The organism is Nocardiopsis sp. NPDC006832, from assembly GCF_040635885.1.
In the GTDB taxonomy this organism is placed as follows: domain Bacteria; phylum Actinomycetota; class Actinomycetes; order Streptosporangiales; family Streptosporangiaceae; genus Nocardiopsis.
The window spans coordinates 1-82928 of sequence record NZ_JBEYLC010000024.1 but is presented as its reverse complement, the minus strand read 5'-3'; the positions used below and the strand labels follow the sequence as shown (position 1 = coordinate 82928).

Annotated in this window: 72 protein-coding genes and 1 pseudogene; 35 read left to right on the top strand and 38 right to left on the bottom strand. The window is 70.7% G+C overall.

All coding sequences use genetic code 11. The features are described from left to right. Positions 1 to 1344, top strand: a 1344-nt coding sequence (locus ABZ717_RS13940; protein ID WP_358509349.1) for a DUF222 domain-containing protein, incomplete at its 5' end; no start/stop codon positions are given. 900 nt (positions 1345 to 2244) lie between these two features. Here ABZ717_RS13940 and ABZ717_RS13935 read toward each other — a convergent pair. Further along, entirely contained in the window at positions 2245 to 2958 is a 714-nt protein-coding gene (locus ABZ717_RS13935; RefSeq protein ID WP_358509346.1) for a response regulator transcription factor, read from the bottom strand. 447 nt (positions 2959 to 3405) lie between these two features. Here ABZ717_RS13935 and helR point away from each other — a divergent pair, with 447 nt between their 5' ends. Together helR and ABZ717_RS13925 are read left to right on the top strand one after the other, a co-directional pair. Then, positions 3406 to 5553 carry an RNA polymerase recycling motor ATPase HelR gene (gene helR, locus ABZ717_RS13930; protein ID WP_358509357.1) on the top strand — a complete coding sequence of 716 codons (2148 nt, stop codon included), beginning with the start codon at positions 3406 to 3408 and terminating at the stop codon, positions 5551 to 5553. A gap of 245 nt (positions 5554 to 5798) precedes the next feature. Beyond that, the gene (locus ABZ717_RS13925; RefSeq protein WP_358509343.1) at positions 5799 to 7397 is read left to right on the top strand and encodes an ATP-binding cassette domain-containing protein; all 1599 of its coding nucleotides are present in this window, start codon (positions 5799 to 5801) and stop codon (positions 7395 to 7397) included. Positions 7398 to 7461: 64 nt separating this feature from the next. Here the strand turns inward: ABZ717_RS13925 and ABZ717_RS13920 are convergent, their stop codons facing one another. From ABZ717_RS13920 to ABZ717_RS13910, 3 genes are all read right to left on the bottom strand, one after another. After that, positions 7462 to 8904 carry an MDR family MFS transporter gene (locus ABZ717_RS13920; protein WP_358509340.1) on the bottom strand — a complete coding sequence of 481 codons (1443 nt, stop codon included), beginning with the start codon at positions 8902 to 8904 and terminating at the stop codon, positions 7462 to 7464. Between the two features lie 212 nt (positions 8905 to 9116). After that, complete coding sequence (locus ABZ717_RS13915) at positions 9117 to 9908, bottom strand: ABC transporter (RefSeq protein ID WP_358509337.1); 792 nt, start codon at positions 9906 to 9908, stop codon at positions 9117 to 9119. Further along, positions 9901 to 10830: an ATP-binding cassette domain-containing protein gene (locus tag ABZ717_RS13910; protein ID WP_358509335.1), complete on the bottom strand. Its 930-nt coding sequence runs from the start codon at positions 10828 to 10830 to the stop codon at positions 9901 to 9903. The genes ABZ717_RS13915 and ABZ717_RS13910 overlap by 8 nt, the downstream gene beginning before the upstream one ends. 107 nt (positions 10831 to 10937) lie before the next feature. On the opposite strand from ABZ717_RS13910, the gene ABZ717_RS13905 reads away from it, so the two are divergent. Both ABZ717_RS13905 and ABZ717_RS13900 read left to right on the top strand, forming a co-directional pair. Beyond that, positions 10938 to 12032, top strand: coding sequence for a histidine kinase (locus ABZ717_RS13905; protein ID WP_358509332.1), 1095 nt, complete (start codon positions 10938 to 10940; stop codon positions 12030 to 12032). After that, entirely contained in the window at positions 12029 to 12634 is a 606-nt protein-coding gene (locus tag ABZ717_RS13900) for a response regulator transcription factor (protein ID WP_358509329.1), read from the top strand. Before ABZ717_RS13905 ends, ABZ717_RS13900 begins: the two co-directional genes overlap by 4 nt. Before the next feature lie 10 nt (positions 12635 to 12644). Here the strand turns inward: ABZ717_RS13900 and ABZ717_RS13895 are convergent, their stop codons facing one another. After that, positions 12645 to 13865: a cytochrome P450 gene (locus ABZ717_RS13895; protein ID WP_358509326.1), complete on the bottom strand. Its 1221-nt coding sequence runs from the start codon at positions 13863 to 13865 to the stop codon at positions 12645 to 12647. Between the two features lie 114 nt (positions 13866 to 13979). On the opposite strand from ABZ717_RS13895, the gene ABZ717_RS13890 reads away from it, so the two are divergent. Then, a complete protein-coding gene (locus ABZ717_RS13890) occupies positions 13980 to 14702 on the top strand; it encodes a creatininase family protein (protein WP_358509322.1) in 723 nt (240 codons plus the stop codon). Here ABZ717_RS13890 and ABZ717_RS13885 read toward each other — a convergent pair. The 10 genes and pseudogenes from ABZ717_RS13885 to ABZ717_RS13840 form a co-directional block, all read right to left on the bottom strand. After that, the gene (locus ABZ717_RS13885; RefSeq protein ID WP_358509319.1) at positions 14607 to 15605 is read right to left on the bottom strand and encodes a lysylphosphatidylglycerol synthase transmembrane domain-containing protein; all 999 of its coding nucleotides are present in this window, start codon (positions 15603 to 15605) and stop codon (positions 14607 to 14609) included. The genes ABZ717_RS13890 and ABZ717_RS13885 overlap by 96 nt on opposite strands. A 7-nt stretch (positions 15606 to 15612) precedes the next feature. After that, positions 15613 to 16464, bottom strand: coding sequence for an SAM-dependent methyltransferase (locus tag ABZ717_RS13880; protein WP_358509317.1), 852 nt, complete (start codon positions 16462 to 16464; stop codon positions 15613 to 15615). A 207-nt stretch (positions 16465 to 16671) separates the two neighbouring features. Continuing rightward, positions 16672 to 16848: pseudogene (locus ABZ717_RS13875) on the bottom strand (SAM-dependent methyltransferase); the annotation flags it as partial. Positions 16849 to 16934: 86 nt separating this feature from the next. Beyond that, positions 16935 to 18521, bottom strand: a complete 1587-nt coding sequence (locus ABZ717_RS13870; RefSeq protein WP_358509314.1) for an MDR family MFS transporter — start codon at positions 18519 to 18521, stop codon at positions 16935 to 16937. A gap of 155 nt (positions 18522 to 18676) precedes the next feature. Further along, positions 18677 to 19675 (bottom strand): glycosyltransferase family 4 protein, encoded by a 999-nt coding sequence (locus tag ABZ717_RS13865; RefSeq protein WP_358509311.1) that lies wholly within the window; start codon positions 19673 to 19675, stop codon positions 18677 to 18679. Beyond that, on the bottom strand, positions 19672 to 20070 hold the full coding sequence (locus ABZ717_RS13860; RefSeq protein WP_358509308.1) for a 6-carboxytetrahydropterin synthase: 399 nt from the start codon (positions 20068 to 20070) through the stop codon (positions 19672 to 19674). The genes ABZ717_RS13865 and ABZ717_RS13860 overlap by 4 nt, the downstream gene beginning before the upstream one ends. 20 nt (positions 20071 to 20090) lie before the next feature. Further along, a complete protein-coding gene (locus ABZ717_RS13855; protein WP_358509305.1) occupies positions 20091 to 21077 on the bottom strand; it encodes a zinc-binding alcohol dehydrogenase in 987 nt (328 codons plus the stop codon). A 4-nt stretch (positions 21078 to 21081) separates the two neighbouring features. Then, on the bottom strand, positions 21082 to 21813 hold the full coding sequence (locus tag ABZ717_RS13850; RefSeq protein WP_358509303.1) for a CDP-alcohol phosphatidyltransferase family protein: 732 nt from the start codon (positions 21811 to 21813) through the stop codon (positions 21082 to 21084). After that, on the bottom strand, positions 21806 to 22459 hold the full coding sequence (locus ABZ717_RS13845) for a GTP cyclohydrolase II (RefSeq protein WP_358509300.1): 654 nt from the start codon (positions 22457 to 22459) through the stop codon (positions 21806 to 21808). Before ABZ717_RS13845 ends, ABZ717_RS13850 begins: the two co-directional genes overlap by 8 nt. A gap of 234 nt (positions 22460 to 22693) precedes the next feature. Then, positions 22694 to 23320 (bottom strand): hypothetical protein, encoded by a 627-nt coding sequence (locus ABZ717_RS13840; protein ID WP_358509355.1) that lies wholly within the window; start codon positions 23318 to 23320, stop codon positions 22694 to 22696. A gap of 28 nt (positions 23321 to 23348) precedes the next feature. On the opposite strand from ABZ717_RS13840, the gene ABZ717_RS13835 reads away from it, so the two are divergent. Further along, positions 23349 to 23642 carry a hypothetical protein gene (locus ABZ717_RS13835; RefSeq protein WP_358509297.1) on the top strand — a complete coding sequence of 98 codons (294 nt, stop codon included), beginning with the start codon at positions 23349 to 23351 and terminating at the stop codon, positions 23640 to 23642. Positions 23643 to 23696: 54 nt separating this feature from the next. Here the strand turns inward: ABZ717_RS13835 and ABZ717_RS13830 are convergent, their stop codons facing one another. Both ABZ717_RS13830 and ABZ717_RS13825 read right to left on the bottom strand, forming a co-directional pair. Then, a complete protein-coding gene (locus tag ABZ717_RS13830) occupies positions 23697 to 24659 on the bottom strand; it encodes an NAD-dependent epimerase/dehydratase family protein (protein WP_358509294.1) in 963 nt (320 codons plus the stop codon). Positions 24660 to 24716: 57 nt separating this feature from the next. Next, complete coding sequence (locus ABZ717_RS13825) at positions 24717 to 26090, bottom strand: hypothetical protein (RefSeq protein ID WP_358509291.1); 1374 nt, start codon at positions 26088 to 26090, stop codon at positions 24717 to 24719. A 99-nt stretch (positions 26091 to 26189) separates the two neighbouring features. Between ABZ717_RS13825 and ABZ717_RS13820 the strand changes: the two genes are divergently transcribed. From ABZ717_RS13820 to ABZ717_RS13800, 5 genes are all read left to right on the top strand, one after another. Continuing rightward, complete coding sequence (locus ABZ717_RS13820; RefSeq protein ID WP_358509288.1) at positions 26190 to 26771, top strand: hypothetical protein; 582 nt, start codon at positions 26190 to 26192, stop codon at positions 26769 to 26771. A 253-nt stretch (positions 26772 to 27024) separates the two neighbouring features. Further along, positions 27025 to 27576, top strand: a complete 552-nt coding sequence (locus tag ABZ717_RS13815; RefSeq protein ID WP_358509285.1) for a sigma-70 family RNA polymerase sigma factor — start codon at positions 27025 to 27027, stop codon at positions 27574 to 27576. Positions 27577 to 27629: 53 nt separating this feature from the next. Beyond that, complete coding sequence (locus ABZ717_RS13810) at positions 27630 to 28274, top strand: SCO family protein (RefSeq protein ID WP_358509282.1); 645 nt, start codon at positions 27630 to 27632, stop codon at positions 28272 to 28274. After that, on the top strand, positions 28271 to 29497 hold the full coding sequence (locus ABZ717_RS13805; RefSeq protein WP_358509279.1) for a Dyp-type peroxidase: 1227 nt from the start codon (positions 28271 to 28273) through the stop codon (positions 29495 to 29497). Before ABZ717_RS13810 ends, ABZ717_RS13805 begins: the two co-directional genes overlap by 4 nt. Before the next feature lie 107 nt (positions 29498 to 29604). After that, the gene (locus tag ABZ717_RS13800; protein WP_358509276.1) at positions 29605 to 30147 is read left to right on the top strand and encodes a copper chaperone PCu(A)C; all 543 of its coding nucleotides are present in this window, start codon (positions 29605 to 29607) and stop codon (positions 30145 to 30147) included. A 175-nt stretch (positions 30148 to 30322) separates the two neighbouring features. On the opposite strand, the gene ABZ717_RS13795 is transcribed toward ABZ717_RS13800, so the two are convergent. Continuing rightward, positions 30323 to 31525, bottom strand: coding sequence for an MFS transporter (locus ABZ717_RS13795; RefSeq protein ID WP_358509273.1), 1203 nt, complete (start codon positions 31523 to 31525; stop codon positions 30323 to 30325). 272 nt (positions 31526 to 31797) lie between these two features. Between ABZ717_RS13795 and ABZ717_RS13790 the strand changes: the two genes are divergently transcribed. The 3 genes from ABZ717_RS13790 (at position 31798) to ABZ717_RS13780 (ending at position 34312) form a co-directional block, all read left to right on the top strand. Continuing rightward, positions 31798 to 32538, top strand: coding sequence for an alpha/beta fold hydrolase (locus ABZ717_RS13790; RefSeq protein ID WP_358509270.1), 741 nt, complete (start codon positions 31798 to 31800; stop codon positions 32536 to 32538). Between the two features lie 216 nt (positions 32539 to 32754). Next, on the top strand, positions 32755 to 33162 hold the full coding sequence (locus ABZ717_RS13785) for a YciI family protein (RefSeq protein WP_358509268.1): 408 nt from the start codon (positions 32755 to 32757) through the stop codon (positions 33160 to 33162). A gap of 4 nt (positions 33163 to 33166) precedes the next feature. Next, positions 33167 to 34312 (top strand): DUF6596 domain-containing protein, encoded by a 1146-nt coding sequence (locus ABZ717_RS13780; RefSeq protein WP_358509265.1) that lies wholly within the window; start codon positions 33167 to 33169, stop codon positions 34310 to 34312. A 12-nt stretch (positions 34313 to 34324) separates the two neighbouring features. Here ABZ717_RS13780 and ABZ717_RS13775 read toward each other — a convergent pair whose 3' ends face one another. Together ABZ717_RS13775 and ABZ717_RS13770 are read right to left on the bottom strand one after the other, a co-directional pair. After that, positions 34325 to 36163, bottom strand: a complete 1839-nt coding sequence (locus ABZ717_RS13775; RefSeq protein WP_358509262.1) for an alpha-amylase family glycosyl hydrolase — start codon at positions 36161 to 36163, stop codon at positions 34325 to 34327. A 183-nt stretch (positions 36164 to 36346) separates the two neighbouring features. Then, on the bottom strand, positions 36347 to 37333 hold the full coding sequence (locus tag ABZ717_RS13770) for a glycoside hydrolase family 6 protein (protein WP_358509259.1): 987 nt from the start codon (positions 37331 to 37333) through the stop codon (positions 36347 to 36349). Positions 37334 to 37582: 249 nt separating this feature from the next. Here ABZ717_RS13770 and ABZ717_RS13765 point away from each other — a divergent pair, with 249 nt between their 5' ends. Beyond that, positions 37583 to 38104, top strand: coding sequence for a GNAT family N-acetyltransferase (locus ABZ717_RS13765; protein ID WP_358509256.1), 522 nt, complete (start codon positions 37583 to 37585; stop codon positions 38102 to 38104). A gap of 76 nt (positions 38105 to 38180) precedes the next feature. Here ABZ717_RS13765 and ABZ717_RS13760 read toward each other — a convergent pair whose 3' ends face one another. Next, positions 38181 to 39431 carry a DNA cytosine methyltransferase gene (locus tag ABZ717_RS13760; protein ID WP_358509253.1) on the bottom strand — a complete coding sequence of 417 codons (1251 nt, stop codon included), beginning with the start codon at positions 39429 to 39431 and terminating at the stop codon, positions 38181 to 38183. Between the two features lie 55 nt (positions 39432 to 39486). Between ABZ717_RS13760 and ABZ717_RS13755 the strand changes: the two genes are divergently transcribed. Beyond that, positions 39487 to 39939 carry a very short patch repair endonuclease gene (locus ABZ717_RS13755; RefSeq protein WP_358509250.1) on the top strand — a complete coding sequence of 151 codons (453 nt, stop codon included), beginning with the start codon at positions 39487 to 39489 and terminating at the stop codon, positions 39937 to 39939. Here the strand turns inward: ABZ717_RS13755 and ABZ717_RS13750 are convergent. Further along, a complete protein-coding gene (locus ABZ717_RS13750) occupies positions 39920 to 40798 on the bottom strand; it encodes an aldo/keto reductase (protein ID WP_358509247.1) in 879 nt (292 codons plus the stop codon). The genes ABZ717_RS13755 and ABZ717_RS13750 overlap by 20 nt on opposite strands. Before the next feature lie 181 nt (positions 40799 to 40979). Beyond that, positions 40980 to 41783 (bottom strand): IclR family transcriptional regulator C-terminal domain-containing protein, encoded by an 804-nt coding sequence (locus ABZ717_RS13745; protein WP_358509244.1) that lies wholly within the window; start codon positions 41781 to 41783, stop codon positions 40980 to 40982. 181 nt (positions 41784 to 41964) lie between these two features. Between ABZ717_RS13745 and ABZ717_RS13740 the strand changes: the two genes are divergently transcribed. The 7 genes from ABZ717_RS13740 to pcaD all read left to right on the top strand — a co-directional run bounded on the left by ABZ717_RS13740 (position 41965) and on the right by pcaD (position 48680). Next, positions 41965 to 42816 (top strand): CoA-transferase, encoded by an 852-nt coding sequence (locus ABZ717_RS13740; RefSeq protein WP_358509241.1) that lies wholly within the window; start codon positions 41965 to 41967, stop codon positions 42814 to 42816. Continuing rightward, entirely contained in the window at positions 42813 to 43574 is a 762-nt protein-coding gene (locus ABZ717_RS13735) for a CoA-transferase subunit beta (protein ID WP_358509238.1), read from the top strand. Before ABZ717_RS13740 ends, ABZ717_RS13735 begins: the two co-directional genes overlap by 4 nt. Positions 43575 to 43635: 61 nt before the next feature. Beyond that, positions 43636 to 44811 (top strand): thiolase family protein, encoded by a 1176-nt coding sequence (locus tag ABZ717_RS13730; RefSeq protein WP_358509235.1) that lies wholly within the window; start codon positions 43636 to 43638, stop codon positions 44809 to 44811. 27 nt (positions 44812 to 44838) lie between these two features. After that, positions 44839 to 45588: a protocatechuate 3,4-dioxygenase subunit beta gene (pcaH, locus tag ABZ717_RS13725; protein WP_358509232.1), complete on the top strand. Its 750-nt coding sequence runs from the start codon at positions 44839 to 44841 to the stop codon at positions 45586 to 45588. Further along, a complete protein-coding gene (gene pcaG, locus ABZ717_RS13720) occupies positions 45585 to 46148 on the top strand; it encodes a protocatechuate 3,4-dioxygenase subunit alpha (RefSeq protein WP_358509229.1) in 564 nt (187 codons plus the stop codon). The genes pcaH and pcaG overlap by 4 nt, the downstream gene beginning before the upstream one ends. Positions 46149 to 46167: 19 nt before the next feature. Beyond that, entirely contained in the window at positions 46168 to 47550 is a 1383-nt protein-coding gene (gene pcaB / locus ABZ717_RS13715; protein ID WP_358509226.1) for a 3-carboxy-cis,cis-muconate cycloisomerase, read from the top strand. Beyond that, positions 47547 to 48680, top strand: a complete 1134-nt coding sequence (gene pcaD, locus ABZ717_RS13710; RefSeq protein ID WP_358509223.1) for a 3-oxoadipate enol-lactonase — start codon at positions 47547 to 47549, stop codon at positions 48678 to 48680. The genes pcaB and pcaD overlap by 4 nt, the downstream gene beginning before the upstream one ends. A gap of 52 nt (positions 48681 to 48732) precedes the next feature. Here pcaD and ABZ717_RS13705 read toward each other — a convergent pair whose 3' ends face one another. From ABZ717_RS13705 to ABZ717_RS13685, 5 genes are all read right to left on the bottom strand, one after another. Further along, entirely contained in the window at positions 48733 to 49569 is an 837-nt protein-coding gene (locus ABZ717_RS13705; RefSeq protein WP_358509220.1) for an SAM-dependent methyltransferase, read from the bottom strand. Between the two features lie 107 nt (positions 49570 to 49676). Beyond that, complete coding sequence (locus ABZ717_RS13700) at positions 49677 to 50369, bottom strand: hypothetical protein (protein ID WP_358509217.1); 693 nt, start codon at positions 50367 to 50369, stop codon at positions 49677 to 49679. Next, a complete protein-coding gene (locus tag ABZ717_RS13695) occupies positions 50366 to 53434 on the bottom strand; it encodes a DEAD/DEAH box helicase (RefSeq protein ID WP_358509214.1) in 3069 nt (1022 codons plus the stop codon). Before ABZ717_RS13695 ends, ABZ717_RS13700 begins: the two co-directional genes overlap by 4 nt. A 91-nt stretch (positions 53435 to 53525) precedes the next feature. After that, positions 53526 to 54920 (bottom strand): MFS transporter, encoded by a 1395-nt coding sequence (locus ABZ717_RS13690; protein WP_358509211.1) that lies wholly within the window; start codon positions 54918 to 54920, stop codon positions 53526 to 53528. A 6-nt stretch (positions 54921 to 54926) separates the two neighbouring features. Further along, positions 54927 to 55742 (bottom strand): glycerophosphodiester phosphodiesterase, encoded by an 816-nt coding sequence (locus ABZ717_RS13685; protein WP_358509208.1) that lies wholly within the window; start codon positions 55740 to 55742, stop codon positions 54927 to 54929. Positions 55743 to 55896: 154 nt separating this feature from the next. Here ABZ717_RS13685 and ABZ717_RS13680 point away from each other — a divergent pair, with 154 nt between their 5' ends. From ABZ717_RS13680 to ABZ717_RS13660, 5 genes are all read left to right on the top strand, one after another. After that, on the top strand, positions 55897 to 56355 hold the full coding sequence (locus ABZ717_RS13680) for an Rv3235 family protein (protein WP_358509205.1): 459 nt from the start codon (positions 55897 to 55899) through the stop codon (positions 56353 to 56355). Positions 56356 to 56541: 186 nt separating this feature from the next. After that, entirely contained in the window at positions 56542 to 58440 is a 1899-nt protein-coding gene (locus ABZ717_RS13675) for a S9 family peptidase (RefSeq protein ID WP_358509202.1), read from the top strand. Positions 58441 to 58965: 525 nt separating this feature from the next. Further along, on the top strand, positions 58966 to 59970 hold the full coding sequence (locus ABZ717_RS13670; RefSeq protein WP_358509199.1) for a C40 family peptidase: 1005 nt from the start codon (positions 58966 to 58968) through the stop codon (positions 59968 to 59970). Positions 59971 to 60050: 80 nt separating this feature from the next. Further along, positions 60051 to 60218 (top strand): hypothetical protein, encoded by a 168-nt coding sequence (locus ABZ717_RS13665; protein WP_358509197.1) that lies wholly within the window; start codon positions 60051 to 60053, stop codon positions 60216 to 60218. A 179-nt stretch (positions 60219 to 60397) separates the two neighbouring features. After that, complete coding sequence (locus tag ABZ717_RS13660; RefSeq protein ID WP_358509352.1) at positions 60398 to 62080, top strand: glycosyltransferase; 1683 nt, start codon at positions 60398 to 60400, stop codon at positions 62078 to 62080. Positions 62081 to 62277: 197 nt separating this feature from the next. Here ABZ717_RS13660 and pstS read toward each other — a convergent pair whose 3' ends face one another. Next, the gene (gene pstS, locus ABZ717_RS13655; protein WP_358509194.1) at positions 62278 to 63429 is read right to left on the bottom strand and encodes a phosphate ABC transporter substrate-binding protein PstS; all 1152 of its coding nucleotides are present in this window, start codon (positions 63427 to 63429) and stop codon (positions 62278 to 62280) included. 322 nt (positions 63430 to 63751) lie between these two features. Here pstS and treY point away from each other — a divergent pair, with 322 nt between their 5' ends. After that, positions 63752 to 66127, top strand: a complete 2376-nt coding sequence (gene treY, locus ABZ717_RS13650; protein WP_358509191.1) for a malto-oligosyltrehalose synthase — start codon at positions 63752 to 63754, stop codon at positions 66125 to 66127. 8 nt (positions 66128 to 66135) lie between these two features. Further along, positions 66136 to 67014 carry a putative RNA methyltransferase gene (locus tag ABZ717_RS13645; protein WP_358509188.1) on the top strand — a complete coding sequence of 293 codons (879 nt, stop codon included), beginning with the start codon at positions 66136 to 66138 and terminating at the stop codon, positions 67012 to 67014. 9 nt (positions 67015 to 67023) lie between these two features. Here ABZ717_RS13645 and ABZ717_RS13640 read toward each other — a convergent pair whose 3' ends face one another. Beyond that, positions 67024 to 67605 (bottom strand): NADPH-dependent FMN reductase, encoded by a 582-nt coding sequence (locus ABZ717_RS13640; protein ID WP_358509185.1) that lies wholly within the window; start codon positions 67603 to 67605, stop codon positions 67024 to 67026. 147 nt (positions 67606 to 67752) lie between these two features. Between ABZ717_RS13640 and treZ the strand changes: the two genes are divergently transcribed. Continuing rightward, positions 67753 to 69552 (top strand): malto-oligosyltrehalose trehalohydrolase, encoded by a 1800-nt coding sequence (gene treZ, locus ABZ717_RS13635; RefSeq protein ID WP_358509184.1) that lies wholly within the window; start codon positions 67753 to 67755, stop codon positions 69550 to 69552. A 113-nt stretch (positions 69553 to 69665) separates the two neighbouring features. On the opposite strand, the gene guaD is transcribed toward treZ, so the two are convergent. The 3 genes from guaD to erm all read right to left on the bottom strand — a co-directional run bounded on the left by guaD (position 69666) and on the right by erm (position 72614). Next, positions 69666 to 71018, bottom strand: a complete 1353-nt coding sequence (guaD, locus tag ABZ717_RS13630) for a guanine deaminase (protein ID WP_358509181.1) — start codon at positions 71016 to 71018, stop codon at positions 69666 to 69668. 178 nt (positions 71019 to 71196) lie between these two features. After that, positions 71197 to 71772, bottom strand: coding sequence for a hypothetical protein (locus ABZ717_RS13625; protein ID WP_358509179.1), 576 nt, complete (start codon positions 71770 to 71772; stop codon positions 71197 to 71199). Positions 71773 to 71834: 62 nt separating this feature from the next. Then, complete coding sequence (erm, locus tag ABZ717_RS13620) at positions 71835 to 72614, bottom strand: ErmE/ErmH/ErmO/ErmR family 23S rRNA (adenine(2058)-N(6))-methyltransferase (RefSeq protein ID WP_358509176.1); 780 nt, start codon at positions 72612 to 72614, stop codon at positions 71835 to 71837. Positions 72615 to 73059: 445 nt separating this feature from the next. Between erm and ABZ717_RS13615 the strand changes: the two genes are divergently transcribed. After that, positions 73060 to 73761, top strand: coding sequence for a class I SAM-dependent methyltransferase (locus tag ABZ717_RS13615; protein WP_358509173.1), 702 nt, complete (start codon positions 73060 to 73062; stop codon positions 73759 to 73761). Positions 73762 to 73771: 10 nt separating this feature from the next. On the opposite strand, the gene ABZ717_RS13610 is transcribed toward ABZ717_RS13615, so the two are convergent. Both ABZ717_RS13610 and ABZ717_RS13605 read right to left on the bottom strand, forming a co-directional pair. After that, a complete protein-coding gene (locus ABZ717_RS13610) occupies positions 73772 to 74572 on the bottom strand; it encodes a phosphotransferase (protein WP_358509171.1) in 801 nt (266 codons plus the stop codon). A gap of 42 nt (positions 74573 to 74614) precedes the next feature. Further along, a complete protein-coding gene (locus tag ABZ717_RS13605; protein ID WP_358509168.1) occupies positions 74615 to 75910 on the bottom strand; it encodes an MFS transporter in 1296 nt (431 codons plus the stop codon). Positions 75911 to 75985: 75 nt separating this feature from the next. Between ABZ717_RS13605 and ABZ717_RS13600 the strand changes: the two genes are divergently transcribed. Beyond that, positions 75986 to 76540 (top strand): helix-turn-helix domain-containing protein, encoded by a 555-nt coding sequence (locus ABZ717_RS13600; protein WP_358509165.1) that lies wholly within the window; start codon positions 75986 to 75988, stop codon positions 76538 to 76540. 61 nt (positions 76541 to 76601) lie between these two features. Here the strand turns inward: ABZ717_RS13600 and ABZ717_RS13595 are convergent, their stop codons facing one another. Beyond that, positions 76602 to 78860 carry a DUF6351 family protein gene (locus ABZ717_RS13595; RefSeq protein WP_358509162.1) on the bottom strand — a complete coding sequence of 753 codons (2259 nt, stop codon included), beginning with the start codon at positions 78858 to 78860 and terminating at the stop codon, positions 76602 to 76604. Between the two features lie 249 nt (positions 78861 to 79109). Beyond that, positions 79110 to 79673 carry a pyridoxamine 5'-phosphate oxidase family protein gene (locus tag ABZ717_RS13590; RefSeq protein WP_358509160.1) on the bottom strand — a complete coding sequence of 188 codons (564 nt, stop codon included), beginning with the start codon at positions 79671 to 79673 and terminating at the stop codon, positions 79110 to 79112. 341 nt (positions 79674 to 80014) lie between these two features. Between ABZ717_RS13590 and ABZ717_RS13585 the strand changes: the two genes are divergently transcribed. Further along, entirely contained in the window at positions 80015 to 80671 is a 657-nt protein-coding gene (locus ABZ717_RS13585) for a response regulator transcription factor (RefSeq protein WP_067601144.1), read from the top strand. Positions 80672 to 80794: 123 nt separating this feature from the next. Here ABZ717_RS13585 and ABZ717_RS13580 read toward each other — a convergent pair whose 3' ends face one another. After that, on the bottom strand, positions 80795 to 82567 hold the full coding sequence (locus ABZ717_RS13580) for a GAF domain-containing protein (RefSeq protein WP_358509157.1): 1773 nt from the start codon (positions 82565 to 82567) through the stop codon (positions 80795 to 80797). Between the last annotated feature and the right edge of the window lie 361 nt (positions 82568 to 82928).

The following is an 82928-nucleotide window of genomic DNA, read 5'->3' as shown; positions in this document are numbered from 1 at the left end:
CGCCCGACCGGGAACACCCCGGTCGATAAGGCGATGGCGGGTGCGCGGGAGATCGCGGTGGAATTCTCCGGCCGGGATATCCCGTTCGGGTGCGAGGGCGATGTGCTCGCCCAGTTCGGCCGGCTCAATGGGGAAGTCGACCGGATCCGTTATGGGATGTTGCCCGCCCTGGCCCGTATGGAGGCCACCGGCGCTCTGTTGGAAGAGGGTGGCCAGCGCAGCATCCAGGCGTGGATCACCCACCAGTGGGGGACCTCCCCGGCCGAGGCCAAGAGTCTTGCCACCCTCGCCCGGGCGTTGTACAAGCAACAGCTGCCCCTGGTGGAAGAAGCCTTCCAGGGTGAGGTCTTGTCGTTGGGTGAAGCGTGCGCCATCGCGACCTCCACCGAAAAGGCCACCACCGAGTGGGCGAAGGTCCTGGAAACGGCGGATGAGGAATTCCGTGCCCAGCGTCCTTCGGCGGAAGGGTTTCGGGCCCGGTTGGAATTCGGGCTGATCGGTTTCAAGGCCGAGTGCCCGCAGGCTTCGGTGCGCCAGTTGCGGGACGCGGCGAAATGGTTCGTGGCCCGCTTGGATCCGGATAAGGCCGACCGGGACTACGATGAAACGTTCGAGAACCGGGGTGCGCAGTTCTCGCCCACGTTCGAGTCCGGGTTTTTGTTGCGGATGTGGGGTCCGGGGGCCGATAACGAGCTGATCCAGGCCGCCTTGGAGGCTTACACCGAGCCGTATGGGCCGGAGAACGCGGCGATGCCGAAGCATCAGCGTACCTATGACGCGATGATGCGGATCTTCGAGACCGCTCTGACCCACCGGGGTTGCTCCAGCCTGAGCCGCCAACCGTTGGCCACGTTGAACATCACCGTCCCGCTGAAGCGCTTCCTGGGAGACGGCACCGCAGAGCCGGCCACCACGGAGGATGGTGTGGTGTTGCCCGATCAGATGGTGGCCCGGCTGACCCCCGACAGTTGGTTGCGCCGGTTCGTGACCGACGAACAGGGCCGCACCTTGTTGGATGTGGGGCGCAAGCAGCGGTGCGCTCCGGATCCGGTGCGCCAGGCAGCGGGGTTCAAGAAGCCCTACTGCGAGTGGCACGAGGGCTGCGACATGCCGCGTAGCTGGTCGCAGTACGACCACATCGTCCCTTTCTCCCACGGCGGGGCCACCAGCTCCGACAACATGCAGGTGCTCTGCTCCACTCACAATCGGCTCAAGCACCGGTTGCAGGCGAAGGTGAACCGGCAGATCTGGGAGCACCACCACGCCCAGAACCGCCAGGAAGCGGGAAAGGAAAGCGGGTCAGGGGATGGGGAGGGGGAGCCAGCCCCAGCCACCGCCCCCTGACCACCACCATCCGCTTCCACCGCCCGTTTCCGCCAGGTGGAACACCACCCCGGCGAGACCCCCGCTGTGACCACCCCGAGTGGGTGTCAGACCCCAAGGGCCCCATGCCCTGTGGGGATATCCCCATGCCCAGGGGCAGAAACACCGCGAACCCCCGCCCAGAGCCATATCCCGGGGCCGGGGTGGCTCCCGTTGGGGGTGTCGGCACGGCTCCCGCCCCTGGTACCGGCTCCCGCCCCGGGTATCGGCCCACCGGCACCATCAACCTCGTGTTGTCTCTCCATCATGATGATCTTGTCCGTAGCGCCATGTTGGGCGCCCAACATGGCGCTAGGAGCAAGATCATCGCTGAGAAGACCAGGGCCGGCTACCGCGGGGACGCGCCCCGCCCCGTGCCCGACCTGTAGCGGGCCCTTCGTGACCGGACCCGTCACGTAGTGGCGACGCGCCCCACGAGGACACCAGAGGGGAGGGAAGGGATCCGGCCGCTTGCGGCCGGAGTGGGCCGCAGGCCCGTTAGGGACCTCAACCACTCTCCCCCCTTCCCCGATAGCCGCCGAACCGCCGCCCGTGCCGTACGGGTCAAGGCCACCAACCCCGCTGCCAGAGCACTCAACATTGCCTTGACGCGTACGGTGCGGGCGGCAACAATCACGCGGCGGGGAAGGAGGGAGAACCCACCCCCACCCCGCCAGACCACCGGCAGGCTCTCGACCCGGGGCGCCCCACCAACCACCCGAGCAACCCCCAACAACCCCAAGAGCAGAGACCTCAGGCGCCCCACCCACACCCCACCCACCAACCCCAAGACTCCCGACCCCAGGCGCCCCACCGGCCTCGACGTGAATGCGGGTGTCCTTCGCCTTGTGTGTCAGATGTGTCGACCCAAGTGTTCGGTGGTCAGCCCACGTACTCGGCGCGGACCGCGTAGATGGCGGCCTCGGTGCGCGAGTGCACCTGGAGCTTCTCCAGGATGTTGCGGACGTGGTTCTTCACGGTGTTCTCGGTGATGAACAGGCGCCCACCGATCTCGCGATTGTTCATGGACCTGGCCAGGAGCTTGAGCACCTCGGTCTCGCGGGGGGTGAGCTGGGGGAGCGTCTCCTTGGGCCGATGGGAGGTCTCCTGTTTGGCCAGCTCGGCGAACTCGGCGATCAGCTTGGTCGCCATGGAGGAGTCCAGGCACGAGCGGCCGGTGGCGATGGTCCGCACCACGCGGGGCAGGTCGGTCACGGCCATCTCCTTGAGAAGGTAGCCGGTCGCGCCGGCCTTGAGGGCCTCGAACAGGTCGGATTCGGACTCGCTCATGGTGAGCATCACGAACTTGGCGTCCGGCGCGATGGCGCGGATGCGGGGGCCCGCCTCGATGCCGGTGGTGTGCGGCATCATCACGTCCATGATGATGACGTCCGGTTGCAGCTCGCCGGCCTTCTGGACGGCCACGTCACCGTCGCCGGCCTCGCCGACCACGTCGATGTCGTCCTCGTCGTCCAGGACCGACACCAGGCCACGGCGGAAGAGGGCGTGGTCGTCGACGACCATGATGCGCAGCGGGCGGGTGGGGGTGGGGCCGTCGACCGGTCGTATCTCGGCGGGGGCGGATTGAGGGGTCACCGGAACAGCTCCTGATTTTCGTTCGGACCGGAAGGAGAATGGACGTCGGGCCTTTGTCCGCCTGCGCGGGAACCGCTGTGGCGCGGGGCGAGAGGTGGTCGAGGGAGAGCGGCCATACCCATGGGAACTCCTGATGCCGAGGGTCGGTCCCATGTTCTCACGGGCGGTCGGCTCGTGGCTGTCGATTCCGATTTCCCGCCTGATCGACAGGACCGGCCCGAGCGACGTGACCCGTCCGAGGGGCATGAAAAAAGCCGCGCGCTGAAGGCGGCGGCGTGAATGCACTACGAGTCTGTGCGGGGGCGAGATGGGTCGAGATCGGGCGAGAGCGATTCCAGAGACCTCTCGCCACTTCTAATTTATAGCGCACCCCCGGGCTTGCGGCAAGACCCCGGTGGTGGTTCACAATCGACCATCGTGAGCACAACCCACGATCGGGGAAACGACGTGAACACCCAGGCCACCAGCGCCTTCGACCTTTCCGAACACCTCGCTCCCAAGGCCGACCCGAAGCTGATCGCCGACGACGAGCGACACTTCTCCGCCATCGCGCGCAGCCTCGAAAACGGCATCGCCGACCTGAGTGAACGCCTCGACGTCCAGCGCCGGTCCTCGGGCGGCAACATCCGAGAGACGGTCGAGCGAGACATGGAGATCCACCGCCTGTCCTCCCGGTTGCGCGCCCTGCGTCGCTTCGGCCTGGACCTGTGTCTGGGGCGATTCGTCCGTGAGGGCGAGGACGAGCCCGTGTACATCGGCAGGCTCGGCCTCTCCGATCCGGAGGGCGACCGCCTGCTCATCGATTGGCGCTCGCCCGCCGCCGAACCGTTCTTCGCCGCCACCCACGCCGACCCGATGGGTCTGGTCAGCCGCCGCCGCTACCGATGGAAGCTCGGCCGGATCGGCGACTACTGGGACGAGGTGTTCACCGAGGACGGCTTCGAGGGCCACGCCGCCCTCGACGACCAGTCCGCCTTCATCGCGAGTCTGGGCGCCAACCGCTCCGACCGGATGCGCGACGTGCTCGGCACCATCCAGGCCGACCAGAACGCCATCATCCGGGCGGGTGCCTCCGGCGCCCTGGTCGTCGACGGGGGACCGGGCACCGGTAAGACCGTGGTCGCCCTGCACCGCACCGCCCACCTGCTCTACGCCGACTCCCGACTGGGCCACCGGCGCGGTGGGGTGCTGTTCATCGGCCCCCACCAGCCCTACCTGGCCTACGTCGCCAACGTCCTGCCGAGCCTGGGCGAGGAGGGCGTACAGACCCGCACGCTGCGCGACCTGGTCCCCGAGGGCGCCATGGCCGGCGAGGAGACCGATCCCGAGGTCGCCCGGCTGAAGGAGTCCGCGCGCCTGGTGGAGGCGATCGAACCGGCCGTGCGGTTCTACGAGCGACCGCCCACCGAGGCCATGACCGTGTCGACCCCGTGGTTCGACCTGTGGTTGAGCGCCGCCGACTGGAAGGAGGCGTTCGACGCGGTCGACCCGGGCACCCCGCACAACGAGGCGCGCGAACGCATCCTGGAGGAACTGGTCGCGATCCTGGACGACCGGCACGAGGAGGAGGACGTCACCACGAAGATGTTGCACTCCTGGCTACTGCGCGACCGGGAGCTGATCGGTGCCCTGTACCGGTCCTGGCCGCTGCTGGAACCCACGGACCTTGTGGGCGACCTGTGGTCGGTCCCGGCTTACCTGCGCCTGTGCGCGCCCTGGTTGGAACCCGACGAGGTCCGCGCCCTGCAACGCGAGGACGCCCAGGCCTGGACGGTGTCGGACCTGCCGCTATTGGACGCGGCCCGGCGGCGACTCGGCGACCCGAAGGCCTCCGAGCGCAAGCGCCGCCACGAGACCGCCGCCGAGACCGAACGCGAGCGCGTGTCCTACGTCATCGACGATCTGATGGCCGCGGACGACGACGGGGAGGGGCTGGTGACGATGCTGCACCACGCCGACCTGCGCGAGAACCTGGTCGACGAGGCGGCCCTGCCGACGGGTGACGCGGACCTGCTCGCCGGCCCGTTCGCGCACATCGTCGTGGACGAGGCCCAGGAACTGACCGACGCGGAGTGGCAGATGCTGCTACAGCGTTGCCCCTCTCGAAGCTTCACCATCGTGGGCGACCGCGCCCAGGCCCGGCACGGTTTCACCGAGTCCTGGTGGGAGCGGCTGGAGCGGGTCGGCTTCGACCGGGTGGAGTCGGCGTCGCTGAGCATCAACTATCGGACCCCGACCCAGGTGATGGAGGCCGCCGAACCGGTCATCCGGGCCGTGTTGCCGGACGCCAACGTGCCGACCTCCGTCCGTGAGGGCGTCCCGGTGGAGTACGGCCGTGTCGAGGAACTGGAGTCGGTCGTGGCGGCCTGGGCGGCGGAGAACGACGAGGGCATCGCCTGCGTCATCGGGGCGCCCGACTTTCGCTCCGGTCCGCGAGTGCGGTCACTGACCCCGACCCTGGCCAAGGGGCTGGAGTTCGACCTGGTCGTACTCGTCGACCCACAGGACTTCGGGGAGGGCACCGAGGGCGCGGTCGACCGCTATGTCGCCATGACCAGGGCCACCGACCGGCTCGTCGTTCTCACGAGCGCCTGACACGAATGTGTGCGGGACCTCCGGTAAAGGAACTTTCGTTCGCCGTGGGTCCCGCGTTAGTCTTGAGCCATGATCCAGTCGGTTCTCTACCTTTAACGGCGTCGTCCGCCGCCCACGCTCGTCGAGCATCTCCGAGCGTCGCGTCGCGGCCATGACGACCTGACCCCATCGAGGGTCGCCGTTTTCGGCATGCCCACCAACCCGGTCACCGGGTGACTTCGGCGTGCCCGTTGTAGAGGACACACATGCCCACCGCCCTTCCTGCGCGTTCGCGCGCGCAACTCGTCGTGTCCGGGGTCTCCGTCGCCCTGGGCGCCCACCGAGTGCTCTTCGACACCGACCTCACCGTCACCCCCACCTCCCGGATCGCGATCGTGGGGGAGAACGGACGGGGCAAGACCACGCTCCTGCACGTACTCGCGGGCACGCTCGTCCCCGACGAGGGCACCGTGAACCTGGTCGGCACGCTGGGCCTGGCCGAACAGGAGATGTCCACCGCCGACCGACGCACCGTGGGAGAGGTGATCGCGGACGCCTTGGCCGACTCCCTGGCCGCGCTCGCCGAACTCGACACCGCCGGGCTCGCCTTGGGCGAGAACGCCGCCGGGGCCGAGGAACGGTACGCGCGGGCCCTGGAACGCGCCGAGGCGCTGGACGCCTGGGACGCCGAACGCCGGATCGACATCGCCCTGGACGCGCTGGGCGCCGAAACGGATCGCTCCCGTCGACTCACCGAACTGTCGGTCGGCCGGCGCTATCGGGTCCGCCTGGCCTGTCTGCTCGGCGCCGAGGACGACTTCCTCCTGCTCGACGAACCCACCAACCACCTGGACCGTGCCGGTCTGGACTTCCTCACCGAACGCCTGCGTCGGCGCTCGGGAGGCGTGGTGGTGATCAGCCACGACCGCGCGTTGCTGTCCGACGTGGCCCACACCGTGGTGGACCTGGACCCCACCGACGACGGCCGTCCCCGAGTCCACGGCGGCGGGTACGAAGGCTACCGCCGGGGTCGCCGGGCCGAACGGGAACGCTGGGAGCAGGAGTACGCGCAACAACAGGAGGAGAGGTCGCGCCTGCGGGACCTGCTGAGTTCGGCACAGAACCGGCTCGTGTCGGGGTGGCGCCCGGACAAGGGCACCGGCAAGCACCAGCGCGCCACTCGCGCGGGCGGACTGGTCAAGAACGTGCACCGTCGTCAGGCCGACCTGGACACACACGAGGTCACCATGCCCGAACCACCGCAGCGGTTCCGGTTCCCCGACCTGCCCACACGGTCCGGTACGACGCTGTTGGCGGCCGAGGGGATCACCGTGGCGGAGCGACTCACCACCCCCGCCTCGCTGACCCTGCGGGGCGGGTCGAGGCTGGTGGTCACCGGCCCCAACGGAGCCGGGAAGTCCACGCTGCTCTCGGTACTCGCCGGTGAGCTGGAACCCACCACCGGCCGGGTGCACGGCTCGGGTGAGGCCCGCGTCGTGCTGTTGCGGCAGGAGTCCGAGCCGCCATTGGATCGCCGGGCCGCCGACGTGTACGCCGACGCGAACGGCTCCGTCGGCCTGTCCTCGCTCGGGTTGTTGCGCCCACGGGAGATGGGAAAGCGGGTCGGTGAACTGTCCATGGGTCAGCGCCGCCGCCTGGACCTGGCACTGGCCCTGACCCACCGGCCGCACGTGCTGCTGTTGGACGAGCCCACCAACCACCTGTCGATCGCGCTGGTGGACGAGCTCACCGCGGCCCTCGAAGCCACCGAGGCCGCAGTGGTGCTGTCCACCCACGACCGGCGATTGCTGCGCGACGTCGGAACCTGGCCGCGCCTGGACCTGTCCGCCTACGCCCGGGGCTGATCCCGAACACGAGGAAGGGGCGGTGGCCGTCTCATCGGCCACCGCCCCTTTCAAGGGTGTGCGATCACTCCGCGGGCGCGGAACGACGGACCAGGAAGGTCGCGAAGAACGCCAGGGTGGTGATGGCGGCACCGAGCATGAACGCGACGTGGATACCGCCGGCCTCGGCCGCGACGGTGCCCATACCGCCCTCGACATGGCTCGCGGCCACCGCGGTCATCACCGCGATGAACGCGGCCGTGCCCGCGGCGCCGGCGACCTGCTGCACGGTACCGACCACGGCGCTGCCGTAGGAGTAGAGCCGCTTGGGCAGGGAACCCAACGCACCGGTCAGCAACGGGGTGAACATGAAGCCCAGTCCGATGCTCAAGAACACGTGCGCGGTCACGATGGAGGCGATCGTGGTCTCGGTGTCGAAGGTGGTCATGGACCACATCACCAGGGTGACCACGGCCGCGCCCGGCGTGACCAGCGGACGGGGTCCGAACCGGTCGTAGAGGCGGCCGACGATCGGGGCCAGCAGACCCATCACCAGACCACCGGGCAGCATCGCCATACCGGTGGCGAGGGTGTCGTGGCCCAGCACGTTCTGCATGTAGACCGGCAGCAGGATGATGACGCCGAACAGCGCCATGAAGCTGGCCAGCACCAGGCTGATCGAGATGGTGAACTGGCGGGATTCGAAGACCCGCAGGTCCAGCAGGGCCCGGTCCTCACGCTGCAATCGCAGCTGACGCCACACGAACAGCGCCAAGGACACGACGCCCACGCCGATGGCCAGGACCGGAGACACGCCGGACCCGGCGTCGGAGGCCTCTCCCAGGCTGGAGAAGCCGTAGACCAGACCACCGAACGCGAAGGCCGACAGCACGATCGACAGCACGTCGACGCGGGCGGTGGTCGGCTCGGTGATGTTGCGGATGAAGACCGCGCCCAGGGCCAGGCCCACCAAAGCGATCGGCAGGACCAGGCCGAACATCCAACGCCAGTCCAGCACGTTGAGGATGAGCCCGGACAGGGTCGGTCCCACGGCCGGCGCCACCGCCATGACGATGGAGATGTTGCCCATCACACGGCCGCGACGGTCGTTGGGGACCATGTTGAGCACGGTCGTCATGAGCAGCGGCATCATGATCGCGGTTCCGGAGGCCTGCACGATCCGGCCGAGCAGCAGGACCGTGAAGTTCGGCGCCAGGAAACAGATCAGGGTGCCCAGACTGAACAGGGTCATCGCCGTGATGAAGACCTGTCTGAGGTGGAACCGCTGCAACAGGAAACCGGTGATGGGAATGACCACGGCCATCACGAGCATGAAGGCGGAGGTCAGCCATTGTCCGGTGGAGACGGTGATCCCCAGGTCGCGGCTGAGGGCGGGCAGGGCCACACCCATGATCGTCTCGTTCAGGATGACGACGAACGCCGAGACCAGGAGGAGCGGGATGACGAGCCGGGTGGCGCGTTGGTCGACGCCCTCGTCGATGGTGGTGGATGGGGTGTGCCTGGTCACGTATTTCCTTGGGCGCTCATGGATGGGCTGGACGTCCGGGGGATCGCGGGGGAGGAGCGGGCCCGCTTCGATGACCGTTTCGTCCCCGACGCAGAGTGAACCCCGCCGAACAGGGCAGTATTCCGCGTCGGGGCGAGTGCGCAAAGTGGTTTTTCGAAGCGAAGCGTCCGCTTTGTCCAGTCTAGAGGACGGGACGTCCCGTCTCGCCGGATTTACCAGCTGCGGCGCCGCGTCCACAGGTGGGCCACACCGACGAACGCCACCGCCCACGCAGTCAGTACCGCCAGGGCCATCACCGGGTGGAGGGTGTCCGTGCCGGCGCCGAAACCGGCGACCGCGTGCACCGCCTCACCCGGCAGGTAACGCAGGACACCGTCCAGGGAGTCACCCGGGACCCAGGCCAGGAGCGTCGGTAGGACGAACAACACCAACGTCCCCACCACACCGCCGGGCAACGAACGGGCCACCGTGGTGCAGGCCAACGTCACCGTGCCGTAGAAGGGGACCATCACCACACTTCCGAGCACGACGCGCGCCACCCCCTCCGCGGTGAACGCGACGGTCGTCCCGTCGGAGAGCACGCTCACCAACTGCCCGGCCGCGAAAGCGCTCAGTCCGGCCGCCAGTCCGCACAACAGCCCGCCCCCGGCCACCACCAGGGCCGAAGCCGCCAATCGTCGCCCGCGCCGGGGCACGGCCAACAGAGCGATCCGGTTCAGGCCGGTGGACTGTTCGGCGGCGACCAGTGAGGCGACCAGGACCACCACCACGAACGTCGCCGCGTCCACCCCCAACATGGAGGTGGTCACCACGTCCAACGCCGACATCCCCGACACCGAACCTCCGGTCGTGGTCTCGGCGGTGAACAGGAACATCGCGGCCACCGCGGCACCCACCACCGCGCACACCACCGGGGCCAGGCGTGTCTGGACCAGCGTGGTCGAACGGGACCACTCGGCGGCCAGCACCGCCCCGAACCCGGGCTTCCTTCGACTGTCAAGCATGGTCGACCCTTCCCCTCTCGTCCTCTTCCTCGCTGTTCAGAGTGAGGAAGGCCTCCTCCAACCCGGTGCGCAACGGGGTGAGTTCGTGCAGTTCCAGGCCCTCCCGCGCGGCCAGCGCACCCAACGCCGGGGCGTCCAGCCCCACCACCTCCACCGCGTCGTCGTCGCCCGGGCGCACCGTGGCGCGCCCCGCCACCAAGCGGGTCAATCTGTCCACCTGGGGGGAGACCACCCGCACCCGAGCGGCGCCGGTACCGCGAGAGAGTTCCTCGGCGGGAAGGTCGGCGATCAACCTGCCCCGCCTCAGCACCAGCACGTGGTCGGCGGTGGCCTCCATCTCGCCCATCAGGTGGCTGGAGACGAACACGGTGCGCCCTTGGGCGGCCAGGTCGCGCAACAGGGCGCGGACCCAGGCGATGCCCTCCGGGTCCAGCCCGTTGAGCGGCTCGTCCAGGACCAGCACCGCCGGATCGCCCAGCAACATCGCGGCGATCCCCAAGCGCTGGCGCATCCCCAACGAGAAGGAACCCACCCGCCGGGTGGCCGCCTCGGCCAGACCCACCTGGTCGAGTAGGTGGTCGGCGCGGGAGAGGGGGATCCGTCCGGCCCGGCACAGCCACCGCAGGTGGTCGCGGGCGGTGCGACCGGGGTGCGGGGCCTGCGGGTCGAGCAGGGCGCCCACCGTGCCCAGCGGGTCGGGCAGGTCTCGGTAGGCCAGACCACCGATCCGGGCGTGACCCGAGGTGGGTTCCTCTAGGCCCAGGAGCATGCGCATCGTCGTGGTCTTACCCGCCCCGTTGGCCCCCAGGAAGCCGGTGACCCGTCCGGGATGGACGGTGAAGTCGAGATGGTCGACGACGGTGGTGTCGCCGAAGATTCTGGTGAGCGAGTCGACCTCGATCACCGGTGTCGTCGTTGTCATACCTCCACGTTGCCTCTGAGGGAGGGATCCGACCTCGTTCCTTTGTCAGTGGGACACCGTGACGGTTGTCAGGGGTGCGTCGGTCCTCACCGCCATAGAGTCGCCCCATGGCCAGAACAGAGGAGCGATACCCGCTCGTCCGGATCGGCGGCGCCCTGTTGGGGCTGCTCGCCCTGCCGGGGTGGCCGCCGGCCGCCCCGGACCGACCGGTCGCCCTGGTGTTGCTGGTCGGCGCGCTGTACACCGTCTCCTGTCTGGCGTCCATCCCCCTGGTGATGGAGCGTCGGCCCGCCCTTCGACTTCCGGTCTGTGCGGGATTGCTCGCCGCCGGATGGGCGATCCTGGTCTGGCTCGGCCCGCACAATCACTGGGTGTTGCTCTACGCCCTCGTGGTCATCGCCGCGATGTTGCCCCTGTTCTGGACCCTGGCCCTGACCGGGGCCACCATGGTGGGCCTCCTGGTCTGGGGCGCGGCCACCGGAGACGCGTTCGCCCGGGTCCCCGACCTGATCATGATCGCCTCCGTGACCGCCGTGGTCGGGCTCTTGGCCTCCCTCGTGGAGGCCAACACCGAATTGCGCCGGGCCCGCGAGCAGGTCGCCGAACTGGCCACCGCCCGCGAACGCGAACGCGTGGCCCGTGACCTGCACGACATCCTCGGCCACAGCCTCACCACCGTCGCGGTCAAGGCCGGACTGGCCCGCCGGGTCCTGGACAAGGGAGGTCCCCCGGAAACGGCGTCCGCGCAGATCGGCGAGGTCGAGGAACTGGCCCGGCGCGCCCTGGGCGACGTGCGGGCCACCGTCGACGACTACCGCGAGGTACGCCTGCCCGTGGAGCTGTCCAACGCCGCCGAGGCACTGCGCTCCATCGGGGTGGACGCCGACCTGCCCCGTGCCATCGACGACCTCGACCCCGCCCTGCGCTCGGCCTTCGGATACGTGCTGCGTGAGACCGTCACCAACGTGGTCCGGCACGCCCACGCCGACCGGGTACGGGTGCGTCTGGGGAGGGACCACATCGAGATCACCGACGACGGAGACGGCCACCCCGAGGGCCGGTTCGGCAACGGACTGTCCGGTCTGAGTGAGAGGATGCGTGCGGTGGACGGACGGCTGAGCACCGGCCCGGGACTGCTCGATGGCGACCGAGAGGGGTTCACCGTGTACGCGTACGGCGGACGGACGGGGGAGTCACGATGATCCGGGTGCTCGTCGCCGACGACCAGGCCCTGGTGCGCGGTGCCCTGGCCGCCATGCTCGACCTGGAGTCGGACTTGGAGGTCGTCGCCCAGGCCGCGTCCGGGCAGGAGGCGCTGGACGAGGGACTGCGCACCAGACCCGACGTCGCTCTGCTGGACGTGCAGATGCCGGGCCTTGACGGGTTGGGCGCCGCCGAACGCCTGCGCGAACGGTTGCCCTCGTGTCGGGTGGTCATGTGCACCACCTTCGGGCGTCCCGGTTACCTCACCCGCGCGCTGGCCGCGGGCGCGAGCGGGTTCGTGGTCAAGGACGCACCGCCCGAACACCTGGTCGACGCCGTCCGCCGCGTCCACCGGGGCCTGCGCGTCATCGACCCGCAGTTGGCCACCGAGTCGTTGGCCGGTGGTCCCAGCCCGCTCACCGATCGCGAGCGTGACGTGCTGCGCGCCGTGGCCGATGGCGCCACCGCAGCGGCGGTCGCGGTCCGTCTGCACCTGAGCCCGGGTACGGTGCGCAACCACCTGTCGGCGGCCATGGGCAAACTCGACGCCCGAACCCGAGTGGAGGCGGCCCGCGCGGCCGAGGACCGCGGCTGGCTCTGAATCGGGGTGCTCACCCCGGGGTGCCGTTCGGGAGGACCCACAGCTCCCGGGGGTGGCGCATCATCCAACTCTCCACCGGTGCGGTGCCCTCTGGTCGCGGGTCCAGGGCCAGGCGCGGGAAGCGCTCGAACAGGGCCCGCAACGCCACATCGAGCTCCAGTCGGGCCAGCGGGGCGCCCAGGCACAGGTGGGGGCCGTGACCGAAGGCGAGGTGACCGCGGGTGTCCCGGCCCACGTCGAAGGCGTCCGGATCCGTCCAGGCCCGCGCGTCGACATTGGCCGCGGCGAAGCCCAGCAGCAACATCTCGCCCTCCGGCACGGTGACCCCGGCCAGTTCGGTCTCGCGGGTGCTGAAGGCCGCCGGTAGCAGGCTCACCGAGGAGTAGCGGCGCAGGATCTCCTCGACGGCCGCGTCCCACTCCACCTCGCCACCGGTGACGCGCTCCAACTGGTCGGGGTGGTCCAGCAGTGCCCGGATTCCGTTGGTCAGCGTGCCCATGGTGGTTTCGAAACCGGCCATGACCAGGAGGAACACGTTGGCGACGATCTGGTCGTCGCCCAGACGGTCCTCGGGGCGGGCCTCGGCGTCGGTGACGATCAGGGCGCTGACGAGGTCGTCGCCGAGGTTCTCGCGGCGTTCGGCGACCAGCTTCCGCAAGAAGGCCCAGGAGTCGGGGAAGACGCTCGCGTCGGTGAGTTCGAACAGTCGGCGGGCCAGGTCTCCAAGGACCGGGGCGTCGTGGGCGCCGATCCCCAGCAGTTCGACCAGGACCCTCACGGTCAGCGGCCAGGCCAGCCGTTCCTTGACGTCGATGGCGTCGGTCCCGTCGAGGTCGGACAGCAGCCGGTCCGTGATCTCCTCGACCCGGGGGCGCAGGGTCTCCACGCGTCGCCGGGTGAAGTGCGTCTGCAGGGGTCTGCGCAGCCGGGCGTGTTCGGCGCCGTGTGTGGTGAGCAGGCTGCCGATGGCGCCGCCCACCAGCCGGGCGAGCGGGCTTCGGGGGTCGACCTCGCCTTCGCGCAGGGCCCGCCAGTTGCGTCCGGCGTCACCGCGCACGAAGGTTCCGTCGCGGTCGGCCAGGACGGTGCGCAGCGGCTCGTGGTGGGTGACGGCCAGGGCGTTCACCCCGCCCAGGTCCACTTCGACCACCGGTCCGGCCGCGTGCAGGGTGCGGGCGAGGGCGTCACGATCCAGGTCCTGGGGGTCGATGCTGATGCGTCGCGGTGCCACGGAGCTCCTTCGGGGTGGGGGGCTTTGTGGGTCTACCAGCGGATCGGGCCGGAGAAACCCGTAACCCGAAAATCTACGACGTAAAGCCAGCTGTTCTCCTCACTCCACGCGACAATGATCGACATGGACTTCTCCGATCCCCTGCCCGGGACCACCAGCGAGGAAGAGCGTCGAAGCGGTGCGAGGGTGGCGTTGCTGCCCGTGGGCAGCCTCGAACAGCACGGCCCCCACCTGCCGCTGACCACGGACACCGTCATCGCCTCGGCTCTGGCACAGGTCGTGGCCGACGCGAACCCCTCATTGAGGCTCCTGCCGCCGCTCGCCTTCGGTTGCTCGCACGAGCACGCTTCCTGGCCGGGCACGGTCAGCGTCTCGGCGCCCACCCTGCACGCCATGGCCGCCGACATCGCCGCTTCGCTGCGCGCCTCGGGCACCCCCAAGCTGGTGGTGGTCAACGGGCACGGCGGCAACCACGTCCTGGCCAACCTGGTGCAGGCCTCCGGCGGTGACATGGCGCTGTTCCCCGGCCCACACGATTGGGAGGCCGCTCGCAAGGCTTCGGGGATGGGCACCACCAACGACCGGGACATGCACGCCGGGGAGTTGGAGACCTCGGTGCTGTTGCACATCCGTCCCGACCTGGTCCGTGTCGGCTATGAGGAGTCCGATCACCTGGCCGACCGGCGCGACCACATGCTCACCACCGGGCTGAGCCGTTACACGCGGTCGGGGGTGGTGGGTCTACCGTCGCGCGCCACGGCGAACAAGGGGCGTGACCTGTTGGCGTTCCTGGCCGAGTCCTTCACCGGGTACCTGAACGCGCTCGACGGGGCGTAGCCGCCACAGCAGCACCACCACGCCGGGCAGGGCGGCGATCAGGGCGAGCAGCCCGTAGAGCACCGACACGGTCAGGCCGGTCGCCGCACCCAACCCCGCGGCGCCGAAGGTCAGCGTGGTCACCGCCTCGCGTGGCCCCCAACCACCGATGCCGGCCGGCACGCTCATGGCGACCAGGGCCGCGATCGCCAGTGGTACCAGGACGGGCACGGGGGCGGTGACCCCCGCGGCGTGCGCCGCGACCAGGAACAGGGTCACGTGCCCGGCCAGGGCCGCCACCGACACCAGCAGGACCCCGGGGCCGGTGGAGGCGGTGAACAGGCCCGAGCGGGCGTCGGCGAGGGTGGCCGTCAAGGCGTGCCGGCGGCGGGTGCCGTGCCGCCTTGAGAACAGCAGGCCGACGCCCACCACGGTGGCGACCAGGACCGGTGGCGCCAGGGCCGCCGCCAGGGTGAGCAGCCCGGGGCCGAGCAGGGCGGCGGGCAGTGTGAACAGCAGGGTGGCGCCGGTGGCGGCCAGGACCACCTGCCCGGCCGCGCGTTCGAGTACCACCGCGCGTACGCCCCGGGGTAGGTCACCGGCGTAGCGGCCGTGGCCCAGGGCTCGGTGTACGTCGCCCAGGATCCCCGAGGGCAGGACGGCGTTGAGCAGGATGGCGCGGTAGTAGTCGCCGATGGCGCGACCCCAGGGCAGTCGTAGACCCACTCCGCGGGCCACCAGGATCCAGCGGGCCGCGCAGAGCACGGTCGTGACCAGGCCGATGGCCAGGGCGGCGCAGACGGTGCGGCCGTCGAGGGAGGTGAAGGCGTCGGTGAAGGCCTCCACCGGGTACCACCAGACCAGGGCGGCGAGCAGGGCCGCGCCGATGAGTGGTCGGGCCCGGCGTCGCAGGTTCTCGCTCATGGGAACCTCACGGGTGTCCCGGATAGCCGTTGGGGAGGGCGAGCAGGTCGGTGTGGTGTACGAGCGCCACGAGTTCGTGCCGTTCGCACTGGTCCATGCGGTGCCGTAGGTGGTCGGCGGGGATCTGCGCGTGCTGTTCGCCTGCGGCCCGGAGCCTGCCGCGCAGCCAGGCGAGGGTCAGGTCGCGGTGTTCGGGGAGCAGCCGCCAGGGGCTGGGATAGGTCAGGACCCGTCGCCCCAGGGAGCGGAAGGTCCGGGTGGTGAACGCGGTGGCGTCGGGCCCCAGGCGGCCGGCGCGGCGTTGGTGGTCGTTGAAGGCGTCGGTGATGGAGGCGTCGGCCGGGTGCGCGGGGTACAGGTCCACGCGGCCGGTGACGGTCAGGGTGAACAGGACGGCGCAGCCCGCTTCGTCCGCGGCCCGGGCGATGGACAGGACCTGGTCGCGGGTGAGCAGGTCGAGCAGGGCCGAACCGGTGACCAGGTCGGTGTGGGCCAGGTCGGCGGCGGTGACCTGGTTCAGGTCGCGCAGGCACATGCGGGTCTGGACGGTGGATCCGTCGGCGCAGACGCGGGGCATGCGGGCACCGGCCAGGTTCAGCAGGTGGGGATCCAGGTCGTGGAGCATCCAGGTCTGGGGGCCGGCCAGGCGTGGGGCGAGCCAGCGGCCTTGGGAGCCGGTGCCACAGCCCAGGTCGGTGATGCGGATGGGGCGCCTGCCGGGGCCCGCGCCGCGTTGGGCGAGGTGGGTGCGCAGGGGGTCCAGGGGAGCGGTGGCCCGCGCTTGGCCGTCGGCCTCCTCTCGCAGCGCGAGCCACTCGGCGGTGAAGGCCTCGGGCGCTTGGTCGGATGTCGGGCTCAACGGGATTCCTCCGTGCGGAGAGGGCCGCCGGGGGGCGGATGTTCTTGCCTCCACAGTGCCGGTTCGGTCGGGTCGAAGTGGGTGGTTCACCGAACTGCGACCCGTGTTCTCCCTCTGCGCCGGGTCCTACCCGTTGAGCCGCGGTTTCATGGGGCGGTCGGTTCCTCAGACCTTCTTGGCCAGCTCGGCGTACTGGGGCAGGTCGCGGACGGTGCGGCGTAGGAAGACCCGGTCCGCGAGTGCGACGTCGACGACTTGGGGGGCCAGTTCCTTGATCCTGTCGCCGATCTCGCGGTCGACGGGGTAGTTGTCCTTTCCGCCCAACCAGTGGTTCCAGACCCGTGCGGTGTGGGCGATGGTGGAGTCGATGGGGGAGTCGGTCATGGGGGGCCTTTCAACTCGGATGCCCGTTGTGGGGCGGGTTCTGCATCCGGAGTCTGGTGCCCGGGTGGGCCGGTGGGCAAGCCCGATCAGGTGGGAAGTGGGCGGTTTCCGTCCTTGTTCCGGGGTTCGGGGTCCTGGGTGGTGGGCTCGGGCATGTCGATGGTGTCGCGCAGGCGGACGTCGGGCAGGAAGAACGCCACGGCCAGGCCGACGACGGCGATGCCGGTGGCCACGAGGAACAGGTCGCCGGTGGCCGATCCGTAGGCGTTCTCGACGATGGTGCGCAGGAACGGCGGCATGCCGGCCAGGTCCAGGGTGTCGGCGTCGGCGCCGCCCTTGGGGAGTGTGACGCCGGAGGCGGTCAGGCCGTCGGTGATGTTGTCGGCGACCCGGTTGGCGAGGATGGCGCCCAGGACCGAGACGCCGATGGTGCCGCCCAGGGATCGGAAGAAGGTGATCGCTCCGCTGGCGGCGCCGAGTTGGCTCAGGGGCACGGAGTTCTGGACGACCAGGACGAGGTTCTGCATGGACATGCCCACACCCATGCCGACGGCGAGCATGCCCAGGGAGACCAGGAGTAGTGGTGTGTCGGCGTCGATGAAGGACAGGGCGACGAAGCCGATGGTGAGGGTGGCCAGGCCGGTCAGGACGTAGGGCTTGACGCGGCCGGAGCGGGAGACCATCCAGCCGGCGATGGTGGAGGCGCCCATGGTGCCGAGCATCAGTGGGGTGGTGAGCAGGCCGGCGGCGGTGGGGGAGTAACCGCGGGCGAGTTGGAAGTACTGGCCCAGGAACACGGCTCCGCCGAACATGGCCATGCCCACGGCGACGCTGGCCAGGATGGCGATGGCGGTCTCTCGGCGGGTGACCAGGTGCAGGGGGATGACGGGCTGGGCGACTCGGCCTTCGACCCATACGGCCAGGGTCAGGAGGATGACGCCGCCGGCGACCATGGCGGCGCTCTGCCAGGAGAGCCAGGCGAAGGATCCGCCGACGAAGGTGACCCACAGCAGCAGGGTGCTCACGCCCGCGGCGATGAGGGTGGCGCCGACGTAGTCCACGCGGGTGTCGAGCTTGCGGACGTCGTTCAGGTGCAGGGTGCGGGCCAGGACGACGAGGGCGACCACCATGAAGGGGATGCCGATGAAGAAGCACCAGCGCCAGCCCAGCCAGGAGATGTCGGTGAGGGCGCCGCCGATGAGGGGTCCGCCGACGGTGGCCACGGCCATGACCGATCCGAGGAGGCCGTTGAGCCGGCCGCGTTCCTTGGGGCTGACGAGCGCGCCGATGATGGTCTGGACCAGGACTTGGGAGGCGCCCATGCCCAGGCCTTGGATGGCGCGGAAGCCGATGAGTTGGCCGGTGTTCTGGGCCAGGCCGCACAGGAGTGAGGCCAGGATGAACAGGACGATGGAGATCTGTAGGAGCAGTTTCTTGTCGAAGAGGTCGGCGAGTTTGCCCCATACGGGTGTGGACGCGGTGGAGGCGAGCAGGGTCGCGGTGACCACCCAGGTGTATTGGGACTGGGTTCCTTGGAGGGAGCCGACGATCTGGGGGAGGGCGACCGAGACGATCGTGCCGCTGAGCATCGTCACGCCGAGCACGATGAGGAGTCCGGTGAGGCTGCGCCTGACGGTCTTGCGTGCGGTTTTGTGGGTTTGAGGGGTACTCAAGGGCCGACCTCGGGAAGCTGAAGGCGCAGGTGGAGAAATCCTGCTTGCGGAGCAAAAATACAGAGTAAGAATTTTTGCAGTGAGTGCACGATATCATCGCGGATGTCCGTACCACGTGCGAAGCGGGCGAGAAGCGGATCACACCCGGGGTGGACTCAGACCTGGTCCAGGACGTGACCAAGGGCGCGGGCGGACTCGTCCCAACCCCGCAGGGTGGTGCGGCGCGCGTGCGCCGCGACCCGCCATCGGTGGCGCGTGCGGGGATCGCTCAGCCAGAGGCGTAGTGCCCGGGCCCATTCCTCGACCCTCCCGGCGGGCACCGACATGCCGGGTGTGCCCGAGTGGGAGGATCCGCCCAGGGCCTCGGGAACCCCGCCCACGTCACTGGCCAGAACCGGGACGCCCCGGGCCAGGGCCTCGGTGACGACCATTCCGTAGGTTTCGGCCAGGGAGGGCAGTACCAGCAGGTCGGCCCGGTCGTAGGCGGCGTCCAGGTCCGCGCCGCGCAGGGGGCCGGTGAAGCGCACACCCGCGGGTGCGGGTGGGGGCCTGCCCGGGCCCACGCACACGCATTCCCAGTCCAGGTCGGTGAGGTGTCGCAGTGCCTCGAAGAGCACCCGGTGTCCCTTGCGCGGGGTCAGTGAGGCCACGCAGAGCAATCGGGGCGGGGTCCCGGGCGCCGTGCCACGGGCGAGAGGGGCCGTTTCCACGCCCGGGGGCACCACGGCCACCTCGGGCAGGCCATGGTGCGCGCTGAGGTGAGCGGCCGCCCACCGGCCGGTGGCCACCACCGCGGAGCACGATTCCAACACCCGGCGTTCGCGCGAGTCCAGGTCACGTGCGGTGTCGGGGTCCAGTCCGCCTTCCATGGCCAGCGGTAGGTGGACCAGTACCACCGGGCGTAGCCGCCGCGCGTGGGGAACGATCACCTCGGGCAGCGCGCAGGCCACCAAACCGTCGAGCAGCACCCGACCGCCGTCGGGCACCCGGTCCAGGGCCCGCTCCAACGCCCGTGTCCCCGCCGGGCCCGGGCACGGCCACGCACCCGGTAGGGCGACGATGCCCAGCCCGGTCCCGGCCCGGGCCAGGCGCAGGTCGTACAGGGTGCCGCCGCTGGGCGTGGTGGAGTCGGGGACCAGGAACGGGATCGTCAAAGGTCGCGTTGGTAGCGGGCCCAGGCCACGTGGGACTCATGCAGGGTCACCGAGATCGAGGTCAGGCCCCGCGCGTTGGGTCCCATCGCTCCTTGGGCGACGCGTTCGGCCAGGCGGTCGGCGATCACCTTGGCCAGGTACTCGGTGGAGGTGTTGACGCCGGCGAACTCGGGGACCTGGTCGAGGTTGCGGTGGTTCAGCTCGCCCACGACCCGGCCGAGTTCGCGGGTGGCGGCGCCGATGTCCACCACGATGTTGTCGGGGTCCAGCTCGGGTCGGTGCAGGGTCGCGTCCACCACGAACGTGGCCCCGTGCAGGGCCTGGGCGGGGCCGAACACCTCACCGGTGAGGCTGTGGGCGACCATGAGGTGGTCGCGGACGGTGACGCTGAACAAACGGTCCTCCTCGCTTCGGGTCAGTGCCGGGGCGGGTCGTAGGAGATGCGGTGGCACAGCGCGGGCCGGTGCCCCTGGGCGAGTTCGGGCAGCAGTGCGGGCAGTTCCTCGAAGTGGCTGTGTCCGCTGAGCAGGGAGTCGAAGGCCGGGTCGGTGAGCAGACGCAGAGCCAGCGCCAGGCGTTGGGCGTGGTCGTAGCGGGACCTGCGGGCCGGGGAGATCATGCCGACCTGGCTGGCGCGTACGGCCAGGCGGTGGGAGTGGAAGTCCTCGCCCAGCGGCAGGATGACCTGCCGGTCTCCGTACCAGCTCAGTTCCACGACCTCGCCCTCGGGGTGGAGCAGTTCCAGGCAGCGGATGAGGCCCGCTTCGCTGGCGCTGGTGTGGAAGACCAGGTCGCGATCGCCCACGGCGTCGTCGGGTAGGGCGAACTCGACCCCCAGGCGTTGGGCGACCTCGGCCCGGTCGGGGTCGATGTCGACCAGTTGTACGTGGGTTCCGGGCATCTGGGAGAGCAGGCGGGCCACGCAGCAGCCCACCATGCCGGCGCCGACGACGGTGACCTGGTCGCCGATGAGGGGCGCGGCGTCCCAGAGGGCGTTGACGGCCGTTTCGACGGTGCCTGCCAGGATGGCGCGGTGGGCGGGAACACCTTCGGGTACGGGGGAGACGGCCGCGGCGGGGACCACGAAGTGGGTCTGGTGGGGGTAGAGGGTGAAGACGGTGCGCCCGAGCAGGTGGGAGGGGCCTTGTTCGACCACGCCCACGTTGAGGTAGCCGTACTTGAGGGGCCCGGGGAAGTCGCCCTCTTGGAAGGGGGCGCGCATGACGCCGTACTGGTTGGGTGGGACCCCGCCGCCGAAGACGAGGGTCTCGGTGCCTCGGCTGATGCCGGAGTGCAGGGTGCGCACCAGGACCTGGTCGGGGGCGGGTTCGGGTAGGTCGACCTGTCGGATCTCGCCTTGTCCGGGTGAGCGTACCCAGAAGGCGCGTGCGGTCCGTCCCATTGACTCAGCTCCCTTCGGTGGCGGTGGTCCGGGGTGGGCGCGGGCGCCACAGTCCCGCCACGTCGCGTGTGAACGACCACGACAGCGCGGTCAATGCCGTGGCCACGGTGATGGTCGTTGCCGGTGGGGGAAGTATGCCCGAGACGGCGACGGTGAGCACGATGGGTTGGGCGGCGGCGATGGTCTTGCGGGCCGGGGCGGGCGGTAGGGGGTCGTGTAGTCGGGGCAGGACCAGGGCGGCGGCGCCGAACAGGTAGCGCATCGCGCCGATCAGTAGTACCCAGGGCCCCAGGTCTTGGGCGACCTGGACGCTGAGCACGAGGATGAGGAAGGCGTCGGCCTCCATGTCGAAGCGGGCGCCGAAGTCGGAGCAGGTGCGGGTGCCGCGTGCGACGAGGCCGTCGACCGCGTCCAGCGCCATCGCGGGCACGGCGAAGACGATCAGGGCCCAGGTGTGGTCGCCGTCGGCGACCAGGGCGGTGACGACGCCGATGAGGACGACGCGGGCCGAGGTGACCAGGTCGGCCGGGCCCAGGGGCCGGTGGTGGTAGCGGCGAAGGGCCGCCCTCAACAGTGCCGTGGCCAGGAGCGTGTACAGGATGGCGGCCGTCCAGCCGGGTGCGCCCAAGCCGGTGGTGAGGGTCAGGAGCGCCAGTAGGGCCGCTCCGGCGCACACGGCGATGGTGAGCGCGGTGGCCGGCCGGGCGCTCAGGTGGTGGCCGGCGCGGTCAGTCACGGGTGCCGCCGGCTCCGAGGCCGGGGGAGTGGTCCAGGTGGGGGAGGTCGTGGCCGAGCCGGTCGCGTTTGGCGGTCAGGTAGTCGATGTTGTCGGTGTGGGCGTCGACCAGTAGCGGTAGGCGGGTGGTGACCTTGAGGCCGTGGTCTTGGAGGGCGAGGACCTTGTCGGGGTTGTTGGACAGCAACCGGATCGAGCGCACGCCCTGGTGGCGCAGGATGCGGGCGGCGGGGGCGTAGTCGCGTACGTCCACGGGCAGGCCCAGCGCGGTGGCCGAGTCCACGGTGTCCAGGCCACGGCGGTCCTGTAGACCCATGGTGCGGACCTTGTCGAGCAGGCCGATGCCGCGGCCCTCGTGGCCGCGCAGGTAGACCAGGACACCGCGTCCCTCGACGATGACGCGGTCCAGGGCGGCGTGGAGCTGGTCGCCGCATTCGCAACGCAGCGCGCCGAAGACGTCACCGGTGACGCATTCGGAGTGCACGCGCACGAGGACGTCCTCGACGTCGGTGACCTCGCCCAGGACCAGGGCCAGGTGTTCCCTCCGGTCGACGGGGTCGCGAAAGGCCAGACACCGCAGGTGTGCCCCTCGCAGGGCCAGTCGGGATTCGGCGACGTCGTCCTCGCCCAGTGGGTGCTCGCTCATCGGCCTCCTTCTCCCGCCGCCGGAGGCGGCACACCCGGGCGCTTGCCCCATCGCCGTGGCCACGAAACCTGGTCCGGGCCCTGGCCCATGATCCACGGGGGTTATCGTTCGGGCGCCGTCAAGGTTCTGGAGGTGCCGGCGGTGGGATAGCACGCTTTTTCGCTATCACGCCAAAGGTGCCGAAGGTTCTTGACTCCCAGGCGCCCGAACACGCTGAAGCGCTAGCGGAGGCGCTTAGAGATAGGGCAGTTGGATTCGGATCTCTCCGCCCAGGGTGGACTCGCCTTGCAGGGTCAGGGAGTCGCCGCTCCAGAACCGGCCGGGGTCGTAGTAGCCGGGGCTTTTGCCCTTGGGCAGCAGGCCCATCTCCTCGTAGGTCAGGGCGACGACCTCGGCGCAGTAGGCGGTCTCCAGGCGTCGCTCGCGCGCGGCGCGGCCGAAGGGCATGCGTCCCAGGGCCCAGCGTCCGGCCAGTTGGGCGGTGGAGGGGAAGGGTGTGCCGTTGAGTCGGGCGACCGTGCGCAGGGCGGCGTCCTCCATGGCCCGGTCGGCGAGTGGGTCGAGTTGGCGCAGCCAGCCCTGTTGGCCGTAGCGGCGGCCCCACACCAGGACGGCGTCGCGCAGGTCGTGCAGTTGGACCCCGCGCTGGTGGGTGCCGGTCCACATGTCCACCAGGGAACGGCCCAGTTCGGCGTGCCACATCAGCGGGGGCAGGTCGTCGATGACCAGCGACATCCCGACGTGGTTGACGGGGCTGTTGGTGGTGATCTGGATGGCCCGGTCGGGCACGCTGGTGCCCCGGAAGACCCACAGGTCTCCGGTGCGGGTCGACTCCACCGCCTCGTCCAAGGACATGCTCATGTTCGTCACAAGGCCTAGCCTAGGAGCCATGAAGTGGTGGAAAGCGTTGGGAGTGGCCGCTTTCGTGGGTGTGGCGGCCAGTGGGGTGGCGATCGTGCGTGCCGAGCGGCAGCGTCGTGCCTACACCCCGGACCAGATCAGGGAGCGTCTGCACGCCCGGGCGGCCGAGATCGGTCAAGGTGAGGGCGGTGGGGTGGGGGCGCCGGACGTGCCCCAGGAGAGGGCCGAGGATCGCTCTTGGGTGGGTCGGACGCGGGCTCTGTGGCGGCGTCTTTCCCGGGCGGCGCGCCCAGGGGTGGGGCGCTCCGGTCGGGACGGGTAGCGCGAGGCCTCGCCCTCGCCCCCACCTCCGCCGGGTTCTCACGTGCCCGGCGCCCTAGCCCTGGATGTAGGCCAACAGGTTGCGTTCCACCTGCGGGTCGGGGGCCGGCTCCAGGGGTGGTTCGCCCCGTTCGCGATCCCACGCCAACACGTCGGCGGCGGTGGTCTCCAACGGGGTGGAGGGCAGTCCGACCTCGCGTGCGCGACTGAAGTCGCGTTGGAAGGACTGTTCCCAGGTGCGGTCGGAGCGCACCAGGGGGAAACGGGCCATGACGGTCTCCGGTGGCACCAGCACCAGGTCGATGCCGGCCCGGGCCGCCCGGGCGCAGGTGTGGATCATCTCGGACAGGGTGAGGGGGCGGGCCGGGCCCATGGCGTTGTACACCCCGCCCAGGTCCTGTTCGAGCAGGCGCACCACCAGGTGGGCCAGGTCGCGCACGTCCAGGATCTGCACGGGTTGGCCGGGGTCTCCGGGTAGGACGACCTTCCCGCCCCGGGCGACTCTTCGTACCCAGTAGGTGAACTGGTCGACGTTGTCGTGGGGTCCGGCGAGCATGCCGGGGCGCACGATGGTGGCGCGATCACCGAAGTGGGTGTCGAGTTCGTGTTCGCAGGCGACCTTGAGCGTCCCGTAGGTGGTCGCGCCGATCACCTCGGTGTTCCACTCCGGTTCCTTCAAGGGGGCCGTCTCATCGGCGCCGGGGCCGGCCCCGGGGGCGTACACGGCGTTGGTGGAGATGAACAGGTAGCGGTCCACCCGGTCCTGGAGAACCCGGGCGGCCTGGCGCACGTGACGCGGGACCATGCCGCTGACGTCCACCACGGCGTCGAAGGAACCCTCCTCCAGGGAGGACAGTTCCCCGTCGTCACGGTCTCCGACCAGGCGTTTCACCCCTGGGAAGAGCTCGGTGCCGGTCCGGCCCCGATTGAACAGGGTGACGTCGTGGCCCCGCTCTATGGCGTTGGTGACGATGAACCGGCCCACGAAGGAGGTACCGCCCAGTACGAGAATCCGCATGAGTGTCGACTCTAGCGGGAGGTCATCGCACCGCCCCGCACCGGCACCAGTGGTGGTTCACATGGGTTTGTCCAAGAACCCGACGTTTTCGAGCAGGGTGATGTGGTCGGTGTTCAGAGTGTGCAGGAAAGCGCCGATGTCGCGGTGCGGGGCCCGGTGCAGGGGAGCGCTGGTGCGCACCAACCCCACCTGGGACAGGCCCTCGCCGCCCAACCGGGAGGCGGGGGTGGCGGGTGGATCGACCCGGTACAGACGCCAGGCGCTGCCCCTGGGGGCCGAGGCCAGCAGCATCATCGGTCGGCTCCACACCAGCAACGCCCAGGCCTTGGGGCCTTGGGCGTGCACCAGCACGGGCCCCGGCCCCTGGACTCGCCGGTCCAGGAGTTCGACGACCCGGGCCGCCACGGGTACGGGGTTGGTGAAGGAACCGTGCACCCGGTACAGGCCGGAGTCGAACCCCACGGTCCAGCCCGGATCACCCGACTCCACCAGGAGATCGGCCAGGTGATCGTCGTCCTGGGCGGTGACGGGTTCCGGTGGCGCGGTGGCCGGGACCAGGGCGGTGAGCGTGCCCTGCCCGGTGCGGGTCAGGGCGCTCAGGCGCGAACCCAGGGTCAGGGCGTACCGCCCCTGGTGGTCCTCCCACTCCAGGAGCCCACCGTGCGCGGGGTGGCCGTCGGGGACGGTGCGGGCCTGGGCCTTCAACCCCGCGTCGGCCAGGACGCGCAGCGCCCGCTCGGTGTCCTCGTCGGGCCAGTCCGGGGGCAGGGCCAGCACCACCCGCTCCGGGGCCAGGTGTCGGGCCAGGGACCGCAACGTGGGCGCGTCGGCGCCGCGCAGCGGGGCGTACAGGCACAACTCGCTCACGGGGCCTTGCGGTAGCCGGGTCAGCAGGGAGTCCTCACCGTCGTGCAGGATCCGAGCGTCGGACTCCACCGGGTCGGTCAGCAGCAGATCCTCCACGAGGTCGGCCACCAGGGAGAGACGCTCGGCCATGGCGGCGGGCACGGCGGGCGCGCTCGCGCGCAGACGCAGCCACGCGCCCAGGTCGGCCAACGCCCAGGGCACCCCTTGGGGGCCACCGCTCAGTACGGTCCAGGGACGTCGCTCCGCGGCCGGGGCGCCACCGCCGAAGGCCGCCACCACGTGTGCTCCACCCACCAACAGCGCCAGTTCGGGCAGCGGGTCGGGGGCATCGGCCTCGATCAGGGCCAGGGTGCGGTCGGGCCGGGACAGCGCCGCCGGTTCGGCCCCGGGCGCGGTGACGCCGAGCACGGTGATCGCGGCGCCCATCTCCTGTGCGGTGGGCAGCACGTGACGTTCCAGGGCCGGCAGGTCGAGCCGGTTGCCGATGAGCACGAACTCCTGGAGGGCCGTGTCATCGGTACGCGCGGGCCACTCGCGCAGTAGGGCGAGCGGGGACAGGGTCACAAGCGGGCCTCTTCTCACACCGGGAACGTCGTCGAGTCTAGAACAGGGGACGAGGAGTCCTCCTACCCCGGTACGCGGGTGGCGTGAGCGGGTGCGACGATGAGGGCGATGTCGAAGAGTCCGCCTTGCCGAGCGCTGCGCGCCGGGGTGTTCACCCTGGTGTGCGCGAGCCTGTCCGCGATCGGACACGCGCTGAGTTCGGGGCAGGACGTACCACTGCTCGGATTGGTGCCGGGCGGCGCGCTGGTGTGGGTGATGGCCTGGGCCTCGACCACACGGCGTCTTGGGGTGTGGGCGTTGACCGCCCGCATGCTCTGGGGCCAGTTCGCGCTGCACGTGACCTTCAGCGCCGCCCAGGGATGGGGTGGCGGCCACGGTGGCCACGGTGTGGGCGAGATGGCCGCGCAGTCGATGCCGGCGTGGGCCATGATCGCGATGCACGTGGTCATGGCGTTGGTGAGCGCCTGGTGGTTGCGGTTGGGCGAGGACGCCCTCTTCGCCTTCTTACGGTTCATGGCGCTGTCCCTGGTGCCGTTGTTGCTGGTGGTCGGGGCGCTGCCGAGCCCGGAGCCGGTGCTCGCCTCCCGGTTCGCTCCACCGGACCGGCCGTTGCCGGCCGGGCCTTCGGTGCTGCGCCACACCCGGGTCCTGAGAGGTCCACCGGTCCTGCTCGCCGCCTGAGGGCGAGCGTGAACCGGCCCCTGTGGCGCGCCCGGCGCGCCGTGGCTGTGGTCGGCGTGTTCGTCCGCGGGGCGGCCCTGGCGTGTTCCCTCGGCGCCTCGTGGCGTCGCCAGGACGCCCGCGCCCTCCTGACCTCGGTCATGCCCTCCATAGGTCGTGCCGTGGCCGGGTGTGGACGCGTGCGATGACCGAAGGCTCGAATGTGATGACCGTGGGTGAAGGCGGTGTGCGCGCGACAGTGGCGACCACACCGGTGACCTCGAACGAAGAAGACCCCTCGAACCTGTCCCGTCTGGCGTTGCGCGCCGGGCGGGGCGCCCCCGAGGCGATCGACGCGCTGTTCACGCTGACCCGTGAGGACGTGCGGCGCTACATCGCTCGCAGGGTCGACCCGACCTGGGTGGACGACCTGACCCAGGAGACCTACACCCGTGCCCTGCGCGGCCTGCCCCGCTACTCGGGTCGGGCACCGGTGCGGGCGTGGTTGTTGTCGGTGGCCCGCCACACCGTGGTGGATCGCTACCGGGCGCGCGAGCGCACCCCGCGTACCGATCCGGTACGGGACGTGGAGGGCTGTCTGGGCGACGGGGCGGCCTCCCCTGGCCGTTTCGACGAGTACCTGGCGCTGGCGGCGCTGCTGGAGGAGTTGCCCGAGCAGCGCCGCCGGGCCTTCGTGCTGACCCAGGTGCACCGGGTGCCCTACGCCGAGGCCGCGGCGCTGTTGGGGGTGCCGGTGGGCACGGTGCGCTCGCGTGTGGCGCGCGGGCGCAGGGACCTGGCCCGGCTGGTGCGCGAGGCGGCGTGAGGGTCCACCGCGTGTCCTTGGACGTTGATCAGATGAGAACGGAAAGACCTGACATGAATGAACCCGTGACCGCCCGATCCGCCTCGTCCCGGCTGTGGCGGCCTGTAGGTGCGGTCGTGGCCGCGACCGCGCTGTTGAGCGGGGTGGCCTGTTCCGCCGGTGGTGGCCTGGACGAGGTCGAGCACTACATGGACCTGTCCGATGAGCCGATGGCGGCCTCCGCGGCGGAGTTGGTGGACGTGGACGGTGAGGCCTGGCGGTTCACCGACGTGGACCCCGACCGGCTCACCCTGTTGTTCTTCGGATACACGAGCTGCCCGGACGTGTGCCCGATGACCATGGCCGAGATCGACCTGGCCCTGGAGGAGGCGGGGGAGGTCGCCGATGACGTGGACGTGGTCATGGTGACCAGTGACCCGGCCCGGGACACCGACGAGCAGTTGCGTTCCTGGTTGGACCGCTTCGACCCCGGGTTCCAGGGGGTGCGGGGCGAAATCGAGGACATCGTGGCGGCCGCCGGCGACTACGGGATCCCCATCGAGGCGCCGCAGGAGACCGAGGGCGACTACCTGGTCTCCCACGGTGGGCGGATCATCGTCCTGACCGAGGGTGGTGAGGCCGCCGGCATGTTCGACGAGGGGGTGGAGGCCGACCAGGTGGCCGAACTGCTTCCGGTGTTGGCCGAGGAGTTGTTGTGAGGGGGCCCTCCCGGCGTGGACTGTTGACCGGTGGAGCGGCCGGGGCGGTGGGGTTGGCCGCCGGTGGCCTGTTGGGTGCGGGTGTGAGCCGCCCGGAGCCCGACCCGGCCTTGGCGGTGACGCTGTCCCGGGGCGGGTACCGGGACGGGTTGCCGCCGGCGTTGCTCACCCCCACCCCTTCCCATGTGCGGGTGGTGGCGCTGGAGGTGGTCGGGGACGGCCCGGAGGAGGTGGCGGCCCGGGCCGGCGAGGTGTTGGAGTCCTGGGGGGAGGAGATCCGGGCGTTGCACGAACACGGGCTGGAGGGGGTGGTGGAGGGCGCGCCCACCCAAGGGCTGCGTCCGGCCTCGTTGGGGGTCACCCTGGGGTTGGGCGGCTCCCTGTTGGAGCGGGCCGGTCTGGGCGATCGGAGACCCGAGGAGCTGGAGGATCTGCCTGACTTCGCCGGCGACCGACTCCGTGAGGAGTGGTGCGGCGGGGATCTGATGCTGCACGTGGGCGCGGAGGACCCGGTGGTGGCCGGGGCCGCCGCCCGCCACCTGGTCGACCTCGCGGGAGGGCGTGTGCGGGTGCGGTGGGCGCTGCCGGGCTTTCGGCGCGGCGCGGTCACCGCCAAGGACCCCTCGGCCACCCCGCGCAACCTCATGGGCCAGGTCGACGGCACGGTCAACCCGCACCCGGACCAGGCGGTGTTCGCCTCGCAGGTCCTGGCCGCCCACCCCGAACCGGCCACGGCGTGGATGGACGGTGGCACCTACGTGGTGGTGCGCCGGATCCGCATGCTGTTGGAGGGCTGGTTCGCGCTCTCCGAAGACGAGCGGGAACGTGTGGTGGGTCGGCGTCTGGACGATGGGGCGCCCCTGGGCGGTTCGAGGGAGGACGATCGGCCGAACCTGGTGGCCCGGGACGATGGGGGGCGGCCGGTGATCGCCCCGGACGCGCACATCCGGTTGGCCTCCCCGGAGAACACCCTGGGGGCGCGCATGCTCCGGCGCGGCTTCGACTACGACCTGGGGTGGGACTCGGAGGGGAGGGTGGACGCGGGATTGTTGTTCACCGCCTGGCAGGCCGACCCGCGTACCGGTTTCACCGCCGTGCAGCGGAGTCTGGACGAGGGCGGGGACGCGCTCGGTGAGTACATCCGCCATGAGGGGAGCGCGGTGTTCGCGGTGCCGCCGGTGAGGGACGAGGGGCAGGTGCCGGGATCGGAGTTGTGGGGGTGAGCGGCGTCACCGGGTTTCCACGTGGGTCGTGGGAACCCGGTGGGGTGCGTGGGCGACGTGTTGGGGTGAGCGTCCCCGACGGAGCGTCCCCGAAGAAAGGCACCCCCATGCGTTACCCACATCGCATCGCCCTGGCAGCCCTCGCCCTGTGTTCGGTGGTGGCCTGTGGCACCGTCACCGACCCGGGGGAGGCCGATCCGGCCGGGGCGGCCGCCGAGCCCGGTGGTCGGGCCCGTGTGGGGGAGCTGATGGTCGAGGACGCCTGGATGCCGGAGCCGGCCAACCCCGAGGTGGGGGTGGTCTATCTGACGATCACCAACACCGCCTCCGATGACGACGCCGTGGTGGGGGTGCGCACCAGCGCCTCGCCGCAGGCCGGTCTGCACAACAGCGAGAGCAACGAGGAGGGGGCGGTGATCATGCGACCGGTCGAGGAGATCCCGGTACCGGCCGGTGGCACCACCACCTTCGTCCAGGGTGGCTACCACGTGATGGTCGAAGACATCCCCGACCCGCTGCGGGTCGGGGACGAGGTCACCGTCACGATCGATTTCGCGAGTGGGGTCGAGGCGCGGTTGGAGGTTCCGGTGCTGGAGATGACCGGGGGTGCGGACCAGGGCGAGCGTTCCGAGGGGCACGACCACCACTGAGGTCACCCGAGCGCCTCCGGAGCCGTGCCCACGCCCGGGAACAACAGTAGGGAGGCCCCCCAGGACCGGCGTGGCCCGGGCCAGGGCGGCGGCCACGGCCACGAAGTGGTGATCGGTGCTCGACCACCGACGTCGCCGGGGGAGGGCGTGGGGTTCCCGAGAAGGGGCGGGCCTTTCAGCGCTCGGGTTCGGGGTCGGCCAGACGGTCCACCCCCGGAACCAGGAGCGGCAGCAGGCTGGTGGTGATGCCCACCACGGCCGCCCAGTACAGGACCGGCCGGGCGCCCACGGCCTGGGCCAGGGCGCCGGCCACCGCGTATCCGACCGGTTCCAGTCCGAAGCTGCCGACCTGGTCGACGCCGATGACCACGCTCAGTCTCTCCTGGGGGATGGAGCGTTGCAGGGCGGTGTACCAGTACACACCGAACAACATGAAACCCGCGCCGGTGGCCACGTAACCGGTCAACAGGATCGGCGCCGGCACGGTCAGGGCCAACCCGAGCAGGGGCAGCGGGAAGAACAGCGTCCCTACCAAGGACACCAGCCCCGGACGGGCCGGGTTCCACCGGGTGGACAGGACTCCGCCCACCAGTTGCCCGGCGGCCATGCACGACAGGGCCAGTCCGTAGACGGGCGCGGGATAGGAGTCGGCGACCACGATCGGCAACAGCACGAACCCGGGGGCCAGCGTGGTCGGGGCCTGGAGGGTGGCCACCGCGATGATGGCCAGTACCCAGGGGCGGCGCACCACCTCGCACAGGCCCGCGCGCAGGCTCGCCCCCATGGTCTCGGTGGTCCGCTCGCCGATGGGCGGGGTCTCGCGGATCAGTGCCAGCACACCCGCGCACACCACGAACAGGGCGGCGATGAGCCAGAACACGGTGCGCACGTCCAAGACCACGACCAATACCCCGGCCAGAGCGGGACCGGTGATACCGGCGGCGCGGCCCACGATGTTGCGCAGGGCGTTGGCCTCCCGTAGCCGCTCGGCGGGCACGATCAGTGGCATCATCGAACCGGCGGCGGGTTCGGCCACCGATCCCGACACCCCGCTCAGCGCCGCCAGGACCAGTGGCCACCAGGCCGCGTCGGGGCCCAAAGCGAAGGCGGCCATCACCGCCGCCTGCACGGTGTCGTTGAAGACCAGTGCGGTGGACTTGCGCACCCGGGTGAGCAGGGCGCCGGTCAGCAGTGCGAACAGTGACCCGGTGGCCCCTCGTCCCCCCAACACCAGGCCCAGCAGCAGGGGACCATGTTCGACCAGCACCAGGCCCACCATCGCCACGGGGAGCATCTCGGCCCCCAGGTCGCCGAGGCCGCGGCCTGTCAGCAGCAGGCGTAGACGCCGGTGCCGTAGCGCCCCTGGAACCCACCCCACCGCACGCCCCTCGCTCCGGATCGTCGACCAGCGGTCAGTGTGCCTGACCCGGAGCCGCCCACACGAGTGGTTTTCGCGCCTGCGGGTGGTGGGCAGGCGAGGTGGTAAGGGCCGGTGTGGTCCGGTGCCGAGGCGAGAGCGGGTGGACGGCTGATGGACGTGTGCGAGTTCGGTCACGGGGAGGAGGCGGGTGGGTGCTCCCGGTTGTCCGAAAATGATTACCGACTGGTAGGTTCGCTTTGTTACCCGTAAGTAAGAAGGCGAGCAGACCCGTGCACGAGGGCGCCCTGACCCGGCTCAGATCCGTACCCCACAGCCGTTTTCGGCTCTTCGTCCTGCACCACGCGGGCGGCTCGCACCTGGGATACCGCGGGTGGGTTCGGCACTTTCCCTCCGACTGGGAGATCTGCCTGGTGGACGCCCCCGGGCGGGCGCGCAGGTCCGGCGAGGAACCCTTCCGCGAGGCCGGATCCCTGGCCGATCACCTGTGCGACGTCGTGCGTCCCGAACTCGACCGCCCCTACGGTCTGTTCGGGCACAGCATGGGCGCCCTGATCGCCTACGAGATGACCCACCGCCTGACCGAAACACCGCCCGCCTGGCTGGGCGCCTCCTCTTGGAGCCCCGCCCCCGGCCCCGAACGGGCCCAACCCCGACATCGCGTCCCCTCCGGACGCCTGCGTGAGGCCATCGCGGAGATGGGCGGCACCCCGCACCACGCGCTGGAGGACCCCGAGCTGTGGGCCTACGTCGAACCGCTGGTCCGCGCCGACCTGCAGGTGGTCGACACCTGGAGCCCCGACCCCCAGGCCCCGCCCCTGCGGGTTCCGCTGTCGGTCTTCGGTGGCGCCGAGGACCTCGGTATGACCCCCGAGCGCCTGTCCGGTTGGGGCGACCACGTCCAAGGCGACTTCGCACACCACACCCTGCCCGGCGGTCACTTCTACTTCACCGGCCGCACCGGCGAGCTGGTCGCGCGCATCACCAAGGACATCCAGGCCGTCCTTCCCTGACCCCCGGACTTGTCCACAGGCCACCTCACCGAGGGTGGCGCGGGGGCCTTCGTTGTGGTGACCTGGACCTATCGGGGGATCTCGCGCGCCGCCGGCCGCGGTGTGACCGCTCCCTTCCACGAAAAAACCTTCGCCCGGATGTCGAGAACCCGTGGCCCGCTCCGTCCCAGGGATGAAGGCGACCATGATGGGTCGCGGAGACCGAGGAGGATCACCATGGCCAAGTATCTGTTGCTCAAGCACTACCGGGGCGCTCCGGCGGCGGTCAACGACGTGCCCATGGACCAGTGGACGTCGCAGGAGATCTCCGCGCACATGAAGTACATGCGCGACTTCGCCGACCGGCTGGAGAAGAGCGGGGAGTTCGTCGACGCCCAGGCCCTGGCCCCAGAGGGCACGTTCGTGCGCTACGACGGAGAGGGCCGGCCGCCGGTCACCGACGGTCCCTTCGCCGAGACCAAGGACCTCATCGCCGGATGGATGGTCATCGACGTCGACAGCCGTGAACGCGCCCTGGAACTGGCCGCGGAGCTCTCGGCGGCCCCCGGCGCCGGCGGGCGGCCCATCCACGAGTGGCTCGAACTGCGACCCTTCCTGACCGAGCCGCCCACCATCGAGGACTGAGCCGGTGGACGAGGTCCTGCTGCGCGGCCTCACCCCGAGCGTCCTGACGATCCTGGTCCGTCGCGGAGCCGAATTCGCGGCGGCCGAGGACGCCGTGCAGGACGCCCTGGTCGAAGCCCTACGTGTGTGGCCCACCGATCCACCCCGGGACGCCAAGGGGTGGTTGGTCACCGTGGCCTGGCGACGGTTCCTCGACGCGGCCCGTTCCGAGAGCGCCCGCCGTCGACGAGAGGAGCTCCTCCAAGGAGAACCGGAGCCCGGGCCCGCGCCCGGGGTGGACGACACGCTCCGGTTGTACTTCCTGTGCGCCCACCCGTCCCTGAGCTCCTCGTCGGCGGTCGCGCTCACCCTGCGCGCGGTCGGTGGGCTGACCACCCGCCAGATCGCTCGCGCCTACCTGGTGCCCGAGGCGACCATGGGTCAGCGCATCAGCCGCGCCAAGCGCACCGTGGCCGGGGTGCGCCTGGACCGTCCTGGCGACGCGGCCACCGTGCTGCGCGTCCTCTACCTGGTCTTCAACGAGGGCTATTCCGGTGAGCTCGACCTGGCCGCCGAGGCGATCCGGCTCACCCGCCGGCTCCACGCCGCCTTGGAGCATCCGGAGTCGGCCGGGCTGCTCGCCCTCATGCTGTTGCACCACGCCCGGCGCCCCGCGCGGACCACGTCCGAGGGGGCTCTGGTGCCGCTGGCCGAACAGGATCGGCGTCGTTGGGACACCGGGGCGATCTCCGAGGGGATCGGGATCCTGCGGGCGGCCCTGGACCGGGACCGGTTGGGCGAGTACCAGGCCCAGGCCGCCATCGCCGCGCTGCACGCGGACGCGCTCAGGGCCGAGGAGACCGACTGGGTACAGATCGTGGAGTGGTACGACGAACTCGTCCGACTGAACCGGAGCCCGGTGGTGAGACTGAACCGAGCGGTGGCCGTCGGTGAGGCCGACGGACCGGCCGCCGGCCTGGCGGCGCTCGCCGAACTGGACGAGTCGTTGCCCCGCCACAGCGCGGTGGCGGGGCATCTGCACGAGCGTGCCGGTGACCTGGACACCGCGGCCCGCTTGTACGTCGAAGCCGCCCGCAAGGCCACCAACCTGGCCGAACGCGAACACCTGACGCGCCGGGCGGCACGTCTCGACCACCGCCCGGGGCATTGAGGTTCGACCACCTCAGCCGAGGGTGGACAGGGTGCTGGTGCCCATGGCCACCACGAACCCCGGACCGTCGGCCTCCAGCGCCACCTCGCCCTCCAGCCGGGCCTTGATCCCGCCGCCGCTCTCGACCACCTTCAGGTCCCGGGCGTCCAGGTCGCCCAGGGCACCACCGACCTCTCCGTGCGGCCCATCGGTCAGGTGCACCAACACCACCTGCTCGCCCAGGGTGCGCAGGAACGTCATGTGGTGCTCACCGGTGTCCAACCAGCGCAGACCCCCCGACTGCAGCGCCGGCAGCTCCCGGTGCAGCGCCAACAGTCGACGGTGGGCCGCCAGCACCTCGGTGTCCCAGTCCCGGGTCCGGTGCCAGGGCATCGTGCGCCGCGAGTTCTCCCCATCGCGCCCCAGCAGCCCGATCTCGTCCCCGGCGAACACGAACGGGACCCCCGGCAGGGTGGCCTGGGCGGCCACACCCACCGCCTGGCGCACCGCGTCACCCACCACCGTGCGAAAACGCGCCGAGTCGTGGGTGCTCAGCGCGTTCACGCTGTGCGTCCGCACCCGCCAGGGCAGCCCCGCGTTGGCCGCCCGCAGCGCCCGCACCGCCTCGGCGGCCCCGCTGGAGGGCAGCGGAGCCGAGGTGTGCGTGGCCGCGTACCGCACCCCCTCGGGGCCGGTGTTCAGCCACGCCCACACCGGGCGGGTGAACCCGGCGTAGTTCATCACACCGTGCCAGCCGTCGTGGCGGGTGTCGGGGCCGGCGTCGTAGAAGTGCTCGGCCAGCAACCATGCGCGTGGGGCGGCCTCGCGCATGCGCGAGGCGATCTCACCGGACACCTCGTGGTTGAGGTCCAGGGCGCCCAGGCGACCGGTCATGTTGGCCACGTCGATCCGCCACCCGTCCAGCGGATCCTCGCCGACCAGGCGTGAGACCAGCACCGAGTCATCGGCTCCGTACACGCGCTCGCGCAGTTCGGTGTCGGTGTAGTCGAGCTTGGGCAGGGAGCGCACCCCCAGCCAGCTCACGTACTCCTCCGGATGGGAGGTGAAGTGGTAGAAACCGGCCTCGGCCGAGTCGGCGTCGGCCTTGGCGGCGCGGAACCACTCGTGCTCGTCGCCGGTGTGGTTGGTGGTCAGGTCGCCCATCACCCGCATACCGCGCGCGTGCGCCTCGCGGACCAGGGCGCTCAGTGCCGCGTCGCCGCCCAGCCAGGGGTCGACCTCGTCGAAGGAGGAGGCGTCGTAGCGGTGGGTGGACCTGGCGGGGAAGAAGGGGGTCAGGTACACCACCTCGGCGCCCAGGTCGGCCAGGTGGTCCAGGTGCCGGCGCACGCCTTCCAGGGTGCCGCCGTAGAACTCCCGGGACGCCAGGAGGCCGGACCCGGCGGGTTCGTGGTCCCAGTCCCGGGGCAGGGCCCACTCGGGGTGGTCGGCCGGGGAGTCGACGGAGTCGTCATCGCGGGCGAAGCGGTCGGGGAAGATCTGGTAGACGGTGGTCGCCGGTACCCAGTCGGGTGGGGCGGGGGAGTCCAGGAACCGGAAGTCGCCGTCGTCGGTGACCTCGTGGTCGTGCGGGCCCTCCTGGTTCAGCCAGGTGTAGTGGCGATCGCGCACGATGGCGAACCGGTAGGTGGTGACCACCTCCAGCCGGGGCAGGTCCACCCCGTACCAGCTCACCCCTTCGGCCTGGTGTTCCAGGCGGGCCTCGACCAGTACGGCCTCGCCGTCCTCCACCAGGCGCGCGTACACCCCGTCGGCGTCGCCGGGGACCCGAACCCGCACGTGGACGTGGTCCCCGTTCACGGTCAGGTAGTCGGGGGAGCCGTCGTGATGGGGGTCGTGGCTGAACCGCATGTGGGGACACTCCAATGAGGCCGGTTGGAAGAATCTCCCACATCATTGCAAGAAAACGTCGCGTACGCGAAAGAGTTTTCGCCCGTTTCTTGCGTTGAGGGGTGTGAAGGCCGCCGGAGCCGGAACCGGTCGGCTCCGGCGACCTCCTTCACGCGACGGGAACCGGCCGCCGCGTGCGTTCGGTCAGGCGCCGGCGTTCTCGGCCAGTTCGTGGGCGATGTCGGGGATGAAGGAACCGGCCGGTCCCGCGCACCCGTCGGCCTCGCCGGGCAGCTTCACCCACACGAAGGCGTCCACGACCGGGCTGCCGGTGTCGGAGGTGGTCGGGGTGCCCAGGGCGCGGCCGGGCGGGTCGCACCATTCGCTGTCGTCGGCGGGGCCGTTGCCGTTGCGGCTGGTGTCCACGATCGCGGTCAGGTCCAGGCCACTGGCGGCCACGATGGCCTCGGCGTGGGAGACCTCGTCGGCCGTGGTGCGGTAGTTGGAGACGTTGGTGGCGATGCCGTGGGCGGTCTCGCCCGCGTCCACGCCGTGCAGCAGCTCGGCGATGTCCTCGGGGGTGTGCCAGTTCGAGTTGCCTACGTCGAGGTAGACGCGCGCCTGGTCGGAGGCCTGCCGAAGGGTGCCGCCGGCGTAGGAGATGGACTCCATGACCTCGGCGGGCGGTTGGCCCTCGCAGCTGCCCATGAGCGAGAGCGCGTCGGGCTCGATCACGATGGTGGCGGGGCGACCGTCCAGGCCGGCGGCGAAGGAGTCGATCCAGGAGCGGTAGGACTCGTGGTCGGGGGCGCCGCCGTCACTGTGGTTTCCGCAGTCACGGCCGGGGACGTTGTAGACGACCATGACGGGTACGGTGCCGTCGGCCTCCGCGGCCGAGGCCAGGGCGTCCACCTCGGCCTCGATGGTGGTGGGGTCGTAGTTGGCGAACCAGGTCGCCTGGGCCACGCTCGCGATGCGCTCCTCGATGAGCGCGGCCCGTGGGTCGTCGGGGTTGTCGGCCACCCATCGGGCCGCGGAGGCGTCGGGGTTGACGTAGAACCCGCTGTCCTGGGTCGCTTCGGGGACTTCTTCGGCGTGGGAGACGGTCTGTGCGGGGGTGGCGCAGCCTGCGACGAGCAGGCCCAGCGCCACTGTGGTCACGGCCCTCAGGGCCGTGCGTGGTGTCGTCATCTCTCGTTCACTACTCCTAGCGGATCGGAGTCGGGGGATAGGGATGGACCAGAATGTGGGAGCGCTCCCAATTTGGAACCCTAGCGACCGCCGCGCTCCGTGTGAAGGGGGTCACGGAAAGCTTCCAGCGTCGGAACCTCCGGTCGAGGAGGCCCTGTCGGTCAACGCCCAGGCCTGCCGGGGCAAGGTATTCGGACTCATGTGGCAGCCCCCCTGTGCCGGTGCTTCGTAGAGCGCTAACGTTGTGATATGAGCCTTGAGCTGCCAACCGACCGACTCCTGATCAGGGAGTGGGAGCTGGACGACGCCGAATCGGCCCTGAGGGTGTACGGGGCCGACGAGGTCGCGCACTGGCTGACGCCGGAATGGCAACCGGTGACCGACGACAGCGCCATGCGCTCGGTGCTCCACGCCTGGATCGAGGCGGGACCGAACCTGATCCCACCCGCCGGGCGCTGGGCGATCGTTCGCAAGGAGGACGGAGAGCTGGTGGGAGGGCTTTCACTGAAGCTGCTCCCGCCCTTCGAGGAGGACTTCGAACTGAGCTGGGCCCTTCGACCGGAGGTGTGGGGCCAGGGGTACGCGACCGAGGCCAGCCGGGCCATCATCGCCTGGGCCTTCGAGCAGGGCATCGAGGAGGTGTTCGCGGTCGCCCGGCCCAAGAACGAAAGAGCCATCGCGGTGGCCCGAAGACTGGGTATGGAATGGGTCGGCGAGACCGAGAAGTACTACAACATGCGTCTGCAGGTCTTCCGCCTGCGACCGGGATAGTCCCACCTTCCACAGGCACGGGGTCCGCCGGAGGCATCGACGGGCCCTTCGCCATGGCGGGCTCGCCCCCGCCGACTCAGGGTGCCGTCGGGCGCGGGGGATCGGCGACCACGCCCACCCCCACCAGGTACCGGTACACCTGGCCGGCCAACGCCGAGGCCAGCCCCACCGGCACGGCGTTGCCGATCTGGCGGGCGATCTGCAGCTTGCTCCCGCACCAACGGAAGTCCTCGTCGAAACCCTGGATGTGGGCGGCCTCCATGTGCGTGATCGGCCGGTGCTCACTGGGATGCAGGTAGCGCCCCTTCTCGGGTTTGAAGAACTCGGTGCGGATGGTGACCGAGGGGCGATCCGTGCGCAGACGGCCCATGACGTCACCGGTCCCGGTCCGGTGCCGCAACCAGGCACGCGTGGACAACTCCGGTGGCAGGTCGTTGCGGTTGCCCCCGGGCGGGATCGCCTCATAGCGCAGGCGCGACAGGGGCCTGGGGTTACGGCCCAGGTGCAGCTCGAAGGTCCGGTAGGCCCCGGGAAGCTCGACCCCCAACGGTGCGCAGGAACGCGCGGGCAGTTCGGTCGTGGTGGTCGCGCGCGGGGTCTTGGCGAAGATCGACTCCACCGTCTCCCACGGCGACAGCGGCGCGCCGCCCCCCAACATGGGTTCGACCGGTCCGGGCATCGGGCCACCGTGCCGGACGCGGGTGTGCGTGGGGCGGGGGTGGTCCAGGCCCAGCCCTTCGGGGGCGGCGGCGAGCACGTCTCGTCGGGTGGCCAGCACGATGGCCCGCCGGCGGGCCTGGGGGACCCCGTAGTCGGCCGCGTTCAGCACCCGGGCCTCGGTCAGTTCGTACTCGCCCAGCAGCCCGCCCGGGTCCTCGGTCTCGGCGCGCAACAGCGCGTACTCTCCCGAGTCCAGGAACCTCGCCACGTTCTCGATCACGAACACCTTGGGACGCAGGGCCCGCACCACCCGCACGTACTCACGCCAGAGCACGTTGCGCACGTCGCCCTGGTCGCCGAGCAGGTTCTTCTTGTTGAGCGCCGAGAACCCCTGGCAGGGTGGGCCGCCCAGGATGACGTCCACTTCCTCTTGGACCACACCGGGATCCCAGGCCTCGATGTCACCGGCGTGGACGCGTTCGATACCGGTGTGCTCACCGAAGTTGGCCGCGTAGGTGGAGGCCGCCGCCAGGTCGTGCTCGACCGCGCCCACGGTACGGAAAGGGGAGTCGTCGCGTCCTGGTGTCCGGTAGGAGTGGAAGCCCGCGGTGAGCCCGCCACACCCCGAGAACAGGTCGACGATGGTGATCGAGTCGTCCGTGAGCATGAGGTTCAAGATAGATGAGGCGTCTCGCGTGGGCGAATCGTTAGGATCGAGGGCGATGGACGCGCGACGGCCGACACGAGCGGCGAACGAGGGCACCCGTAAGAGCATGCGGTCCAACAAGGGGCGTGACACCCGGCCCGAGTTGGCGATCCGCCGCAGGGTGCACGCGGCCGGGTTGCGCTACCGGGTCTCGGCGCGACCCCTGGCGGGGTTTCGGCGCACGGCCGACCTGGTGTTCTCCCGGATCAAGGTCGCGGTGTTCGTCGACGGTTGTTTCTGGCACGGTTGCCCCCAACACCACACCAAGGCCGCCACCAACGCCGGCTACTGGGCGGAGAAGGTGCGCGTCAACCGGGCACGCGACGCCGAGACCAACGCCCGGCTGAACGAGGCGGGGTGGCACGTGGTGCGGGTGTGGGAGCACGAGGACCCCGACGCCGCGGCCGCGCGCGTGATCGCCGAGGTCCGCGCCGTGCGCGGAACACGCCCTAGGACAGGAAGCGGCTGATCCGCTCGACCTCTTCCTCGGAGAGCCGTACGGCGGCCGCGGCCGTGTTCTCCTCCAGGTGCGCCACCCTCGAAGTGCCCGGGATGGGCAACATCACGGGGGAGCGGTGCAACAGCCAGGACAGTGCCAGCCGGACCGGGCTGGTGTCGTGTTCGGCGGCGATGGAGGCGAGCGGGGAGTGGGGTGAGGCCATCTCCCCGCTCCCGACCGGCGCCCAGGGCAGGAAGGCGATGCCGTCCTTCTCGCACTGTTCGAGTACGTCCTCGGACTGGCGAAAGGAGGGGGCGTACTGGTTCTGCACCGAGACGATCGGGGTGATGGCGCGGGCCGCCGAGAGCTCGTCCACACTCACCTCGCTCAGCCCGATGTGTCGGATCTTGCCCTCTTCGCGCAGTTCCACCAGGGCGCCGAGCTGGTCGGCCAGCGGCACCTGGGGGTCGATCCGGTGCAGTTGCAGCAGGTCGATGCGTTCCAGGCCCAGGTTGCGCAGGCTCAGCTCCACCTGCTGCTTGAGGTAGGCGGGGTGGCCCAGTCTGTGCCACTGGGAGGGGCCGGTGCGGGCGAACCCGGCCTTGGTGCCGATGACCAGGTCCTCGGGGTAGGGGTACAGGGCCTCCCTGATGAGCTGTTCGCCGATCTGGGGGCCGTAGGAGTCGGCGGTGTCGATGAAGTCGATGCCCAGTTCGACGACGCGGCGCAGCACCGCCAGGGCCTCGTCGCGGTCACGGGGCGGGCCCCACACCCCCTCGCCGACGAGGCGCATCGCCCCGAACCCCAGGCGATGGACGCGCAGGTCACCGCCCAGTGTGAGTGAGCCCGCCTGCCGTGCGATGGGGGTGGTGATGTGTGCGTCGGTCACGGTGTCCCTTCCGAAGCGGCGCCAGGGCCGGATTCCCGCCATGGTGTCAGTTCACCGGCGGCGCGGCTCGTTCTCGCGTGGTCGTGTCGCCGCCGGGTTCGGGCAGGATCCCAGCCCGGGCTCGGGCCCCGCAAGGCCCGAGCCCATGCGCGGGTGCGAGGTTCCGGGTCGGGTGAGGCCTTCAGCGGGTGGCGTCGCGGCGGGCCACGGCGGCCAGGTCGGCCTCGATCCGGGCGGTGGTCTCCAACAGCGCGGGCAGCAGGTCGCGGCGCACGTCGTCGATGGAGGAACGGTTGGCGTGGGCGGAGACGTTGGCGGCGGCGATGACCTTGCCGTCGGTGTCGCGGATGGGCGCGGCCAGGGAGCGCAGACCTTCCTCCAGTTCCTGGTCGACGATGGCGTAGCCCTGTTCGCGTACCTTGAGGATCTCCGAGCGCAGCCGGGCGGTGTCGGTGATGGTGAAGCGGGTCAGGGAGGGGAGTTCGACCCGGTCCAGGTAGCCGGTGAGGGCGGCCTCGCCGAGCCCGGCCAGTAGGACACGGCCCATGGAGGTGGCCGCGGCGGGGAAGCGGGTGCCCACGGTGATGGCCACGGCCATGATCCGGGAGGTGGCCACGCGGGCCACGTAGAGGACGTCGTCGCCCTCCATCACCGATACCGAGGCGGACTCGCGCACGCGCTGGGAGAGGTCCTCCAGGTGTGGTTGGGCGACGTCGGGCAGGCCGGCGGAGGCCACGTAGGCGTAGCCCAGTTCCAACACGCGCGGGGTCAGGCAGAACATGCGCCCGTCGGTGCGCACGTAGCCCAGGTCCACCAGGGTGAGCAGGAAGCGTCGGGCGGCCGCGCGGGTGAGGTCGGTGGCGCGGGCGACCTCGCTGAGGGTCATGGAGGGTCGTTCGGCGGAGAAAGCGCGAATGACGGTCAGTCCCCGTTCCAGGGACTGGACGAAGTGGGCTCCGCGTCGAGGCGCGTCTTCGGTGGTCATGGAGCCTTCCGGGTCGGGGGGTCGGGTGCGTTCCGCCGTCGGGCGCTGCTCGGCCCACGGACGATGTTCTCATACCGAACACATGTCGAATCTCTTGACCCGTTCTGTGACCGGCGCTACTGTCGTACCCAAGATGTTCGCACTGTGAACATGCATTCGCTATACGAACGGGAGGGTAGCTATGGCCGTGCCCCTGGACGAGGCGGTCGGGCAGCTCGTCCACGACGGAGACACCGTCGCCTTGGAAGGCTTCACCCACCTCATCCCCGTGGCCGCCGGGCACGAGATCATCCGTCAAGGTCTGCGCGACCTCACCTTGGTGCGGATGACGCCCGACATCGTCTACGACCAGCTCATCGGCGCCGGTTGCGCGCGCAAGCTCGTCTTCTCCTGGGGTGGCAACCCCGGGGTCGGCTCGCTCCACCGTTTTCGAGACGCCGTCACCCACTCCTGGCCGGTCCCGTTGGAGATCGAGGAACACAGCCACGCCGGGATGGCCAATCGCTACGTCGCGGGCGCCTCCGGGCTCCCCTTCGCCGTGCTGCGCGGCTACAGCGGTACCGACCTGATCGGCAACAACCCCCACATCAAGACCATCGTCTGCCCCTTCACCGGGCAGGAGTTGGCCGCCGTCCCCGCGCTCAACCCCGACGTGACCGTCATCCACGCCCAGCGCGCCGACGCCGCCGGCAACGTGCAGCTGTGGGGCATCACCGGGATCCAGAAGGAGGCCGCCATGGCCGCCGACCGGGTCCTGGTCACCGTCGAGGAGGTCGTCGACGAGCTCGAAGCCGTGCCCGGCCAGGTGGTCCTGCCGGCCCGGGTCGTGGACGCGGTCAGCGTGGTCCCCGGTGGGGCCGCCCCCTCCTACGCCCACGGTTACTACGAGCGCGACAACGCCGCCTACCGGGACTGGGACGCCGTGGGGCGCGACCGTGAGGCCTTCGGCGCCTGGCTGGCCGAACTCACCGGGCCCACCGGTTCCCAGACCCCATCGACCTCCGACCCCGAACCCGTGGGAAAAGGCGCATGACCACCCTGACCTGGACCTCCGACGAGATCATGACCGTGACCGCCGCGCGCTCGCTGCGCGATGGCATGTCCTGCTTCGTCGGCATCGGTCTGCCCAGCACCGCCGCCAACGTGGCGAGCCGCACCCACGCCCCCGACCTGTGGATGATCTACGAGTCGGGAACCCTGGGCGCCTCCCCGGACCACCTGCCGCTGTCCATCGGTGACGGGATCCTCGCCGAGACCGCCGACACGGTGGTGTCGGTGCCCGAGGTGTTCAACTACTGGCTCCAGGCCGGGCGGATCGACGTCGGTTTCCTCGGCGCCGCCCAGATCGACCGCTACGGCAACATCAACACCACCGTCATCGGTGACTACGCCGACCCCAAGGTGCGTCTGCCCGGAGCGGGTGGTGCCCCCGAGATCGCCGCCTCCTGCCGCGAGGTCATCGTGATCATGCGGCACGGTCGACGGGCCTTCGTCGACAAGGTCGACTTCGTCACCTCGGTCGGGCACGGCGCGGGCCCCGGTGATCGGGAACGGTTGGGGCTCACCGGTGCCGGACCGGTGCGGGTCATCACCGACCTGGGCGTGCTCGAACCCGACCCGATCACCCGCGAGCTCACCCTGGTGGGCGTGCACCCGGGTGTGGAGGTCGCCGACGTGCGCGAGGCCACCGGTTGGGACCTGAGGGTCGCCGAGGATCCACGGCGCACCCCCGAGCCCACCGGCACCGAACTGTCCGTTCTGCGCTCCCTGACCGGTGCGGCCCGACCCTGACCCGATACCGTTTACCTAACGCCGTTAGGTAACTGTACGCCCCACACCCCAGGAGACACCGGTGACCGACGTCCACGTTCTCGACGCCGTCCGCACCCCCTTCGGTCGATACGGCGGCGCCCTCTCGGGCGCCCGCCCCGACGACCTGGCCGCCCACGTGGTCCGCGCCCTGGTCGAGCGCGCGCCCCACCTGGACCCCGCCGCCCTCGACGAGGTCCTGCTCGGCAACGCCAACGGCGCGGGCGAGGAGAACCGCAACGTCGCCCGCATGGCCGCCCTCCTGGCCGGCCTTCCCACCTCCGTGCCCGGGGCCACCGTCAACCGACTGTGCGGCTCCGGGATGGAGGCGGCCGTCCAGGGCGCCCGCGCCGTCCAGACCGGCGACGCCTCCCTGGTCCTGGCCGGGGGAGTGGAATCCATGAGCCGGGCCCCCTGGGTGATGCCCAAACCCACCAAGGCCTTCCCCGTCACCGACGGCGCCCTGCACTCCACCACCCTGGGCTGGCGCATGGTCAACCCGCGCATGCCCAAGGAGTGGACGCTGTCGCTGGGGGAGAGCACCGAGAAGCTCGCCGACCGGTACGGCGTCGACCGCGCCGACCAGGACGTCTTCGCCCTGGCCAGCCACACCAAGGCCGCCGACGCCTGGGCCAAGGGCGTCTTCGACGACGAGATCGTCCAGGTCGAGGGCGCCCACCTGGAACGTGACGAGAGCATCCGCGAGACCTCCCTCGACAAGCTCGCCTCCCTCAAGCCCGCCTTCCGCGAGGAGGGCACCATCACCGCGGGCAACGCCTCACCCCTCAACGACGGCGCGGCCGCCCTGCTGTTGGGTGACGACGCCGCGGTCCGGGCCACCGGGCACGAGCCCCTGGCCCGCCTGGTCAGCCGGGGCGTGGCGGGGGTCGATCCCGACGTCTTCGGCATCGGCCCCGTGCGCGCCGCCGAGGTCGCCCTGGACCGTGCGGGCATCACCTGGTCCGACCTGTCGGCGGTGGAGCTCAACGAGGCCTTCGCCGCCCAGTCGTTGGCCTGTATCCGCGGCTGGAAGGGGCTGGACCCCGACATCGTCAACCCCAACGGCGGCGCCATCGCCATCGGTCATCCCCTCGGTGCCTCGGGGGCGCGCGTCATCGGCTCACTGGCCCACCAACTGCGCCGCAACGGTGGCGGTTGGGGGTTGGCCGCCCTGTGCATCGGGGTCGGTCAGGGGTTGGCCGTCGTCCTGCACGCCTGAACGGGCACGCCTGAAAGGAACAGCACCATGTCCGACACCTCCCACGAGGGTCTGTACGTGCCCGGCTACGTGCGCGACCACGACACCCATCCCCCGCTGGACTACCCGTTCTACAAGAGCACCTCGCTGCGCCACCCCCGACGTCCGCTCACCCTGCTCCCGCACATGCTCACCGAGATCACCTCACCCGTTCTGGGCGAGGACCGCGTCGTCGGTGACGACCACGACCTGACCCGCCAACACGACGGCGAAGCTCAGGGTCAGCGCATCATCGTGCACGGGCAGGTCCGTGACAGCGACGGCCGCCCCGTCCCGCACACCCTCGTGGAGATCTGGCAGGCCAACGCCGGTGGCCGTTACCGGCACACCGCCGACAACTGGCCCGCGCCCCTGGACCCGAACTTCAGTGGTGTGGGCCGTGTCCTCAGCGACGACCAGGGCCGCTACCGGTTCGTCACCATCCGCCCGGGCGCCTACCCCTGGAAGAACCACCAGAACGCCTGGCGTCCCGCCCACATCCACTTCTCGCTGTTCGGCCGCGCCTTCACCCAGCGCCTGGTCACGCAGATGTACTTCCCCGACGACCCGCTCTTCTTCCAGGACCCCATGTGGCAGTCGGTCCCGGACGAGAGGGCCCGCGAGCGCATGCTCGCCCGTTTCGACTACGACACCACCGAACCCGAGTGGGCCCTGTCCTACCGGTGGGACATCGTGTTGCGCGGACGCGAACAGACCCCGTTCGAGTCCGAGGAAGAGGTCCTGGAGGACGACGAGTGAGCACCCATCCCACCACCCCGTCCCAGACCGTGGGCCCCTACCTGCACATCGGCCTGCCCTGGCCCGACGGCCCCTTCGCGGTCGCCGAGGGCACTCCGGGCGCGGTGTGGTTGCGCGGCACCGTCTACGACGGCGCGGGCTCGCCGGTCACCGACGCCCTGATCGAGACCTGGCAGGCCGACCCCGACGGTCGCTTCGACCACCCCGACGACCCGCGTGGGGCCCGGCACCTGCCCGGCTTCCGCGGGTTCGGGCGCTGCCCCACCGACGACACCGGCTCCTACGCCGTCCTCACCCTCAAACCCGGCCCCGTCCCCGGGCCCACCGGGGACCAGGCCCCGCACGTGGACGTGTCGGTCTTCGCGCGCGGCATGCTGCACCGCGTGGTCACCCGCCTGTACTTTCCGGAGGAGGAGGGCGCCAACGCCCAGGATCCGGTGTTGAACACCATCGAGGACCCGAGGGCGCGCGCCACCCTCATCGCCCACCGTGAGGACGACGGCTACCGCCTGGACATCCACCTGCAGGGCGAGGACGAGACCGTCTTCTTCGACATCTGAGCACAGCGAGGAAACCGCCATGACCGGCCTGTTCGACGGGGTTCTCGACCGAGGCCCCGTGGGTCCGCTCACCGACGACACCGCCTGGCTGCGGGCTCTGCTGGACGCCGAGTCCGCCCTGGCCGGGGCGTTGGCCGACACCGGACTCATCACCGTCGAACAGGCCGGTGCCATCGCCGACGCCTGTGTCGCCGACCGCTACGATCCCGTGGCCCTGGGCGCGGCGGCCGCCGGCGGGGGCAACCCCGTCATCCCCCTGGTCAAGGAGCTGACCGCGCGGGTCCGTGCGAGGGACCCCGAAGCCGCCCGGCACGTACACCGCGGTGCCACCAGCCAGGACGTCATGGACACCGCGGCCATGCTGGTGGTGCGCCGGGCCGGTCGCGCGTTGCACACCGACCTGACCCTGCTGAGCGTCGACCTCGCCGACCTGGCCCACCGGCACCGCACCACGCCCATGCCGGGGCGCACCCTCCTCCAACAGGCCCTGCCCACCACCTTCGGCGCCGTCGCGGCCGGCTGGGCCCAGGGGTTGAGTTCGGCCGCCCGGCGGCTCGACGAGGTCCTCACCCACCATGTGGCCGCCCAGCTCGGCGGCGCGGTGGGCACCCTGGCCTCCCTGGACCCGCACGGCCCCGACGTGGCCGCCGCCTACGCCGCCCGCCTGGAACTGCCCGAACCCCCGTTGCCCTGGCACACCGAACGCGGGCGCGTGGCCGAGGTCGCCGCCGTCCTGGGACGGGTGTGCGGTGCGGCCGGAACCGTCGCCCAGGACGTGGTCCTGCTCGCCCAGACCGAGGTCGGGGAGGTCACCGAGGAGGGCGGTGTCGGGGTCGGGGGGTCCTCCACGATGCCGCACAAACGCAATCCGGTCGCGGCGGTCTCCGCCCTGGCCAACGCCCGACAGGCCCCCGGGCTGGTCGCCACCCTCCTGGCCGCGCAGATCCAGGAACACCAGCGTGCGGCCGGTTCCTGGCACGCGGAGTGGCTGCCCCTGACCGACCTGCTGCGCCGGACCGGTTCGGCCGTGTCCTGGCTGCGCACCGGCGTCGAACGTATGCGCGTGCACCCCGACCGAATGCGCGCCAACCTCGACCTCACCGGCGGCCTGGCCCTGAGCGAACGCCTGACCACCGACCTGATCCCCGAACTGGGTCGTATGGAGGCCCACCGCCGGGTCACCGAGGCCTGCCGGGAGGCGGTGGCCCAGGGCCGCGACCTCGTCGACGCGGTCACCGAACGCCTCGAAGGGGCACGCACCTCCGAACAGGTCCGTGCCCTGCTCGACCCGTCCGCCTACCTGGGCGCCGCCCCCGTGTTCACCGATCGGGTCACGGGTAGGACCGGCCCGGATGGGATCGGCCGGCCGAGTCGTACCGACAGTGAAGAAGGAAGTCCATGAGCGTTGAACTCCACCACACCGTGAGCGGCCCGGCGGACGCCCCGCCCCTGGTCCTGGGGGGTTCCCTCGGTACCACCCTGGACATGTGGGAGCCGCAGGTCCAGGCCCTGTCCACGAACTTCCGGGTGATCCGGATCGACCATCGCGGACACGGGGACTCGCCCGCGCCGGAGGGCCCCTACAGCATGGCCGACCTGGGCGGGGACGTGTTGGCCCTGCTGGACCGGCTGGGCATCGAACGCGCCCACTACGCGGGGCTGTCCATCGGTGGGATGGTCGGTCAGTGGTTGGCGATCAACGCCCCCGAACGGATCGACCGGCTCGTCCTGTTGGCGACCTCTCCCCACATGGGTCCGGTGCGGAACTGGCGCGACCGCGCCGCCACGGTGCGGGAGAAGGGCACCGTCGCCCTGGCCGGCACCGTGGTGGAACGTTGGTTCACCCCCGGCTTCGTCGAGGAGTATCCCGATGAGGTCCGTGTGCTGCGCGAGCAGATCGTGGCCACCCCCGACCAGGGGTACGCGGGCTGTTGCGGGGCCATCGAAGGCCACGACACCCGCGAGGACCTGCACCGTGTTTCGGCCCCCACCCTGGTGGTCTCCGGGGCCCAGGACCCTTCCACCCCGCCCGAGGAGCACGGCGCGCTACTGGCCGAACGCATCCCCGGGGCCCGCTCCGTGGTGCTGGAGGGTGCCGCGCACCTGCTCTCCTGGGAACGCGCCGGGCGGGTGAACACGCTCATCACCGAACACCTGACCGCCGCGGACCGGTACGCCGCCGGCATGCGGGTGCGCCGGGGCGTGCTCGGTGACACCCACGTGGACCGGGCCGAGTCGCGCAAGACCGAGTTCACCGAACCCTTCCAAGACCTGATCACCCGGTACGCCTGGGGTGAGATCTGGACCCGCCCGGGGTTGGATCGCCGTACCCGCAGTTGCATGGTGCTGACCGCCCTGGTCGCGAAGGGGCACTGGGGCGAACTGGCCATGCACGTGCGCGCCGCGCTGCGCAACGGGTTGAGCCCGGACGAGATCGGTGAGGTGTTCTTGCAGGCCGCCATCTACTGCGGGGTGCCGGCCGCCAACAAGGCCTTCGCCCTCGCCCAGGAGGTCTTCGACGAACAGGACTGATCCCCTACCGGGCGGTCCAGGGTCGGAAGTACCCCACGCGGGGGTGCGCCGGTCATGGCTTGAAGGCGACCCCGGAGAGCTCCCAACGTTTGACGCCGGGATCGGCCGGCCGGGAGATGGGGTCGCGGTCGGGGTTGCGCCAGGTGGAGCAGTCCACCTTGCGCGGCTCCTCCTCGCGACCGTCGGTCCAGGCGCTGACCACCTCCAACCCCTCGAATACGGCGGCGGCCTCCTGGGGACTGCGCACCCGGCCCCAGGGGGTGCCGAAGGACAGGATCTTGTCGGTCATCCAGGCTGCGGCCTCGGGGTCGTCGGAGACGATGTGGGAGAAGATGATCGCAGACCCGGGGGCGAGCCGTTCCACCAGCCCGCGCACCATCCCGAAGGGGTCGCTGTCGTCGGGCAGACAGTGCAGCAGGGACACCATCATGACGCAGACCGGCCGGTCGGGGTCGATGAGCTTGACGGCCTCGGGCGAGCGCAGGATGCGGTCGGTGTCGCGGATGTCGGACAGCAGGAACGCGGTGGTGTCGGTGTCACCGAGCAGGGCGCGTCCGTGGGCGAGCACGATCGGGTCGTGGTCGATGTACAGGACCCGGGCCCGGGGGTTGGCCCGTTGGGCGACCTGGTGGGTGTTGTCGGTGGTGGGCAGGCCGGCGCCCAGGTCGAGGAACTGGTCGATGCCGCGCGAGCTCACGTAGTCCACGGCCCGGCCCAGGAAGGCCCGGTTGTCGTTGGCGAAGGAGACGAGTTCGGGGATGCCCGCGGCGAGTTCTTCGCACGCCTTGCGGTCGGAGGCGAAGTTGTCCTTTCCGCCCAGCAGGTAGTCGTACATTCGTGCGATGCTGGGGGTGTCCATGTCGATGTGCGGGGGGAAGCGATCGGCCATATGAGAATACCAATCAGGGCTAGTTGTTCGAGTTCGTCTCCAGGTGAATGGTAACCGTGTTTCGTCGGACTTACCGGCGTTCGGCGAAAGAAAAACGGGTGGGCCGTTCAGGGGGTCTCGAATTGGGGGAGCTCGTCGGCGACAAGTCCCGGTGCGGCGGCTCTGACGCGGTCTCCGGTGCCTGAGGGGAGGGTGGGAACAGGGGGTTGTGGTATCGGGTTCCAAAATGAGTCGGGCGAAAACCGATCCGTGGTTATCGCCCCCGCGGCCAAAACATCACCGGAGCCTTCTTCCCTCGAATACGAAGAGTCCTCCCCGTCGTTCTCGACGCTCGGAAGTTCCCTATCACCCGTGGAGAGGTCCCGGACCAGCGCGACCAACGACCGTCGGTCCAGGCCCGCCCACCGGGTCAGCACGAACGGGTCCGCGTCGGCCTGTTCGCCCAGTGCCGCGGCCACCGCTCGCAGATGGGCGCACCGTCCACGCCAGTGCTCGCACGAACAGGTCGTGACCAGGTCCCCCCACCCCGCCGGGACCAGGTCCAACCCCAACAGCGCGAACACCCGCGCCGCGGCCTCGGGCAGTTCACCGGCCAGTAGCCGGGCGCGGAAGAGCGGTTGGGAGGCCAGCGCGGCCCCGACCCGGGACCACTCACGCTCGGGCCACACGGCGCGGATCAGGCTCACCTCGTGAGGGCCCACCCGGGCCAGCGCCTCGCCGGGGCGCACCCGCAACCCGGTGACGGTCTCGGCGCCCCCCGAACCCGCCAAGGCCTCGCCCACCAGAGTCGACCAGCTCATCCGGCCACCGCCTCGGGTGCCAGGCGCACCACCTCGCGCAGGTCCTGTACCGACAACCCGCCCAGCCACTCCTCGCCGGTGGTCACGGCGGCGTCGGCCAGCGCGCTCTTGCGTTCGATCATCTCGTCCACACGTTCCTCCACGGTGCCCACGCACACCATCTTGCGCACCTGCACGTCGCGGCGCTGACCGATGCGGAACGCCCGGTCGGTGGCCTGGTTCTCCACCGCCGGGTTCCACCAGCGGTCCACGTGCACCACGTGGTTGGCGGCGGTCAGGTTCAGGCCGGTTCCGGCGGCCTTGAGGGAGAGCAGGAACACGGCCGGTCCCCGCAGCGTCTGGAAGTGCTCGGTCATGTGCTCGCGGTCGGCCCGGGAAGTGCCCCCGTGCAGCCACAGCACCGGAACCCCCAGACGAGAACGCAGGTAGGGCGCCAGACGCTCGCCCCAACGCGCGTACTGGGTGAAGCACAGCGCCTTGTCGCCCTCGGCCACGGCCTCGCCCAGGATCGCCTCCAACCGCTCCAGCTTGCCCGAACGCCCCGCCAGGGCCGACCCGTCCCCCAGGAACTGCGCCGGGTGGTTGCAGATCTGCTTGAGCCGCGACATCGTCGCCAACACCAGCCCCTTGCGCTCCTTGTCGTCGGCCTCGGCCAGACGCTCGCCCATCTCGTCCACCACGGCCTTGTACAGCGAGGCCTGCTCGGGGGTGAGCGTGCACCAGGTGCGCATCTGGTGCTTCTCGGGCAGGTCGGCGATGATCGACCGGTCGGTCTTCAACCGGCGCAGCACGAACGGGCCGGTCAACCGGCGCACCAGGTCCGTGCCTCCACCACCACCGTCGCCGCCCGAGCCGCCGGGACCGTCCAAGGACGCCGCGCCACCGTCCACCTCGGCCTCGGCGCGGTCGGCCACCGCGCGTTGGAAGTCGGCGGACGTGCCCAACAGCCCGGGGTTGGCGAACTCCATCACCGACCACAGCTCACCCAGGTTGTTCTCCACCGGGGTTCCGGTGAGCGCGATACGGGTCGCGGCCGGCAGTGAACGCACCGCTCGCGCCTGGCGGGTGTCGTGGTTCTTCAACGCCTGCGCCTCGTCGCACACCACCCGGTGCCAGGGCATGCCCGCCAGTTCGTCGGCGTCGCGCGCCACCACTCCGTAGGTGGTGACCACCAGGTCGCAGTTGCCGACGATGCGCGCCATCGCGTTGCCCGTGGGCCGGTCCGGTCCGTGTTGGACGTGCACCCGCAGGTCGGGGGCGAACCTCTCCGCCTCGCGCCGCCAGTTGCCGACCAGCGACACCGGGCACACCAGCAGGGTGGGACCGGGGGCGGACCCCTCGGCGCGTTCGTCGGTGAGCAGCGCCAACAACTGCACGGTCTTGCCCAACCCCATGTCGTCGGCGAGCACCGCGCCCAGGCCCAGTTCGCCCAGGAACCGCAGCCAGGAGGCACCGCGGTCCTGGTAGGGGCGCAGCGCCCCCTTGAACCCGACCGGGGTGCCCATGGGGCGGGGCTCGGCCTTGGCGCCACCGTTCAGCAGGGCGCCCAGGGGGCCGTCGGCCACCACGTCCGCCACCGGCAACGGGACGGGCGCGGCCCCGATGGCGGCCCTCAGCGCCTCTTCCCGGCCCATCGGTCGCCGTGCGCCGCGCCGCATCAGCTCCAGCGCCGAGGCGACCCGCTCGGGGTCCATCTCCATCCATCGGCCGCGCACGCGTACCAGCGAGCGTTTGAGCCGGGCCAGTTCGGCCAGCTCGGTGAGTTCGTCCTCGCTCAGCGCGGTGGTGTCCTCGGGGCCGGTCAGCAGCGCCTCGAAGGACACGTCCACCAGGTCCATGGGGCTCACCCCGCCGCGACGGCGGCGCGCGGGTTCCTCGGCGACGGTCATCCGCAGGGCCAGGCCGTCGCGCCGGCTCCATTCGGGCAGTACCACGGAGAACCCGGCCTCGGTCAGACGTCGGGCCCCCTCGCCCACGAAGGCCTGGGCCCCCGCGGTGTCCATGAACAGTCGGGCCGGGGCCAGGTCGGCCAGGGCCCGGCTCAGGGCGGGCAGGTGGCGGGCGGCGCGGCGCAGGTCGGCCAGGGCCGTGCTGGCCACGTCCCGGGGCAGCCACGCGGCGCCCTCGCCGAGCCAGACCTGTTCCAGGGGCAGTCGCAGGCCGGGATCGGTGGTGGAACGGACCCAGAACTCCAGGGTCCAGGGGCGAGGGCCGTTACGCGGCCCCTCTGGTTCGGGTTCGCGCAGTACGAACACCAGTCGGGCGCGGCCACCGCCGCGCACCCGGTCCCGCCACTCGCGCAGGGGGCCGCGCAAGGCGTCTGCGGCGTCGTCGTCCAGGCGAGTGCGTTCGGTGGTCAGGGCGGTGGCCAGCCGTGCGGCGGGGGAGGGGAGCCCGTCCCCGTGGACGTGTTCGGGGGCCCGGGCCAGCCGGCGGGCCACGGCGTCGGTGAGCAGTTCCAGGGGCGCCAGCACGCAGGAGCGGGCGGCCTCGGCGCGTTCGGGGCCGTTCAGGTGGGCGATGGCCGCCGGTGGCAGTGCTTCGGTGAGGGCGGACAGGTGTTCCTCGGCGGTGTCCAGCGGGGCGGGCCGCCAACGAGCACGCGGTGGGGTACCGACCAGGTCGGGTAGTACGCACCCGGCGTGGACCAGGCGTTCGGCGAAGGCGTGCACGCCGCACAGGTGGGTCAGGGCCGGTCCGATCCGGGGTGCGTCAGCGTCGGTCGGTCGCGTGCGCAGGGAGCCGAGGAGGAGGTCGGCTCCGACCGTGTCCAGTGCCAGGGCGGGGACACGCCAGGTCCCGAATCCGCCGGCCGGTCCCGACGTTCGTTCTCCAGGGGCGGGGGAGAGGGAGCGCAGGGGGAGACCGTCGGCCTCGGGCAGGGTCAGGAAGGACTCGTTCGGTGCGAGGCGCTCCGGTGGAACCCCGGCCCGGGTGAGCAGCGCGCGCAGCCCGGCCAGATCCTCGGCGAAGGGGTGCGCGCCCGGTGCCGGGTCGCTCACCGCCTCGCCCTCGGCCCACACCATCAGTGTGTCCCTGGACCACATCCCGTGCAGAACCCGCACCGCGCCCCCCTGTTGAACACGCCCGACGTCGCCGGCCCCCAGTATGGCGGGGACCGGCGACGTTTCCGTGTTCGGGTGGGGAGGCCCGCCCTCAGAGCCTGGCGGGCACGGTGTTGCCCACGGCCAGGATGCCCTCGCGCATACGTACGCGCCACAGCAGGAATCCGCCGAGCACGAAGAAGGCCAGCAGTGACAGGATCGCCACCCGGTAGCCGCCGGTCATGGCGACCGCGATGGTGACCACCAGCGAACCCAGGAACGTGGAGCCCTTGTCGGAGATCTGGAAGAGGCTGAAGTACTCCGCCTCTCGACCCTTGGGGATGAGCTGGGAGAACATCGAACGGGCCAGGGACTGGGTACAGCCCAGCACCAGGCCGATGCCCACGCCCAACGCGATGAACAGGGGCACGTTGCCCGCCGGCATCACGTAGCCCAGGCCCACCAGCAGGCCCCAGACCACCAGGCTGCCCAGCACGGTCTTCTTGGGGCCGATGTGGTCGGCGATCCGGGCGGTGGCGAACGCCCCGGCGAAGGCCACGAACTGGATGATGAGGATCGTGACGATCAGCACGTCCTGGCTCAGGCCCAGGTCCTGGGTGGCGAAGGGCGCCGCGTAGCGGATCGCGGCCTGGACGCCGTCGTTGAAGAAGATGAAGGCGAAGAGAAAAAGCACCGTATTGGGATATTTGCGCATGTCGCGCACGGTTCTCCCGAACTGGCGCAGTGACTCGCCGACCTTGGCGCGTCCGTCCCCGCGCGCGGCCAGTGCCCCGTAGCGGTTGCGCAGCGGTTTGATCGCCACCACGGTGAACCCGGCCCACCACAGGCCGACCGTGACGAAGGCGATGCGGGCCGCCATACCGATGTCGTCGGAGGTCAGCACCAGAACCAGGTGGACCGCCAGCAGCAGGGCGCCGCCCAGGTAGCCCAGGCCCCAACCGAAGGCGGAGACCCGGTCGCGTTCGTCGGCCGTGGCGATCTCCGGCAGGAACGCGTTGTAGACCACGATCGACAACCCGAACAGCAGGTTGGCGCCCAGGAACAGGACCGAGGCGAGCAGGTAGCCGTCGGTGGCGAAGTACAGCCCGGTGGTGCAGGCCGACCCGGCCACGGCCAGCCACAGCAGCCAGCTCTTCTTGTGCCTGGTGTGGTCGGCCAGGGCGCCCACCAGCGGCAACAGGATGATCTGTAGCAGGATCGCCACGGTGGTCAACGCCGGGTACAGCGCGTTGGGGTGGACGCTCAGGAAGTCCAGGCCCAGCGGGGTGAGGGCCAGGGAACCGTCCCGGCACGCCTCGGCGTTGGGGGCCCCGGCCGACGCGCAGGCCAGGTTGCTCAGGTAGGGGCCGATGAGGACGGTGACCACCGAGGTCATGAACACCGAGTTGGCCCAGTCGTACATGTACCAGCCGCGTTGTTCGCGTTTGCGCTGGGCCGGGTCGGGCGAGGGGTCCTGCCCTTGGATCCGGTCGGGGGTGGTGGACATGGGGGGCTATCCGTTCTTCGGGGTGGGGCGCGTGTCCTGGTTCCAGCGGCCCCGTCGGATGAGCAGGTCGCGCAGGGCGGAGGTGTTGTCGGTGACGATGCCGTCGACACCGGCGTCCAGGAGGCGTTCCATCACCTCGGGTTCGTTGATGGTCCACACGTGCACCTGCATGCCGATCCGGTGCGCGGTGCGGATGACGTCCCGGCTCAGCAACGGGAACCCGTTGCGCTCCAGCGGGATCTGGGCGCACACCGGGGTGCGCCCGGCGATGGGACGCAGCAGCGTCGACAGGGAGGCCACGCGAAGGCGGGCCACGTCCACGGGGCCGCAGGAGGTGGCCACGCGAGGACCGTACAGCCGGCGGGCCCGGTCCAGACGGTCCTGGTCGAAGGAGCCCACGCACACCCGGTCCCAGGCGTTGGTGCGGCGCAGCACCTCCAGCAGGGGCAGGACGGCGCCGTCCGACTTCAGGTCGATGTTGAAGCGGGCCTCGGGCCAGGTACCGAGCAGGTCCTCAAGGAGGGGCACGGGTTCCTTGCCGGCCACCCGGGCGCGGGCCACCTCGGCGTAGGGCAGGGCGGAGATGGCACCGGTGCGGTCCGTGGTGCGGTCCAGGGTGTCGTCGTGGAAGGCCGTGAGCACACCGTCTCGGGTGGCGTGCACGTCCGTCTCCAGGTACGTGTAACCGAGGTCGACGGCGTGTTGGAAGGCCACCGCCGTGTTCTCCAGTTCGGTGCGGCGCACTCCCTGGTCGTCGGTGAGCCACCCGCCTCGGTGCGCGAGGGCCACGGGGACTGGGGAGGAAAGGTAGGCGTGTGTCACGTGGCCCAGTATGACGGTTGTGGTGTTGAGGCGTTCGCGGTGGTCGGGTCGTGCCCGAGCGGGAAAAGCCGGAATGCCAGGTGGCACGGGCGCGGGTTCGGCCGCTCCTTGAAGGGGTGTAGGTAGTTCGTCCCCCCGAGGAAGGGAACTGTTCATGTCGCACACCTGTGGGACCCACCGTTGCCACCGTGCCTCCTGCGAGGGTCGGCGCTCGCCATGGGCGCCGGTGCGCACCCCCGCGCGCACCCCGCTGCGGCGCATGTCGGTGGGTCGTTGCGGCGCGCCGCTGTTGGAGGGCCACCGCACGCCGGCCGACGTGCGCCGGCTCGCCCAGCACATGGCCGAGGTGCTCGTGGGTCGCCGTGCGCCCGAGGTGCTGCGCGCGCACCTGACCGTGCCGGTGCGCGAGGAGTTGCGCCGGTTGCGGGGCAGCGTCGTCTGCGTGATGACCCCGCGTCTGACCAGGGTCTTCCATCAACCGCTGGGCGCCGGCGGGATGGAGGCCAGCGCGGTGATCGACTGTGGCGACCGCGCGCGGGTGTTCGCCTTCCGGCTGCGCAAGGAGGAGGGGCGGTGGGTCTGCACGAGGTTGGAGACCGACCGACGCCGCTGACGGTGCGGGGATGGAGCACACGCCGAATCTGTCCGGAAAGCCGGAATAGTCATGGATTTTCCATGGTGGGCGCGGATAAGGTCCCCAAGGAAACGTCCCCCGGACCGGGGGCCGGCCCGGCCGACGGGCTCCCAGTACCCAAGGGAAGGAGACGGCGGGCGGCACCCCGCGCCCGCCACTCATCGAATGAAACCCGCTGACATCGCACACCTGCACGGCATCAGCGCACCGTCCCTGGCACCCGACGGCTCCCGCGCCGTCTTCGCCCTGGTCCGTCCGGACCTGGAGGAGGACGCCTACCTCGGTTCCCTGTGGAGCGTGGCCACCGACGGTTCGGAGCGACCGCGTCGGCTCACCCGGGGGCTTCGCGACAGTGCGCCCCGTTACTCCCCGGACGGTCGTTGGATCGCCTTCCTACGCCCGGACGAGAACAAGAGGGCACAGATCCACGTCCTGCCCGCCGATGGCGGCGAGGCCTGGAAGATCACCGACCATCCGCTCGGCGCCGGTGACCTCTCCTGGAGCCCCGACTCCACCCGGCTGGCCTACACCGCCCGGATCCCCGAGGAGGGGCGCTACGTCGACGGCACCCCCGGCCAGGAGGCGCCGCGCCGGATCAGCACCCTCAAGTACCGGATCGACAACCTGGGCTTCCTCGTCGACCGGCGACAGCAGATCTTCGTCAGCGCCCCGATCGATCCCACCGGTGAGGTGGGCGAACCGGTTCAGGTGACCGACGCCGAAGCCGACCACGGACGTCCCCTCTGGACGTCCGACGGCACCGAGCTGGTCTTCGACGCGTCCCTGCACGAGAACAGGGAGTACGACCTCTACGAGGACGTGTGGGCCTGCGCACCGGAGAAGGGCGCCGAGCTCCGCCGTGTCACCCGAGGCGACCTGGGCGTGACGTCGGTGGGCCTGTCCTCGGACGGCTCCACGGTGTACTTCGTCGCCGACGAGCTCGGCGACGAAGGCACCGACTTCGTGGGCAGGGTCGGTGGTCTGTGGTCGATGCCCCTGGACGGCTCTCGCGAGCCTCGGCGCCTGACCGACACCGAAGGTCCGCGTATCAACGGCCTGGGCACCCTGGCCACGGACCGGGGCGTGCTGGTGGCAGGGGAGAACCGCGGGGCCCTCGAACTGTACCGGGTCACCCCCGAGGGGGAACGTGCCACCCTGCTGGGCGGGCGCGTGGAGGTGCAGGGCTTCGACCACGCCGGCGGGGTCACCGTCGCGGTGGCCGCGGGCGAACACGACAGCGGTGAGCTGTACGTGGTCGAGGACGGCGGGACCCGTGCCCTGACCTCGTTCTTCGAGGGTGTGGAGCCGCTGCCGGTCACCGAACTGCTCGCGCACGCCCCCGACGGTCACCCGGTGCACGGTTGGGTGTCCACGCCCCGGGGCGAGGGCCCCCACCCGGTGATCCTGATGATCCACGGCGGGCCCTTCGCCCAGTACGGGTGGCAGCTCTTCGACGAGACGCAGGTGTACACCGAGGCCGGGTACGCGGTCGTCTACTGCAACCCGCGGGGTTCGTCCGGCTACGGCCAGGAGCATGGACGGGCGATCATCGGTTCGGTGGGGTCGGTCACGGCCACCGACCTGCTGGCCTTCCTGGACGCGGCGCTGGAGGACGAGCGGCTGGACGGTTCCCGGGTCGGCGTGCACGGGGGCTCGCACGGCGGGTTCATGACCACCTGGATGGCCGCGCACCACGGTGAGCGGTTCCGGGCGGCGATCAGTGAGCGCGCCGTCAACGCCATCGACAGCTTCCAGGGAGCGTCCGACATCGGGGCGTTCTTCCCCGAGCCGCTGTACGGGCCGCCGGACTCCTGGCCCAAGGAGAGCCCGCTCACCTACGCCGACCAGATCGACAAGCCGTTCCTGATCATCCACTCCGAGCAGGACTGGCGCTGCCCGCTGGAGCAGGCCCAGCGGTTGTTCGTCTCGCTCAGGAAGCGCGGGCACCAGGCGCAGATGCTGCTCTTCCCGGGGGAGGGGCACGAGCTGTCGCGTTCGGGCCTGCCCAGCCACCGGGTGGCCCGCTTCGAGGCGATTCTGGACTGGTGGGAGAACCACCTGTAGGGGTCGCTCATGGGGGCGCCCGATCAGGGCGCCCCCAGGGTCGGGGGCCGGATACGCACGTGTGTTCGGCCCCCTTCCCTCGTCCGGTGTGAGTCGCGTCACGGTCAAGCGGGGGCTTGGTCTGGTTTTGACCCCGATTCTTCGGGAAGAATACGCCCTCATCCTCGCCTACTGGGGGATTCCCGAGCAAATGACACTCACTCGCAGGTCAGCGGGGATCCCAATGGAAGGTCACGAAAAGGTCGCGTCCACCCCGGGGGATGAATTAGTGTTCCCTCAGGTCGGTTCGCCCCGATTCGTCACCACCCGGTGACAGTGTTCCGGCCTGCCGTTGCACTCTGCTCAGCTCGCTCAACAGCCGCCCTTTTCCCAGGAGCAGAGGCCGTCACGACGCTCGGCGACCCCTCGCGGCCCATCTTCGCCGCCCGCCGGATCCCCCTTACTCGCAGCCCCACGCCGACCCTCGGCGTGCCTTCGGGCTGCCCTGTGTCGGTAAACGGGTGTGGGAGAAAGGCAGTCGGTGTCTTGACTCGCAACCCCGAACCCACCCGCCGTCTCACCACGGTCGGCTTCGTCGCGCTGGGCGCCGTGGTGCTCTCCAGCGGTGTGGCGCTGGCCGACCCCTCCGAGTCGGAGGCCCGGGAACGTTACGAAGAGCTCCAGGAAGAGTTGTCGGTCCTCAACGAGGCCTACAACACCGCCGAAGAGGACCACGCGGCCGCCGAGGAAGAGCTGGAGGAACTGCAGGAGCAGCTCGAAGAGGCGCAAGAGGCCCTCGATGACCGCTCCGAGCGCATTTCCAGCATCGTGCAGAGCTCCTACACCAACGGCTCGGGCGACAGCTTCGGCATCTTCTTCGGTGGTGACGCCGACAGCGCGCTGCAGAACATCGCCGACGTCGACTTCATCTCCACCGGCCAGCAGGAGATGCTGTCCGACTACGTGATCGACGTCGACCACTCCGAGGAGCTGTACAACGCCGCCCAGGACACGGAGGAGGAGGCCGCCGAGGCCCTCACCGCGGCCGAGGAGGCCATGTCCCAGGGCGAGAGTGCCCTGGACGAGCAGGCCGAGGTCCTGGAACAGCTGGGCGGGGTCGATCCGACCGCCTCGCAGGCCTCCACCTCCGCCGACGCCGGTTCCTCCGGTGGCACGGCCGCGGTCTCCGGCGACGTGCAGGCCGTCCTCGACTTCGCCCGCGCCCAGATCGGCAAGCCCTACGTGTGGGGCGGCACCGGACCCGACGGCTACGACTGCTCCGGGCTGACCCAGGCCGCCTGGGCGCAGGCCGGCGTGAGCCTGCCGCGCACCACCTATGACCAGGTCAACGCGGGCACCTCGGTCTCGCGCGACCAGCTCCAGCCGGGCGACCTGCTGTTCTTCTACAGCGCCTCCGCCCCGAGCCACGTGGGCATCTACTCCGGCAACGGCATGATGATCCACGGCTCCAACCCGTCCAAGCCGCTGGAGGAGATCGACCTGGCCTCCTACTGGGACAGCGTCTTCACCGGAGCCGTCCGGCCGGGCTAGACACCGGTTCCCGCGCCAGGGCACGAGCTTGATTCGGGCCTGCGCGTCCTCGCTCCGACGGGTCGCGTATTCTTCCCCGCATGGGACGACTCATCCTCCAGATCGCCGCGGGTGTGGCGGTGGTGATCGGAGTTTTCTGGATCCTGTCGGTGCTGGTGGGACTACTGGTGTGGTTGTTGATGATCGCCCTGGTCATCGGTGTGGTCTTCCTGGGCGTCAAGATGCTCCAGACCGATTCCCGCCGCTGAACCCGCCCACGCGCCCCTCCGCCGGCCCCTCTTCGGGGCCGGTGGAGGAAACGGCGAGAAACCGACACAGCGGGCGAGCGTGACGCTCACACTCGGTGAGGAATCATCGCTATAGTGACTCTGTGTCACTGAATAAGCACGTGGGGTCTCATGTCGACGGGGTATCGCACCGCGGCCGGGTGGAACGCGTCAGCGCCCGGGTCTTCCGCAACGACTGGAACGCGCTGACGCCCCCCATCACCGGCCGCTGGACACCGGAACTCACGGTGAGCGTCGTCATCCCCGCCCGCGGCGGCCAGGACCGACTCGACCTCGCCCTGGCCTCCCTGTCCGTCCAGACCTACCCGGACCACCTCCTGGAGGTCGTGGTCGTGGACGACCACTCCTCACCACCACTGCTCCTACCCGAACACCGCCCCCGCCGATGCCGGATCGTGCCCGCCCCCGGTCACGGCTGGGGCGCCGGATACGCCCGCGCCTACGGAGCCCACGCCAGCACCGGCGACATCCTCGTGTGGATGGACGCCGACATGGTCGCCACCGGCGACTTCGTCGAGGCGCAGGCCCGCTGGCTGCACACCCACGCCGAGTGCGTCACCCTGGGCCGCGTCCGCTTCAGCGACACCGAACCCGACAGTGTCGGGTCCCTCCTGGACGCCCTGCGTTCGGGCGGGCCGGAGCGGATCCTGACCGACGACCGACGCCATACGTGGGTCGAGCGACTCCTGGACCACAGCGACCGACTGCGCGAGGCCGACCACCTCGGCTTCCACGCCCACATCGGCGCCGCGGCCGCTCTGCGACGCAGCCTCTACGAGGCCGCCGGTGGTGTGGACCCCGACCTCGACCTGGGGCAGGACACCGAGTTCGGCTATCGCCTGTGGCAGGCGGGTGCGGTCATGGTGCCCGAACCCGCGGCCACCGCCTGGCACGTGGGCCCGGCCGTCACCGCCCGCACCCGTCTGCCCTCCGAGCGCTTTCGCACCGAGGTCCTGGCCGAGCTCATGCCGCACCCGCACGCCTACCGCGAACGGGTGCCCGTCGAACGGCGCCGCATCCCGCTGGTGCACGCCGTGGTCGAGGTCTCCGGCGCCTCCTACGACCTGGTGCGCGGCTGCGTGGACCGGCTGCTGGGCGGTACCGAGGCCGACCTGGTGGTCACCCTGGTCGCCGACTGGGCGGGGGTGCGTGAGACGACCCTCGAACACCAGGGTCTGGACCTGCGTCTGATCCAGGCCAACTACCTGCGCGAACCCCGCATCACCTTCGCCTCGGTCGCCCCGCGCACCGGGTTCCCCTCCCCGTTCCTGTTCCAGCTGCCGGTGGCCTGGGGGTTGGGCGAGCTGAGCCTGTCACGGTTGCTGGCCGGCGCCGAACGCTCCCGATCCGGTCTCATCGAGCTCTTCCAAGCCTCCTCGCCCACGCGGGACACGAGGGTGCGATTGTGGCGCACCCGTGCCCTGGCCCGGGCCATGCGGGTGCGGCGAGAGGACGAGGAACTGACAGACGTGGTCGCCCAACTGCACGGGCGTTACCGCATCCACGGCGGCGAGGGCACCCTGACCGATCTGACCCTGCACCGTTCGGTGCCGCCGATGCCCGTGCCGGCGTCCGAGATCCGATACGAGGAGGATCCGGGTGTTGCGGGTGGCCCGAAGGGGGAACCGGAGGAGGAACAGGACGGGCGTGGAGCGGCCGAGGACCATCACCCGAAGGAGGAGCCCCCGCACGGCATGGTGCGACGGCGCGGCCTGGGGCGAAGGATCCGGGCGCTGTGGCACCGGGCCTGCCGTGCCTGTGGTCGGGATATGCCCGAGGGCGACGAGTCCGCCGACCCGGGAGGTCCGCCCACGGCCGGGTAGATGGGGGAAGACACCCACCCGAACGGGGACGGACCCCTTCGTATACCGCCACTTCGCGCCATCGGTGACTCTGCGCGATACGGTCTGCGCACAAGGTATCGGATCGCGAACGTGAAAGGGGCGCGCCACAGTGGTGACGCGCCCGCGATTCCCACACCTGTCGAAGATCCCCGCAGTTGGCGGACGGTGCCCTCAGATCAGGAGTTGATCGCCTCGATCGAGTCCAACAGGTTCTCCCGCAGGTTGTCGTTGACCGGCGTGGAGTCGGTCTCGGCGGAGGCCGCCTCCTGACCCTCGGGGCTGACCACGTAGTTCAGGAACGCCTTGACCCGCTCGGCCTCGCCCTCGTCCGGGTAGTCCAGGCAGGCGGTCTCATAGCTGACCAGGACCAGCGGGTAGCTCCCCGGCTCGGTGGTGCCGTAGTCCAGGTCCAACGCCAGGTCGTACTCGCTGGTGTTCTCCTCGCGGCGCGGGGAGTCGGCCACGACCTGGGCGGCCGCGTCGGGGGCGATCTCCACGAACTCGTCGCCCACACCGATGTTCGCGGCGGGCAGGCCGTGCAGGTGCGACATCTCCACGTACCCGATGGCGCCCTCGGCGCGCGAGACGGTGTCGGCGATACCGCTGTTGCCCTGCGCGGACTCGCGCGGGGCCAACGGCCACTGGCCGCCGGGCTCGTGCGGCCAGGAGTCGGGAGCGGCCTCGGACAGGTACTCGGTGAAGTTCTCCGTGGTACCGGAGTCGTCGGCCCGACTCACCTGGGTGATGGCCAGGTCGGGCAGGTCCGCGTCCGGGTTGTCCTCGGCGATCTCGGGGTCGTTCCAGTGCGTGATGTCCTGGTTGAAGATCTTGGCCAGGACGTCCGGGCTCAGATTGAGCGAATCCACGCCCTCGACGTTGAACACCACCGCGATGGCCACCACGTAGGCGGGCAGGTTGATGGTGTCGGAGTCACCGCAACGCGCCAGGGCGTCGGTGTTCTCGTCGGGGTCCATGGCCGCGTCCGTCCCGGCGAAGGCCACCGCGCCGTCGATGAACTGGTTGCGCCCACCACCCGAACCGATCGAGTCGTAGTAGATGCGCGCGTCCTCGCAGGCCGACTGGAAACCCGCGATCCAGGTGGTCATCGCGTTCTCCTGGGCACTGGAACCGGCGCCGTTCAAGCTGCCGGAGAAGCACTCCAGGTCGTCGGGGACCGCCGGCCCCGCGCCCTCGACGGCGTTGTCGCCGCCGCAGGCGGTGGTCGCCAGCATCAACCCGGCCAGTGCGGCCGAGGCGGCGCCCCGGTAGACGTTGGCCCGGCGTCCGGGACGGTCCTGGGTGCGGGTGCGCTTGTTGGGCGGGAGCACGCTGCTTCTATCCCCTTCGTCGGTGGCGGTGGTCCTCGTCGTCTTCACCGTCGGCCGCCGATATCCGGCGCGTTGTCGCTGGTAATGGAACACCGCCGATGAATTCAACCATGATCGGACCGCCTTCCCCAACGCGGGTGTGTGTGGAACCGGACGCATCCGTGGCGACTCGGGGGACTATAGGTGTACAAGAGATGAACTAGGGGTTTTCGACCGGTGAAAGGTAGCGGGACGCGCCCTGGAAGCGGGTTCCGTTCGGGCCCCTCACCAGGGCCGGAACCGTGTGCATGACACGCCGACGACCGGGGCACGGAATCGGATGATGAGCGCTGACAGAACGCCCCACCGCACACCCGAGTCCACCTACCGCCTGCAGTTGGGCCCCGATCTGACCCTGGACGAGGCCACCGGAACGCTCGACCACCTGCACCGGATGGGAGTGGACGCCGTCTACCTCTCACCCGTGCTGGCCGCCACCCCCGGATCGGACCACGGGTATGACGTGGTCGACCCCACACGGGTCTCCGATGTCCTGGGCGGGCCGGCCGCGCTGCGGGCGTTCGCCGAGAGAGCCCACGCCCTGGGACTGGCGGTGGTCGTCGACATCGTCCCCAACCACATGTCGATCGCCCGACCCGACGCGAACCCGTGGTGGTGGGACGTGCTCGCCAACGGGCGCGATTCCGTCCACGCCCGATGCTTCGACATCGACTTCGACTCCGGGCCCATCCTGGTCCCGGTCCTGGGCGACGACGGTGACGACGGACGCGCCGCCTTGAGCGAACTCACCATCGCCGACGGCCACCTGGTCTATTTCGACAAACGCTTCCCCCTGGCCGAGGGCACCCACACCCCTGGCGAGGACGTGGCCGACGTCCACCCGCGTCAGCACTATCGGCTGGTGTCCTGGCGGCGCGGTGACGGCGAACTCAACTACCGGCGCTTCTTCGACGTCGACCACCTCGCCGCGGTGCGGGTGGAGGACCCCGGGGTCTTCGACGCCACCCACGCCGAGATCCTGCGCTGGGGCCGCGAAGGCCTGGTCGACGGGCTGCGCGTGGACCACGTCGACGGACTCAGCGACCCCGGCGGATACCTGCGCCGCCTGGCCGAACGCTTCGGCGGCCGGATCGTGGTGGAGAAGATCCTCGCCCCGGGGGAGAACCTTCCCGCGTCCTGGCCGGTCGCCGGAACCACCGGCTACGACGCCCTGCGCCAGGTGTGCGGGGCGTTCGTCGACCCCGGAGCCGAACCGATCCTGACCACCCTGGCACGCGACCACGGGGTGGCCACCGACGTCCCCGAGATCGACATCCAGGCCAGGGGTCACGCGGCCGGGGAACTCCTGCACACCGAGGTGCGCCGCATCGCCGCACTGATCCCGCCGGAAGGAACCGACCCTCGCCGGGCGGAGGAGGCGGTGGCCGAACTCCTGGTCTCCTTCGACGTCTACCGCTCCTACCTGCCCGAAGGCGAGGACGACTGGGCGCGCGCCGTACGCGCCGCCGCCGACCGCCGCCCCGACCTGCAACCGGTCCTGAAGGGCATCGACCGCTCGGTGCGCACCGACCCCCACGGTGAACTCGCCCGCCGCGTCCAACAGACCAGCGGCATGGTCGTGGCCATGGGCACCGAGAACACCGCCTTCTACCGAGGCACCCGGTTCGTGGCCCTCAACGAGGTCGGCGGCGACCCGGCCGCCTTCGGGACGAGCGTGGCCGACCTGCACACCGCGCAACTGCGCCGAGAGGCCACCGAACCGCACACCATGACCACCCTGTCCACCCACGACACCAAACGCTCCGAGGACGTGCGCGCCCGCTTGGCCGTGCTTTCGGAGATCCCCGGCGACTTCGCCGACGCCGTACGCCGATGGAGTCCGCGCGCGCCCCTGCCCGAACCCGCCCTGGACCTGCTGGGCTGGCAGACCCTCCTCGGCGCCTGGCCCATCGACGACGAGCGACTGACCGACTACCTGCTCAAGGCCGCCCGCGAGGCGCGGCTGGGCACCTCCTGGACCCACCAGGACCCCGAGTTCGAGGAACGGATCCGTTCCTGGCCCGACCGGCTGCGCGCCGACGCCGACCTGTACGCCCAGGTGCGCGCGTTCGCCGAGTCCATCACGGCGCCCGGATGGAGCAACTCCCTGGGCCAGAAGGCCGTCCAGCTGCTCGGTCCCGGCGTGCCCGACGTCTACCAGGGCACCGAACTGTGGGACCTGTCCCTGGTCGATCCCGACAACCGGCGCCCGGTCGACCACGAGGCGCGCGCCGAACCACTGGCCCGGATCGAGGCGGGGTGGCGTCCGCGCGTCGACGCCGACGGCGCGGCCAAACTCCACCTGGTCCGCACCTGTCTGATGGCCCGCCGCGACCTGCGACCCACCGGCTACCTGCCGTTGAGCGCGCAAGGGCCGGCCGCCGACCACGCGTTGGCCTTCGCCCGTACCACCCGCGGCTCCCACGGCCCGGCGCTGGCGGTGGTCGCCACCCGCCTACCGCTGACCCTGGCCGACGCCGGTGGTTGGGCCGACACCGTGCTGCCCTTGCCCTCGGGGCCGGGGGACTGGGTCGACCTGCTGACCGCTCGCCCCATCGTGCCCGAGCGCGTGGACGGCCTCACCACCGCCCACCTCACCGAGGTCCTGGACCGCTACCCGGTCGCGGTGCTGGCCAGAGGTCGAACGCCGGTAGGCTGACCGCGATCATGACGAACACCCACACCGGTCCCCGCCTGCGCATGCCGCAGCGCGTGGCGGACGCCCTGGCCTGCCCCGTCTGCGGGAGGGCACTGACCCGGGACCCTCGCGGGCTCACCTGCCCCGCACGGCACGGCTTCAACGTCGCCCGCGAGGGTTACGCCGGGCTGCTCACCGGCGCCACCCCGCCCGGAACGGGGGACGGCAAGGAGATGGTCGCCGATCGGCTGCGCTTCCAGGCGGCCGGGCACTACGACCCCATCGGCCGGGCCTTGGCCGAGGCCGTGGCGGGCGTCGGCGCGGCCCCGTTGATCGTGGACGTGGGCGGTGGCACCGGCCATTACCTGGCCCAGGTCCTGGAGGCGACGCCCGGCGCGGTGGGACTGACCACCGACGTGTCCAAGTTCGCCGCCCGCAAGGCGGCCAAGGCACATCCTCGCGCCGGAGCGGTCACCGCCGACTCCTGGCGGGTCCTGCCCCTGGCCGACGGGGTCGCCGACGTCCTGCTCAACGTGTTCGCCCCCCGCAACGCCGCCGAGTTCCACCGCGTCCTGGCGCCCACCGGGACGCTGCTGGTGGTCACCCCCGAACCCGACCACCTCACCGAGCTGCGTTCCGCCCTGGGGTTGTTGGACGTGGACCCCCGCAAGGAAGAGCGTTTGGCCCAGAGCCTGCACACCCACTTCACGCCGGTCCAGGCGCGACCGGTCCGTTTCGAGATGGACCTTCCGCACCCGGACGCGCTCACCGTCGTGGGGATGGGGCCCAGCGCCCGCCACATCACCCCCGAGGAGCTGGCCGAACGCGTGGCCGACCTGCCCGACCCCGTGCGCGTCACCGCCTCGATTCGTCTGGGAACCTACCGCCCCCTGTCCCAGGGCGCCTGAGCGGAACGGTCAGAGGATCCCGCCCAGGGGCAGACCCGCTCGCCTGCCCTCGGCGTAGGACAGCGCGTCCTCCAGTTCGGCCACGGCCAACCGCATCCGCTCCACCACCGCCGGGTCGTCGTACTCACCGCGTTCGTCCACACGCGACCCCGCACGGGAGACCACCACGCAGTCGACCAACACCGCGCCCAACAGGGTCAACGTCGGCATCAACGGTGCGTGGGCCCGCATACCGCCGGCCTGACCGGGGGAGGCGCTCACCAACAGGGTCGGCTTGCCCACCAGTCCACCCGAACCCACCAACCAGTCGATGGCGTTCTTGGTCACCCCGGCGGGGCCGTGCGCGTACTCGGGCGTGGCGATCACCAACCCCTGGGCGCGCGCGGCCAGGTCCCGCAACTCGCGCACCGAATCCGGCCAGGAGCCCTCATCGTTCTCGACGTCGGGATTGAACAACGGCAATCGACCGGCCAGGTCCTCACCGGCGAGCGTGAGCTCCGAACCCACCCGTGGCACCAACCGCAACAGGGCCGCGTTGAGCGAACCCCGCCGTAGGCTTCCGCAGATCCCCAGCACCAGACGTTCTTCCATCGCCACACCGTCTCACGGCGCGCCGGTCCCGGCATCCCTGTTTCCGGGATCCGGCCCCTGCCGGAATCGGGGCCCGCCGGATCCCGCCCGTTGAGGACGCCGCGTGGGGCGGTTCGACGCTCGTCGTCCCTGGGTAGGTCACCGTGCGTGAACGAACCGAACCACCCCGCCACCCTCGGACGCGGCGTCCACGGAGACTTCTCGGTCTGGGCCCCCCAAGCCCACCGGGTGCGCGTGCGCGTCGACGGCACCGACCACCCCATGGACCGCGACGACCACGGATGGTGGCACGTCACGGTCGCCGGGGCCGGACCCGGATCCGACTACGCCTACCTGCTGGACGAGGACGAACGGGCCCTGCCGGACCCGCGCTCGCTGTGGCAACCCGAGGGCGTCCACACCAGCAGTCGGGTCTACGACCACGACGCCCACGTCTGGACCGACGCGGACTGGACCGGTCGCCCCCTCGCCGGGGCCGTGATCTACGAACTCCACGTGGGCACCTTCACCCGTGACGGCACCCTCACCGGCGCCATCGACCGCCTCGACCACCTGGTCGAACTCGGCGTCACCCACGTCGAACTCATGCCGCTCAACGCCTTCGACGGCACCCACGGCTGGGGCTACGACGGGGTCCTGTGGTCGGCGGTCCACGAACCCTACGGCGGGCCCGACGCCCTCAAGCGGTTCGTCGACGCCTGTCACCGGCGCGGCCTCGCCGTGCTGCTCGACGTGGTCTACAACCACCTGGGCCCCTCCGGCGCCTACCTGCCGCGCTTCGGCCCCTACTTCCTCGGCGAGAACGCCTGGGGCCCCTCCCTCAACCTGGACGGCCCCCACTCCGACCCCGTCCGCGACCTGATCGTCGAGGGAGCCCTGGACTGGCTGCGCCACTACCACCTGGACGGGCTGCGCCTGGACGCCGTGCACGCGATGAGGGACGACCGCGCCGTACCGATCCTGGTCGAACTCTCCGACGCCGTCGACGCCCTGGCGACCGGACTCGGCCGCCCCCTGTCCCTGATCGCCGAGTCCGACCGCAACGACCCTCGCACCGTCCTGCCCCGCGAGGCCGGCGGTCTGGGCATGACGGCCCAGTGGTCCGACGACCTGCACCACGCCCTGCACGTGGCGCTCACGGGGGAGACCCACGGCTACTACGCCGACTTCGCCGGCCCCCACGTGCTCGCCGACGTACTGCGACACGTGTTCCGGCACGACGGTGGGCCCTCTTCGTTCCGAGGGCGAAGCCACGGCGCACCGGTCGACACCCACCGCGTCCCGGGCAACCGGTTCCTGGGATACCTGGCCACCCACGATCAGATCGGCAACCGCGCCCGTGGCGACCGCAAGGGCGAACACCTCTCACCCGGTCTGCTCACCTGCGGCGCGGCGCTGGTGCTGTGCTCGCCCTACACCCCGATGATCTTCATGGGCGAGGAGTGGGGCGCCACCACCCCCTGGCCGTTCTTCGCGTCCTTCACCGACCCGGCCCTGATCGAGGGGGTACGCGCCGGGCGCCGCCGCGAGTTCGCCGCCCTGGGCTGGGCCGAGGAGGACGTCCCCGACCCCATGGACCCGGCCACCCGCGACGGCGCCGTCCTGGACTGGTCCGAGCCCGAGCGCGAACCCGGGGCGGTGGTCCTGGGGACCTATCGGGCGCTCATCGCCCTGCGCCGCACCGAACCCGAGTTGGCCGACCCGCGCCTGGACCGCTTCGAGGTGAGCGCGAGCGATGACGGCCGGGTACTCGTCCTGCACCGTGGCCGCTTGCGGCTGTTGTGCAACCTGTCCGCCGAGAAGGCCTCCGTCGAGTTGGACGCCGACCCCGGGGAACCCTTGCTCGTCACCGGACACACCCGGGTCGAAGGCACCCGGGTCGAGCTGCCGGGCGAGTCCTTCGCCGTCCTACGTGTCCGGCCCGCCCGTTCGGGCCGTTTCCGGTAGTCGGGCACGCGCCCACTCGGCCAGGTGCTCCCACACCATCCGCCCGAGGGCCTCGGCCCGGTCGGCCGCCGTGCGGTGCGGGCAGGTCCCGACGGTCGAGGGGCTCCTGTCGTTCAGCTCGCATCGGCCGGGACGTCCTCGGGACCGAGCGGGCGGCCCGCCACGTAGGTGCGGCGCACCGCCCGGTCATCGCCCAGGATCGACAACGCGAAGATCAGATCGGAGACCGACTCGGCCGTGTTCGTCCGCCGTGACAGCAGCGGCGTGGCTTGCGGGTCGAGCACCACCAGGTCGGCCTCGTGCCCCGGTGTGAGGGTGCCGACGTGGCGGTCGATGTCCAGGGCGACGGCGCCGCCCAGGGTGGCCAGGTACAGCGAACGCAGGGGATCCAGGCTGTGGCCGCGCAGCTGCGCCACCTTGTAGGCCTCACCCATGGTGGAGGGCAGCGAGAACGTGGTGCCCGCGCCCACGTCGGTGCCGAGTCCGACGTGCACGGGACGCTCGGGGTCCAGCGCCTCGTGCAACGGGAACAGACCACTGCCCAGGAAGTTGTTGGAAGTGGGGCAGTGCGCGATGGCGGTATCGGTGTCGTGGCAGAGCCGGAGTTCGTCCTCGCCCAGGTGCACGCCGTGGGCGTACACGGCGCGCCGACCGGTCAGACCGTGGTGGTGGTACACGTCCAGGTAACCGGAACGCTCGGGGAACAACTCGCGCACCCACGCGACCTCGTCCCGGTTCTCGGACAGGTGACCGTGCACGTGGACGTCGGGGAACTCGCGCCACAGCTCACCGGCGGCCGCCAGCTGTTCGTCGCTGCTGGTGGGGGCGAAACGCGGGGTGATCGCGTACATGTTCCGGCCCTTCCCGTGCCAGGCGCCGATCAGGTCCCGGGAGTCCCGGTAGCCGCTCTCCACCGTGTCGCGCAGGGCCTCGGGCGCGTTGCGGTCCATGAGGACCTTGCCGGCGATCATCCGCATACCGAGGGTGGAGGCCGCACCGAACAGGGCGTCCACCGAGTGGCGGTGCACGGTCGCGAAGGTCAGCGCCGTGGTGGTCCCGTTGCGCAGCAGCTCCGAGAGGAACCGGCGGGCCATCGCGGTGGCGTGCGTCGGATCGGCCATCTGCTCTTCGGCGACGTAGGTGTGGTTGCGCAACCAGTCGATGAGTTGGTCGCCGTGGGCGGCCATCATGTCGCTCTGCGCGTAGTGCGCGTGGGAGTCGATGAAGCCGGGCCCGACCAGACAGCCCGGGTGGTGATCCACCCGTGTGCCTTCGGGGAGTCCGGGCAGGACGTCGGTGGCCGGTCCGACCTCCCGGATCAGCCCGTCCTCGACCACGACCACCCCGTCGACCTGGTGGACGAAGCACTCCCGTATCGGTACGCGGAAGGGATCACCGGTGAAGTAGACGAGGTCTCCGCGTACGGCCGAGAGTTCACCTGCGGGGCAGGGCGGTGTGAGGGGCATCGGTCACGTCCTTGATCGGGTCCGGGGACAGGAGCGTGTCCGCGTAGACGGGGTAGGGTCCCCGCGGAACGCGGTGGGCTCCTCCTCACCGAGCGTATCCAGGCGACCGCCCTCGAACAGGGCGGCCCCGGCGACGAGGCCGGCCACGGTGATGGGCCCGATGTCCCGGTCCGAAGGGTCACTCCAGGGGGCCGGTCCAGGTGGCCTCGTCCTCGGCGTTGGTCATCACCACGGTCAGGTCCTGAGCGCTCTGCGGCGCCTCGCACTCCATGTCCATGGTGTGGGTCCCCGCCTCGGCCTCCGTGACCGGAGCGTCGCTGGTCGCGGGGGTGCCGGCCTCGTCGAAGAAACACTCCACGGACATGTTGCCCAGGCCGAACACCCGGCCGAGTTCGGGCACATCCACGGTCAGGGTGAAGCCGGCGTTCCCGGCTCCGTCGGTGGTGACGTCGTCCACGGTGTAGACCACGTCCTCCTCGATCCCTTCCTGGAACTCCTCCTCGTAGGCGCCCACCGGGTGCGGGAAGACGGCCGGCTCCCCGAAGGCCAGAGTGTCCCCGGCGTCGGGAGCACCGCTCTGGTCCGAAGTGCCCGGGGCGCCGCCCTCCCCCTCGTCGGCCTCATCGGTCGGGGCGGACCCGGTGGTCTCCTCCTCGGTGGCGGAGGTCTCCACCGGGTCCTCCAGCGCCATCTCCGCAGGGGAGGCGCACGCGGCAGCGGCGAGGACCAACGGCAACAACAGTGCGTAAGGCATTATTCGTCGCATAAACCCACGTTAGGTGAGGTCGGTGCGCGATCCCCGGCCTGGCCGGGGCCTCAATCGGTCAGAACACGCGTCAACGTCACCCACTGTCCGGGCGTCACCAACCCCACCGGTGCGCCGGCCGCGACCCGCGCCGTGCCCAGTGCCCTGGTCACCTTCCGTGCCGGGTACGCGCGGCGCAGGGACGCCGAAAGCGAACCGCCCACCCCACCGAAACCGAGTTCCACCAGGCACCGGTACTCGTCCAAGTGCTCCCGGGGCAGCAACGGTTCCTCCCGGGCGCGCAGCACCAGAACACCCGAGTCCACCCGTGGCACCGGACGGAACCTGCGCCGGTCGATCCGCCCGGCCAGGGTCCAGGACCACTCCGGCCAGCTCAGCACGGTCACCTTGCTCCACCGCCCGTAGGCCCCGGTGCGTTTGCGGGCGTACTCCAACTGGGTGACGAGCGTGGCCGAGGTCAGGTGGCGGGCCTCCAGACACCAACGGACGATGTCGGAGGTCCGTGAGTACGGGATGTTGCCGACCACCACGAAGGGGGAGCCCGGTGGACGCGATCGGGTGAAGTCCCCGCGCACCACCCGCAACCCGGGTGCGCGCTCCCGGTAGCGTTCGGCCAGTCGGTCGGCCAGACGCGGATCGAGTTCGTGGGCGATCACCCGCCGCGCGTCCCGGGTGAGGTGGCGGGTGAGGGCGCCCTCACCCGGACCCACCTCCAACACCAGGTCCTCGGGTCCCACTCGCGCGGTGCGCACCACCCAACGGGCGGTCGCCGGATCGGCGAGGAAGTTCTGGGACAGACGTCGACGGTCGTTGTTCCTGGCGCGTGCCATGCGTGCGTGGTCCGTTCCGCCACCGGGGGTGGCCGACGAGGGCGTGAACGGCACGACGGGACCCACGCCCGGCCAGGGCGCGTCAGAAAAGGGACAGGGTCCGCCGGCCGACCGCCCGAAAGGGAAAAGGGGCGTCGGCTGAGACCGGACCGGCGAAGACGCGGGTGCGACGAAGGACGAACCCGGCACCGCCGACGTCGCGCCGATGAGGACGCGGGAACGGCGGTGCGCTCAGAGGGGTTCGGCTACCGGGCCGGCTGAGCGGACCGGAGTCGTGCGTAGGCGACCGCGGGCCAGGCCTGTGGACCCTGGAAGATCGCGTGGAATGCTGCCATGACGTCCACGTTAGGGGAGGGCCATCCGCGCGGGCAACGCATTTTCCGCGAGGGCCATACTCCGGAAAACGGGTGGCCGTACCCGTCCCGAACACGGGATACTCGTCGCCATGGCCGACTTCTCCACCTTCGACACCCGCCACTATCGCACCGTGGACGTGGCCACCGGCTACGACGGATGGTCCACCACCTACGAGGAGTCCGTCCTTGACGCGATGGACCTGGGTCTGCTCGCCGGGCTCACCGCACCCGACTGGGGCACGATCGACCGCGCCGCCGACCTGGGGTGCGGAACCGGGCGCACCGGCGCCTGGCTTCGAGAACGCGGGATCCCACGCGTGGACGGTGTGGACCTGAGCGCCGGGATGCTCGCGCTGGCCGAGAAGCGCGGCGCCCACGCCACCCTCGCCCAAGGCGACGTGCGCGCCACCGGACTGCCCGCCGGCTCCTACGACCTGACCATCGCCTCGCTCATCGACGAGCACCTGCCCGGGCTCGACCCGCTCTACGCCGAGGCGTGGCGGCTCACCCGGCCCGGCGGGCACTTCGTCCTGGTCGCCTACCACCCGCAGTTCATCATGGTCTCGGGGATGCCCACCCACTTCACCGACGCCTCCGGTGAGGACGTCGCCATCACCACGCACGTCCACCACGTCGGTGACCACGTGCGCGCCGCCCTGGCCGCCGGGTGGCGGCTGGTGGCGTTGGAGGAGGCCGTGGTGGACGAGGGCTGGGTGGCGGCCAAACCCAAGTGGGAGAGGTTTCGCGGTCACCCCATCTCGGCCGCCTTCGTCTGGACCCGCCCCGCCTGAGGGGCCGCCGTCAGGGCGCGGTGAGCATCCGCGCCCATAGGTCCGCGTGGTGTTCGATGTGGTCGGCGGCCGGGCCCCAGTGGTCGGCGTGGCCCTCGGCGTGCAACCGCGCCCAGGGTTGTGTCCCGGTCCGCGCGCCCTCCTCCAGCAGTTCGAACATGCCGCGCACCCGGTGCAGCGCGGCCCAGGGCAGCGCCGCGCGCTGTTCGAGGTCGCAGCCGTAGCCGTCGGCCAGCGCCCGCAGACGCCGGCCGTCGATGTCGGGATCACCGCCGGCGTGCAGGGGTGCGAACCCGTGCGCCGCGTAGCCCAGATCGCCCATCCGGGTACCCGGGGCGGCGCCGTCCCAGTCGATGAAGCACCAGTGAGGCTCCGCGTTCCCGGTGTCCCGCCCGCCGACGACCAGGTTCCACGGGGCCAGGTCGTAGTGGCAGATGACCTCGCCCTCCTCCGGCGGGAAGACCGATCCCCACACGGGTTCGCCTCGCGGGATGAAGTCGGTGGTCAGGTCGTGCAGGCGCCGGATCAGCGCGCCCACCCGCCGCAGCCCGGCCGTGGACATCGGCGCCATCCGGTCGGCCAGGGTCCCGGGCACGTACTCCAGACACTGGGAACCCTCCGGGTGCCGCCCGTGCGTGGCGGGTGCGGCCGGATAGCCGTGCCGGTTCAGGTGACGCAGGAGTTCGGTGACGGCGGGGGAGGAGGGCAGCCACGGCTTGCGCACCGTGGCGCCCACGCGCAGCACGCTCTCGGCGACGTTGCCGCCCTCCAACACCTCGACGTCGTCCGGGGCGGGTTCGGTGGAACTCATGCGCCCCATCCTGACCGGGCTAGCGCCCATGGTCCATCGAATTCAGCGGGCTTCCCGGGCGAGGGCCTCGGCTTCGGCGGCGTCGAAGCGCGCGTCGCTCAGCCGGATCAACGGCAGCAACAGCAGCAACATCGACCCGCCCAGCAGCAGGTACATCGGCCTGAGCCCCATGAGGGAGGCGAGTACCCCGCCGGTGGCCGCGCCCAGCGGCATGGTGCCCCAGGCCAGCAGCCGGAAGACGCTGTTCACCCGGCCGAGAAGGTGGTCGGGGGTCAACCGCTGGCGTAGCGACACCACGATCACGTTCCAGACCATGATGGCGACACCGCCCGCGCACAGGCCCGCCGTCACCACCCACAGGTTCGTGCTCAGCCCGGGTACCCCGAGCAGCAGGGCGAACCCGACCACGGAGACGCGTAGCGCCCAGGTGCGCCCGCACCACCGTTCGGCCCACTCGACCAGGAAGGACCCGATCAGGCTGCCCACGGCGGTGGAGATCAGCAGCAGGCCGAACGCGGCCTCGTGCAACCCCAGGTGCGAACCGGGGCCCACCGCGTAGAGCACGAACACCGCGAAGGCCGCCTGGGTGGCGAAGTTGGACGCCCCGACCATGAGGGCGAACCGGCGCAGCAGTCGATTGCCCCATAGGAACCGCACTCCTTCGGCGATCTCGGTGCGCATGGTGGTGGCCGGCCCGGTCCTCTTCACCCGGAATCGGCCCTTGACCAGCAGCAACATTCCCACGGCGGCGGCCCACAGCGCCGCCGGGGTGACGAAGGCCAAGGCGACACCGACCGCCACCAGGGCGCTGCCGAGTGGCGGGCCGATGAACTCCTGCCCGGTCAGTTCCGCCGCGTACAGGCGGCCGTTGGCCCGGGACAGACTGCTCCGGGGGACGATCTGCGGAAGGATCGACTGGGCGGAGGTGTCGTAGAGGGTCTCGGTGACCCCGATGGCGAAGGCGAACGCGTACAGCAGCCAGATCGAACCGAACCCCAGGGACAGGGAGAGCACCAGCAGCACGAGGAGGGCGGCGCGCACGACGTTGGCGCCGACCATGGCCACTCGGCGGTCGAGCCGGTCGGCCAGGACACCGGAGGGTAACGCGAAGAGTAACCAGGGCAGGCTCAGCGCGGTGGCCACTCCGGCGATCAGTAGGGGTGAGTCGGTCAGGCGCAGGGCCACCAGGGGCAGGGCGGCCTTGAGGGCGCCGTCGGCGAGGTTGGACAGCCCTGAGGAGGTCCATAGCCGCCAGTAGGGGCCGCCCAGTGGTCCGGGGGCGGTCGTGGTGGTGCCGGACGGAGGGGTGGAGGGCGTGTGCCCGTCGTTCTCGGCCATGGATCGACGATGACAGATCGATTGATAAAACTCAATCGATTGGCTTCAATCTATCGACCCGGTAGCGTTGCCCACATGAGTGAGTCGGAGCCGGCCCCGCCCGCCGCGTTCGAGCCGGGCAAGCGCCGCCCCGCCACCGCCCAGGAGGCCAAGGCCCTCGGGCACCCCCTGCGCCTGCGCATCCTCCGCGAGTGCCGATTGCGCGAACTCACCAACAAGGAGCTCGCCGACCGCCTGGAGACCTCACCCGGCACGGTCCTCTACCACGTCCGGCAGTTGGTGGAGGCGGGGCTCCTGACGGCCGCCCCGGTCCGCACCGGCAGTGGGGGAGCCCTGGAGAAGCCCTACCGTGCCACCGCCGTGACCTGGTGGCTGGACGGTCCGCTCGCGGACGAGGAACCGATCGCGCGGGCCGCGCCGGTCCAGGCCTTCCAAGACGAACTCGCCCAGGCCGGGCCCGAGTCGCTGCGCACCTACGCCCGCTTCGTCCTGCACCTGAGCGACGACGGGCTCCAGGAACTGGACCGGCGAATCCTGGCCATTCTGGACGAATACGTGGCCACCGACGAGGAACGCCTCGACCAGCCCGCCTACGGCGGCATCTTCGTCCTACACCGCCCCGCGGACTGACCCCGCGGTCATCCGTTCGGCCTCGTCGGCTCCGCCGGCCCCGGGCACGGTCGTGGCGGGCTCAGAAGAACTGCCAGGGCCCCTTCGGCGGTCGCTGATCCACCCCCGGACGCGACCAGTCGCACACCCCTTCCGCGAAGACCTCCCGGGCTCGTTCGGCCTGTTCGTCGTCGAACTCCACCGGATGCTCACTCTCGTCGAAGGGGGTGAGCCGGCACTTGACCACGTCCGAAGCGAGCGGGCCGCCCGCCACCGTCCGCGGCGAACCGTGCACGGGGAAGGCGTCCGCGCACCGGTCGCCCTGACCGGCCGGCAGGGGCAGTTGGGGCGCGACCACACGCTCGCCCCCGATCCAACAGGAATCGGTCAGCCAGTCCGGGCGGGTGCGCTCCACCCGCTCGATCGGGGTGGAGCGCGGGCGCACCCGCGCGTCGTCGGCGGCCGCGCTCACCCAGGAGTCCAGCTCCCTCAGTGCGCGCCCGGCGACCGGGCTCGATGAGTCGAAGACCCCCGACCGGTAGGGCTCGACCAGCATCACGTGGTTGGCGTCGGTGCCGTTGGCCTGGACCAACCGCTCCCGGGTGGAGAAGGAGTGGTAGCGCATGTGGATGTCACCGCCCGGTGTGTCGTCCTGGTAGGGGCGGTGGTCCACCACGGGGACGTCGGCCAGCCCGCCGCCCCCGTGCAACAACCGGCCGCTGTCGTAGGCCGCCGCGATGGCCTCCGGGTCGCCCTCGGTACGTTCGGCCACCACCTGACCGTCCGCGTCGAGTCCACCGATGTGCTCGTTCAGGTGCAAGAACGCGTCCACGTCGATGTCCCCGGCCATCAGCGCAGACAGACCGTACTGGACACCGACGTTGTCCAACGGCCGCCGGGGCAGCCCGGTGCCGGGATCGGTCCCGTAGACGTTGACGGTGTGCGAGTACAGGTCGCAGCGCGCCCCGTCGGGGTTGTCCTCGGGGTGGTAGCGCTCGGATTCGGGCAGTGAGTCCGGGCACACGCCCCGCGGATCGATCCGCGACGCCGCGCCGGCCATCGCCGTCACCCCCTCGGGGCCACCGAACCCGGAGACCTCGCCCACCTGATCGGGGGTGAGCGCCTCGGGGTGCCTCTCGGCGTAGGAACGCAGCAACAGCGCGTCGGTCGCCGCCGGAGTGGTCGCGAAACCCACATCCGGGTAGCTCTGCGAGACCAAAATCCCGTCCAGCAGCCCGGGCTGGTTGTCGGTGATCTGGTGGGCCTGGTACGAACCCCCGGAGGACCCCCAGCCCAGGGTGTGGTCGGGGGAGCCGTAGGCGAGGGTGAAACGTTCCTTGGTGGCCGCCATGGTCTCGGCGGCGAGGAGGTCGTTGCAGTTGTTGCCGAACACGTTCAAGGACGCCGAGGCCACCGCGTACCCCTGGGAGAGCATGCCGTGGTCCACCACCCCGGCGGTGTGGTCGCCCTGCGTGTACCAACCGCCCGGGCAGCCACCGCCGAACTTGTACACCAGGCGCCGATTCCAACCTTCGGGGGAGGTCCACGGGTCGGGTTCGGGGTCGCGGGGATCATGCAGTAGGGCCGTCTCGTACACCGAACGGTTGGCCGTCCCGGTCTCCACCCGCACGGTGTAGGGCACCTCCGCCCCGGTGGAGGTGGTCGTGGTGGCCACGTCGGTGGGCAGCCGGTCCCGGTCCGGCAACGCCTTGAACTCCTCGTCGGTGGATCGGTACACGTACCCCACACGGGTGGTGACCGAGCAGTCCTCGTCCAGGGCGGCGCCCAGCGTCCCGCCCCAGGCCAGGTCGAAGTCCTCGGTCCGACACACGAACGGTTCCTGGTGCGGCCCGGAGAACACCGGCCCCGACAACGGGTGGGCGGTCACGATCAGCTCCACCGGTTCGGGCGCGGAGCCGCCCTCCCGGGTCGTCTCCTCCTCCGCGGCCTCGATCGAGGCCACCAGTGAGTTGGTCCCCTCGGACAGGTTCGAGACCGTCCCCTCCAACACCGGGCCCACCCCGGGTAGAAGCACCCGCCGCAGCGCCTCGGTGACGTCATCGCCATTCGATTCCAGCCGCACCCGGTGGGGTTGGTGGGGGGCCGGCGGCGTCACTCGGACCAGTACCGTCTCGCCCATGACGGTGTCGGGCCGAGAGGACAGCACCTCGACGGCGAGCCCGTCCTCGGCGGTCCGCGAAAGGGGCTCCAACGGCGCCGCCGAAGGGGGAGTGTTCAGCGCGGTGGCGTGTTCGGGCACCGCGGCGCCCGAGACGGAGAACAACGTCGCGACACCGGCCGCACCCGCGCCCAGGGCCACTCGTCGCCAGGTCGTCCTCATCACGGCGCCCCCGGACATGGAGGGGCGGCGGCGAGGGTCGGGGGCCGAAGAGGAACGAACCGGTCGATGGCACATGCCGGCATGCTCTCCGCGCCACGTCCCCGCGAAGGGGGGACGCACCGTGTCGGGAACCGGCTTTGCATTCCCATGCCGCCATCGATACCCGGAAAGACGACAGAACGAACAAAAAGGCCGGGTGTTCGGATCCTTCCTGATCCGGACACCCGGTCCATGTGCGTGTTCGCGGGATCAGGCCCGCTGGATCTCCCGACCGCTGATCCGGGCCGGGACGATCTTCAGGACCTGGTCCCGCGGGCCGGCCGCCCATGGTCGCGGCATACGGCCCTGCGGGACGCGTTCCAACTCCCCGTCGTCACGGACCCACCGGCAACGCCCCGAACACAGCACGCTCCACCCCTCACGGCGTTCCTCGTCGAGGTGGTCGACCTGGAAGGCCGCGTACCCGCGCGCGTAACGCATGATGGAGCCGGCCAACGTCGAGCGGAACACGATCGTGTCGTTGAGCAGCGCGTAGTTGACGGGCAGCACCGTCGGCGCGGCGTCCCCGTCGATGGTGAAGGCCACCCGCCCGATGTCCCGTGTGGCCAACAGGTTCAGACAGGTCTGACGCTCCAGGACGGTGAACGAGACCTGCCCGCCGGTGGACAGGTCCGCGCCCAGCGATCGCCGCTCGCCCTCGTGTAGACGTTCGGTGCCCGCGAACTCCTCCGACGCCGTGCGCTGTTCCGGTGGCGATCCGGGTCCCGTGTCCCGCCCGCTCCTGGACGCCCCGGCGTCGCTTGTTCCAACCACCACAAGCCCCCCGAAATCCGGTACCTTCCGTGCATCCGCCCTCTTCATCGTCGTCCGTCCACGAACACCGGAAAAGGGGCCGGGATCCCCCTGATCCACGGCGAAGGTCCTCGTTCGCGCATTACCCGTCGGGACACAGGACTCAAACGGGAAGGGACGTTCGCCCCCTCTGGTGGCGAACACACCCGGATAGGGTGGTAACACCTGGTCCGAGCCTTCGGACCGAGGGCGAACACACGGCTCGCAACCGCCCGACGGTGCGCCACAACGGGCGGCGAAGGCCCACAACCCAAGGCGGCGCTGCCGCCTCAGGTCACCAGTGCTATGGAGGTGCGCACCTGATGGGCGGCGACAGATCGATCCGGGTGTTCCTGGTCGACGACCACGAGATCGTCCGGAGAGGCGTGGGGTCACTCCTCGACGACGAGGAGGGCATCGAGGTGGTCGGCGAGGCCGGTACCGCCGCGCAGGCCCTGGCCAGGGTGCCCGCGCTCCGACCCGACGTGGTCGTACTCGACGTTCGACTCCCCGACGGTGATGGTGTCACCGTCTGCCGGGAGATCCGGTCGATGCTTCCCGACACCCACATGCTCATGCTCACGTCCTACTCCGACGATGAGGCCCTCTACGGGGCGGTCATGGCGGGTGCCGCCGGCTACATCCTCAAACAGATCCACGGAACCGACCTCGTCGGCGCCGTCCGCACGGTCGCCCAGGGGCGATCCCTGCTGGACCCGGAGTCGACCGCGCGCATGCTCAAGCGATTGCGCGACGAGGCCGGCCGCAAGGACCCGCTCAGCGAGCTCACCGAACAGGAACGCCGTGTCCTGGAGCTCATCGGTGAGGGACTCACCAACCGGGAGATCGGCGCCAGGATGTACCTGGCGGAGAAGACCGTGAAGAACTACGTGTCCCGAGTCCTGGCCAAGCTCGGCATGGCCCGCCGTACCCAGGCGGCGGCCTACGCGGTGCGTCTGTCCATGGACCAGAGCGCCTGAGCCGTGCGGAACGGACAAGGAGTCGGGCCTCCCGAAGGGGGCGGGCCCGGCTCCTTGTCCGCTCTCAGGGGTTGTCGAGGCAACGGGATTTCGAAACGCCTCGGATCCGACCGCCGGGCCCGATCAACCTTCCAGGGTCTGTCCCTCACGCTGGACGGGCGCGGACCACTCCACCACCGTGCCCTCGCCGGGGCCGGAGGCCACCGCCATCGCACCGCCCAACTCCTCGGCGCGCGAGGCCAGGTTGCGCAACCCGCTGCGCGCCACTCCCTCGGGGACGCCACGGCCGTTGTCGGACACCCGCAACACGACCTCACCGTTGTCCACCGACAGCTCCACGTCCACCGAGGTCGCCCCCGAGTGCCGGGCCACGTTGGACAGCAGCTCACGCAGCACCGGGATCAGGTGCTCGCCCACCCGCTCGTCCACGGCGTTGTCCACCGGGCCCTGGGTGAGCAGCCTGGGCGCGAAGCCCAACGTCTCAGCGGAGGCGTTGACCAACTCCAGCACCCGCGAACGCAACCACGAGGAGTCGTCCTCACCCGAACTCTGTAGGGCGAAGATGGTCGACCGGATCTGTCGGATGGTGTCGTCCAGGTCGTCCACCGCGCCCTGCACCCGCTTGGAGGAGGTCGCGTCGTCGATCCGTCGCACCGTGCCCATCAACGTGATGGCGGTGGCGTACAGCCGCTGGATGACGGTGTCGTGCAGGTCGCGGGCGATCCGGTCCCGATCCTCCAGCACGCTCAACCGTTCCGAGTCCAGGCGGGCCTCGGCCAACTCCAGGGCGACCGCCGCCTGGTTCGTGAACGACGACAACATGTTCGACCAGCTGTCCTGGAAGTCCTCTCGGCCGCGGTCCCGGGCCAGCACCAGCACACCTCGGGCCCCGTCGGGCGGACCGAACGGCAGCACCAGCACGGGACCGACCCCCATCCGGGTGAGGAAGCCGACCCCGAGGTGCTCGAACTCGGACACGTCCGTCTGAAGTGGGGTGCCGCTCAGGTAGACCCGGCCCAGCAGGGTGTCCTCGGCCCGGGTCAGGGTCGCCCCGCGCGCCCCCGCCGCCAAGGACTCGCACTGGTCCTCGGGGCCGTCCCACACCCGCACCGTGAGGGTCTCGGGGTCCTCGCCGGGCATGGCGATGATCGCGATGTCGGAGTGCGCCATCACCCGGGCCCGGCGCGCCACCAGGCGCAATACCTCCTCGGGTGCGGCCCCGGACAGCAACCGGGTGGTGATCTGCCCGGAGGCGTCCAGCCAGGTCTCACGGCTCTGGGTCTGCGCGAACAGTTGGGCGTTCTCGATCGCGGTGCCCGCGGCCGTCGCCAGGGCGCGCATCAGGAGTTCGTCGTCGCCGGTGAACTCCGTACCGTCGTGCTTGTCGGTCATGTAGAGGTTGCCGAACACCTTGTCGCGGATGCGGATCGGCACCCCCAGGAAGGTGTGCATCGGCGGGTGCCCCTCGGGGAACCCCCGCGACTCGGGGTGGTCGCTCACCTCTTTGAGCCGCAACGGCTCGGGTTCCTTGATGAGCAGCCCGAGGATGCCCTCGCCCCGGGGCCAGTGGTCGATGGAGGAGATCTCGTGGGGTTCCAGACCCACCGGGATGAACCGACTCATGTTCCCGTCGGGACCGATCACCCCCAGGGCTCCGTAGCGCGCGTTCACCAGTCCGGTGGCGGTCTCGGCGATCCGCAGCAGGAGGGGGTCCAGTTCGAGGCCCTCACCGATGGAGATGACCGCTTCCAGGAGGGTGTGGACGCGTTCCTGTTTGCGGGAGATCTCGGTCAATCGGGACCGGACCTCGTCGAGCAGGTCGTCCAACCGAACCTGGGGCAGGGACAGCCGGTCGTGTTCGTGAGGATCGAAGTGGTCGCCGTCTGTCTCACTCATGGGGACTCTTTCCGGCTGCTGTCCAAAGGTTCCACAACCGAGTCTATGGGCGTTCTGTACGGGTTCGACTCGCCCCCACGAACTACGACGTGCCTCAAGTCACCCACCCTGACCGGCTACTTTCCCGAGCTGTCACTCCGTCGCACGCAAGTGCCGAAGGCCTCCGGTAAAGGGGTCTTTGGACCATTCTTCACGGCGGTCCCACCCATGTCCCTTTCCCGCCGGACTTCACCTGCTCAGTGCTCCGTCGACAGGTGGCCGGCCTTAGAGCGTGTTTGAGAAGGGGTAACGGTCCGGGCACTTCCCCCACGCTGCTGCTGTCAGGCCGCAAGCATGAGCCCCATGCCGCGACGCCCGACCT

Coding starts and splice junctions, on each gene's coding strand:
- ABZ717_RS13925 (WP_358509343.1), top strand. CDS start 5,799: ATGCCCACCGCCCTTCCTGCGCGTTCGCGCGCGCAACTCGTCGTGTCC.
- ABZ717_RS13915 (WP_358509337.1), bottom strand. CDS start 9,908: ATGCTTGACAGTCGAAGGAAGCCCGGGTTCGGGGCGGTGCTGGCCGCC.
- ABZ717_RS13910 (WP_358509335.1), bottom strand. CDS start 10,830: ATGACAACGACGACACCGGTGATCGAGGTCGACTCGCTCACCAGAATC.
- ABZ717_RS13905 (WP_358509332.1), top strand. CDS start 10,938: ATGGCCAGAACAGAGGAGCGATACCCGCTCGTCCGGATCGGCGGCGCC.
- ABZ717_RS13900 (WP_358509329.1), top strand. CDS start 12,029: ATGATCCGGGTGCTCGTCGCCGACGACCAGGCCCTGGTGCGCGGTGCC.
- ABZ717_RS13890 (WP_358509322.1), top strand. CDS start 13,980: ATGATCGACATGGACTTCTCCGATCCCCTGCCCGGGACCACCAGCGAG.
- ABZ717_RS13885 (WP_358509319.1), bottom strand. CDS start 15,605: ATGAGCGAGAACCTGCGACGCCGGGCCCGACCACTCATCGGCGCGGCC.
- ABZ717_RS13855 (WP_358509305.1), bottom strand. CDS start 21,077: ATGGGACGGACCGCACGCGCCTTCTGGGTACGCTCACCCGGACAAGGC.
- ABZ717_RS13845 (WP_358509300.1), bottom strand. CDS start 22,459: ATGAGCGAGCACCCACTGGGCGAGGACGACGTCGCCGAATCCCGACTG.
- ABZ717_RS13840 (WP_358509355.1), bottom strand. CDS start 23,320: ATGAGCATGTCCTTGGACGAGGCGGTGGAGTCGACCCGCACCGGAGAC.
- ABZ717_RS13835 (WP_358509297.1), top strand. CDS start 23,349: ATGAAGTGGTGGAAAGCGTTGGGAGTGGCCGCTTTCGTGGGTGTGGCG.
- ABZ717_RS13830 (WP_358509294.1), bottom strand. CDS start 24,659: ATGCGGATTCTCGTACTGGGCGGTACCTCCTTCGTGGGCCGGTTCATC.
- ABZ717_RS13820 (WP_358509288.1), top strand. CDS start 26,190: ATGAGGGCGATGTCGAAGAGTCCGCCTTGCCGAGCGCTGCGCGCCGGG.
- ABZ717_RS13810 (WP_358509282.1), top strand. CDS start 27,630: ATGAATGAACCCGTGACCGCCCGATCCGCCTCGTCCCGGCTGTGGCGG.
- ABZ717_RS13800 (WP_358509276.1), top strand. CDS start 29,605: ATGCGTTACCCACATCGCATCGCCCTGGCAGCCCTCGCCCTGTGTTCG.
- ABZ717_RS13785 (WP_358509268.1), top strand. CDS start 32,755: ATGGCCAAGTATCTGTTGCTCAAGCACTACCGGGGCGCTCCGGCGGCG.
- ABZ717_RS13775 (WP_358509262.1), bottom strand. CDS start 36,163: ATGCGGTTCAGCCACGACCCCCATCACGACGGCTCCCCCGACTACCTG.
- ABZ717_RS13770 (WP_358509259.1), bottom strand. CDS start 37,333: ATGACGACACCACGCACGGCCCTGAGGGCCGTGACCACAGTGGCGCTG.
- ABZ717_RS13765 (WP_358509256.1), top strand. CDS start 37,583: ATGAGCCTTGAGCTGCCAACCGACCGACTCCTGATCAGGGAGTGGGAG.
- ABZ717_RS13760 (WP_358509253.1), bottom strand. CDS start 39,431: ATGCTCACGGACGACTCGATCACCATCGTCGACCTGTTCTCGGGGTGT.
- ABZ717_RS13755 (WP_358509250.1), top strand. CDS start 39,487: ATGGACGCGCGACGGCCGACACGAGCGGCGAACGAGGGCACCCGTAAG.
- ABZ717_RS13745 (WP_358509244.1), bottom strand. CDS start 41,783: ATGACCACCGAAGACGCGCCTCGACGCGGAGCCCACTTCGTCCAGTCC.
- ABZ717_RS13740 (WP_358509241.1), top strand. CDS start 41,965: ATGGCCGTGCCCCTGGACGAGGCGGTCGGGCAGCTCGTCCACGACGGA.
- ABZ717_RS13735 (WP_358509238.1), top strand. CDS start 42,813: ATGACCACCCTGACCTGGACCTCCGACGAGATCATGACCGTGACCGCC.
- pcaH (WP_358509232.1), top strand. CDS start 44,839: ATGTCCGACACCTCCCACGAGGGTCTGTACGTGCCCGGCTACGTGCGC.
- pcaB (WP_358509226.1), top strand. CDS start 46,168: ATGACCGGCCTGTTCGACGGGGTTCTCGACCGAGGCCCCGTGGGTCCG.
- pcaD (WP_358509223.1), top strand. CDS start 47,547: ATGAGCGTTGAACTCCACCACACCGTGAGCGGCCCGGCGGACGCCCCG.
- ABZ717_RS13705 (WP_358509220.1), bottom strand. CDS start 49,569: ATGGCCGATCGCTTCCCCCCGCACATCGACATGGACACCCCCAGCATC.
- ABZ717_RS13700 (WP_358509217.1), bottom strand. CDS start 50,369: ATGAGCTGGTCGACTCTGGTGGGCGAGGCCTTGGCGGGTTCGGGGGGC.
- ABZ717_RS13690 (WP_358509211.1), bottom strand. CDS start 54,920: ATGTCCACCACCCCCGACCGGATCCAAGGGCAGGACCCCTCGCCCGAC.
- ABZ717_RS13680 (WP_358509205.1), top strand. CDS start 55,897: ATGTCGCACACCTGTGGGACCCACCGTTGCCACCGTGCCTCCTGCGAG.
- ABZ717_RS13675 (WP_358509202.1), top strand. CDS start 56,542: ATGAAACCCGCTGACATCGCACACCTGCACGGCATCAGCGCACCGTCC.
- ABZ717_RS13665 (WP_358509197.1), top strand. CDS start 60,051: ATGGGACGACTCATCCTCCAGATCGCCGCGGGTGTGGCGGTGGTGATC.
- treY (WP_358509191.1), top strand. CDS start 63,752: ATGAGCGCTGACAGAACGCCCCACCGCACACCCGAGTCCACCTACCGC.
- ABZ717_RS13645 (WP_358509188.1), top strand. CDS start 66,136: ATGACGAACACCCACACCGGTCCCCGCCTGCGCATGCCGCAGCGCGTG.
- ABZ717_RS13640 (WP_358509185.1), bottom strand. CDS start 67,605: ATGGAAGAACGTCTGGTGCTGGGGATCTGCGGAAGCCTACGGCGGGGT.
- guaD (WP_358509181.1), bottom strand. CDS start 71,018: ATGCCCCTCACACCGCCCTGCCCCGCAGGTGAACTCTCGGCCGTACGC.
- ABZ717_RS13625 (WP_358509179.1), bottom strand. CDS start 71,772: ATGCCTTACGCACTGTTGTTGCCGTTGGTCCTCGCCGCTGCCGCGTGC.
- erm (WP_358509176.1), bottom strand. CDS start 72,614: ATGGCACGCGCCAGGAACAACGACCGTCGACGTCTGTCCCAGAACTTC.
- ABZ717_RS13615 (WP_358509173.1), top strand. CDS start 73,060: ATGGCCGACTTCTCCACCTTCGACACCCGCCACTATCGCACCGTGGAC.
- ABZ717_RS13610 (WP_358509171.1), bottom strand. CDS start 74,572: ATGAGTTCCACCGAACCCGCCCCGGACGACGTCGAGGTGTTGGAGGGC.
- ABZ717_RS13605 (WP_358509168.1), bottom strand. CDS start 75,910: ATGGCCGAGAACGACGGGCACACGCCCTCCACCCCTCCGTCCGGCACC.
- ABZ717_RS13600 (WP_358509165.1), top strand. CDS start 75,986: ATGAGTGAGTCGGAGCCGGCCCCGCCCGCCGCGTTCGAGCCGGGCAAG.
- ABZ717_RS13595 (WP_358509162.1), bottom strand. CDS start 78,860: ATGAGGACGACCTGGCGACGAGTGGCCCTGGGCGCGGGTGCGGCCGGT.
- ABZ717_RS13585 (WP_067601144.1), top strand. CDS start 80,015: ATGGGCGGCGACAGATCGATCCGGGTGTTCCTGGTCGACGACCACGAG.
- ABZ717_RS13580 (WP_358509157.1), bottom strand. CDS start 82,567: ATGAGTGAGACAGACGGCGACCACTTCGATCCTCACGAACACGACCGG.